Genomic DNA, 111555 nt, shown 5'->3' on the forward strand with positions numbered 1-111555 from the left:
CCTGATAACCTTGCCGCAAACCCAACCCTGCCGAAACCTCTCTGCCACATCGGTTGCGCGTGCCGCCGCACCTATGCCACCCCGTCGCCAAGGAGCCTTCGATGCGCCTAGCCACCTCTGCGCTGATCTGCCTTGCCCTGACCGCGCCCGCCGGGGCCGAAGATTTGGCCGAAGATCTGGCCGACGACCTGTCTGCGCCGGTGCTGAACGTCGTCCCCCGAACTGACGCCGAGGCCGCGCGCATCGCGATCGTCACGGCCCCCGCAACCGACTTCACAGTACCCGAACCCTTCGAAGGCAACCCAGCCGGGGCTGCCACGGTCCGGGCGCGCAGCGATGCGGATGCCTTTTCCCAGCCCTCCGGCAACATCTCGTTCGACCGGGAACTGGACTTCAAACTGGGCAACGGACTTTTCAAGAAACTCTGGGTCTCGTCCCCGTCTTCGACGCTGGCATCCGATGGCTTGGGGCCGCTGTACAACGCGCGGTCCTGCCAGCGGTGCCACCTGAAAGACGGGCGGGGCCACCCGCCGGAAGGCCCTCAGGATGACGCGGTGTCGATGTTCCTGCGCGTCTCGGTCCCCGCCGATGGACAGGTCGAGGTCAGCCGGATCGAAGCCTTCCTGCTGTCGCTGGGGGACGACACGCCCCGCACGCGGCCCGATCCGGTTTATGGCGGTCAGTTGCAGGATTTCGCCGTGGCCGGGCACCCGGCAGAATATCGGCTTGGCGTCACGTGGGAAGAGGTGCCGGTCACATTGAACGGCGAAACCGTCAGCCTGCGAAAACCAACGTGGTCTGCCGAAGATCTGGGCTATGGTCCCTTGGCCGAGGGCGCGATGCTGTCACCGCGTGTCGCGCCGCAGATGATCGGACTAGGGCTGCTTGAGGCGATACCTGCGGCGGATATCCTCGTCAATGCGGACCCCGAGGATGCGGATGGCGATGGAATTTCCGGCCGTGCGCAGATTGTCTGGTCCTTTGAACACGATAGGCCAATGCTGGGACGGTTCGGCCATAAGGCCGGATCGCCAAGCGTGCACGAACAGGTCGCCGCTGCTTTTGCGGGCGACATCGGTATCTCTTCGCCCCTCTTCCCTGCAGGCTGGGGGGATTGCACCGAGGCGCAGGACCGCTGCCGTTCCGCACCACATGGCGATGGGGACGTGCGGGGGACCGAGGTCGATGCCGACGGCCTTGATCTGGTGACCTTCTATTCCCGCAACCTCGGTGTGCCGGCGCGCCGCGATATGGAGGATGCGAATGTGCTGAACGGCAAGCGCGTCTTTCATGAGGCGCGCTGCACCTCGTGCCACGTGCCGAAATACGTCACCGATCGCCTTGATGGTCAGCCGGAACAAAGTTTTCAGCTGATCTGGCCCTTTACCGACCTTCTGCTGCACGACATGGGCGAAGGACTGGCCGACAACCGTCCCGAAGGCCGCGCCTCGGGTCAGGAATGGCGCACCCCGCCCTTGTGGGGCATTGGCTTGACGCAACAGGTCAATGGCCACAGCTATTACCTACACGACGGTCGCGCGCGAAACCTGCTGGAGGCGATCCTCTGGCATGGCGGAGAGGCGCAGACCGCCCGAAACCACGTGGCCGGCCTGACGCCCCAAGTCCGCGCCGATCTGATCCTATATCTGGAAAGCCTATGATCCGTTCCATCCTCCTCGTCGCCTGCCTTGCCTCGCCTGCCGCCGCTGGCGTCAAAGAGGCGGTTAATGACCATGCCTTGCCTGCCGTGCAGACATTCGCGGTACAGGCGCGCGCTTTGGCGACGAACGCGCAGGCCGATTGCACGGCACCCGCGGTGATCCCGTCCTTTCACAACACCTTCGATGCTTGGCTGGGGATGCAGCATCTGGGCTTTGGCCCGCTAGAGGTCGATGGCCGGGCCTTGGCGATCAGTTTCTGGCCCGACAAGCGCGGCATGGTGGGTTCGACGGTGGCGCGCCTTCTAGCTGATGAGGACAGCGCCATATCCGAGCCTGCGCAGTTCGCCGAGGTGTCGGTGGCCGGGCGCGGATTGTTCGCGTTGGAAAGGCTGCTGTTCAGCGACGACAGCTACGGGCGCGATGATTATGCCTGCAAGCTGGTCACGGCCATCGCGGTCGATCTGGATCGCATGGCAAGCGAAATCATGGCAGAGTGGCAGGATCAGGCGCAGGCTCTTCTGACCGCCGGGGATGATGGTAACACCGCTTACCTGTCGCAAAGCGAAGCGGCGCAACGGCTTTATACCGCGCTGCTGACAGGGCTTGAGTTCAACGCGGATCAACGCCTTGGTCGCCCCTTGGGCACCTTCGACCGCCCCCGCCCCGAACGGGCCGAGGCGCGCCGGTCCGAACGGTCCCTGCGCAACGTGATCATTTCTGTGCAGGCCCTGCGCGACTTGGCCGATGCCCTGTCGGACGCGCCCACACCGGTGACCGATGCGGCTTTTGACACGGTTCTGGCCAATGCAGAGGACTTGCAGGATCCCGTCTTTGCAGGGGTCGATGATCCGTCTAGCCGCCTGAGGGTCGAGATCGTGCAGCAGGGCATCAAGGCCGCTGCAACGGCTATTCAGGCAGAACTGGGCGTTCAGCTTGGCGTCGGGTCTGGCTTTAACTCGGCCGACGGGGACTAAGCGATGGCATCGCGGCGACACTTCCTTGCCTCGCTTCTGGCCGCATCGGCCATGCCCCGGCTTAGCTGGGCGGATGCGGGCAACCCGTCCTATCTGGCGGCGGCGCGCGAACCGGATGGTGGATACGCGCTTTTCGGCCTGGACGGGCAGGGGCGTGATCTGTTTCGCATCGCCTTGCCCGGTCGTGGACATGCCGCCGCGGCGCATCCCGATGCGCCCGAAGCGGTGGCCTTTGCCCGCCGTCCCGGGACCTTCGCACTGGTCATCGACTGCACCACGGGGCTGGTCGCCCATCGTCTGGATGCGCCGCAGGGCAGTCATTTCTACGGCCACGGCGCGTTTATCGCGGGGGGCGACATCCTGTGCACCACGGAAAACCACATCGACAGCGGAGAGGGGCGGATCGGCTTCTGGTCCCGCCGCGCCGGGTACAAACGGGTCGGAGAGATCGCGTCCGGCGGCATTGGCCCGCATGAAATCCTAGCCCTGCCCGAAGACGGTCTGGCGGTGGCGAATGGCGGTATCCGGACCCACCCCGATCAGGGACGGGATAAACTGAACCTCGACAAGATGCGGCCCAATCTGGCCTACGCGACGGTCGATGGCGTTGAAGAAGTGGTGGAATTATCCGACGACCTGCACCAAGCGTCGATCCGCCATCTGGCCAGCGATGGAGATTTGGTCGCCTTTGCCATGCAATGGCAGGGCGATCTGTCGGACCCGGTGCCATTGATGGGGCTGCACCGGCGGGGGGACGCCCCGGTGCTCTGTCAGGCCGATCTGGCAGAACAGCTAGCGATGAACGGCTATGCGGGCAGCGTCGCTATGGCGGGGGGACAGGTGGGGATTACGTCGCCGCGTGGCGGGCGCGTCCACCTTTTCAGTCGCGACGGGGCGTTTCAAGGCGCGGTGATGCGCGGCGACGTCTGCGGCCTGGCTCCTCGTGGCGCCGGGCTTCTGGCAACGGATGGGATGGGCGGTGTGCTGGCGTTGGCACAAGATCACATAGAACCCTTGGCGGTGGCTCCCCGCGCCTGGGACAACCACCTGATCCGCATCCGCTGAGGCAACGAGGGGCGCTGCCCCTCGCGCTCCACTGGATATTTATCGCAAGAGGATGACTAGGGCGCGGCGTTCCTGGTTCATCTTTCCAGAAATACTCCCGCCGGAGGCGGCGCTTAGCTGTCCAAAGGGGCCGCGATATGGCTTTGCGCGTCAATGACCAAAGGGTGCAGTCCCGCGCCGCCCTGATCCAAATAGCTCAGCAACTGGCTGCGCATGCGTGGCTCCCAAAAGTCGTTCAGATGCGCGGCGACGCGTTCGGCCTGATCGTCACCGGGCTGGGACGAAAAGAACGTGGCGATCTGGTTCGCCATGGTGATCATTTTCTCAGGCGACATGGGCGGCCCCTTCGATACGGGTGGGATGGGTAAAAACTTCGGCCGTGCCGCCCTTGGCCAAGGCGACAAGCGTGATGCCAGCGTCTTGGGCCAAGCGCAGCGCGTGCGCGGTCGGAGAGGAGACTGCGATCAACATTCCGCAGCCCGCCAGTGCCGTTTTCTGCACCAGTTCGATCGACACGCGAGAGGTCAGGACAAAAGCCCCCGTCGCCGGATCGATCCCTTGCCGGGCCAGCGCGCCAATCACCTTGTCCAGCGCGTTGTGGCGCCCGACGTCTTCGCGGGCGTAGATCAATCCATCGGGGGACACGAACCCGGCAGCATGAACTGCACGCGTTTCATCGTGCAGGGGCTGGGCATCGCGCAGCGCATCGGTGGCGCCGGTAATCTGCGGGATCGTCAATGCGGGCGTCGCGGTGACATGGGGCAGGTCGCGGGTCGCTTCGCGTAGGCTGTCGATGCCGCATAGGCCGCAGCCCACGGGTCCGGTCATGGCGCGGCGGCGGCGGGTCAGGGCGGTGCCGCGCTCTGAGGCGAGCCACATGCGGACTTCGATCCCGGCGTCGTGCTGGGCGATCGACATGTCTTCGATCTGGTCGGCTGCAGTGACGATCCCTTCGGTCAGGGAAAAGCCCACAGCGAAGTCTTCCAAATCCGCAGGGGTCGCCATCATGACCGCTTGGGTCGAGCCATCATAGACCAAGGCGACCGGCACCTCTTCGGGCAGGGCGCGGGTGGAGGGGGCGCTTGCGCCCTCGCCAATCCGCAGCGCCTCTGCGCGGAAAGAGGTGCCCGTGACGATCATTCGGCTGCGGGCAGGATGCGGCGCGATTTTTCGGCCTGATCGTTGTAGTCCCGCTGCCAATTCGACGGCCCGTTCGAGGGCGCGACCTGTACGGCCGTCACCTTGTATTCTGGGCAGTTCGTGGCCCAGTCAGAAAAGTCGGTGGTGACGACGTTGGCCTGCGTGTCCGGGTGGTGGAACGTCGTGTAGACGACGCCGGGGCTGACCCGATCGGTGATCGTGGCGCGCAGGGTCGTTTCGCCAGAGCGGGAGGCGAGGCGGATCCAATCCCCTTCACGCACGCCACGGTTTTCGGCGTCGTGCGGGTGGATTTCCAGCAGGTCTTCGTCATGCCATGCGTTGTTGTCGGTGCGGCGGGTCTGCGCGCCGACGTTGTATTGCGACAGGATACGGCCCGTCGTCAGCAACAGCGGGAACCGGGGGCCGGTGCGTTCGTCCGTCGCCACGTATTCGGTGACGATGAACCGACCTTTGCCGCGGACGAAGCCGTCCACATGCATCAGCGGCGTGCCATCGGGCGCGTCGTCGTTGCAGGGCCATTGGACCGATCCGCGTTCTTCAAGGAAGTCATAGGTCACCTTGGCAAAGCCGGGGGTGGTGGCCGCGATTTCTTCCATGATCTGAGCGGGATGGGTGTAGTGCCAGCCAGCGCCGAGGGAGTTGGCCAGCATCTGCGTCACTTCCCAATCAGCATAGCCTTGTTTGGGCTTCATCACTTCACGCACGCGGTTGATACGGCGTTCTGCGTTGGTAAAGGTGCCGTCTTTTTCCAGGAAGGACGAGCCCGGCAGGAAGACGTGTGCGTAGTTCGCCGTCTCGTTCAGGAACAGGTCGTGGACGATGACGCATTCCATGGCCGCAAGGCCCGCCGCGACGTGTTTGGTGTCGGGGTCGGATTGCAGGATGTCTTCGCCTTGGCAGTAAAGCGCCTTGAACGTGCCTTCGACCGCGGCGTCCAGCATATTGGGGATGCGCAGGCCCGGCTCCGGGTCGATCTGGACGCCCCAGGCCTGTTCAAAGATCGCGCGGGTGGCGGCGTCTTTGACGTGGCGATAGCCGGGAAGCTCGTGCGGGAAGCTGCCCATGTCGCACGATCCCTGCACGTTGTTCTGACCGCGCAGGGGGTTCACGCCCACGCCGCGGCGACCGATGTTGCCGGTCAGCATGGCGAGGTTGGCGATGCCCATGACGGTGGTCGACCCTTGCGAGTGTTCGGTGACGCCGAGGCCGTAATAGATCGCGCCGTTGCCGCCCTTGGCAAAGGCACGGGCGGCCTCGCGGAGGGTGGCGGCGGGGACGCCGGTCAGCAGTTCCGAGGCCTCGGGGGAGTGCCGCTCTTCGCTGATGAAGGCAGCGTAGTGCTGGAATTCGTCCCAATCGCAGCGGGTTTTGATGAAGTCTTCATCCGCCAGCCCTTCGGTCACGATGACATGGGCGAGGGCCGAGACGACCGCGACGTTGGTGCCAGGGCGCAGAGGCAGGTGCCATTTGTCGCCCATGTGCGGCGTTTCCAAAAGGTCGATGCGGCGCGGATCGATGACGATCAGTTTCGCGCCCTGACGCAGGCGTTTGCGCAGACGCGAGGCAAAGACCGGGTGCCCGTCGGTCGGGTTCGCGCCGATGACGATGGCGATGTCGGTGTCTTCGACCGAGTCAAAATCCTGCGTGCCGGCAGAGGTGCCGAAAGTCTGGCCAAGGCCGTACCCGGTGGGGGAGTGGCAGACGCGGGCGCAGGTGTCGGTGTTGTTGTTCTGGAACACCGCGCGGGTGAGTTTCTGGACGAGGTAGGTTTCCTCGTTCGTGCAGCGCGACGAGGTAATGACGCCGAGGGATTTGCGGCCGTATTTTTCATGGATCGCGGTCAGGCGTTGCGCGGTGAAGCTCATGGCCTCGTCCCACGACACCTCGCGCCATGGCTCATCAATGCTGTCGCGGATCATTGGCGACAGGATGCGGTCGGGGTGTTCGGCGTAGCCATAGGCAAAGCGGCCTTTGACGCAGCTATGCCCACGGTTAGCCTTGCCGTGTTTGTAGGGCGTCATGCGGACCAGCTTGTCGCCGTTGAGTTCCGCCTTGAACGAACAGCCGACGCCGCAATAGGCGCAGGTGGTGATGACGGACCGATCGGGCGTGCCCATTTCGGCGACGGATTTTTCCTGAAGCGTCGCAGTGGGGCAGGCCTGAACGCAGGCGCCGCAGGACACGCAGTCAGAATGCATCGCATCGTCGGTTTTCGCGCCAAAGGACACGCGGCTGTCGAAGCCCCGGCCTTCGATCGTCAGTGCGAAGGTGCCCTGAACTTCTTCACAGGCGCGGACGCAACGCGAGCAGACGATGCATTTGGCCGGGTCGTAGGTGAAGTAAGGGTTGCTGTCATCCTTAGGGACGTAGCGGGCGTTCGTTGCACCGTCCGTCGCGCGGGCGCGCAGGTCGCCGGAGGCGAGAGTGCCAGTGACAGGGGCGTAATGGTTCTCGCCCTTTTCGTACCGCATGTCGCGCAGGCCAACCATGCCGGCCATGTCCTGCAATTCGCAGTCGCCGTTGGCGGAACAGGTCAGGCAGTCCAGCGGGTGGTCAGAGATATAAAGCTCCATCACCCCTTTGCGCAGCTTGTGCAGCTTGTCGGACTGGGTGGTCACCTCCATGCCTTCGGTCACGGGCGTGGTGCAGGACGCGGGCGTGCCACGGCGGCCTTCGATTTCCACAAGGCACAGGCGGCAGGAGCCGAAGGCCTCGACCGAGTCGGTGGCGCAAAGCTTGGGGATCTTGATGCCCGCTTCCATCGCCGCGCGCATAACCGAGGTGCCTTCGGGCACGGTGACGTCAAAGCCGTCGATTTTCAGCGTAACGGTTGCGTCGGATTTGGGCAGGGGGGTGCCCATGTCCCAGTCTTTGGGGGGAATGATGAAATCTTTCATGGGGTTATCCTTTGTCGGATTTCAGTGCGGCAAGCTGGTGGGCGACGATGGCATTGGCGTGGCCGTGGCCCAGCCCGTGGTCTGTTTTCAGGAAATTCACGATTTCCATGTGTTTGAGGTCGGCGCGGTCGGTGACCATCGCCAGCCAGTGGTCGATGGGCTGGCCGTACTTCGCCTCGATCGACGGAAAGTAGGAGGCGGGGCCTTTGACTTTGTCGGTCATTGGCGGGCTCCTTGACGGGCGGAACGGGGGGGCTGCCCCCGGCCTGCGGCCTCCCCCGGGATATTTTGGGGACCAAAGAAGGGTTGAGGATGCTTCATTCGGCGGCCTCTTTCGCGGGGGTGAAATCTTCGGGGAAGAGGCGAAGGGCGGACATGACGGGGTAGGGCGTGAAGCCGCCAAGCGCGCAGAGAGAGCCGTCTTTCATCGTGTCGCAAAGGTCGGTCAGCAGCGGGATGGCGCTGGCGTCGCCTGCGGTGATGCGGTCGATGGTTTCCACACCCCGTATCGCACCGATCCGGCAGGGGGTGCATTTGCCACAGGATTCCACCGCGCAGAATTCCATAGCGAAACGCGCCATCTGGCCCATGTCTGCGGTGTCGTCGAAAATGGTAATACCCGCGTGGCCGATCAGGCCGCCTGCCTGGTCGAATTCTTCGTAGCCGAAGGGCGTGTCGAATTGGTCGGGCGCGAAATAGGCGCCCAAGGGGCCACCGACTTGGACCGCCTTCACCGGTCGACCTGAGGCTGTGCCGCCTGCGAAGTCGTTGACCAGTTCGCCCAAGGGCAGGCCAAAGGCGGTTTCGAACAGACCGCCGTGTTTTGCGTTGCCCGCGATCTGGATGGGCATGGTGCCGCGCGACCGGCCAAGGCCGAAGTCGGCGTAATGCTGCGCGCCCTTTTCAAAGATCACTGGGATCGTGGCGAGGCTGAGGACGTTGTTCACGACCGTCGGTTTGCCAAAGGCACCTTCCAGCGCGGGCAGGGGCGGCTTGGCGCGGACGACGCCGCGTTTGCCTTCGAGCGAGTTGAGCAGCGAGGTTTCTTCGCCGCAGACATAAGCGCCCGCGCCGACGCGCACCTCCATATCGAAGGACTTGCCAGACCCCAGCACATCCAGCCCGAGGATGGCGTTTTCGCGGGCGATGCGGATCGCACGGTCCATGATGCGGATGGCGTCGGGGTATTCTGACCGGATGTAGACGAAGCCCTTGGTCGCATGGGTGGCAAGGCCCGCGATGACCATGCCTTCGATCAGAGACAGCGGGTCGCCTTCCATGATCATACGGTCGGCAAAGGTGCCGCTGTCGCCTTCGTCCGCGTTGCAGACGATGTATTTCTGGGACGCTTCGGCCTGACGAACCGTGTCCCATTTGATGCCGGTGGGGAAGCCCGCGCCGCCCCGACCACGCAGGCCGGATTGCTTGGTTTCCTCGACGATTGCCTCGGCGCTCATGTCTAGGGCGCGGCGCAGGCCGGTCAGGCCTCCGTGGGCTTCGTAGTCTGCAACCGACAGCGGATCGATCACGCCGCAGCGGGCGAAGGTCAGGCGGGTCTGGCGCTTGAGATAGTCGATCTCTTCCGTGGGACCTAGCGATGGGGCGCTGCCGTCAAGGATCGCGGGCACGTCTTCGGGCGTGACGGGGCCGTAGGCGATACGACCTTCGCCGCGGTCAACCTCGACCAGCGGTTCCAGCCAGATCATCCCGCGGGTGCCGGTGCGGATCAGTTGGAGGTCCAGTCCCTGCGCCTCGGCCTGATCGCGGATGGCGCGGGCGACGTCTTCGGCGCCAAGGGCTTTGGCGGCGCTGTCGAGAGAGAGGTAGATTTTCATGATGCGGCCTCGATCGCTTGGGTCAGGCGGGGCATGTCGACGCGGCCAATGACCTTGCCGTTCAGCATGGCGGCGGGTCCGCAGGCGCACAGGCCAAGGCAATAGACTGGCTCGATCGTGATGCGGCCGTCGGCGGTGGTGCCGGGGCCAGAGAGGGCGAAGTGTGACAGCACCTCGGCCTCCAACGCCTTGGAGCCCATGGCCTGACAGGCCTCGGCCCGGCAGAGTTTTAGCACATGCCGCCCGGCGGGGTTTTCGCGGAAATCGTGGTAGAAGGTGACGACGCCGTGCACCTCGGCTTTGGTCAGGCCTAGGGTGGCGGCGATCAATGGCAGCGCCTCTTGCGGGATGTGGTCGAACCGGGCCTGCAGGGCGTGCAGAATAGGCAGCATCGGCCCTTCGCGATGGGTTTCGCTGTCGATGATGGCCTGAATTTCGGTGTCGGTCGGTGTCTGGCGCATGGCTGGTCCGATATTGTGTCGGCGGTCGTATCGTGCGTGCGTGGCGGATTGGCGATGGAAAATCAATATCAGCGTTCCGTCAGGTGATAGGGTTTGTCTATCAATCTCGGGCAAAACGACCGGCTGTTTCCATCAAGGCAGAAAGGACCGGCGTGTGCGGTTCCTGATATTCGGTCACTAATCCAACGACATGCGCAGTCTGAGTGTTCTGGATCGGGATGGCTGTCAGGTCGCGCCCCTCGGCCAGAAATGTGGCCATGTCACCTGGCAGGATTGTGACCCAGTCGCCGCTGGATACGGTGGCGGCCAGAACGACGGTCGAGTTTGACTCGATCCGCGCGGCGGGGGCGGCGCCGATGTCGTGGAAGTTGCGGTTGATGATGCGTCTGTTCTGCATGTCGGGCGTCAGCAGGCACAGGTTCTGCGATGGGATATCGGACCATGCGATCTGGTCGCGCGTCGCCAGCGGGTGGGCTGCGTGGCAGACCAGATGATAGGTTTCGCGGAACAATTCGACTGTGCTGACGCGTCCGATGGGTTCGTTGTCGAGGTAAGTGATGCCAGCGTCGATTTCGAGATTGTCCAGCAATGTCTTGATATTCTGCGACGTGGTTGAGGTGACCGACAGGCTGATACCGGGATGCTGGCGCGTCATTTCGGTCGCCAGACGCGCGGCCCATGTCAGGGCCGTGGGGATCACGCCCAGCCGGATTTGCCCGGTCAGACCGTCACGCTTGGCCCGCATTTCATCCCGCAGGCGACGGCTGTCGCCGACGATCTTGCGGGCCATGACCAGCGCGCGCTGCCCTTCGGTCGTCAGCCCGCCAAAGCGCGATCCGCGTTCGACCAGTTTGACGCCCAAGTGATCCTCCAGCTGTTTGATCCCGGCGGATAATGTCGGCTGCGTGATCCCAAGCGACGCGGCCGCGCGGCCAAAGTGTCGTTCCTGCGCAAGGGCGATCAGCATTTCTAGTTTGGCGATCATGGCGGGGGGTATCCGATAGGCAGTTTCTATCACTTTCTGCCATATCTCGCAGGTTTCGCCAATAATGGCTGGTCAGATGCCGTTGGTTTCACCGGACCTCCGGCCAGCGCGCGCGAATCCCGGCGTTCGGGTTGCTGTTGACCCTCTGCCTGCTACGCTTGGGCCAAACAGCAGGAGAGACAGATGCCCCCATTGACCGAAGCCGACGAGATTTCCGCCATTGCATTTGGCTTCATGGGGTCCAAAGCCCTGTTCGTCGCGCTGGATCTGGGGGTGTTTACGGCGTTGGCCGCTGGTCCGCTGGACGCCGAGGCTTTGGCGACGGCCTGCGGCATCCACCGGGACCGGGCCGAGACGCTGGCCACTGCGCTGGCGGGGATGGGCGTGCTGGAGGTCGCGGATGGGCTTTACAAGAACTCTCCGGCGGCAGAGGCGTTTTTGGTGAAAGGCGCCAAGTATGACTTTGGCGACTACCTGCGCCTTCAGGTCGGTCAGCAGATGTATCCCTTGCTGGATCAATTGGGTCCGGCGGTGCGCGGCAATCTGGAAGAGGTGGATACCGCCAGTTATGAAGAGTGGTTTTCCGACCCCGAACAGGCGCGCATCTATTCCACCAGCCAGCACGCGGGATCGATCGGGCCGGCGCGGCAGTTGGCGAAAAAGGTTGATTTGTCGGGCGTCCAGACGCTGCTGGACGTCGGCGGTGGCACTGGGGCCTTTGCGATCACGCTGTGCAAGGCGTTCCCCGCTCTGAACGTCACCATCGTGGATTTTCCGAACGTGGCCGCGCTGGGGCGGGAGTACGTGGCCAAGGCAGGGCTGTCGGACAGGATCGAATATGTCGAAGGCAACGCGCTGAAAACGGATTGGCCCGGCGGGCAGGATGCGGTGCTGATGTCCTACCTGTTCTCGGGCGTGCCGGGGGATGCACACACTGGTTTGATTGACGACGCGATGGCGGCGCTGTCGCCGGATGGGCAGCTGGTGATCCATGACTTCATGGTCGAAGCGGATCGCAGCGGGCCGGAACTGGCCGCACTTTGGCAATTACAGCACACCGCCTTCACGCCCGAGGCGCGGTCGGTCGACACCGCTACACTGACAGAAGAGCTGGAAGCGGGCGGGTTTTCAGATGTCCGCGTGGTCGACATGATCCCGCGCATGACCAAGGTCGCAGTAGGGCGACGCTCGGCGTAAAGTGATTTCCGATTGCGGGGCGGGGCGTGATAGCCTATAGCCCGGCCTGCGGCACCCATAGCTCAGCTGGATAGAGCGCTGCCCTCCGAAGGCAGAGGCCTCAGGTTCGAATCCTGATGGGTGCGCCACATACTTTTCGCGATGCGAAAAGTGAGCCACGTCACCGAAAGTGCAATAGTGAGCGGCAAGTGTTTCGCAGAAACACAGAAAGCCTCCGCGCATCCCCCAAGACGTTCAGAAACCCGCGCAAAGAAAAAGGCGCGACCGAAGCCGCGCCTTTGCATCATCCGTTGCGGTTCCGATCACTCGGAAAAGGTTGCCAGATAGGCGGCGACGTCTTCGGTGTTCTTCTTCAGCTTGAAGGTCATTTTTGACTTGGCCGCGCCGTCGTCCAGCGTTTCCTGCAGGAAGGCCTTCGGGTCTTCGATGTAGGTCGCCAGGTTTTCGACATCCCAGACCAGACCAGCTTCGCCAGCGGCGACCAGATCGTCACCATAGTTGAAGCCTTCGACCGACCCTGCCGTGCGCCCGATCACACCGTAAAGGTTCGGACCCGTCTTGCCGCCTTTGACGATGGCTTCGTCAGCGGATTCGATCATGTGGCAGGATTTGCACTTACGGAATTCTTTTTCACCCGTGGCGACATCACCGTCGGCGAAAGCGGGGGCTGCCAAGGCCGTCAGGGCTGCGGCAATCGTCAGGCTGTATTTCATATCATTTCCTTGGGTTCATGCGCGTCAAAGCCATAGATAGGGCAAATCGGGCATCTTCAACAGGGCGCGCGCGCTGGTGAATTGTCGCATGTCAGGGGGTGTCAAACACCACATCGAAAGACGCCTTCAGCGCGACGTCGAGGTCTTCCATCGACACCGGAAGTCCCAGATCGACAAGGCTGGTGACGCCGTGACCTTGGATCCCGCAGGGGACGATGCCGCCGAAATGCTCAAGCTCGGGATCGACGTTGATCGAGATGCCGTGGAACGACACCCATTTACGCAGGCGAATACCTATCGCGGCGATCTTGTCTTCGCGCGGGGTGCCGTCGGGCAGGGCGGGTTTGTCGGGGCGGGGGACCCAGACGCCGACGCGGCCTTCGCGGATTTCGCCGTGGATGTTGAACTGGTCCAGCGTGGCGATCACCCAAGTTTCCAACTGCTGAACAAAGGCGCGGACGTCCCGGCCACGTTTGTTCAGGTCCAGCATCACGTAAGCCACGCGCTGGCCCGGTCCGTGGTACGTGTACTGCCCACCGCGGCGGGTGTCGTAGACCGGAAAGCGGTCGGGATCGATCAGGTCATCCCGCTTGGCCGAGGTGCCGGCGGTGTATAGCGGAGGATGTTCGACCAGCCAGATCAGTTCGTCCGCGTCACCTGCGGCGATGGCGTTGGCGCGGGCCTCCATCGTGGCGACGGCTTCGTCATAATCGGTCAGGCCTTCGGTGATCTGCCAGTCAGTCATATTCTACCGGGGCAGCAGCCCCGCCTCTTTGATAGCGGGCAGATAGGTGCGGCTGACGGGGATGTCCATGCCGTTCGCCATCGTCAGGATCGCACGCGCACCGTCGCGACGGGCGGATGTGACGGCCTTGGTGGCGATCCAGTGGGATCGGTGGACCTGCAGGCCCGGGGTATCGCCGACCTCGGCCATGGCATCGCCGAGGCGCATCAAGATCAACTCTGTCCCTTTTGCCGTGGCGACCTGAACGTAGTGGTCTTGCACCGACAGGGCGATCAGGGGGCCGCGTTTGTCCAGCGGCAGCCGTTCGAGGATTCGGGGGGATTGCGCCTGTGTCTGATCCTCGGCGGACGTCGCGCGGGTCTGAGAGCCGATGGCCACCGCCGCCAAGGTGATGACCAGAGAGATCACGATGACATTCGGCCCCAGCACAGCCAGATATCCCGGCGCGTCCCATGACAGGCGAAAGACCAGCCAGTTGACGATCACCAGCGCCAGCAGGTTCACACAGCCCGCCATCAGCCCGGCAACCACGGCGGCGGGCCAGCGTGTCAGGCTGCGCGCCTCTAACTGGTCGGCGGTGAAGGTGGCGATGGTGCTGCCCAGCAAAAACCCGATGGCCGAGACGACCAGCCAGTAGGCCAACCGGGGTAGCAGGCTCAGAACGTCGTCGGTGCCAAACGGTCCTGCCAATCCCAGAATCACGCCAGCCGCCACAAGCCCCGTCCACATCGCAGGAGAGGTGAACATGGCGTGCAATTCACGCTTCGTGGTTTGCAGGGGCGTGTCGTTCACGAAGTTGCCGGACCTTTGGATGCACTCACTCTGGAGTGTTTTAGCGCGGGCCGTCAGACAAGGGCCAGACGAAATCCACTCCATGAAAGTTACCGCCATGACCTTTGATCCGCTGATGACCGCCATGCCATCCATCCAAATCCACGTCGCCGCGGCGCTGTTGTCGGTGGTCCTGCTGCCTTTGACCTTGTTCCGTCGTCGCCGGGATCGGGTGCACAAGATCACGGGCTATGTCTGGGTGACAGCCATGCTGGTGACTGCGGTGTCGTCGTTCTGGATCAACGGTATCCGCATGGTCGGGCCGTTTTCACCGATCCACCTGTTGTCGGTTCTGGTGATCTTCAACGTGATCTGGGCGCTGGTCGAGGTACGCCGCAGCAACATCGCCCGGCATGAATTGATCCTTAAAGCCACCGCTTTCTGGTCGCTTGGGGTTGCGGGGCTGTTCACCCTGTTGCCCGGCCGGATGATGGGAGAGATGGTGTTCGGTGATGCGCAGGTCACCGGATTCACCGCAGCCTTTACTTTGGCTGTGCTGCTGGTGGTGCGAAACGGCTTCCCCAAGGGGTTCCGTGCGATCGAGGCGAAGTAGAGCCACCTAATCGCGTGCTTTTGCGGCTTTGATGGGGGGCGGTGCAAATACCCCCTTCACATCGCCGACATCTCGGGCTATTCCCCGCGCCACTAAGCCAAGACAGTGCGGTCGTGGCGGAATTGGTAGACGCGCAGCGTTGAGGTCGCTGTTCCTTAACCGGAGTGGAAGTTCGAGTCTTCTCGACCGCACCAGTCACCAACTTTCGATCCGAAAGTTGGAGCGACGGTCCCCTGAAAAATATTGGCAAAGATTTCGTCGAAGGCGCGACAGCAGCGCTGTGGTCAGCGCCCTATGCCGTTTCGACCGTCAGCCGCAGGTCTCACGCCGCCGCAGGCACCGCATTGACGACCGTATTGTCGACCTCAACTGCGCGTTCGCACGCTATCGGAGAGGGCAGGTACATCCGGATCGTCGTCCCATCGGGCGAGGTGTCGATCATCAGGCCGCCTTTGGACTGACGGGCAAAGCCTTCGACCATCGACAAACCCAAGCCAGACCCTTCGCCGATTTCCTTGGTGGTAAAGAACGGTTCGGTCACTTTGCGCAGGATATGGGCGGGGATGCCGGGGCCGTTGTCGGTGACGGCGATTTCGACATAGCAGCCCGGATCCAGCATAGAGCCGTCCAGCAGGGCAGTCGGTTCTTCGAAGGCGCAGGCGCGGGACCGGATGGCCAGTGTGCCGGACCGGCCCATGGCGTCGCGGGCGTTGACGATCAGGTTGATCAATGCGGTCATCAACTGGTTCTGATCGACACGGATCGGCTGGCTGGCGTCTTCGCTGTCGAACGACAGGTCGATCGAACTGGGCAGAAGCCGCGCGCTGAGCGTGTTGACCTGATCAAAGACGCGGCCCACGGGGAATGTGGATAGCGACAGCGTGGATTTGCGCGAATAGGCCAGCAGGTGCCCGACCAAGGTGGCGGCGCGGTCAGCGGCAAGGCGCGCCTCGGCCACGAACTGATCGCGTTCTTTGGGGTCGTCGATGACCTCGTATAGCTCAAGATTGCCCGTGACGGCCGTCAGGATGTTGTTGAAATCGTGCGCGACACCGCCAGCGAGCTGGCCGACGGCCTCCATCTTTTGCGCCTGAACGGACCTGACAGAGGCCGCCTCGGTCTCCAGCCTCTGTGTCCGCGCGGCCAGCAGCGTCCGAGAGAAATAGGCCACCAGCGCCAAGCCGGAAAAGCCCATGACCCAACGCGCGGCGGCGTTGTCGACGGCCACCATTTCGACGGCAATGATTAATCCGACGGCGGCAAAGATGATGGCGATTTCGCCGTAAACCATCCATTTCAAGGAATCGCTGCGATTGATCAGAAAGACCAGCAGCGTTCCGGTGCCAGCCGTGCCGGATATCCGCAGGGCAATGTCATCTTGGGTAATCAGCGACGCGGGCCACCAGACGAAGGCGGCCAGCATCACAAGGAATACGCTGCCTGCCTTCAGGGTGTCGAATTCGGTGCAGTATTCGGGTCGGGTCCGCAACGTCATGAAATACAGGGCGTGGGACAGGAAGAACCCAAGGCACCAGAACAGGGCCGTCGTCATCCCGGTGTACTGAAAGTGGATAATGGCACCGGTCAGGACCAAGACGCAGCGAAAGGCGAACTCAAGCGGTTCGCCGTATTCCATCTTGTATAGCCTGTCGAGTTCCTTGCGGTGATCCACTGGCCTGTCTCCCGTACCTGTCGAAATCGGGATTCGCAGGGCAAATCCGGTCGATGAGCAGGATTAATCCCGGAATTGGGCCAAAATATGGATGAATTGGGCAGCGTGGCCCGTGGCTTACATCTCGAACGTGGGCAAACTGTGAAGCGCGGATTTCAGCGCATCGCCCCAGCCTTGGGACACGGTTTTGAAGTATTCATCGTCCGTCTCAATCCGGCCAGAGGTGCCGATTTCGAAACTTCCCTCTTCGTAGAGGTGATAATCGAAGGGCAGGCCGACAGTCAGGTTAGCCTTGAGCGTAGAGTCGAAGCTGACAAGCAGCAGGCGCATCGCCTCTTCAAACGACATGTCCGGCTCGTAGGCGCGGACAAGGATCGGGCGGCCGTACTTCATCTCTCCGATCTGGAAAAACGGCGTGTCGTCGCCCGCTTCGATAAAGTTACCTTCGGGATAGATCAGGAACAGCCGGGTGGGGCCGCCTTTGATCTGACCGCCCAGAATGATCGTCGCGTTGAAGGCCGAAGACGCCTGTTGACCGTTCATCGAATGTTTGGCGATGACGTCTTTCAGCGTGTCGGCCACAAGGCTCGCGGCCTGAAACATCGACGGTGCCTTCAGGATCGACGGTTCGCGATCGTCATGTGCCTTGGTGCGTTCGTCCAGAATGCTGACCACGGCCTGCGTGGTGGCAAGGTTGCCAGCAGTCATCAGCGTCAGAACCCGTTCACCGGGAACGGACCACTGGGTCATCTTGGTAAAGGTCGATATATTATCCAAACCCGCGTTGGTGCGGGTGTCGGACATGAATACCAGACCGCGGTCCAGAACCATTCCCACGCAATAGGTCATCTGAGGCCTGCGCCTTTACTGCTGTTGTGCCACTTGTATCTGCACGCTCAGCGATTCTTCGGCCCCGCCGACGCGCGTGCCAATTACAGGCGCAGCCTCGGAATAGTCCAGTCCCGTTGCGACGCGGACATAGCGTTCGTCGGGACATTGTGCGTTCGACACGTCAAAGCCGACCCAGCCCAGACCGTCGATGAAAGCCTCGGCCCAGGCGTGCATCGCCTCTTGGTCGGTGCGGTCGTCCATCATCAGGTAGCCCGACACGTATCGTGCTGGCAGCCCCAGTTCCCGCGCGCAGGAGATGAAGACATGCGCATGGTCCTGACAGACGCCCTGACCCTCGGTCACCGCATCTTCGGCGGTCCAGTCGGACTGGGATGTGCCGGTTTTGTATTCCACCGCTTCGGCCACCTGCGCCATAAGGTCGTGCATCTGCGCCAGTTGCGTGTCGCCTTCGGCCTGACGCGCCAGACGGCGGGTGTTGGGGCCCGGTTTGGTGCGGTCGGTCTGTTTGCGGAACAGCCACAGCGGCACTGGGCCCAGATGCGGGCCCAGAACGCCATTGGTATCGCAGGTCGCGACCTTGCCGTGGCTGGTCAGGATCAGTTCAGTTACGCCGCGGTTCAGGGAAATCAGGTCCACCTGATTGCGGTGATGGTCCAGAAACCCGGTTTCAATCTTGCCACCTTCGATGTCGATGACCCAGTCGCTGACAGCTTGGACATCGTTCGTCAAAGGCGTCATGCGCACCTGCTGAAGCCCGAAGGTCACCGGATCTTCGAACCGATAGGTGGTGGTGTGTTGGATGGTCAGGTTCATTTATTCGTAAAACCGGTAATCAATTTCGATCTGCGCGGCCACGCCGCCAATCAGCGACAGGACCGTCTGGATATAGCTGTGCAGCCCTTCGTCGAAGATCGCCTTGATGTCCTTGGACAGGTAGGTTTCTTCAAGATGCACAGCGCGATTGTAGCATTCCGCCGTCGTGCCGTAAGTCTTGTTCAGATACGCCAAGTTGCCCCGGATCTTGCCGATGCAGTAGGCCAGAGACCGCGGCATCCGTTCGTCCAAGATCAGGAAGTTTGCAATATCCGTCGGATCATAGTCGTTGCCATAGGTCGCGCGGAACCCGCCGCGGGCAGACACGGATCGCAGGATGGTTTCCCACTGGACGTTGTCGATGGACGACCCGACAGACATGACCGTGGGCAGCAGCACGTAGTATTTCACGTCCAGAATACGAGCCGTGTTGTCGGCGCGTTCCAGAAATGTGCCGATGCGGGCGAAATCGTAGATGTCGTTGCGCATCATGGTGCCGTGGGTCGCGCCCCGTACCAAGGCGGTGGCCTGCCGGATTTCCTTTAGCGCTTGGGGCAGATCGCGTTCGTTGACCTTGCGCGCCAGAATATCCTTGGTCTTCATGTAGCAGCGGTTGACCGCTTCCCAGACCTCGTGGGTCAGGGCGGTGCGCACCATGCGGGCGTTCTGACGCGCCCCTTCGATCGAGGTCAGAACCGATGACGGGTTCTGTTTCGACCGCAGAAGCCAGTCAATGGCGGCGTCCTTGGTGATCTCTTCGTTGTTGGCCTCGAACCCCGGCAGGACGCCAGCGGTTTGAAGGATGGATTTCCACTCGGCCTCGGACGATCCCAAACGGGTCAGGCCGATGCGTTGGCCGGTTTCGATCAGGCGTGATGTGTTCTCGGCCCGCTCCAGATAGCGGTACATCCAGTAGAGGCCGTTTGCCGTTTTTCCTAGCATCAGTCCTCCAGCACCCAAGTGTCTTTGGTTCCGCCACCTTGGGACGAATTCACAACCAGCGATCCTTTCTTCAGTGCCACGCGCGTCAGGCCACCGGGCGTGATCTTGACCTTGTCCGGGCTGACCAGAACAAAGGGCCGCAGATCGACGTGGCGCGGCGACAGGCCTTTGTTGGAAAAGACAGGCACCGTGGACAGCGCCAGCGTCGGCTGGGCGATGTAGTTGGACGGCTTGGCCTCCAGCTTGGCGCGGAATTCCTTGATGTCCTTCTTGGTCGCGGTGGGGCCGATCAACATGCCGTAGCCACCAGACCCGTGCACCTCTTTCACGACAAGCTCTTCCAGATTGTCCAAGACATAGGCCAGCGCATTGGGTTCGGAACAGCGCCAAGTTGGCACGTTTTCCAATATCGCCTTTTCGCCGGTGTAGAATTCCACGATCTCAGGCATGTAGCTATAGATCGCCTTGTCGTCCGAAATGCCCGTTCCCGGCGCGTTGGCAATGGTGATCCCACCCGCGCGGTAGACATCCATGATCCCCGGCACGCCCAAAGCGCTGTCGGGGTTGAAGTTCAGCGGGTCAAGGAAATCGTCATCCACACGGCGGTACAGCACGTCGATCGGGCGATAGCCTTCGGTGGTACGCATGGCGACACGGCCATCCACCACCTGCAGATCGTGCCCTTCGACCAGTTCCACGCCCATCTGATCCGCCAGGAAGGCGTGTTCGAAGTAGGCAGAGTTGTAGATGCCCGGTGTCAATACAGCGACCGTCGGGTTCGACCCGGCGACCGACGGTGCGCAGGCCGCCAGCGACGCGCGCAGATCCGTAGGATACGTTTCGACCCGCTGGACGCGGTTGCGTGCGAAAAGCTCTGGGAACATCTGGAGCATAGTTTCGCGGTTTTCCAGCATGTAGCTGACACCAGATGGGGTGCGCGCGTTGTCTTCCAGCACGTAGAACTGATTGTCGTCGGTGCGCACCAGATCGATGCCGACGATATGGGTGTAAACGCCGCCCGGCGGATCGACCCCCATCATCTGCGGCAGGAAGGCGTCGTTGTTTTCGATCATTCGCGCGGGCAGGCGGCCCGATTTGATGATCTCTTGCCCATGATAGATGTCGTACAGGAAGGCGTTGATAGCACGCACCCGTTGTTCAATCCCCTTGGACAGCCGCTGCCATTCTGGGCCGGAAATCACTCGCGGCACGATGTCGAACGGGATCAACCGTTCTTCGGCTTCGGCCCGTCCATAGACGTTGAAGGTAATGCCGGTCAGACGGAACAGCTCTTCGGCTTCGCGCTGCTTGGCGCGCAGGCGTGCGGGCTCTTCTCCGTCGAACCAGTCCTTGAACAGGGTGTAGGGCGTGCGCAATTGCTCGTCGCGGCCCCACATTTCATCGAAGATCGGTTTGTCAGTCATAATCCCCACCTAGTGCCCGGTTTTAGCTTATCAAATTCCGATACGCCCGGTTTCACCATGGGATGATACATGCTTCGGTTGAAAAATCATCGCGGAAACTCGGATTGCTAAATTTTTGGGCAAATCCGCCGGTGCGAGCGGCGGCCCGGGCCTGTTGACTCTGCGGTCAAACAATCTTTCCAATGGTCAAACAGGGACGCCGAATACGGGCAGGGAGGGCAGTCATGGTCAAGCTTTTGATCGCGAACCGGGGAGAGATCGCGGTGCGCATCGCGCGCACGGCGGCAGAGATGGGGATCGAAACGCTCGCCATCGCGCCTCAGGACGATATGGGATCGCTTCATGTCCGGCGTGCAGATGATGTGGCTTTGCTGCCCGGTCGTGGTGCGCGCGCCTATTTGGACCACGATGCCGTGGTGCAGGCGGGCGTGGACGCGGGGTGCGACTTGGTCCATCCGGGCTATGGCTTTTTAAGTGAAAACAGTGAGTTCGCGGCGGCCGTTTCTCAGGCGGGTATGACATTCGTCGGCCCCACGCCAGAAAGCCTTGCGCTGCTGGGGGACAAGCTGCGCGCCCGCGCGTTGGCCGAAGAGTTGGGCGTTCCGGTCATCCGCGGCTCTGCCGCCGTAGGGGCAAAGGAGGCGCGCGAATTCTTCGATAGCCTGCCAAAGGGCGCTGCCATGGTCCTGAAGGCCGTCGCTGGCGGCGGTGGGCGCGGCATGCGCGTTGTGCGCGACGCCAGCGACGTGGCCGAGGCGCACGCCCGCTGCACGTCGGAAGCTGCGGCCGCCTTCGGCAACGGCGCGATCTATGCCGAACGCTTCATCACGCGCGCCCGCCATATCGAGGTGCAGGTGCTGGGTGACGGACAGGGCGGGGTCATCACGCTTGGCGATCGCGACTGCACGCTGCAGCGCCGCCACCAGAAAGTCATCGAAATCGCACCCGCGCCGGGGCTGAGTTCCGATCTGCGCGCGGCTTTGGCTGATCACGCCAGACGGATGGCCGAAACCACGCAATATCGCGGCTTGGGAACCTTCGAATTCCTTCTGGATGTGGATGCAGAAGAGGCGTTCTTTATCGAAGCGAACCCACGGATTCAGGTTGAACATACTGTAACCGAAGAGATCTTCGGCCTTGATCTGGTCGCGGCGCAACTAAGGATCGCAGAGGGGGCCAGACTAACCGATCTGGCATTGAGCCCTGCTGCCCGGGGCGCGGCGGTGCAGGCTCGCGTCTGCTTGGAAACGGTCACGGCAGACGGAACTGTGCAGCCCTCGGGCGGCGTGATCCGCGCCTATGATCCGCCCGCCGGGCCGGGCGTTCGGGTGGATGGCTTCGGCATCGCGGGCTACCGGGCAGGGACGGCCTATGACTCTTTGATCGCCAAGGTCATCGCCTCTGGTCCCGACTTGGGAAGTGCCTTCGCACGCCTTGATCGGGCCTTGGCAGAGTTCCGGATCGACGGCGTCGCCTCGAATATCGGATGGCTGCGCTCACTGTTAGCGCAGGATGCGGTCCGGGCGCTGGAAGTCTCAACCGGATATATTGGAGAGGTCGCGGCGCAACTATCTGAACGTGCGTCGGAATTTATCGCCAAGGACGGCGCCGGTGTCGAGGCAGAGGTAGACGCCCCAACCGCGACTGTCGCGGATGGTGACCACGCGTTGACTGCCCCAATGCAGGCCACGCTGACCGAATGGCGCGTTGCGGTGGGTGACCCGGTGGTGGCAGGGCAGGACGTGGCCATCCTTGAAGCGATGAAAATGGAACATGTGATCACCGCCGATGTGAGCGGTGTGGTCTCTGACCTCTTCGCGGCACCGGGGGATACCATCATGGAGGCCGCGCCTCTGGCCGCGATTACACCGGGCGACGCAACGGGCGCGGCGCAAGTGGACGACGCGCAGATCGATCTGGACCTTATCCGGCCCGACCTGCAGGAAATGCTGGATCGTCAGGCGCTTGGCCGGGATGAGATACGGGCTGAGGCGGTTCAAAAGCGTCACGCGCGCGGGCAGCGCACAGCCCGGGAAAATATCGCCGATCTGGTCGATCCCGGGTCCTTCAATGAATATGGCGAATTCGCCGTGGCCGCCCAGTTGCGCCGCCGAACGCTTGCGGATTTGGAGGCGAATACCTCTGGCGATGGTATCCTGACTGGCACAGCGTCAATTAATGGGGGGCTTTTCGGTCCTGACAAGGCCCGCGCCGCCGTGGCCATCGGGGATTACACCGTGCTGGCAGGCACCCAAGGGCAACGGCACCATCGCAAGCTGGACCGCATCTTCCGGCTGGCTGGCGATCATTCTATCCCCATGATTTTGTACGCAGAAGGCGGCGGGGGACGTCCCGGTGACAGTGATCGCAGCACCGTCTCGGGCCTTGATTCCCCATCGTTCGCGGCCTTTGCCGACCTCTCTGGCAAGGTTCCGGTGGTCGGTGTTGTGGCGGGACGCTGTTTCGCAGGGAATGCCGCGCTGTTGGGCTGTTCTGACGTGATCATCGCCACCGAAGACAGCAACATCGGCATGGCCGGGCCCGCGATGATCGAAGGCGGCGGGCTTGGCGTGTATCGCCCGGAAGAGGTCGGGCCGATTGACGTGCAGTGGGCGAATGGCGTCGTCGATATCCGGGTGAAGGATGAAGCAGAAGCCACTGAGGTTGCGAAAAAATACCTTGGCTACACCCAAGGCGATCTGACCGACTGGAACTCACCCGACCCACGGCGTCTGCGCCACCTGATCCCCGAAAATCGTCTGCGCGTCCACGAGGTGCGTGACGTGATCGATGCCTTGGCGGACGAGGGGACAGTGCTGGAACTGCGGCGCGGTTGGGGGCCGGGCATGGTGACGGCCTTTATCCGGATCGAGGGTCGCGCTTACGGCGTGATTGGCAACAATTCCAAACATCTGGGCGGCGCAATTGACGCTGATGCGGCGGACAAGGCTGCGCGCTTTTTACAGCTTTGCGAAGCCTATGGGTTGCCTGTCGTGTCGCTGGTCGACACGCCGGGTTTCATGGTCGGGCCAGAGGCAGAAAAGACCGCGTTGGTGCGCCATGTCAGCCGGATGTTTGTCGTCGGGGCGTCGCTTAGCGTGCCGATCTTTGGCGTGGCGCTGCGCAAAGCCTATGGCTTGGGCGCGATGGCGATGGTCGGCGGCGGGTTCAAATCCGCGGCAATGATGGTGTCCTGGCCGACTGGAGAGTTCGGGGGCATGGGGCTGGAAGGGGCCGTGAGGCTCGGGTATCGCAAAGAAATCGAGGCGGAACCCACCGAAGAGGCCAAGCAGGCATTGTTCGAGGAAAAGGTGGCAGAGATGTACGCGCAGGGCAAAGCGGTCGCCTATGCCTCGGCCACCGAGATCGACGCCGTTATCGATCCGGCAGAAACGCGGCAATGGATCGTAAACGCGCGCAACGCTTGTCCTGTCGCAGAGAAACGCGAAAGGCCGTTTGTAGATACGTGGTAGATATTTGTGGTTCGAGTCTATTTGGTGGAACTTATCCACAGACACAGGGCTAAAAATTTCACTTATCGAACATCTGTTCGTCTGTGACCTTTGCCGCATGGATCCGCTGAAGAGTTCACGGTAGCAATCCTTAGCCCTTTCCACGCGGTGTCCAAACCATGCAGACCCAAATCCCCCTGACCCGAGATATCGTGCTGATCGGCGGTGGGCACGCCCACGCGCTGGTCTTGCGGATGTGGGGGATGGCGCCCGTCCCGGGCGTGCGCCTTACCGTGATCGATCCGCGACCTGTCGCGCCTTATACGGGGATGCTGCCGGGACATGTGGCTGGGCATTACACGGCGGATGAGATCGGGATCGACCTAGTCCGACTGTGCCGCTTTGCCGGGGCGCGGCTGATCTTGGAGGCTGCGGAAGATATTGATCTGGCGGCCAAGACCGTGATCGCAGGCGGCCGCCGGATCGCTTATGACATCCTGTCGATCGATATCGGCATCACGGGCGACCTGCCCAAAGTGCAGGGATTTTCGGACCACGGAACGCCGGTGAAACCCTTTGTGCGCTTCGCAGAAGGCTGGGATCGCTTTCTGGCGTCGGGTGGTGGGCAGGCCAGCGTTATCGGCAACGGTCTGGGCGGGGTGGAACTGGCGCTGGCCATGGCGCATCAGCTTGGGCCTGACCGGGTTCGCGTGATTGGCGGGAACCGCGTCGCGCATGTTGGCGATGCGCTGAATGACCGGTTGATGCAGGCGATGGATCAGGCGGGGGTGGCCTTGATCGATGGGCGGGTGGCGGCCGTAGGGGCCGGGTCCCTCCGGCTGACCGATGGGACAGAAGTGCCGTCAACGTTCACGGTCGGCGCGGCGGGGGCGACGCCTCAGCCTTGGCTGCGCGACACGGGTCTGCCATTGACGGATGGCTTCATCACCGTGGGCGATACGCTGCAAGTGATTGGTCATGACAGTGTTTTCGCTGCCGGAGATTGCGCACATCTGAGCCATGCGCCGCGGCCCAAGGCTGGGGTCTACGCCGTCCGGGCGGCGCAGGTGCTGTTTCGGAACCTGCGTGCGTCAGCGACGGGCGGGGCGATGCGCAGCTTCAGGCCGCAATCGAAATTCCTGCGCTTGGTGTCGCTGGGCGGCAAAAAGGCTGTGGCCGAACGGTGGCCTGGATTCCCAATCGCCCCGTCCGGGCGGGTGATCTGGCGCTGGAAAGATAATATCGACCGGAAATTCATGCGAAAGCTGACGGATTTACCCGTCATGGCGCAGGACCGACCGGAAAATCCGGCACTGGGTGTTTCCGACGAATTGGGACAGGCACCGCTTTGCGCGGGATGTGGGGCCAAGGTCGGGCCGGGCGTTCTGGGCGCCGTAGTCGAAGGGTTGCAGCAGCCCCCGCGTGATGACGTTCTGACCGGCCCCGGCGATGATGCCGGGGTTCTGCAGATCGGCGGGCAGCGGCAGGTGCTGACGACCGACCACTTGCGCGCATTTACGGATGATCCTGCGGTGATGGCGCGAATCGCGGCGCATCATGCCTTGGGGGACGTGCGGGCCATGGGGGCCAAACCGCAATCGGCCTTGGCGCAGATCATCCTGCCGCGGGCCAGCGCAGCGGTCCAGTCGCGGATGCTGACCGAAGTGATGCAGGCCGCGGGCGAGGTCTTTTCCGCCGACGGTGCCGTGATCTTGGGGGGGCACACGACCATGGGGGCCGAAATGACCATCGGCTTTACGGTGACGGGCCTGTGCGACGCCGATCCGATCACCGTTGGCGGGGCCAAAGCAGGTGACGTCTTGATCCTGACGGGGCAGATCGGCAGCGGCGTGTTGCTGGCAGCCGAGATGCAGGGAAAGGCGCGCGGTGCAGATATCGCGGCGCTATGGGAGGCAATGGCGGCGGGGCCGGGGGATATCGCGCCGTTGAACGTGGCGCATGCGATGACGGATGTGACGGGCTTTGGCTTGGCGGGGCATCTGATGGCGATCTGCCGGGCTTCTGGTGTCGCTGCGGCAGTGGATGTCGGGGTGATCCCGTTTTACGACGGCGCGGTCGAAATGTCGGAAAAGGGTGTGCAGTCAACGCTTTATCCCGCCAATGCGTCAAACGCCCCGCTGTTCGGAGAGCTGGGGGCGACAGAGGCGTTGCTGCATGACCCGCAGACAGCGGGCGGGTTCTTGGCGGCTGTCGATCCGAACAAGGCCGACGCGATCGTCAAAGACCTGCGGGCGCGCGGCGTCACGGCCACTGTGATCGGCAGTCTTAGCGACGGGCCGCCGTCGATTACCCTGCGGTCTTAGCAGCCGTGGTCGGTCAGGATCCGCGCGGCCGTGCTGCGCAAAGACGTGTCGGATAGATCGGACAGGTCGTATTTGCCCACCAAATCCGCCTTGCGTGCGGTGGATCGCGCATAGCGCGGGTCGTAGTGGTCGCGCATCAATCCCTGTGCCAAGTTGTTGAAATCGCCAGAGGAGGCGTCATTTTGCCATGCCTCGATCACCTCTGCCGCGTGGTAGGGGCGCAGTTGGTCGATGATCTGGCGCAGGGCCTCTGGATCGGCGGTCAGTTCTTCGTAGGTGTCGATCAGATGGGTTGCCCGGGCCTGCAATGGCGCGGTGATCTGCACACGCGGCGCGTCCAGCATCGCCTTCCATAGCGATCCGGGGATCAGAACGTCGCCGACCTTGTTGCTTTCAGCTTCCAGATACACGGGCCGCGCGGGTTCACAGGCCATCAGGGCCGAGGCGAGGCGGCTTTCGAACATCTTCTGCGCGGGCTGTGGACCCAACATGCCGCCGAACAACGACCCGCGATGTTCGGCCAGTCCTTCAAGGTCCACGACCTGTGCGCCCTCTGCCTTCAAATGCTCCAACAGGCGGGTCTTGGCGGTGCCAGTGTTGCCGTCGATCAGGATTGGCCGCCATGGCAGAGGCTCATCATGCAGCAGGCGCGCGACCAGCCGACGGTAGGCGCGATAGCCGCCCTCAAGCGTGTCAGCGCGCCAGCCGATCTGTTTCAGGATCACGGCGAAAGATCCCGACCTTTGCCCGCCGCGCCAGCAATAGACCAAGGGCTGCCAGCCGCCGTCCCGATCCGACAGCGGCCCTTCGATATGCGCGGCGGCGTTGCGTGACACCAGCGCGGCGCCGATCTTGCGTGCCTCGAACGGGTCAACCTGCTTGTAGATCGTGCCGACACGGGCGCGTTCTTCGTTCGACAGGACAGGCAGGGAAATCGCGCCGGGCACGTGGTCTTCGGCAAATTCGGCGGGGCTGCGGACGTCGATGATGTCATCGCAGGTCAGGGCGGTCAGGTCCTGCAGGGTGGTCAGCGAAACGGGCATCGGGTCCATCTGGTTAGGGGCGGTGGCCGGGTATGCACATATTCTAGGGCCTAGGCAAGAAAGGTCCCGCCCGATACGGCTGCCTTTTGGCTTGAATTTGGGCAGGTGCTTGGGTGACATGGGCGGCGATGATGACACGGATACTACAGCTTTGTGCGGCCCTGATCCTGCTGGCGATGCCTGCGCGGGCCGAAAGCCTGTTGGTCTTTGCGGCGGCCAGCCTTGCTGGCCCCTTGGACGACGCCGTTGAGCTGTGGGAAGAAGAGACCGGTCAGGTCGTCGTGGTGTCCTACGCCGGAAGCTCTGCGCTTGCGCGGCAGATCGAGGCGGGGGCGCCGGCGGATGTGTTCCTGTCGGCGAACGAAGGGTGGATGGATCATCTGGCGGCGCTTAGCCGGATCGACAATGCCTCGCGGCGCAACCTTTGGGGCAATCGGCTGGTCCTAGTGTCCCATGCCGAAGGTGATGTTTTCGAGATTACGGAAACCACCTTTCTGCCCGCGCTGATCGGCGACGGCCGGCTGGCTGTCGGGATGGTCGAAGCCGTGCCCGCAGGCGTCTACGCCCTAGAGGCGCTGCGCACCTTGGGATCGTGGGATGGGCTGAAGGATCAACTGGCGCAGGCCGACAATGTCCGGGCCGCGCTCTCGCTGGTTGCCACGGGCGCGGCACCTTGGGGCATCGTCTACGCGACCGATGCCATGGCTGAACCGCGCGTCCATCTGCGCAGCTATTTCCCGACATCCAGCCATTCCGCGATCACCTATCCGGCGGCGCATATCCAAGGTGGCGATCCTTCTGGCCTAGACTTCCTTGCGTTCCTGCAGACGCCACCGGTGCGCGAACTGTTCGAAGAGGCCGGATTTCAGACAGTGCCCGCCCCGTGACGGATTGGCTGGGGCCCGAGGAATGGCAGGCCGTGATCCTGTCATTGCGCGTGGCCTTCTGGGCAACCTTGGTGTCATTGCCGCTGGGGATCTGGGTGGCGCATCTGCTGGCCCGCGGGACGTTTCGCGGCCGCGGCGTTCTGAACGTCTTAGTGCACTTGCCGCTGGTCCTGCCGCCCGTTGTGGTCGGCTATCTGCTGCTGATCGTCTTTTCCCCGGTGGCCCCTGTCGGATCGGCGCTGGCGTCGGTCGGGATTGTCTTTGCCTTTCGCTGGACGGGCGCGGCGTTGGCTGCTGCGGTGATGGGGTTTCCCTTGATGGTCCGCGCGATCCGTTTGGCGATCGAAGCGGTCGATCCCAAGCTGGAAGAGGCCGCAGGCACCTTGGGGGCGTCGCGCTGGCGGGTGTTCTTCACCGTGACCTTGCCGCTGTCTTTGCCGGGGGTGCTGGCAGGGGCCGTGCTGGCCTTTGCCAAAGCGATGGGAGAGTTCGGGGCCACCATCACGTTCGTGTCGAACATCCCGGGTGAAACGCGCACGCTGCCCTCGGCCATCTATGCCTTTCTGCAGCAACCGGGCGGGGATGGTGCGGCGTGGCGGCTGGTGATCGTGTCGATCATCGTGGCCACCGTCGCGCTGGTCGCGTCAGAGGCGCTGGCCCGGTCGATGGCGAAAAGGGCGCGGGGATGAGCCTGATCGTCGATATCCGCCATCCCTTGGGCGAAGTGGACCTGTCGGCGCAGTTCGAAGCGCCGGGCGGGGTGACGGCCTTGTTCGGGCGCTCTGGCGCGGGGAAAACCAGCGTGGTCAATGCGGTGGCCGGACTGCTGCGGCCACGGGCCGGGCGCATCGTTTTGGATGGTGAGGTGCTGTTTGACGCAGAACAAGGGATCGACGTGCCGCTGCATCGGCGGCGTATGGGATATGTGTTTCAGGATGCGCGGCTGTTTCCGCATCTGAACGTGCGGCGCAACCTTCTGTACGGTGCGCCGGATGATGCTGGGCTGGACCGCGTCTGCGATCTGCTGGGGATCGGCGCGTTGCTGGATCGTCGCCCTGTGACCCTGTCGGGTGGGGAAAAGGCGCGGGTGGCCATCGGGCGGGCGCTGTTGTCGCGGCCTCGGATGTTGTTGATGGACGAACCCTTCGCCAGTCTGGATCAGGCCCGTAAGGATGAAATCCTGCCTTATCTGGAGCGGTTGCGGGACGAGGGCGGGGTGCCGATCCTTTACGTCTCTCACGCGGTGGAAGAGGTCGCGCGGCTGGCAGCCACCTTGGTCGTCTTGGACCGGGGCCGCGTGGCGCAGGCTGGCCCGGCCGAGGCGTTGTTCGCCGATCCGACCCTCGCGCCTGTCCTTGGCCCCCGGGCCGCTGGCGCGATCCTGTCGGGGCAGGTGGTGGGTCAGCACAGCGACGGGCTGACCGAGGTTGCCGTGTCGGGCGGACGCCTGTTCCTGCCGCAGGTCGCGGGGACGGTGGGCACACCGCTACGCATCCGGATCGAGGCGCAGGATGTCATGCTGTCCATGCAGCGGCCCGAGGGCGTGTCGGCCCTGAACATCCTCAGTGCCGAAGTGGTGCAGGTGCATGACGGGCAGGGGCCGGGGGTCATGGTGCAGTTGCGGACCGGAGAGGATCTGGTTCTGGCACGGATCACCCGCCGCTCGGCCGAGGCGCTGGGGATCGCGGCAGGTGTTCGCTGTCATGCGGTGATCAAAAGCGTCGCGGTGGCGCGGGGTGACGTGGGCGTCGGAGGGTAGTCGATTAGGGACGCGCCCGACCCTGGGTGGGCGTTTTGCGGCTTTTGTGGTCTGCGTTTAATATCATCAGCTTATAGCTAGAGTTGAATCGTCAGTGACATCGCCAATGCGCCCTCCCGGGGGGAGGGTCTGGCGCGACCCGGGGCTGATCGCGCCGGATCAAGACGGGATTTACGACCTCCCAAAGATTGACCGCTCACCGATCTCCGAGCCGATGGTAGATATGGGTGAACGTGGCCGCCCCTAGGATAGGGATAACAAGGTTCACCAGCGGGACCGACAGGGGCATCGCCATCAGGATGCCAGCGGCCCAAATGGTCAGAAAATGCTTTTGACGCAACTGTTTGGCGCGTTCGCGTCCGACGCGGCGCATGGCTGCCAAAGTGTAATATTCCCGCCCCAGCAGGAACCCGTTCAACCCCCAGAAGATGAACAGCGCAAAGGGCGCCAGAAAGGCATAGAGGATCAGCGCCAGAATATTCGCCCCGATCAACACGCCAAGAAAGTTAAGCGTATCGACCAGCGCCTCGGAAAAGGGGACGCGGGGGGCATCGGGCAGGTGCGGGTAATGGCGATCCTCGACCGCTTGGGCGACGTCTTCCAGAAACATCGAGGTGATGGCGCTCGCCACTGGGACCATCAGGAACACCGACAGCACCATCATGACACCCAGAGACGACCACGTCAGCAGGTCGTTCAGCCAGGTGACCTCTCCGATCAGGGGCAGGGTCGCCTCATCGCCAACGGCCCACTGCAGAAAACCAAGAAAGGCCGCCGTAACAGCAACCAGCAGGGCGAAGGTCAGGCCGATGCCGATCAGAAGTACACGGCGAAAGCGGCGGTCGCCCAATTGGCCAAGCGCCGCGAAGAAGGATGACAGGATTACTCCGACAGCCACGTCGTGATTCCTTGGATATCCGGGCGGTTGCGGTCCGGTGGCGTGGTTCCGAAGCTGCCGATATGCACGATGCCGGCGATCTTTTCGTTGGTTGCCAGTCCCAACCCTTGTTCGGCAAAGCCACGGTCAAAGCTGATCCAGCCCGTCACCCAGCCCGCCCCCCAGCCAGAGGCCAGCGCCGCGTTCACAAGGCTAAGGCAGACCGCGCCAGCCGATAGCGTCTGTTCGTAGGTCGGCACCTTGGGGGAATCGATGGGGCTTTCCACCACCGCGACCGCCAGATTGCCACGGTCGAACTGGCCACGGGCCTTGCTGGTGTCTTCTTCGGATCGGCCAAGAGATTTGGCGCGCGCTTCGGCCAGATCGGCCAGACGCGCCATTGCAGGCTTTTCGATCACCACAAAACGCCAAGGCACCAGCATCCCATGGTCAGGGGTCCGGGCAGCAAGCGTCAAAAGCTCTGCCAACTGAGCCTTGTCGGGAACGGGCGTGGTCAGGACTTTGGGCGAATGGGAACGGCGCTTGGCCAGAAAATCCAGCGCGGCTTGGTTTTTATCGGGCATGTAACCTCCGGTTGGTCTGGCGCCTATGTCGGGCCTGCGGCGCGACGGGTCAAGGCCACCGTACGGTGGGTAGGGCGGATCAGGCCCTTAGCAAACCCCGATCAGACTTTGCGCAGATGCCAGACCTGTTCCAGCGGATAGTCCTTGGCCCAGTCGGCAGGAACTGATCCGCGGGTATGGTCGGCCCAGTCGGGTGCGTAGATTTCCTGATAGTTTTCAACGGCAAAGCCAAGGCGGTGGAACAGGGCGAACCAATCGCCGATGGTCAGGTTGAAACAGATTCCGCTGGGTTCAATCTCGACCCGCGTCCAGTCGGCCCCCCACATGCCGCGGTAGGGCCGGTGCAGGCTGCGGTCGGCGGGGGCGCCATTTTCAGGGGCGCAGATCAGCGACAGCGGGTGGTTGCCAAGAAACACCAGTTGACCGCCGGGGCGCAGGATGCGGTGCGCTTCGGTCAGCCAAGCCTCGGGGGGGCACCAGATCGCCGCGCCGTATTCCGAGATTGCGAAATCAAAGGCGGCTTCGGGCAGGCCGGTCGTTTCGGCATTGCCTTCGATAAAGGTGATGTCGGCCCCATGCTGATCGGCCAGTCGCCGCGCGGTGGCCAATTGTTCGGGCGACACGTCGATGGCCGTCACCCGCGCGCCCCGCCGTGCCATCCAGCCCGAGACATAGCCGGTGCCGCAGCCCAGCTCGACCGCCTGCATGCCGGTCATATCGTCGGGTAGCAGGCGTAGGTTGGCCTCTGGCGCGCCCCAGTTGCCCCATTCCGGATCGCCTGCCCAAGCGGTTTCACCCATTTTGACCCAGTTTGGCGCGTCCTCGTCCCAGATCCGGCGATTTATGGCGACGTAATCGTCTGTCATGGGGCCAGCCCGCGCTCTGCCGCCATCTCCGAGATCAGCCCGCTGAGGAATTCATTCACCCGTGCACTGGGCTGACGGGCGGCAACGGTGTCGGCCATTGGGTCCGGCGCGGTGATGATCGATCCTGACAGCACCTCAAGCACCCGATGGGCGCAGAAGGGCACATAGACCTCGGAATAGCCGCCTTCGTGCACCAGAAGCAGGCGTCCGTCACACAGCCTTGCGGCCGCGTCTTTGACCATCCGGGTCATCTGCCCGAAGGTTTCGGCGGTGCACAGCATCTGGGCGATGGGATCATAGATGCCAGCGTCGAACCCACATGCGACGATGATCACGTCCGGCTGAAACCGGTCCAGCGCAGGGATCACGATGCGCGCCATCGCGTCCAGATAGGCGACATGGCCAGTGCCGGGGGGCAGGGGGACGTTGATGTTGAACCCTTCCCCCGCGCCACGGCCCTTGTCGGCTACGTCGCCGGTATCCAGCGGATAATTGTGATCCTGATGAAGGGATATCGTCAGCACGTCGTCACGGTCGTAGTAGATGTGTTCTGTGCCATTGCCGTGGTGCACGTCCCAATCCACGACCGCCACGCGCTGCGCCTTACCGCCAGCTTGGGCAGCGGCGATGGCGATGGGAATGTTGGCCATCAGACAGAACCCGTTGGGCCAGTCGGGAAGGCAGTGGTGGCCGGGGGGGCGCGACAGGGCATAGGCATTCTGCACCTTGCCAGACAGCACGTCGGCCAGCGCCTGTTTGGCCAGTCCAGCCGAGAGGGCGGCGATCTCATACCCGTCCTTGGCAAAGGGGGTACGCAGGCCCAGCTCTCCTCCGCCTGCGTCGGATAGGGCTTTGAAGTCGTTCAGGTATTTCGCAGGGTGGATACGCTCCAAATCCTCGCGAGTGGCGGGCGGGGCGCTGGACATGGCCAGATCGCGGGTGATGCCTGTCACCTCCATCAGGTTGCGCAGGCGCCGCTTAGTTTCGGGGCTTTCCGGCAGCCCCCCGGCGGCCATGGGCTGCACCAATCCGCCCAAGGGCATGGTCAGCGCATAGTTTCCGCCTGCGTGCCAGAAGCAGCGCTCGTCCCAGTAAAATCCCGTTGACACCGCGTCCCCCCTTTTGGTTACGCAGAGTGTGGCCCGGTTTGCGCCGTGCCTGCAAGCGGGGTGTCATATGTCGAAGGATTTGCCAGACCTCAGCGTCTTGGCCGTCGCGGGGGCCGAGGTTGCTGTGCGCGTTACGCCGAAGGCCGCGCGCAACCGTATCGTGGCCGAGGATGGCGCGATCCGGGTTTACACCACGACCGTGCCCGAAGACGGCAAGGCCAACGCATCGGTGACCAAGCTGCTGGCCAAGGCGATGGGCGTGCCTAAATCCCGGCTGGAACTGATCCGGGGCCAGACGTCGCGAGACAAGGTTTTCAGGGTGATCGGCTGATCAGTCGACTTCGGACCGGCGCAGGGTATAGCTGCCTTCGGGCAGGTTCATCGCCGCCGCCAGATCGCGCAGCTGCGCGGTCGATAGGGTGATTTTCTGCACTACGTCGGTGCGCGCGTCGTATTGTTCGACCGTCACGCATTCCTGGAACGCGTTGATGATCACGTCCTCTTGCAGGGGGGCATCCCCATCGTCGACGATGGTGATCAGGGTGCTGTCGAATTCGTGCTCGATGGTGAACATGAGGCCACTGTGCGGCGCATCCCAGATGTATGCAAGTGCGGTTTGCCGCCGATCGCGCTGGCACACGGCAACGTCATGGTTGCAAGGTTGCAAGCCAGCGCGAAAATGCCGATAAATTCTGGCCAAACAAGACGGCCCAAAACGTGGCGGGGCAAAGCGACCAAGATGCAGCTGATCCAATTAAAGAAATTCCTGATCCTTCCTGTGCTGGCGGTTCTGGCGGCCTGTGACGTGCCTGTGGCGACGGCGCCTGCGCCCACCGGGACGCGCCCGCAAACCCAGGCCGAGGCCGCGTCGGTCGCCAATTCCGTGACCTCGTCCACGGCGCGTCAGGCGGCGCGGCGGTTCGTGTCGGTTGTCAGCCGGGTTGAACCTGTTGCGGAACGCACCTGCCGTGCCCGCGCGCCGGGGCTGAACTGCGATTTCAACATCGTCGTGGATGACCGCCCCGATGCGCCGATCAATGCTTTCCAAACCCGCGACGAACAGGGGCGTCCGATCCTTGCCGTGACGGTGCCGATGATCGCCTACGTCCAGAACGACGACGAACTGGCGTTCATTATTAGCCACGAGGCGGCGCATCATATCGCACGGCATCTGGATCGGCGGACCGAATCCACGCGGGCGGCGGCGTTGATCTTTGCCTCGGCCGCGGCGCGGGGCGGGGCCTCGGGTGCGGCTTTGGATACGGCAGCGCGGCTGGGTGCGGCTTTGGGGTCGCGCGTCTATGCCAAGGATTACGAGCTTGAGGCCGACGCTATCGGCGCGCGGATCGCCCGCGATGCTGGCTATGATGCGATCAACGGGGCGCGATATTTCGAACGCTCTCCCGATCCGGGCAACCGGTTCCTCGGCACCCATCCGCCCAACGCCAACCGGGTCGAAGCGGTGCGGCGCGCGTTGCAGTAGCGCGCCGGGGAAAATTCCGCCGATTTTTACACGGATCAAGGTGTCGCCCGATTCTCCGGTCTATGCCCGTGGCATGACAGCCGGGGGATCACGATGGCACCACGAGGCGACATTTACACACATCTTCAGCTTGTCCGGCGCATGGGGCAGGCCACGGGCGTCGATCTGGTGGCCGCGCAACATGATGGCGCGATCACGCAGGGCGACTGGGCCGACATGGTCACCAATTGCCGTGGTTGCGGTGCGGCGCAGGCCTGTGATCGCTGGCTAAGCTATCAGGCGCTGACCGGCGGTGTGGCCCAGCCCCCCGAGTATTGTGAAAACAGCGCAACCTTTCACCGGCTGGCCCGGGTTGCCGCGGAATAGGAGCCGACGCATGGGATTTTTCAGTAGGCTTGCCAAACATGAGGCGCTGTTTCGGGGCATGACCGACCGGCTTGGCGTGAACGTTTCGGACTGGGTCGGGGCCGAGGGCCAGAACGCGGGGGACTACAGGACGTCCGTCCTAAGCTGCACCGCCTGCAAAGAGGCCGGGGCTTGCATGAAATGGCAAGAAGATCACGACGCATCCAAAACCGCGCCTGACTTTTGCCGCAACAAGCGGATGGTGGACGCCTTGTCGACCCGCTAAGGAACAGGAATACCGGCCCCGAGGGCTGCTGGCGAGGTTGGGGAATGTCGCCGCAGCATCATACCTTCGGGGTTGGCCGGACGCCGGCGCAGATGTGGGGACACTGCGTCGGCGTCTTTATATTCAATGGTTCGTGTCCGGATCAGACCAGACGGCCCCAAAGGTCGTATTCGCTGGCCTCGTCCACTTCGACCCGGACGATGTCGCCGGGGCTCAGGGTGTCCGTGCCTTCGTCGATGAACAGGTTACCATCGATTTCCGGCGCGTCGGCCTTGGTGCGGCAGGTGGCGATGCCGTCTTCGTCGATCTCGTCCACGATGACGTCTTGAAGGGTGCCGACCTTGGCTTCCAGCTTCGCCTCGGAAATTGCCTGCGCCTTTTCCATGAAGCGATTCCAGCGGTCCTGTTTGACCTCGTCCGGGACATGGTCGGGCAAGTCGTTGGACCGGGCGCCGGCCACGTTTTCGTACTGGAAGCAGCCGACGCGATCCAATTGCGCCTCGTCCATCCAATCCAGCAGGGTCTGGAATTCTTCCTCCGTCTCTCCGGGGTAGCCGACGATGAAGGTCGACCGCAGGGTGATGTCCGGCGCGATGGCGCGCCATTCGGCGATGCGGTCCAGAGTACGTTCAGCGGCGGCAGGGCGGGCCATGCGGCGCAGCGTGTCGGGGTGGGCGTGTTGGAAGGGAATATCAAGGTAGGGCAATAGGTTGCCACCGGTTTCCGACGTCGCCTCCATCAGCGGGATCAGGTCGCGGACGTGGGGGTAGGGGTAGATATAATGCAGGCGGACCCAAGCGCCGAGCTGGCCCAATTCCCGCGCCAGATCGGTGATATGGGCGCGGACTTCACGATCCTTCCAAGGGCTGACGTCATGCTTCCGGTCCACGCCGTAGGCCGAGGTGTCCTGAGAGATCACCAGCAGTTCTTTCACGCCCGCGTCCACCAGCTTCTCGGCCTCTCGCAGGATGGCGTTGGCGGGGCGCGACACCAGACGGCCACGCATGTCGGGGATGATGCAGAACTTGCACTTGTGGTTACAGCCTTCGGAGATCTTCAGATAGCTGTAGTGGCGGGGCGTCAGGCTGACGCCGCTGGCAGGCAGCAGGTCGATAAACGGATCGGGGTTCGGCGGTACCGCGCCATGCACCGCGTCCAGCACCTGTTCGTATTGATGCGGGCCTGTGACGGCCAGAACCTTGGGGTGCACGCCGGTGATGTATTCGGGTTCGGCGCCCAGACAGCCGGTCACGATCACTTTGCCGTTTTCGGTCAGCGCCTCGCCAATCGCCTCAAGGCTTTCGGCCTTGGCGCTGTCCAGAAACCCGCAGGTGTTCACGATGACCGCGTCCGCGCCGGTGTAGTCCGGGCTGATCGCGTAACCTTCGGCGCGTAGGCGGGTCAGGATGCGTTCGCTATCCACCAGCGCCTTTGGACAGCCAAGGGACACCATGCCGATAGACGGCTGGCCCGGGCGACGGGTGTCGTCCAGCCTGGGGCTAGGGGCAAGGTCGGGGCGGAGGTTGGGCGGGTTCTGGGACATGGCCCGCCTATACGCGCTTGGCGTGGTTTTGCAAGTGGGGTGGGTGTGTGGTCGGGTGCGTGGCCTTCAGGTCTACGTGGTTTGAGATGAGGGCAGCGACCGACCCGAGGGTGGCGCAATAGCGCCGCCCTGGGGGGCGGGTCGGCGCTGCCCGGCGCTATCGCCGGGCGGGACCTTTGATCCGCGTGGCGCATTCATTGTGTATTTCGGTGTGACACCGATGCTTGCCGCCCCCCGATCACATGGTACCATGCCTTTCCCGTTACCCGCAGGAGGCGACATGCGGCTGATACGTTTGCTCATCGGAATGGTGCTGGTTTTCGTGCTGGTCTTCATTGCGGGCCTGTTCCTCGTGCCGGGCGAAAAGATCGCGCAGGTCGCTGCGGATGAGATTGAACGCCGCACGGGCCGAGAGGTCCAGATCGGCGGAGAGGCGCGGTTCACCTTATGGCCGAACCTTGGCGTGACGGTGGACACGCTGCGCATCGCCAATGCTGATTGGTCGGAAAACGGCCCGATGTTTCAGGCGAAATCGGTGACCATCGGCGTTGATGCGGCGGCACTGATCCGCCGCGACATCAAGATCCGTGCGCTGCACGCCGATGCGCCGGAAATCCTGTTGGAACGGAATGACCAAGGCACCGGGAACTGGGAATTATCGCCAGTGACGGCGTCGGCTGCTGGCTCGGCGACCGGGTCAGCCCCTGCAGCGCAGTCCGCGCCTGTGTCTCAGCCTGCATCACGCGGGGTACCTCAGTTCACCTTGGATCGGGCCGAAATCGCCGATGCCTCGGTCTATTTCATCGACCGGCAGGCCGGGACCGAACTCAGCCAGCGCGGTATCGATCTGGTCCTGACCTACCCGGAGGCTGGTGGCGCCGCCGATATCGACCTGACCCTGCGCCCCGCCGGAGAGCCGGTGCGCCTGACCGGCACGCTGGCCGACCCCATGGCGCTGGCGGGCGGAGAGATCACGGGCGTTTCGCTGTCGATTGATCTGCCGGGCGGAGAGGCGAGCTTTGAGGGGCGTGCGTCGATTACGCCGGAGGCGCAGGGTGCGCTAAATCTGATTGTCTCAGACACCGCAGCCTTTGCCGGGGCACTGGGTCAGGTGCCGCCGGCTCTGCCAGAGGGGCTTGGGCGCGACCTTAGCCTGACGTCGCAGATCACGTTGACGCGGGATGGCCGGCTGTCGTTGCGCGATGGTTCGGTCCGCTCGGGCTCTAACAGTGCGACGCTGGCGGCGGATGTGACCACGGGCGGCGACAGGCCACGCCTGAACGCGCAGGTCAACGCCGGGCCCTTGGACCTCAGCGCGATTGCCAGCGGTACGCAGGCCAGCGGGGGATCAAGCGCAGGTGCGGCACAAGCGGGCTGGTCGACGGCGCCCATCGATGCCTCGGCCCTAGGGCTGATCGACGGAGAGATCGCCCTGACCGCGCCGTCCATTGATCTGGGTACGACCCAACTGGGCACAACCCGCGTTCTGATCACCATCGACCGGTCACGCGCGGTCGCGTCACTGCGCGAGGTGCAGGTTTTCGGCGGCAAGGTGGTCGGAGAATTCGTGGCCAACAATCGCAATGGCCTGTCGGTCGGGGGTGACATGCGCGCCGAAGGCATTGCGCTGAACCAGGCGCTGACTGAACTGGCGGGCGTGTCGCGGTTCACCGGCGACGCTTCGGCCCGGGTCAAATTCTTGGCGACCGGGCAATCGGTGGCGGCGCTGATGAATTCGCTATCGGGCGACGGGGGCGTGCAGACCGGCAAGGGCACTATCGACGGCATCGATCTGGACCGCCTGTTCCGGGGCGGTGATCCCACGGGCGGCACGACGATTTTTGATGCGACCAATGCGACCTTCACCCTGACCGATGGCAATCTGCGCAACGACGATCTGCTGATGAAGCTCGGCGGGATCGAAGCGCGGGGCACGGGCCGTATCGGATTGGGGCCGCAGGATATCGATTACCTGTTTACGCCGATCAGCCTGACCGCCCGCGACGGCCGCGGGCTGGCGCTGCCGGTGCTGATCCGCGGGCCTTGGGCGGGGCCCAAGATCAGCGTTGATCTGGAAAAAGCGATCGAACTGAACGCAGCAGAAGAACGTAAGGCACTGGAAACTCAGGTCCGCGAAAAGGTGAAAGCCAAGGTCGAACAGGAACTTGGCATCACGCAGCAAGAAGGCGAAAGCGCCGAAGATGCCGTGCGCCGAACCATTGAGGAAGAGGCCAAGAAAGGCCTTCTGAAGCTGCTGAACCGATAGGTCCTAGACTAACCGCCCGGCCAGTTGGGCGCGTGTCGCGGCGTCGATCCCGATGGTGTCGAGATAGCCCACCGGCCCGCCGTAGGTGTCGTCCAGATGGTCCAGCACGCGGTGCATCGTCGATGGCTCTGACGCAAGGATTTGGGCGGTCCGCTCCGGCGTCTGGCCGCGCTCGATGATGATCTCTCGCAACTGTTCCATCAGCGATGCGCCAAGCCGGGCGGTCAGGCCGTATTCTTCAGCGATGATATCGCGCGGGACCCCTGCGTTGGCCAGCAGCAGCATGGCAATCATCCCGGTGCGATCCTTGCCTGCCGTGCAGTGGAAATAGACGCCGCCGGGTGCGGCCCCGGCGATTGTGCGCAGAACGGCGGCCATATTGTCCTGACATTCATCCAGCGCCCGGATGTAACGGACGCCGAAATCAAAGCTGCCCGCGGATTCTTCGGCCATCTGATCGATCGGGGCCAGCCCGTCAAAAAGCGGGATGTTGACGTAAACCACCCGCGGATCATCGGCCAGAGGGTTGGGCGCGTGGGCGATTTCGTCGTCACGGCGCAGATCGATGATGGTCGCCAACCCGCGCGCCACAAGGTCTTCGCGATGCGGCGCCTCGATCCCGTTCAGCGAACAGCCGCGCCAGATTGCATCGCGTTTGGTGACACTGCCGTCCTGCGTTTCGTAACCGCCAAGGCAACGGATGTTGTGAATGCCGGGATAGGGCAGGGCTTGGGTGGTCAGGGTGACGGCCATGGGGGCTCCTTTTGCTTGGGACGCAAGCTAAGGAATTGAGGGCCGGGGGCAAGGGCAAGGATGGGTTTGCCCTCTGCGAGATACGAAAAGGGCAGCGCCGAATATGCAGGCGCTGCCCTTTGACTTGCGACTTGGGTGGTGGTGGGCCCGGCTATGCGCCGACGTCGCACCCGATCAATTGTCCGGATAAGGCGTGTCCATGCGGCCGAACCAATCCATATCCTCGACCGTAATCCAGCCAGACAGGATGATCCCGGCGATGATGATGAACAGCACGACAGAGATGCCCGTCGTGATCCACAGCTTGATCTTCAGGTGATGTTCTTCGGGCGCGCCGGATTGCGTGCCGGGGGTCACTTTGCCCACGTCCTGCTGCGTCTTCAGCTTGATCGGCACCACGCACAACAGGGTCATGAACCAGATGACGGCAAAAAGAACGAGGGCAGAGGTCGGTCCCATCAGACCTGCTCCAGTTCCACGAGGCAGCCGTTGAAATCCTTGGGATGCAGGAAGATCACGGGCTTGCCATGGGCGCCGATCTTGGGTTCGCCGTCGCCCAGTACGCGGGCACCGGTGGATTTCAGGTGGTCGCGCGCTTGGATGATGTCGTCGACCTCATAGCAGACGTGGTGGATACCGCCGTTCGGGTTCTTGTCGAGGAACCCTTGGATCGGGGAGCCTTCGCCAAGCGGATACAGCAGTTCGATCTTGGTGTTGGGCAGTTCGATAAAGATCACCGTGACGCCGTGATCGGGTTCGTCCTGCGGCTCACCAACTTTGGCGCCCAAGGCGTTGCGGTATTGGTCCGCGGCGGCGGTCAGGTCAGGTACGGCAATGGCGACGTGGTTCAGGCGGCCGATCATGGTGGGGTCTCCCTTTTAGCTTTGGGTCTATATGCGTGCGGTTGCGCGTGGTGACAAGCGGACAGGGTGCCACGGGGCCGCACGACGCAGCGGCGGGTTTATTTGGATCTGCGCCCTTAACGTTAACGACCTTTTCAGATTCGGAACGGTAGCTTGGGGGCAGAGGCGCAGAATGTACCGGAAAGGACCCGCAATGGATGATACCAACTATCTGCCGCGCGACCACGTGCCGACGTCGTCGCGACCCCTGTTGGGGATGACGATTCTGGTTGTCGAAGACAGCCGCTACGCAAGCGAGGCGATGCGCCTGATGTGCGTCAGGTCCGGTGCGCGGATCAGGCGCGCGGATTGCCTTGCCTCGGCCCGACGACACCTTCAGGTGTACCGCCCGACGGCTATGATCGTCGATCTGGGTTTGCCTGACGGATCGGGGCTGGAGCTGATCCGCGATATGTCCAATGCGACGCCGCGTGTCGATGTGCTGCTGGCGACCTCTGGCGATCTGGGGTTGGAACAGGCGGCGCTAGAGGTTGGGGCCGACGGCTTCCTGCCCAAACCGGTGACCAAACTGGCGGCGTTTCAGAATCTGGTGCTGTCTTTCGTCGATCCGGAGCGGCGGCCCATGGGCCCGCGCCTCGTGGACCCGACCGATATTCAACCCGACTCACTGGCCTATCGCGATGACATGGTCGCAATGGCAGAGGTGCTGCAGAAATCCAAGGACGTGGGCACCGTCGCTTACGTCACGCAATTCCTGCATGGCGTGGCACTGTCGGCCAACGACGATGTGCTGCTGAACGCGGTCGACGAATTGCGCGCGGGGACAGAAGCTGGGCAGATGCTGCCGGGAAGTATTTCTCGCGTCTCCGACCTGCTTCGCGACCGCGTGGTGCAACGCGCCAGCCTGTGACGCTTTAAAATGCGCCCATGGCCAGACCCGCGGCCATGGCAGCGCCAAGGTCGCGGCATTTACTCAGGTCGTCTTCGGCGATGGTCTTGGGGGCAAGGATCGCCTCGGGTGTTTGGGCATCGACCATCACGATTTTCGCCTCTTGCACCTGTTTCAGCCGCCATCCCTTGGCGATGCGGGCGGTCTGGCGGGCCGCGTTCTCTCCGTCCGACCCGGCGCAGACCATCTGCGCATAGGGGCGTCCTTCGATTTTGCCGAGCACGGGATAGTAGCTACGGTCGTAGAAGTCTTTCATCAACCCAGAGATCGCGGCGAGGTTTTCTGGCGCGCAGAAGATGTACCCGTCGTGACGCAGCAGATCATCGGGGCCTGCGTCATCGGCGGCTAAAAGGGTCGTGTCGCATTCATCCTGCGCGGCCTCGAACGCCGCTTGGGCCATCTGCTTCGATCCGCCGGTGCGGGAATGGTAGACGATCAGCAGCCGGGCCATGGATCAGCCCGGATCGCGCCAGCGGTTGGCGATGGGATAGCGGCGGTCCAGCCAGAAGGCGCGTTTGGTCAGGCGCGTGCCCGGCGCGGATTGGAAGCGTTTGTATTCGCTGATGTACAGCAGATGTTCGACCCGTTTGGCATCTTCGCGGGAATAACCCGCCGCGACGCAATCCGCGACCGAACCATCGAGATCGACCAAGATATTCAGGATCGCATCCAGCACCGGATAATCGGGCAGGGAATCACTGTCCTTCTGATCCTCGCGCAGCTCGGCCGAGGGCGGTTTGGTGATGATGCGGTCTGGGATGACCTCTCCGGCTGGGGCCATCATCCAGTCGCGGTGGTTCTGGTTGCGCCAGCGGCATTGTTCAAAGACACGCGTTTTATACAGATCTTTGATGGGGTTATAGCCCCCCGCCATGTCGCCATAAATCGTGGCATATCCCACCGCGACTTCGGATTTGTTGCCGGTGGTCAGCAGCATTTCCCCAAACTTGTTCGACAGGGCCATCAACAGCAGCCCGCGCAGGCGGGACTGGATGTTTTCCTCGGTCGTGTCGGGGGTCGTGCCTTCGAACAAAGGCGCCAGCGTTTCGGTGATCGCCTGCCGCCCTTGGGCAATCGGGACAAAGTCATAGCGGCAGCCCAGACGTTCGGCGACGGCCTTGGCGTCCTCTAGCGAATGATCTGACGTGTATTCGGAGGGCAGCATCACGCAGCGCACGTTGTCGGGCCCAAGCGCATCCGCCGCGATCGTCGCCACGATGGCAGAATCGATCCCGCCCGAGAGGCCCAGCAAAACTTTGCCGAAGCCCGTTTTGCGGCAATAGTCGCGCAAGGACAGGACCATGCACCGGTAATCCTGTTCCCATTCGTCGGGCTGGTCGGCCATCTCTCCGCCCTTGATCCGCCAGCCGTCGTCCGTGCGTTTCAGGTCGATATGGGACAGCACCTCGTCAAAGACGGGCATGTGGAAGGCCATTGATCCGCCGGGGTTGAGGCCAAAGGACCCGCCGTCGAACACCTGATCGTCCTGACCGCCGACCATGTTCAGATAGATCAGCGGCAGGCCGGTTTCGACGACACGGGCGACCATCTGGTTGAACCGCGTGTCCATCTTGTTCCGGTAGTAGGGCGAGCCATTGGGAACCAGCAGGAAATCCGCGCCGGTTTCGGCCAAGGTCTCTGGAACCTCGGGGTGCCACGCGTCTTCGCATATGGGGCTGCCAATGCGGATATCGTCAATGGAGTAAGGGCCGGTGATGTCGCCGCTGCCGTATAGGCGCACTTCGTCAAAGACCGTTTCATTGGGCAGGTTGTGTTTCAGGACGGTGCTTTGAACCTTGCCCTTCGACAGGATGTAATAGGCGTTGTACAGCTGCGCGCCTTCCAGTGCCGGGCCACCAATGGCCAGCGCAGGCCCGTCGGCGCAATCTGCAGCCAGCGCATGAATCGCGGCGATGGCCGTCTGGTGAAAGATCGGCTTTTCGATCAAATCCTGCGTCTGGTAGCCGGTGATGAACATCTCGGGCAGGGCGACGATTTGCGCGCCCGCGGCCTTCCCGCTGGTCCAAGCCTCGCGCGCCTTTTTGGCGTTGCCTTCGATGTCGCCCACGGTGGGGTTCAACTGACAAAGCGTGATCCTGAAGGTATCGCTCATAAGGGCCTCATTCCGTCCACTGGTTGCTTGCTTAACGGCACGAGTTCGTGAGGAAAAGGTGATTTGGCCAAAAGGCATTGCGGGTCGTAAGTCCCGGCTTTAGGTTTTAGGCCGTTCCGGTGCGCAACCACGCCGGAGACCGGGAGAGCAGACGTGACGCAACGCAAGACGCTTAACACCAAGATCGTAACCCTTCTGGGCAGCGCGGCAATGGCCGTGGCCCTGTCTGTGCCCGCCAGCGCACAGGATGTGCAGGTCAAGCAATATGACGATGGTGGCGTTTACGAAGGCACGTTCAAGGACGGGCTGCAACATGGCACCGGGACCTACACGCTGCCCAACGGCTATGAATACACTGGCGACTGGGTCGAGGGTGAAATCCTTGGCCGCGGGATCGCCAAGTTTCCCAACGGGTCTGTCTATGAAGGTGAGTTCGCCAAGGGCAAACCCCATGGCGTCGGCAAGATCGTGTTTTCCGACGGCGGCACCTATGAGGGCGACTGGGAAGAAGGCAAGATCAACGGGCGCGGCGTGGCAAGCTATGCCAATGGCACCGCCTATGAAGGCGAGTTCCTGAACGCCATGCACCACGGGCGCGGGGTGATGACCGCGCCAGGCGGCTATGTCTATGACGGCGACTGGGTGAACGGCGTGAAAGAGGGCGAAGGCTCCATCACCTATCCCGATGGGGCGACCTATGTCGGCCAGATCGTGCGCGGCAATCGCGAAGGGCAGGGCAAGCTGACCATGCCCGATGGTCTGATCTATGAAGGCGCGTGGCGCAACGGTCAGATCGACGGGGTCGGCACGCTGACCCAGCCGAACGGTGACGTCTATGAAGGCGCGCTGGTCGAAGGCAAACGCGAAGGCCGGGGCAAGGTCACCTATGCCAACGGCGACGTTTATGAAGGCGAGTTTCAGAACGACCTGCGCCACGGCGACGGGCGGTTCACCGGCGCAGACGGCTACGTCTATGCCGGGCAATGGGCCAACGGTCAGATCGACGGTCTGGGCCGGGTGACCTATCCCGACGGGTCGACCTACGAGGGCGCGTTTCAGGCCGATCTGGCCAATGGCATGGGCAAGATTACCTATGCCGACGGCGCGACCTATGACGGCGAATGGCAGGACGGCGTGATCCACGGCACAGGCGTGGCAACTTATCCCTCGGGTCTGGTCTATGAGGGCGAATTCCAGAACGCGCAGAACCACGGTCAGGGCAAGATGACCTATCCCGATGGCTATGTTTACGAAGGCCAGTGGGTGGACGGCGAACGCGAAGGCGAAGGTGTGGCCACCTATGCCGACGGCGCGGTCTATGAAGGAACCTTCAAGGCCGGTCAGCGTCACGGTCAGGGCAAGATCACCATGGCCGATGGTTTCGTCTATGAAGGCGGCTGGGAGAATGGCGAGATCACCGGCCAAGGCGTGGCGACCTACGCCAACGGCGATGTCTACGAAGGCTATTTCGAAGACGGCCGCCGTCAGGGGCAGGGCACGATGAAATACGCCTCGGGCGAAGAGGAAACGGGCGAATGGGTCAACGGGGCCCTGCGTGCGGATGCCTCGGCCGAAGATGGCGCGGCTGATCAGACGGCGACGGAATAGGCGTTACGCGCCTTCGACGGGGGTGCCGAAAATCGCCATGGCGGTCGCCATCAGGGCCAACAGGGTGAACCAGATCGCGTGGCCGCGTCCTTCAGCTCGTGCGCCAAGCGCGGCGATGGCGGCCTGAATCGCGTAATAGGCCGCGAAAGCGCGCGAGGCATAGGCGATGATCGCGTAGATATCGACCGCCCACGTCAGCCCTACGCCCACGACTGTCAGGATCGCATAGCCCATCCGGGGGGACGTCCGCGCCCCTGTCATGTCCGAAAACAATCCGCCCGCACCGCCCGTGTCGGCCACCGCCGCACTGAACTGCGCGGTCAGGGCAGCCGCCACCAGAAGCGCGGGCAGGATCGGCGCGACCTGCCGCATCATCGTGATGATGCCCGTTTCGCTTAAAGGGATCGCGTCGGCAGGAAAAACATAGGACAAAAGCGCGATGTAGGTCAGATAAATCGCCGTTGCGATGGTTTGGGCCAGCCGCATCGATCGGATGCGCAGGGCCGGGTCGTATTCGTCACCCAAGTAGCGCGAGGTCTCGAACCCCTGCACGGTGACGATCAGGCCAAAGGCCAGTGTCAACGCGGCCCAGCCGGTTTGCGTCGGGGCCGAGGCCTGCAATGCGCCTGCACCCGCCACATCGGCAAAATGCACGGCCATGCCCGCCAGCAGCCCACCGATCACCGCCAGTTTGACGGTGACGGCGATCTGCTCCATCCGTTCCAACGCGCCAAAGCCGCGCAGCCAGCCGGTGGCAAGGATCACGATGAAGACGACAGTGGTCAGCAGGTGTTCGTTCAGGTCGCTGGCAAAGGGCGTCATGTCCAGCGCGAAGGCTCCGAAGAGGTTCAGATAGTAAGCGACCGAAATGACATAGGCGAAAGACAGCGCCCAGTCCGACAGCAGGTCCAGCCGATCCTCTGTGCGGGTGCGGGGCGCATCCTTGGCCGCCGCCAGACGCCGGATATTGAACCGCACCGCGCCGCCCAGCCAATAGGCCGCAGCGCACAGCGCTAGCATCACCGCCGGGGCCCAGATGCCATAGGACACGGTCAGGATCGGCCCCAGTACCAGAAACCCGCTGCCGATGATCGACGCCAGTGGCGTCACCGCCGCCCGCCACATCGGGGCCCGCGACAGACGCGGCCAAAACAGCACAAGGGCGGTCAACGCCAAAGCGCCCAGTACAATCGTATCGGTCAATGTCATGGAAGAAATCGCTTCCCTTTTAACAGGCCGGGGTCTATGTCCGCGCCCATGACAACGCAAGCCACACCTCTGACCATCCGACGCCGACGCACCTGCGCCTGACGTCCCGCTTGCCCGTCTGTCATCTAGACCCGCGCCCAAAGTGGCGCAATCCATCCCTATAATGTTGACTTTGCCCTTGGGGTTATGCTTCCTCGGGGCTCTTTTTCCAGCAAAGGAAAACGCGATGATCCCGTCCGTTCTGCCGACCTATTCCCGTGCGCCTCTTCACTTCGTGAAGGGCGAAGGCTCTTGGCTGATCGAGGAGGACGGCCGCCGATTTCTGGACCTCGGCTCTGGCATCGCGGTGGCAGCCCTTGGCCATGCGCATCCGATCATCGTCGAGGCGCTGACCTCTCAGGCGCAGAAGCTGTGGCACGTGTCGAACCTTTACGAGATCCCGCAGCAGCAGGCTCTGGCGGACAAGCTGGTCGATGCGACCTTTGCCGATACGGTCTTCTTCACCAACTCCGGCACGGAAAGCATGGAACTGGGCGTCAAAATGGCGCGCAAATACTGGTACGAAAAAGGCCAGCCAGGGCGGGTCGAGATCATCAGCTTTACCGGGGCCTTCCATGGCCGGTCGTCCGCCGCCATCGCCGCTGCCCCGACCGAAAAGATGGTCAAAGGCTTTGGCCCGCTGTTGCCGGGCTTTGTCCAACTGCCGTTCGGTGACATGGACGCGCTCAAGGCCGCGGTCACCGACAAGACCGCAGCGATCATCATCGAACCCATTCAGGGCGAAGGCGGGATCAACGTGGTGCCCGACGCGATGCTGCAAGAGATCCGCAAGCTTTGCGACGACACCGGAACGCTGTTCATTGCCGATGAAATCCAATGCGGCATGGGCCGGACCGGACGTCTGTTCGCGCATGAATGGGCGGGCGTGACCCCCGACATCATGCTGGTCGCCAAGGGCATCGGCGGCGGCTTCCCCTTGGGCGCGGTGCTGGCCACCGAAGACGCGGCGTCGGGCATGGTCGCGGGCACGCATGGGTCGACCTATGGCGGCAACCCCTTGGGCTGCGCTGTGGGTCTGGCGGTCGTCAACGCGATTACCGAGCCGGGTTTTCTGGACGAGGTGAACCGCAAAGGCGCGCTGCTGCGTCAAAAGCTCGAAGGGCTGATCGCCGAAAATCCCGATGTTTTCACCGAGGTGCGCGGACAGGGCTACATGCTGGGGCTCAAGTGCAAACAGCCCCCCGTGGACGTGGTCAAAGCGGCCTATGAAGAAGAGCTGATTGTGGTTCCCGCGGCGGACAATGTCATCCGCCTGCTGCCCGCGCTGACGTTGAACGAAGAAGAGATCGCCGAGGCGATCGAGCGTCTCGACCGCACCGCCAAAGCGGTCGCGGCGCAGGGATAGGGCGCGACCGTCCATCTTCATCTTTCTGAAAATACTCAAAAAAGGCCGCGGCGCCACAACAGGTGCCCGGCCCGGGGAACCGCCCCGGAGGACAAGCCATGAACCATTTCCTTGATATCCATACGACCGATAAATCGGCCTTGCGCGCCATGATCGACGAAGGCCGCGCCATGAAAGACGCGCGTCAGGGCCGCCCCAAGGGCGCCCCTGATGACGACCAGCCGCTGGCGGGTCATATGGTTGCGCTGATCTTTGAAAAACCATCGACCCGGACCCGCGTGTCTTTTGACGTGGGCGTGCGTCAGATGGGCGGGCAGACCATGGTGTTGTCCGGTCAGGACATGCAGCTGGGCCACGGCGAAACGATTGCCGACACGGCCCGCGTGCTGTCGCGCTACGTTGATCTGATCATGATCCGGACGTTCGATGAAGCGGTGCTGCAGGAAATGGCGGAATACGCCTCTGTGCCGGTCATCAACGGGCTTACCGACCGCACGCACCCTTGCCAGATCATGGCGGATGTCATGACCTACGAGGAACATCGCGGGTCCATCGCGGGCAAGAACGTGGTCTGGATGGGCGATGGGAACAACGTCTTTGCGTCGTTCCTGCATGCCGCGCAGCAGTTCGATTTCAACCTGACATTCTGCGGCCCGCAACAGTTGGACCCGGATCGGGAGTTCGTCGATATGGCGCGCGAGGCCGGGGTGAATTTCACCATCCAGCGCGACCCTTGGAAGGGCGTGGATCAGGCGGACCTCATCGTGGCGGACACTTGGGTGTCGATGCACGACGCACAATCGTCGCGCGAACGGCGGCACAATCTGCTGCGGGCCTATCAGGTCAACGATCGCCTGATGGAAGCGGCCAAGCCCGACGCCTTGTTCATGCATTGCCTGCCCGCCCATCGGGAAGAAGAGGTGACGTCCTCGGTGATGGACGGGCCTCAGTCGGTGATCTTTGACGAGGCCGAGAACCGGTTGCACGCGCAGAAGGCCGTGATGCGCTGGTGTCTGGGCGTTTGATCTTGTGGTTGGGTTAGGGAGGGCGCTGCCCTCCCTAAGACCCTCCCGGGATATTTCCTGACCAAAGAAGAAGATGGGCAGGCGCTTGGGCGTCTAGTGTCGTGCGTGGTGGGATAAAAACCCACCCCACGAACGGTTGTAGGGTGGGTTTTTAACCCACCGTTCCGCGATCACGTCCCGCGCGGTTTTGCCCGCAGGGTCGGATCGGCCTGCGTCGGGTCTTCGGGCCATGGGTGTTTGGGATACCGGGCGCGCATGTCTTTGCGGACGTCGGCGTAAGAGCCCGTCCAGAAGCCGGGCAAATCGGATGTGGTTTGGATCGGCCGTCCGGCAGGGGACAGCATGGTGACCTTGAGGGGTGTTTTGCCGACTGTCGGATGGGTTGTCTGGCCGAAAAGCTCTTGGATCCGCAGGGATATCTCTGGCGGATCGGAGGCGTAATCGATGGGGATCTGACGGCCAAGCGGTGTGGTGAACTTGGGCGGCGCAAGGCGGTCGAGGGTTTGGGCTTGATCCCAATCCAGCCGCGCTTGCAGGGCTGGCAGGATGTTGGCCTTGCGCCATGTGGCCGCGTCACGGATGCCGGTAAGGTACGGCAGAAGCCAGTCTTCAAGGCTCTCCATCAGCGCATCATCGCTGAAGTCTGGCAGTCCTGCGTCGGGTCCGATCAGACGGGCGCGGGCAAGGAACAAGCGCGCGGCGTCGTTTATCGTCAGGCCAAGGTCGCGCACGCCGTCCAGCATGGCCCGGGCGATGGCGTCTTCGGGTGCGTCTTTCCAGATGCGGTCGTCCAGCACCATCGCACCCAGCTGTTCCTGTTGGCGCGCCACGACCCGCCGGTCGCGTTTGGACCAGTGGCAGGTGTCGATCCATTTGATCTGATCCGCGAAGGCGTCGCGGATTTCACTGGCGGTGATCTGGATGGCCTGCCTGATGCGCGCCTCTCTCGGGTCGCCGTCGGTGTCGGTGACAACGATGAAGGGCGCGGTGGTCAGCGTGTCGCCGTTGGGTAGGATCGCGCCTTTGCCACCAGAGAGGACGTAGCGCGGCTGGTCACCTTTGCGGCGTTGGCCCACGCGGTCGGGATAGGCGAGGGCGGCCATTTCCGCCAGACCCATGGGGGCCGCATCGGGGGCGAGGCGGGACAGGCGCTTGGCCTCTTCCCTTATGCGGGCGATGGTACCTCGATCCGGCTGCCAGGTGCGGCGGGCGGCGAAGGCTTTCGTGTCGCTGATCGCCTCGATCCGCAGGGACAGATCGGTGGGGGCATTACGCGGCAGGGGATCGCGTTCGGCCAGCAGCGCAGCAAGTGTGGCGGCGGACTTGCCGGCGCGGATCAGCATATTGGCAAGGCGCGGATGCGTGGGCAGGCGGGCCAACGCGCGGCCATGGTCGGTAATACCGCCGCCTTGGTCCAGCGCGCCGAGGTCGGTCAGCAGCGCCACGCCTTCGGCATAGGTGCCTGCGTTTGGTGGAGTCAGCAAAGGCACGGCGTCGGGTGTCGCGCCCCATTGTGCGAGGTCGAGGGCGAGCGGGGCGAGATCCGCCGTTTCGATTTCCGGTGGGGCGAAGGGCGACAGCGCCCCGTCTTCGCCCTTGGTCCAGAGGCGATAGCAGATACCCTCGGCTACCCGGCCCGCACGACCTGCGCGTTGGATGGCCTCGGCGCGGCTGACGCGTTCGGTGACCAGCCGCGACATGCCTGCGCCGGGGTCGAACCGGGCTCGACGGGCGCGGCCTGCGTCGATGACCACGCGGACGTCTTCGATGGTCAGAGAGGTTTCGGCGATAGAGGTGGCAAGGACGATCTTGCGCCCTCGTTCAGCGGGGCGGATCGCGGCACGTTGGGCAGGCAGGGGCATCGCACCAAAGAGCGTGTGTAGCGCAACGTCGGCGGGCAGGTGGGGTTTCAGCAGGGCCTCGGTCCGGCGGATTTCGCCTTTGCCGGGAAGAAAGGTAAGGATGCCGCCTGTCGTTTCTGGCAGGGCGCGCAGGATGGCGTCGGCGGTGGCTTGTTCGATGCGGGTGGTTCGCGGCAGCGGCTGGTCGAGGTGGCGGATGTCGACCGGATATGCGCGGCCTTCGGAGGTAAGGATCGGGGCCTGCATCAGGTCTGCCACGGGCGCGGCGTCGAGCGTGGCGGACATGGCCAGAAGGATCAGATCGTCGCGCAGCGCGCCCGCCACTTCGAGGCAGAGGGCAAGGCCGAGGTCGGCGTTCAGGCTGCGTTCGTGGAATTCGTCGAAGATGACCGCGCCGATGCCCGTGAGTTCCGGATCGGATTGGATCATGCGGGTCAGGATGCCTTCGGTTACGACTTCGACGCGGGTTTTGGCGCTGGTGGAATTGTCACCCCGGACGCGGTAGCCGATTGTCTCGCCTGTCTTTTCGCCAAGCGTAGAGGCCATCCGGTCGGCGGCGGCGCGGGCGGCAAGGCGGCGGGGTTCCAGCACGATGATCTTTTGATCGGTGAGGGCCGCGTCAAGCATGGCGAGGGGCACGCGGGTGGTTTTGCCCGCGCCTGGGGGGGCCTGCAGCACGGCACGGCCATGATCACGCAGGGCGGCGATCAGGTCGGGCAGGATCGTGTCGATGGGCAGGGCGTCGCGGGTCATGGGCGGTGTTATCGGGGATCGCTGCGGGGTTGGAAAGCGTTGGAGTTGTAGGAACTTTGCAAGAGGGCAACACTGAGGGCAGCGCCCGGCACGGGGTGGGCGCAATAGCGCCTGCCGATGGGGCGGGTCGGGCGCTGCCCGGCGTGACCGCCACGCGGGAGCCATGATCGTTGTCGGCTCTGCCTTGTTCGTCGCGGATACGGAGGGCATAACGCCATCCGAACAACCGCAAGGAGCCGCCATGGATATCGCAGCGATGGCCGAGAAGATCGCCGCCGGGGACCGCCGCAGCCTAAGCCGCGCGATCACGCTGGTGGAATCGGGCCGTGCCGATCACCGGGCGGATGCGGTGGCACTGTTGGAGACGCTTGCGCAGCGCGAGGGGCCAGAGGCTTTGCGGATCGGCCTGTCGGGCACGCCCGGCGTCGGCAAATCCACCTTCATCGAATCCTTCGGCATGATGCTGACGGGCATGGGGCTGCGGGTGGCGGTCTTGGCGGTCGATCCATCGTCGGCCCGGTCGGGGGGATCGATTCTGGGGGACAAGACCCGGATGGAGCGGCTGAGCCGTGATCCCAATGCGTTTATCCGGCCATCGCCGTCTCAGTCCCAGTTGGGCGGCGTGGCGCGTCGGTCGCGCGAAGCGGTGGCGCTGTGCGAAGCGGCTGGGTTCGATGTCGTGCTGGTGGAAACCGTGGGCGTCGGCCAGTCGGAAACCATGGTGGCCGAGATGACGGATTTGTTCCTGTTGCTCTTGGCACCGGCTGGCGGGGACGAGTTGCAGGGGGTCAAGCGCGGCATCATGGAAATGGCCGATATGATTCTGATCAACAAGGCGGACGGAGAGTTGAAGTCCACCGCCACGCGCACCTGCGCGGATTACGCGGGGGCGTTGCGATTGTTGCGCAAGCGGCCGCAGGACCCCGAAGGGTTCCCCAAGGCGATGACGGTTTCGGCGGTCGAGGAGACGGGGTTGCAGGCCGCGTGGGACGAAATGCAGGCGCTGGCTGAATGGCGGCGCGAGACGGGGCATTTCGCCGGGCGGCGGGCAGATCAGGCGCGCTATTGGTTCGGAGAGGACGTTCGTAACGGGTTGCTGGCGCAATTGGCGACCGGAGAGGCCAAGGCGCGTATGGCACAGTTGGCCGATGCCGTCGCGGCCGGAGACATGACGGCCACCGCCGCAGCCGAGGACATGCTGGCGGCGCTGCGCGACTGATCTGGCCCTGTGCAGGTGGCTGGGGCGGATGCCTCCGGCGGGGATATTTCCGGCAAGTGGATGGGGCGGAGCGTCAGCGCGATTTTCGTGGCGAAAGCTGGAAAATGCGGTGGGTGAGGGTCTTGACGAGGGGCGGGAAGGCGCGTATCAGGCGCGGACTGAATTTGGGGCACGGCCGTTCGGCGGTGCCCGTTTGTTTTACCGGAAATGGGCGCGACCTTATCGCCCCGACAGATAAGACGAGGAGTGACCCATGTCGCGCCGCTGTGAACTGACTGGCAAAGGCCCCATGACTGGCAACAACGTCAGCCATGCTAACAACAAGACCCGCCGCCGGTTTCTGCCGAACCTGAACGACGTGTCTCTGCGTTCGGAAACTTTGGGCCGCAATATCAAGCTGCGGATTTCCGCTGCTGCCCTGCGGACCGTGGACCACCGTGGTGGTCTGGACAAGTTTCTGGCCAAAGCCAAAGACGCTGAGCTTTCCGCTACTGCGCTGAAAGTTAAGAAAGAAATCGAAAAGGCGCAGGCGTAAGCCTCAGCTTTTCGAACGAGTTATCGGATCACAACCCTGCGTCAGAGATGACGCGGGGTTGTTTCGTTTTGTCGCCTTTTCACCGCTGGTGTCTGCGCTTAGGTAGGATGCGATGACGATGATGCGCCGCCATATCCTGCCGCTGATGCTGTCCCTGCTGGTTGCGCTGACCGGGCAGGCGGCGGCTGTGGCGCATGCCGCCCCGGCGCCTTCGGGCCAGATGGAGATCTGTGCGGGCAGCGGCCCGGTCATGGTCTATCTGGACGCTGACGGAGAGCCTGTGGGCGATCCGGTCTATTGCCCCGATTTCGCGCTGTCGCTGATTCTGGGTCTAGATGTCGCCCCGGTTGTGCCCGTCGCGATTCGTGCCGGTGTGATCGAGAAGGTTTTGCCCGCCTCGACCGGGCAGATCCTGTCCCGTGGTGACGTGGTTTATGCGGCAAGGGGGCCGCCGGTTCTGATCTGAAATCCAATCCCAGACTTTCAGATTAAAGGAACCAACAGATGTTCATTCGTACCCTTGCCCTTTCGGGCCTTACCACCCTTGCCCTGACCCTGCCGGCCCTTGCCGAGATCGAGGTGAAAGACGCCTATGCGCGGTCCTCTGGTCCGATGGCCATGGCGGGCGCCGCCTTTATGGAGATCGTCAATACCGGCGAAGAGGATGATCAATTGATCGGCGCCAAGGCGGGTGTTGCCAAGCGGGTTGAACTGCACACCCATATCGCTGGTGATGATGGCGTCATGAAAATGCGCGAAGTCGAAGACGGCTTCACGATCCCTGCAGGCGGGTCACATATGCTGCAACGTGGCGGGGACCATGTGATGTTCATGGGCCTGACCGAGACGTTCGAGCAGGGCAAGATGATTCCCGTGACATTGGTGTTTGAGAAAGCCGGTGAAATCGTTGTCGAGGTGCCTGTCGATCTGGAGCGTCAGGACGCGATGGGCCACGGTAAAATGGGTCACGGTACGATGGGAGATGGTAACATGGGTAACGGGGCGATGAAGCAATCGAACTAAAGCGGATCGTGTGACGCTTATCGGGCCTCGGCTGACGCCGGGGCCTTTTTCATTGGTCGTAGGCGGCGCTATCCGCCCAGCACATCGTCCACCCATGCGGGGACGGTCTGCGTGGCGGGTCCGAAACGGGTTTCGGCAAAATCGGAAACCACCGCCGATGGCTCCAGATTGATCTCGACCGTATGGGCGCCGGCGCGGAAGGCTTCCTGAACGAATCCTGCCGCGGGGTAGACGTTCCCCGAGGTGCCGATCGCAGCGAACAGGGTGCAGGTGGTCAGCGCATCCAAGATACGCTCCATATGATAGGGCATTTCGCCAAACCAGACGACGTCGGGCCGGGCGGCGGGGGCGCCGCAGTCAGGGCAGGGGTGGCCAACGGGCATCTCTGCCGGGGCGGTCCAGCGGTGATCGCAGGCGGCACACAAGGCCCCCGCCAATTCGCCGTGCATATGAATAACCTCGGGAGAGCCGCCCTTTTCGTGCAGCGCGTCGACGTTCTGGGTGATCAGGGTGACAGTGCCGGGATAGTCGCGTTGCAGCCGGGCGATGGCTTCATGCGCGGCGTTGGGGGCGACGGTCGCGGCTTTCTGGCGGCGGCCGTTGTAGAAGGCCTGCACCATCTCTGGGTTACGGGCGAAGGCTTCGGGCGTGGCGACGTCTTCGACACGCTGGTTTTCCCACAGCCCGCCTGCACCGCGAAACGTCCCCATGCCGCTTTCGGCCGAAATTCCTGCGCCGGTCAGGATGACGATATTTTCCATCTTACGCTCCCTCTCTCGCCTCATTGTTTGACCCATAGGATCGGGGTAAGCCTAAAGCATGGACACATCACCCCGCATCCTCTTTGTCTGTTTGGGAAATATCTGCCGATCCCCCGCCGCCGAAGGCGTTGTCAGGGCCATGGACCCGACACTGACGCTAGACAGTTGCGGCACCGGCGGCTGGCATGTTGGAGAGGCGCCCTATGGCCCGATGCAGCAGGCCGCCATGGCGCGCGGATATGACCTGTCGGACCTGCGGGCGCGTCAATTCACGCCCAAGGATTTCGCGCGCTTTGACCTGATCCTATGCATGGATGGTCAGAACCTTGAGGATGTCGAGGCGCAGCGACCAAATGGCGCGAAAACCCCGGTGCGTCTGTTCACCGATTACGCGCCGCAGCTAGGAGCGGACAAGGTGCCCGACCCCTATTACACGCGCGATTTTGACGGGGCTCTCGACCTGATCGAAAGCTGCGCCAAAGGTCTGCTTAAGTCACTGAATTAAGAGCAGGTCGCCGAGGCGGTCGCGCCGAACTGCTTGTATTTCTGCCAGAAAACCTCGTGCTGACGGTTGTCGGACATGCGGATGTCCTGCGCCATCTGGGGTTTCTTGAAAATCTTCGCCGCCAGCCGCTGATCAGACCGGTCAAGCGTGCGGTTCGCGACCTGCTGAATGCAGCCGCAAACCTGTGCGCTGCGGGCTTTGCTGTCGGATTTCATGCAGGCGCGGCTGATTGGGCCTGCTTCGACCATCATGGGGGTCAGAATCAATGCGGCCGTCGCCGCCAAAGTGGTAATGCGCATTCTACTGCCTTTTGTCCCGGTGCCGGGGTTTTCCCCGTGCTATTGGTTTTCGGTTCGACTGATTTGCCGCTTTTACGGCTTAGGCGAATTATGCCAAAGCCCCTGCGAATTTTCAACTTATCCACAGAGGCCCGGTTGGCGTTACGTCAGATCGGCGGACCTTTGCCGATCTGACGTTGTGTGGGGTCAGGTCGTCTGACCGTACCACGGGCCCATCTTGACCTCGGGGTCGCTGTTTTCGTCTGCCAGAAGGCTGGCGAAGAGTTCGGGATCGCTGTCCCGGTAGTGGTAGGGATAGACCACTTTGGGCGCGAATTCCGCGACGGCGCTGGCGGCCTGCTGTTCCGTCATCGTGTAGGGCAGGTTGAAGGGCACGAAGGCGATGTCGATGTCGGACAGGGCACGCATTTCGGGCGTATCTTCGGTGTCACCGGCGATGTAGACGCGCAGACCGTCGATCGAAAGGATATAGCCGTTGTCGCGGCCTTCGGGGTGATACTGCAGGCGATCTTCGGTGGTGTTATAGGCGGGGATCGCCTCGATCGGGAGGCCGCGACCTTCGCCGCTGTCGCCGTTCGACATGGACACGGTCTTGGCCTTCATTTCTTCCGACAGGTCGTCGAAGACGGTGGGGTTGGTGATCATCTCGATCTCGTCATGCCAGAGGGCGGAGAGGGTGTCGGGATCGAAGTGGTCGCCATGGTGATGGGTGATCAGGATCATATCGGGCGCGGGATAGTCGCTATAGGCATCAGCGCCGCCGACCGGGTCGACGTAGATCACGCCAGCGGGTGTTTCCATCACCAGCGAGGCATGGGACACGGGGTGAATGGTGATCTCACCGCTGTCGGTTTTGTATGTGTCGCCGCCCATCGCGCCGTGGCTTTCGGCCATGGCAGCATAAGGACGGATAAGTGCCGCGCCCGAAGCGGCAACGGCGGACAGCAGGATAGTGCGTCTGGATAGCATTTTGGAACTCCCTCAAGGTGACTGGGTCTGGTCGGTGGCACAATGCCCTTGGGGGAGGCAGGTAGAGCGGGCCGGACGCGCGGCTGATCACGAATGTGTCATCGCTGGATCCGCAGACGGGCGGGCCTGAGGCGCGGGCGCGGTATCAAGCCATCTTCCAGTGCCCTCAAACCTCTGCTATCTGGCGCGAATGACCGATCTTGCTCATATCCGCAACTTCTCCATCGTTGCCCACATCGACCACGGGAAATCCACCCTGGCCGACCGTTTGATTCAATCGACGAACACCGTCTCGGCCCGCGAGATGAAGGAACAATTGCTGGACGCGATGGATATCGAACGCGAACGCGGGATCACCATCAAGGCCAACACGGTCCGGATCGAATATATCGCCAAGGACGGCATCAAATACGTGCTGAACCTGATCGACACCCCCGGACACGTCGACTTTGCCTACGAGGTGTCGCGGTCCATGCGTGCGGTCGAAGGTTCGCTGCTGGTCGTGGACAGCACTCAGGGGGTCGAGGCGCAGACGCTGGCCAACGTTTATCAGGCCATCGATGCAGACCACGAGATCGTGCCCGTGCTGAACAAGATCGACCTGCCCGCGTCGGAACCCGAGCGGGTCAAGGAACAGATCGAAGACGTGATCGGCATCGACGCGTCCGAGGCGATGCTGGTGTCGGCCAAGTCCGGCATCGGGATCGAAGAAACGCTGGAAGCCATCGTGGCGCGTCTGCCCGCGCCCAAGGGCGACCGCGACGCGCCGCTGAAGGCGATGTTGGTGGACAGCTGGTACGACCCCTATCTGGGCGTCGTGGTTCTGGTGCGGATCATGGACGGCATCCTGAAAAAGGGTGACCAGATCAAGATGATGCAGACCGGCGCCAAGTATCAGGTGGATCGCATCGGCGTCTTCCGCCCCGCGATGCAGACTGTGGACGCGCTTGAACCCGGTGAAATCGGGTTCCTGACCGCGCAGATCAAGCAGGTCCGTGACACGAAGGTCGGTGATACGATCACGACGGAAAAGAAGGGCTGCGAGACCCCTCTGCCGGGCTTTAAGCCGTCTGTGCCCGTGGTGTTCTGTGGTCTGTTCCCGGTGGATAGTGCCGAGTTCGAAGACCTGCGGGACGCGATTGAAAAGCTGGCCCTGAATGACGCGTCGTTCAGCTATGAGATGGAGACCTCGGCCGCGCTTGGCTTTGGCTTCCGCTGTGGCTTCCTTGGCCTGTTGCATCTGGAAGTGATCCGCGACCGGATTGAGCGCGAGTATGACATCGAGCTGATCACGACGGCCCCTTCGGTGATCTACCACGTCTACATGCGCGACGGGTCCAAGATCGACCTGCACAACCCGGCGGACATGCCCGACATGACCCATGTCGACCACGTTGAGGAGCCGCGGATCAAAGCAACCATCATGGTGCCTGACGAATACCTCGGCGACGTGCTGAAGCTGTGTCAGGACCGTCGCGGGATCCAGCTGGACCTGACGTATGTGGGTGGTCGGGCGATGGCGGTCTATGACCTGCCGTTGAACGAAGTGGTCTTTGATTTCTACGACCGCCTGAAATCGGTGACCAAGGGCTATGCATCCTTTGATTACCAGCTTGAGGGCTATCGTCAGGACAATCTGGTCAAGATGCAGATTCTTGTGAATGACGAACCCGTCGACGCGCTGTCGATGATGGTTCACCGCGACCGGGCTGAAATGCGGGGCCGGGCGATGTGCGAAAAGCTCAAGGACCTGATCCCGCGCCACATGTTCAAGATCCCGATCCAGGCGGCCATCGGCGGCAAGGTGATCGCCCGTGAAACGCTGGCCGCGTTGCGCAAGGACGTGACGGCCAAGTGTTACGGCGGGGACGCGACGCGGAAGCGCAAGCTGCTGGACAAGCAGAAGGCGGGTAAGAAGAAGATGCGTCAGTTCGGCAAGGTCGATATTCCGCAAGAAGCATTCATTTCCGCGCTGAAAATGGACAACTAAGTCCATTTTCAGCGCGAGTGCGCGGCAGCGAATTCCTGCGGCCAAACCGCTTAGGGAACTTGCTTGAAGTCGGTGCTATTCCAGCTTTTTGTTTGCATCGGATTCCAGCATTCGAATTAACGAGGTAAAGAACACTAAGGCTCTAACGGCACTTTGTTTTTGAACTTCAAGTTCTTCGTGAGCATGAGTGTTTCTATAGAATGCAAGTTGGCCTTGGAGGAGTAGCATTGCGCCTCTCTGGAAGTTTCTCTGCGTTGTACCGGAAGTGTCTGAACGAACTTTTAGCTTTGGTGCGTCGGGTTTAAAAATCTTTCCGATTTCGGAGTCGCTATGCTCACTCGCTCCAGTGGTCGACTTAAACAAGTCGCCCAAAATCACAGAGCTTTTCATCAATAGTCCATGGTAGTCCGGCGCCTCACTAGCTAACTCACGAATTAGTTTTGGCCGCAGTCGCTGATCAATGAGTTGGACAGCATCTAAACCAATCTGATCGTGGCCTGTAGTGGTCTCCAAACCGCTAGATACAAAAGCTTCGACCTTTTCCAGAATATCTGGAACATCGGCGACCAGAATGTCTTCGCAATCGCCATAGTGGAGGAAGTGGATGTGCCGGGAGAGGTCTCCAATGCGTGTATCTTTAAGCTCGCGCGGTAAGTTGGATTTAAGCTCGGAAATAAGCTCTTTTAGGATCGGTCTAGTATTGTCAGCCTGTTCGGTGAATTCCTCTTTATCTGCCGCCTCCGTCATCACCAGGTCGGTGACTTGACTGGTTATTTGTCGGCATATTCTTGAAACGTTCAGGAGCAGTTCTAGCCGTTCGCTTGTATTCAAAACAATTTCCCTTATTTTGCTTGTCCGGTAGATTTTACCACTAAAGATAGAATTTTGTATTGCGCTAGAGAGCTTCGGTTTGAGATTCCTTTAACAGGCATCCGACTGTTTCTAGTACAGCAAGATAAATTCCCCTATTCACATCTGTCTATCTGTGCAACGCTTCCTCCATCTCAGGGAGGAGAGGACAAATGAAACTACTCGCAACTGCCGTTCTGGCGATTGGACTTGCGACCTCGGCCATGGCCGAAGGGATGGTCCATAAGGTCGCCGTGCATGTGGATCAGAATGACCCGCAGGTGCTGAACATGGCGCTGAACAACGTGGCGAACCTGAAGGCGTATTATGAAGGCATCGGTGACAGCGTCGAGGTCGAGGTCGTCGCTTATGGCCCCGGCCTGCATATGTTCATCGAAGGCAAAAGCCCTGTCGCCGACCGGATCGTCGATATGGCCATGGCGTCGGATGACGTGAAATTCTCGGCCTGTGGGAACACGATCGCGGGCATGACCAAGAAGACGGGTCAAGCGCCTGTGCTGCTGGAAGAGGCGTCGGTCGTCCCCTCGGGCGTCGCGCGTCTGGTTGAGCTGCAGGAGCAGGGCTACAGCTACGTACGACCCTGATCCGGGTGAAGAAACACCGGGCGGCCCGACCGCCCGGCTGATCCACATCAAGGCAAACATATTCTGGATTTGAGATACTTTGGCGACTCACATCCTGAAGGAGGCTTTGATGTTACGCCTTGCATCCATGTTGTATTCGCTGATCGGAACGACGCTGGCCGGGTCTTTGGTCGTGGTCGCGCTGGTCATGGGGCAGGACACGCTGCGCCCGATCCTGATCGCGGCGGCCATAGGGTTTGTCGCTGCGATCCCGGTGGCCTACGCAGTGGCGAAGAAGCTGACGTCGTGACGTGGGCGGTGGGTTAGAAACCCACCCTACGATGCCCATATTACGAGGCGTCTAGAAAACTGGCGACTGCGGCTTCGAATTCGCGGGGCTTTTCGGCGTGCAGCCAATGGCCCGCGTCGGGGATCTTGGCGAAATAAGACTTGGGAAACAGCGCCTTGATCCGGTCGCGGTCTTCGCGGCGGACATAATCGCTTTCTGCGCCCGATAGGAAAAAGGCGGGGCCGGGGAATTGACCGCTAAGTTCGGGAAAGCCGGTGATCTTGTCCATGTCGCGCCGCAGGACGGGCAGGTTGAACCGCCACGTCTTGGTGCTGAGGTCCAGCGATTGGGTGAAAAACGCCTGTAGCGACGGGCCGATGCCCTGTTGGCCCAACATCTCTTGCGCGTCGGATCGGCGCGTGACGGCGTTCAGGTCGACCGCTTCCATAGCATCGATTTTGTCCATTTGGCTGTGTTCGTAGGCCACGGGCGCGATGTCCGCCACGACCAACCGGCGCAGCGCATCCGGGTGCAGAACCGCCATCACCATCGCTGCTTTGCCGCCCATCGAATGGCCCAGCAAATCCGGCGTGCCGTATTGGGCGCAGACCTCGGCCAGATCCTCGGCCATATCGGGATAGCTTTGGCTGTCGAAATGCGGGCTTTCGCCGTGGTTGCGCATGTCGACGGCAATGACCTTGCGCGTCTTGGACAGACGTTTGGCGATAACGCCCCAGTTTCGGGCAGAGCCGAAAAGCCCATGCGCGATGATCAACGGGGTCAGCGTGTCGGGGCCGTCGTGGATGACTTGGTTCAACATGAGGCGACATTAGCCCGGCCCCTTGCGGGGGACCAGAGGAGACGTATGGTGGGGGCGTTGATTTCAGGGACGATTTTCAGTGACCGAAGAGGTAAGCCAAGAGGAATTCGAGCGACGGATCGCGAAGGCCGAAAAAGCGCTGAGAGAGGCGTTTGGCGGTAAGCCTAATACGTTCGAGGCCACGCTGCGCCGCGCCGGTCGCCGTCTGCCGCGCAAGGCGCGCCGGGCAGGCGAAGAGGTCGTGGCGGCGCAGGCGCTGGCTGGGCATCCTCAGCTACGGTTGCAGATCGACTGGGATCGGGTGACCAAGAACCTTGATCGGGTGATTGAGGCCGCGCGGAGGATCGACCGCAAGGATGATCGCAAGGGGCGGATTTTGGGGGCGCTGGCGTCGCTGGCGTTCAACCTGCTGCTGCTTTTCACGCTGATCATAGTGTTCGCGGTTTGGCAGGGGTGGCTATAGCGATCGGCAGGCCACGCAACGTCCGGCATCGTGTTCGAACATGTCTGGCAGGATGATACCTGAATAACAAAAGGGCCCCGGCGGATGCGGGGCCCTTCGTCGTTTGGTGCCGGATCGGATTACTGATCGGCGTAGATCGGGAACTTGGCGCAGAGGGCTGCGACCTCGGCCTTCACCTTTTCTTCGACCTCGGAATTGCCATCGGGGCCGTTGGCGGCAAGGCCATCAACCACTTCGACGATCCAGTCGGCGATCTGGCGGAATTCGTCTTCGCCAAAGCCACGGGTCGTGCCTGCGGGCGAACCAAGACGGATGCCCGACGTGATGGTCGGCTTTTCCGGGTCAAACGGCACGCCGTTCTTGTTGCAGGTGATGTGGGCGCGGCCGAGGGCTTTTTCGGTGTCGTTGCCCTTCACGCCTTTGGGGCGCAGGTCGACCAGCACGACGTGGGTGTCGGTGCCGTGGGTGACCGTGTCCAGACCGCCTTTGATCAGCTGATCGCTGAGCGCTTGGGCGTTCTTGATCACCTGCTGCTGGTAGGTCTTGAACTCGGGCCGCAGCGCTTCGCCGAAGGCCACGGCTTTGGCCGCGATCACGTGCATCAGGGGGCCGCCCTGAATGCCGGGGAAGATTGCAGAGTTGATCTTTTTCGCCAGCGCTTCGTCGTTGGTCAGGATCATGCCGCCGCGCGGACCGCGCAGGGTTTTGTGCGTGGTAGTGGTGGCCACATGCGCATGCGGGAAGGGCGAGGGGTGTTCGCCAGCCGCAACCAGACCGGCAAAGTGCGCCATGTCCACGTGCAGGTAGGCGCCGACGCTGTCCGCGATTTCGCGCATCTTGGCAAAGTCGATCTGACGCGGGATGGCGGAACCACCGGCGATGATCAGTTTGGGCTTATGCTCGTTGGCCAGTTCCTGAACCTGATCATAGTCCAGCTGGTTGTCCTGCTTGCGCACGCCGTACTGGATCGCGTTGAACCATTTGCCCGACTGGTTCGGCTTGGCGCCGTGGGTCAGGTGACCGCCTGCATCGAGGCTCATCCCAAGGATTGTGTCGCCGGGCTGCAGCAGGGCGGTAAAGACGCCTTGGTTCGCCTGAGACCCGGAGTTCGGCTGCACGTTGGCAAATTCGCAGTTGAACAGCTGGCAGGCGCGTTCGATGGCGAGGTTTTCGGCGATGTCGACGAACTGGCAGCCGCCGTAGTAGCGCTTGCCCGGGTAGCCTTCGGCATATTTGTTCGTCATGACCGAGCCCTGAGCCTCCATCACGGCGGCGGACACGATATTTTCCGAGGCGATCAGCTCGATCTCGTCGCGCTGGCGACCCAGCTCTTTGCGGATCGCGCCGAAAATCTCGGGGTCACGGGTTTCCAGGGCTTCGTTGAAAAAGCCTGCATCCTTGATGTCTTTCATGGCAGCGTCTCCGTTAGAGGTCCAATGGGAGTTGTGCGCTGATTACAGCAAAAGACCCCGGGGCTGAAAGGGGCGAAAATGACGCTTTTTCGTCCCTTTGCGGCAGGGGTGGCCCCGGGTGGCGAATTATGCTTGTTTTGGAACGGGATGGAACAATTCTCGACGGCTGAAGGAAGCGGCAGAATGGTGAAAAAACTGGCCTTTGTCGCATCACGCGGGCCAAAAGCGCGGTCTGCCCGCGAGGCACTGATCGAACGCTATGGCAATGTGCCCGAGGCAGAGGCGGACGTGATCGTGGCTCTTGGCGGCGACGGCTTCATGCTGGCGACGCTGCATCGCACCCAAGCCCTGCGTGCCCCGGTCTATGGAATGAATCGCGGCACGGTCGGGTTTTTGATGAACGAATACCACGACGACGACCTGATTTCGCGGCTGGAGACGGCAGAGACCGCATTGATCAATCCGCTATCGATGAAGGCGACGCGGGTAGATGGCAAGGTGACCGAGGCGCTGGCGATCAACGAGGTGTCGTTGCTGCGTGCGGGCCCTCAGGCTGCCAAGCTGCGGATATCGGTCGATGGCAAGGTGCGGATGGAGGAGCTGGTCTGCGACGGCGCGCTGGTGGCGACGCCAGCCGGATCGACCGCCTATAATTATTCCGCGCACGGGCCGGTCCTGCCGATCGATTCTGACGTACTGGCGCTGACGGCCATCGCGCCCTTCCGTCCGCGGCGTTGGCGCGGGGCGTTGGTGCCTGTGGCGTCTCATGTCCGGTTCGATGTGCTAGAGCCGGAGAAGCGGCCAGTAATGGCAGATGCGGACAGCCGGTCGGTGCCCAATGTCATCGCGGTGGAAATCGTGTCCGAACCCAAGGTCGTGCATCGATTGCTGTTCGATCCGGGCCATGGACTGGAAGAACGTCTGATCCAAGAGCAATTCGTATAGTATATCCGATCTGCGGTTTCGTAGGATAAGCGGGAACCCCCATGCGGGCCTGTCCGTTTCCCCATCAAGCGCAACCCAGGAGGACACGCTATGAATTGGGATCAAGTTCAAGGTAACTGGAAACAAGTCAAAGGCGAGATGCAGGCCCAGTGGGGCAAGCTGACCGACGATGATCTGGATGTGGCCGAGGGCAACCGCGAAAAGCTGGTTGGCAAGCTGCAGGAACGCTACGGCTATGCCAAGGAAGAAGCTGAACGCGAAGTCGACAGCTTTATGGAAAAGCACTGAAAACGCTTAAAGCGACGCAACATTCGGGCGGGGGAGACCCCGCCCGTAGTTTTTGAAACGGTTGGTTTAGGTTGTTGGGCGTGATGCAGCACGGTATTTCCGAAGGCAGCATTTGCAATCTGATCACTGGGGCGGAAGCTGGAGCGGATCGTTCAAATCAAGGGGCCGATTGGGCCCTTAGAAGGGTGTCTGACGATGCCCGAAGGAGCCGTGGATATTGTGGTTCTGGTCCCCGGTTCGGGCCCGACGGATCGCGACGGCAATTCAGCGCAGACCAAGCTTTCTTCCGATAGTTACCGTCTTTTGGCACAGGGCCTTGTCGATCAGGGCATCGCCTGTCTGCGGGTCGACAAACGCGGCATGTTCGGCAGCGCCGATGCCGTTGAGGATGCGAATGCTGTCACGTTATCGGACTATGCCGATGATCTGACAAGATGGGCGGATTTCGCGTCCACCTTGGCCCCCAATGTCTGGTTGGCCGGTCATTCAGAAGGTGGATTGGTCGCCATGTTGGCGGCCCCGGCGGTGAAGCTTGCTGGGCTTGTCTTGTTGGCTGTCCCCGGGCGGCCCGCGGCAGAGATTGTTCAAGAGCAGCTGGCGACTAATCCTGCGAACGCGCCTTATTTGCAAGAAGTCTCTGATATCATGGAGGATTTGGCCGCAGGTCGGCGACGCGATATGTCCGCGATGTCAGAGTCGCTGTGTCCCCTGTTTCGCGACGAGGTTCAGGGATATTGGTGCGATCTGTTGTCCGCGAACCCGACGTCCTTGGCGGGCGCTTGGCAGGGGCCGGCGCTGATCGTTCAGGGGGATGCGGATCGGCAGGTGTCGACGGTTGACGCTGATGCCTTAGCAGCAGCTTTAATCGGGGGCGTCAGGCTGGATTTGCCGGGTGCGGGGCACATGCTCAAGGCCGAAGTGGATGGCGATCCTCTGGCAAGTTACCGCGATCCAACGTTGCCGATACATCCAGATTTGGTGCCCGGTATTGCGCGGTTCATTAGGTCAGCCTGACACAGGGCACAAAAAAAGGGGCGCGCCGCGCACGCCCCTTTCCGCTTTTGCATCTGTGCGAATTACTTTGCCAGACCAATGCTTTGCAGCGCGACCTTGATCTCGTCCAGAATGGCGGGATCGTCGATGGTCGCAGGCAGTTTGAATTCTTGGCTGTCCGCGATCTTGACCATCGTGGCCCGCAGGATTTTGCCCGACCGAGTCTTGGGCAGGCGATCCACAACGACCGCCAGTTTAAACGCAGCGACCGGGCCGATCTGGTCGCGGACCATTTTGACCACTTCCTTGATGATCTCATCATGGGGACGGTTAACGCCGGTGGTCAGGCAAAGGAAGCCAACGGGCATCTGGCCTTTCAGCTCATCACTCACCCCGATCACGGCGCATTCGGCGACGTCGGGGTGGGCGGCCAGAACCTCTTCCATGCCGCCGGTCGACAGGCGGTGGCCCGCGACGTTGATGACGTCATCGGTGCGCGCCATGATATAAAGGTACCCGTCCTCATCGATCATGCCTGCGTCGCCGGTTTCATAATAGCCGGGGAAGGTGTTCAGGTAGGATTTCTTGAACCGCTCTTCCGCGTTCCACAGTCCGGGCAGGGTACCGGGGGGCAGGGGCAGTTTGATCGCGATGGCCCCCAGTTCGCCGGGTTTCATCTGATGCCCAGCCTCGTCAAGGATCTGCACGTCGTAGCCGGGCATCGCCACGGACGGAGAGCCCACCTTGATCGGCAGCGGTTCGATCCCCATCGGGTTGGCCGCGATGGCAAAGCCGGTTTCGGTCTGCCACCAATGGTCGATGATCGGCAGGCCCGTCATATCATGCGCCCAGTTGATCGTATCCGGATCGGCGCGTTCACCGGCCAGATAGATCGTTTTCAGGCAGGAAATATCGTATTTCTTCAGGTATTCGCCCTTGGGGTCATCGCGTTTCACGGCGCGGAATGCGGTGGGGGCGGTGAAGAAGGATTTGACGTTGTGTTCGCTGATCACGCGCCAGAAGGTGCCGGGATCGGGGGTGCCGACGGGCTTGCCTTCGAAGACGATGGTGGTGTTGCCGTGGATCAGCGGGCCGTAGCAGATATAGCTGTGGCCGACGACCCAGCCCACATCGGACGCGGCCCAGAACACATCGCCCGGATCGACGTTATAGACGTTCTTCATCGTCCAATTCAGCGCAACAAGGTGGCCGCCGGTGGCGCGGATCACGCCCTTGGGCTGGCCGGTCGTGCCAGAGGTATAAAGAATATAGGCCGGGTGGCTGCCTTCGACGGGGACGCATTCCGCAGGCTCGACCCCATATTGGAAGCCGTGCCAATTGTAGTCGCGTCCCTCGATCAGCTGGGCCACTTCCTGTTCGCGCTGGTAGATCACGCAGAAATCGGGCTTGTGCGTGGCCATGTCGATGGCGCCGTCCAGCAGCGGCTTGTAATGCACCACGCGGCCAGGTTCGATCCCGCAGGACGCGGCGATGATCGCCTTGGGTTTCGCGTCGTCGATGCGCACGGCCAGTTCGTTGCTGGCAAAGCCACCGAAGACCACCGAATGCACCGCACCGATGCGGGCACAGGCCAGCATCGCTTCGAGCGTTTCGGGGATCATCGGCATGTAGATGATGACCCGGTCGCCTTTTTCGATCCCTTTGGCCCGCAGCGCGCCCGCCAGCGTGGCGACGCGGTTGCGCAGTTCCAGATAGGAAATCTCTCGCTTCGTGTGGGTGACGGGGCTGTCGTAGATGATGGCCGTCTGTTCGCCGCGGCCTGCTTCGACGTGGCGGTCCACGGCGTTGTAGCAGGTGTTGACCATGCCGTCTGTGAACCATTCGTACAGGGGCGCGTTGCTGTCATCCAGCGCTTTGGTCGGCTTGCGATCCCAGTCGATGGCCTCTGCGGCCTCCATCCAGAAGCTTTCCGGATCCTTCTGCCAGGCAGCGTAGACGTCTTTGTAACCCATGGGTCCCTCCTCCGACATGTTGCCCCGTGGTAAGACAGCCGCATTCCTTGGCGCAAGTTTTTCGAAGTCAAGCGCGGCGCTTTGGCGCGGAAAATTTGCAGTTTAGCGCGAACAGGGCTTGCAAAGTTTTGCAAACCCCTGCGAATGCGCCGCATGGTCAGGAAAATCCGGGCAACTTTGCAAAGTTTGCGACTGTCGCCTGCTAACCGAATCCTTCAGCCGTAATGCGCCACGGGGGTGCCCGCGACGGCGGCCATGTTCAGCAATCCGCGCGAGGTGATCGACGGCGTCACGATATGTGCGCGGTTGCCCATGCCCATCAGGATCGGCCCGACCTCAAGCCCGCCCCCCTTCATCTTAAGGATGTTCCGCACGCCCGAGGCCGCATCCGCATGGGCAAAGATCAGCACGTTCGCTGCGCCCTGCATCCGGTTGCCGGGGAAGACACGTTCGCGCAGGTCGGGGTCGAGCGCGCTGTCGACGTTCATTTCGCCCTCATAGCAGAAATCGCGCGGCTCCTGATCAAGGATACGGATCGCATCGCGTAGACGACGGGCGGTTTCTGTGTCCTGGTTCCCGAACTGAGAGCGACCGCACAGCGCCACGTTCGGTGTCAGGCCAAAGCGTTTCACATGCCGGGCTGCGCCGATCGCGGCTTCGGCCAGTTGCTCGGCGGTGGGGTCGGAATGCACATGGGTGTCGGCCAGAAACAGGGGTCCGTCTTCGAGGATCATCAGCGACAGCGCACCATGCGGGCGCAGGGTGTCATTGCCCAGCACCTGCGTGATGTAGTTCAGATGCCAGCGGTATTCACCGAAGGTGCCGCAGATCATGCTGTCGGCTTCGTCCCGGTGGACCATGATGGCACCGATGGCGGTCGTGTTGGTGCGCATGATCGCCTTGGCCAGATCAGGCGTCACGCCGCGCCGGGCCATGATGTCGTGATAGGTGCCCCAGTAATCGCGATAACGGGGATCGTTTTCCGGGTTCACGATGGTGAAATCGGTGCCGGGGCGGATTTTCAGACCGGCGCGTTCGCAGCGCGCTTCGATCACCTCGGGGCGGCCGATCAGGATGGGCTGTTCGGTGGTTTCTTCCAACACGGCCTGCGCCGCCCGCAGCACGCGTTCATCTTCGCCCTCAGTAAACACCAATCGGCGGGACGCCGTACGCGCGGCCTCGAACACAGGGCGCATCAGCAGCGCGGATTTGAAAACGGACGACCGCAGCTTTTCGCGGTAGGCGTCCAGATCGGGCAGGGGGCGCGCGGCCACACCCGACTCCATCGCGGCTTTGGCCACGGCGGTCGACACCGTCGCAGACAGACGCGGGTCGAAAGGCTTGGGGATCAGGTAGTCGGCGCCAAAGGTCAGCTGTTCACCTTGATAGGCGGCGGCAGCTTCGGCGCTGGTGGTGGCGCGGGCCAATGCGGCGATGCCTTCGATACAGGCGATCTGCATTTCATCATTGATCGTCGTGGCGCCTACGTCCAACGCGCCGCGGAAGATAAAAGGGAAACACAATACGTTATTGACCTGATTGGGGAAATCCGACCGGCCTGTGGCAATGATGGCGTCGGGAACGGCTGCGCGCGCGTCGTCCGGCATGATCTCGGGCGTGGGGTTTGCCAGCGCAAAGATGATCGGGCGCGTGGCCATCCGTTTGACTTGTTCGGCGCTCAACACGCCGGGACCGGACAGGCCAAGGAACAGGTCCGCCCCGTCGATCACCTGATCCAACGTGCGCAGATCGGATGGCTGCGCATAGGCAGCCTTTTGCGGGTTCATATCCTCGGTCCGGCCTTCGTAGACCAGCCCATGGATGTCGCACAGCCAGACGTTTTCGCGTTTGACGCCCAGTTTCAGCAGCATGTTCAGACAGGCGATGCCCGCCGCGCCGCCGCCGGTGGACACGACCTTGATGTCCTCAAACGACTTGCCCGCAACGTGCAGCGCATTGGTCGCCGCCGCGCCAACGACGATCGCGGTGCCATGCTGGTCGTCGTGAAAGACGGGGATGTTCATCCGTTCGCGGCAAATCTTTTCGACCACGAAACAATCGGGGGCCTTGATGTCCTCAAGGTTGATCGCACCAAATGTCGGCTCTAGCGCGCAAACGATGTCGGCCAGCTTCTCGGGGTTGCTTTCGTTGACTTCGATATCAAAGCAATCGATCCCGGCGAATTTCTTGAACAGAACCGCCTTGCCTTCCATCACCGGCTTGGACGCTAGGGCGCCAATGTTGCCCAGCCCCAGAACCGCCGTCCCGTTGGACACCACCGCCACCAGATTGCCCCGGGCCGTATACCGCGAGGCGTTTGTCTCATCTTCTTTGATTTCCAAGCAAGCCTCGGCCACGCCGGGGGAATAGGCAAGGCTTAGATCGCGCCCGTTGGCCAAGGGTTTGGTGGCCCGGATCTCCAATTTTCCGGGGCGCGGCATCTCGTGATAGACCAATGCGGATTGGCGCAGGATATCGCGGGCGGTTTTGGGCAGATCATCGGGCATTATTGGCCTCCTTGGAGAGATAGTTCAGCGTTAAACTAGTTTCAGGCGCGGTGAAAGGGCCTTTGCCAGTCAAACCGGTCACGGCGACAGTATCATGAAACTTCGCCTCATCCTCTTGCCGAAAATATCCCCGCCGGATGCATCCCGGCCCCGCCGCCAAGACGACGTCGCGGGAATGCCCCTTGCAATGCCGTTCGCGGGGACCAAAACTGCGACTCCGATCAAAAGACCCGGTAGGAAGATTATGGACCTGATGCAAGCGGCGCGCGAGGTGCGGGAAAACGCCTATGCGCCTTATTCGAATTTCAAGGTAGGGGCGGCAATCCGTGCGGCCTCGGGCCGGGTCTATACGGGCGTGAACGTGGAAAACGTGGCCTATCCCGAAGGCACCTGTGCCGAGGCGGGGGCCATCGCCGCGATGATCGCCGCCGGGGACACGGTGATAGAAGAGGTCGCCGTCATCGCCGACAGCCCCAGCCCCGTGCCCTGCTGCGGCGGATGCCGTCAAAAGCTGAACGAGTTCGGTGCGCCCGAGGTCAAGGTGACCATGGGCACCCTGTCGGGTGAGACGATGACCCTGACGCTGGCCGAGATTCTGCCGGGCCGGTTCGATGCCGGACATATGGAAAACAGCTGATATGGACGCCCGCAGGATCATCGCCCGTCTGCGCGACGGGGAAACGCCGGATCACGACCAATTGCAGTGGTTCGCCAAGGGGTTGGCTGATGGCGGCGTCACGGACGCGCAGGCCGGGGCCTTTGCCATGGCGGCACTGCTGAACGGGCTGACGGACGAAGGCCGGGTCGGCCTGACGCTGGCGATGCGCGACAGCGGTAAGGTGTTGAAATGGGACCTCGACGGTCCCGTCTTGGACAAGCATTCCACCGGTGGCGTCGGCGATTGCGTCAGCCTTGTGCTGGCCCCGGCGCTGGCGGCTTGCGGAGCCTATGTGCCCATGATCTCGGGGCGGGGGCTGGGCCATACCGGCGGTACGCTGGACAAGATGGAGGCGATCCCCGGTCTGCACACCGATCTGGAGGAAGCGCAGTTCCGCGATGTGGTGGCACGCGCGGGCTGTGCGATCGTATCGGCGACCAAGGATATCGCCCCTGCGGATCGGCGTTTGTACGCGGTGCGCGACGTAACCTCGACCGTGGAAAGCCTTGACCTGATCACGGCGTCGATCCTGTCCAAAAAACTGGCCGCCGGGCTGGATGGATTGGTGCTGGACGTCAAGATCGGCTCTGGCGCGTTCATGAAGAACATGGACGAGGCAAAGTCGCTGGCCGAGGCGCTGGTGACCACCGCGAACGAGGCCGGTTGCAAGACCGCTGCCGTGATTTCCGATATGAACCAACCGCTTGCCCCGTCTTTGGGCAATGCGTTGGAGGTCGCGGCCTCTTGCGCTGTGCTGACGGGGCGCAAGCAGGGCGCACTGTTGGATCTGTCGGCAACTCTGGGCGGCGTGGTTCTGGCGAACGCAGGGCTGGCAGGGGATGTGGCGACCGGGCACGCGATGATCCTGTCGGCGATTTCCAGCGGAACGGCGGCCGAGTATTTCGGACGCATGATCGCGGCCATGGGCGGGCCGATCAAGTTCATGGACGACCCAAAGCGGTTCCTGCCCGAGTCCACCGTGATCCGCGAAGTCGCCGCCGCGTCTGACGGTTATGTCAGCGCCATGGACGGTCAGGCGCTTGGCATGGTGGTCGTGGACCTTGGCGGCGGGCGCAAGGTCGAAACGGACAAGATCGACTATGCCGTGGGCCTTTCCGATATGACGACATTGGGGGCCAAGGTCCGCAAGGGTCAGCCTTTGGCGCGGGTTCACGCATCCCGCATGGACCATGCCGAGGCCGCGGTGCGCGCGGTGCAAAAGGCGATCACCATCGCCCCCGATGCGCCGGTTGTGCCTGACCTGATCCGCGAAGGGATCGGCTGATGGCGCGCGTGTTTCTGGCCGTGATGGACAGCGTTGGCATTGGTGGTGCACCGGATGCGGATCGGTTCTTCAACGGCGATATTCCCGACACCGGGGCCAATACGCTGGCGCATATTGCGCAGGCCTGTGCAGATGGCCGGGCCGAGGAGGGGCGGTCAGGCCCCCTGCGCCTGCCGCATCTAGATGCAATGGGGTTGGGGGCTGCGGTCCGGCTGGCCTCGGGCGATGAGGTGCCGGGGTTGGATGCGGTGCCCACGGGCACATGGGGTGCTGCGACCGAGGTGTCGCCGGGCAAGGATACGCCCTCGGGCCACTGGGAATTGGCGGGCGTGCCGGTGCCTTGGGATTGGCACTACTTCCCCGACACCAAGCCGGCTTTTCCGCCGGACGTAACAGCCAAAGTCTGCGAACTTGCGGGCGTCGATGATATCTTGGGCAATTGTCACGCGTCTGGCACGGCCATCATCGCCGAACACGGGGCAGAGCATCTGAGGACAGGTAAGCCCATCTGCTATACTTCGGCGGACAGCGTGTTCCAGATTGCTGCGCATGAAGAAACCTTTGGTCCGCAAAGGCTTATGGACCTGTGCAAGGGGCTGGCCCCGATGCTGCACCAGATGAAGGTCGGGCGCGTGATCGCGCGGCCCTTTCTTGGGGACAGCCCCGAGACGTTCGCCCGCACAACCAACCGCAAAGATTTCGCCATCGCGCCGCCTGCGCCCACCCTGTGCGACCGGGTCCAAGCCAGCGGGCGGCGGGTACACGCGATCGGCAAGATCGGCGATATCTTTTCGATGTCCGGCATCGATGACGTGGTGAAGGGCGCAGACGAAGAGCTGATGCGCCACCTGTCGGATGCTGTGGATCAGGCTGAAGACAACAGCCTGACATTTGCGAATTTTGTCGAATTTGACAGCCTCTATGGGCACCGTCGCGATATCTCGGGCTATGCGCGCGCGCTGGAATGGTTTGATGCGGAACTGGGGATGATCCTGCCAAAGCTCCGAGACGGTGATATGCTGATCCTGACGGCGGATCACGGCAATGACCCATCATGGATTGGTACCGACCACACGCGCGAACGGGTGCCGGTGCTGATTGCGGGGCAAAGCGCGAAAGAATTGGGGCTGATCCCTTTTACCGGCGTCGCGCATCTGGCCGCCGCGCATCTGGGTGTGGATTGGGACTGACGCCAACTGCCGGTGCATGAGAGGATGGGATTGGGGGCGCTGCCCCCGTCGCTTCGCGACTCCCCCGGAGGTATTTGGGGAAAGATGAAGGGATGCCGGCCCGTGCGCGGGGCCGCATCAAGAAGTAGGAGAGGCGCGGATGAGCCTGAAAGAGCTGCCAAAACTGGAGTTGCACCTGCATTTGGAAGGCGCGGCCCCGCCGTCGTTTATCCGGGGGCTGGCACAGGAAAAATCGGTCGACCTGTCGGGGATCTTTCGGGAAGACGGCAGCTATGCCTTTCGGGATTTCGTCCATTTTCTAAGCGTCTACGAGGCCGCGACATCCGTGCTGAAGACGCCTGATGATTACGCGCGGCTGACGCGCGCGGTGTTGGAAGAAAGCGCGGCGCATGGCGTGGTTTATTGCGAAACCTTCGTGTCCCCGGATTTCTGTGGTGGTGGCGACGTCGGTGCCTGGCGCGAATATCTGCATGCGATGCAAGAAGCGGCGGCAGAGGCCGAAGCCCGCGATGGCATCACCCTGCGCGGCATCGTCACCTGTATCCGGCATTTCGGCCCCGACAAGGCCAAGGACGCGGCGCGCTGTGCGGCAGAGACTGCGGGCGATTGGATCGTCGGTTTCGGCATGGGCGGAGATGAGAGCAAGGGCCGTCAGGGCGATTTCTCCTACAGCTTTGACATGGCGCGCGAGGCCGGTCTGCATCTGACGACACACGCGGGTGAATGGGGCGGCGCAAAATCCGTCCGCGAGGCGCTGGATGATCTGAAGGTGGAACGCATCGGCCATGGTGTGCAGGCCATCAACGACCATGCCCTGTGTGATCGTCTGGCCGAAGACGGCATCGTGCTGGAGGTCTGCCCGGGATCGAACGTCGTGCTGGGTGTTTACCCGAAGTGGGACAAGCACCCCATTCAGGCCCTTCGCGAACGCGGTGTGAAGGTCACCGTGTCGACCGACGATCCGCCGTTTTTTCACACCACGATGACACGCGAATACGAACAATTGGCGCGCACATTCGGTTGGGGCCCGTCGGATTTCCACGAAATTTCACAGGTGGCTCTGGACGCGGCCTTCTGTGACGCCGATACACGCGCCAAGATCGCCGAAAAGCTGAAGGACCATCCGCAATGACTGATCACCTGACTGTCGTCGACCACCCCTTGGTGCAACACAAGCTGACGTTGATGCGGGATCAGTCGACCTCGACCGCCGTGTTCCGCCAGCTTTTGCGCGAGATCTCTCAGCTTCTGGCGTATGAGATCACGCGCAACCTGCCGATGACCACGCAGCGCATCGACACCCCGCTGGAGCCGATGGATGCCCCGGTGCTTGAAGGTAAGAAACTGGCGCTGATTTCCATTCTGCGCGCGGGCAATGGGTTGCTGGACGGGGTGCTGGAATTGATCCCATCGGCCCGTGTGGGGTTCGTTGGCCTTTATCGGGACGAGGTCACGCTGCAGCCGGTGCAATATTACTTCAAGGTGCCGGAAGCGCTTGATAATCGTCTGGTCATCGCCGTCGATCCGATGCTGGCGACGGGCAATTCCTCGGCCGCGGCGATCGATCTGTTGAAGAACGCAGGCGCCACCAACATCCGTTTCCTGTGCCTGTTGGCCGCGCCCGAGGGTGTGGCGCGCATGAAAGAGGCACATCCCGACGTGCCGATCGTGACCGCCGCGCTAGATAGTCATTTGAATGACAAGGGTTATATCGTGCCGGGACTAGGGGATGCGGGTGATCGGATGTTCGGCACAAAATAGGCCGAATCCCTTTACTCACCCCTTGGATTGGTTCAGTGTAATACGCAAAGCCGGGGGGCCATTATGAACGCTATTACTCGTATACTTTCCGTTGTGTTGCTGGGACTTGCCGGGCCGGGTGCGGCTTTGGCGCAGGCAGGACCGGCAGAGTATCCGCCAGCGACGTTCAAAGGCTCTCAGTACGTGGACAGCAAGGGCTGCGTTTTCGTCCGGGCTGGCGTGGATGGCGCAACCCAGTGGGTGCCGCGTATGGCGCGCAACCGGACCGCCGTTTGCGGGTTCAAGCCGACGCAGGTCGCGGGCGCCACCTCCGGACCCGCACCGGTTGATCGGTCGGGCGTGACGGTGATCACCGCAGCCGTGCCCGAGGCTGGTGGATCAACCGCCGCGACAGTTCGGACACCCACCGTGCGCACGGCCACCACGACCCGCGTTGCGCCGCGCCCCACGCCGAGTGTTCGTGCCGCAGCCCCCACAGCCGCGCCGGTGGTGATCCGCCCGGCACAGCCCGTGGTTACCGGACCGTCCGTCCGCACCGTTCGCGCCGCGCCGCCCGTTTATTCCGCGCCCGCCGCCCCGGTGGTTGAGGCGCGTCCCCGGATCGTCGCCCCCTCGGTCGCGCCGCAGGTAGCCGCCCCGACGGCGCGTGCCTGTGGCAACCTGTCGGCGACGGGTCAGCAGTACATGGGCTTTGGCGGTGCCGCTGGCGTACGCTGCGGGCCACAGGCCGATTATGCACCCTATGCCCCCGGGGCGGCCCAGCCTGCGCCGCGTTTTGCCGGTGCGCCGGGCTATGCGACGCCCGATTATCGTGGCACAACAGCCGTGCCGAATTACGACGCCCGTGTGCCGCAGGCCCCGGTGGCCGCTGGTCCGCGTGTCTTCGAAGTGCCGCGCACGAATGTGCAGCGCGTGGTTCGCGCCCGCACCACCACTCAGGCCCAGATCGCGCCAACCGCGCGTGTCTTGCCGCGCCCAGCCTACGAAGAACGCGTTCTCAGCCAAGGTGTTCAGGTGCCCCAGGGCTATCGTCCGATCTGGGAAGACGACCGTCTGAACCCGCGTCGTGGCGAACAGACGCTGCAAGGTATGGCCCAGTCGAACCAAGTCTGGACACAAACGACGCCGCGTCGGCTGGTTCCGGTGCAGATTGCGCCTCAGGCCGCTGCACCGCAGGGCTACCGCGTGCCGAACTACGATACGCCCCGGACCACTGTGTCGTCGCGCAATGTCGCGCCGCAGCGGGTGGCCAGCGCCGGGTCCTATATTCAGGTCGGGTCGTACCGGACGCCTGCGAATGCACAGTCCGTGGCGCAGCGCCTTTCGGCCAATGGCTTGCCGGTTCGCATGCGCAACTCTGGCACGGCGCAGATGGTGATGATCGGGCCCTTCGGCAATGATCGCGATCTGGGCAATGCGTTGAACATCGCGCGCCGCGCGGGCTTCCACGACGCGTTCCCGCGCCGCTAAAGCGCCCTAAGGCTTCTTTGGTCCTATAAATATTCCCGGGGGAGTCCGCAGGACGGGGGCAGCGCCCCCGCCTTACCCGGCCGCTCGCGACGGGACGCTTGCCTGACGCTCTAACGCGATCAGCCGTTCCTTGCGCCACAGCCCGCCGCCATAACCCGTTAGCGATCCATCGGCGCCGATGACCCTGTGGCAGGGGATCATTATCGCGATCTGGTTGGCACCATTGGCGCGTGCCACGGCGCGGGTTGCACTGGGGCGGCCGATCTGGCGGGCGATGTCGGAATAGCTGCGGGTTTCGCCCGACGGTATCCGGCGCAAAGCGTCCCAGACGGATTTCGTGAACTCGGTCCCATGCAGGGCCAGCGGTGTTTCAAAGCGGGTCAGTTGCCCCGACAGATACTGGGCCATCTCTTCTGCCGCCTGATCGATGGGTGCAGGACGGCCCAGCCCGATGCGACCTTTGGAGAACTGGCGCAGACGGGCCAGTTCGCGCGGCAGGGCGGGGCGGTCAGCGAATTCCAATAGATGCAGGCTGCGATCGTCTGCAACGGCGATCATCGGGCCTAGATCGGTGGCGATCCAGTCGATCTTCAGCAGCGCGTCGCAGGCCTTGGCCATCGCCTCGGGCGGCATGCCCAAAAGGCGTGACATGGCCTGACGGAAGCCTGATCCGCTGTCGAAACCCGCCTCCAGTTGCGCGTCGATGACGCGTGATCCGTTGGCCAGTTCTCCCATCCCGGCTTGCATGCGGCGCAGGCGGGCGAGGTCCAGAAAGGTCATGCCAAGTGCACGGCGAAAGGCGCGGCGGACGGTCGAGGGATCTAGGCCCATCGCGATCACGTCGCCTTCGGTCCAGCGTCGGGCGGGGTTCTCCTCTAGCGCGCGGGTCAGGCGGGTGACCAGCGGATCGGCGCCCTCAGGCTCTAGCGGGCGGCAGCGTTTGCAGGGGCGAAAGCCTGCGTCGACGCAATCGTGGACCGATCCGAACCAGCGGCAATTTTCGGGTTTCGGCTGGCGGGCTGGGCACCCCGGGCGGCAGAAGATACCGGTCGAGGTGACACCCACCCAGATGCGCCCCCGCGCGCCGGGGGATTGCGCGAAAAAGCTGGTATAGCAGGTGTCGGGGTCAGGCAGGTCAAACATCATGCGACCAGACTAGCCGATTCCACCGGGCGCATGCGCCGGAAATCGGGCGGCAATGTCCGGGGATCACGCGCCGCAGATGTTTTGCAGCCGGATCCAATCGGCATCTCGCAGCAGGGGCGGCGGTGCATTTGCGGCGAAGGGATCGGCCTCGATCAGGTCCAGAACCGTTTCGCCTGTCAAATCAATGGCATAGGCGTAGGGGGTTGATCTGACTTGGGCCGCTTCGAACCGTGGGATCAGCTGTTCGCTCGGGGGGCGGGGCTGATCGCCGGTCAGCAGGTGTTCGGCATATTTGCGGATCGTCCCCTGCGGAAGGTCACCCGTCGTCAACAGCCGGAAGGACGAGGCAAGGCCCGCCCGGTTCAACAGCGCCGCCAGCGGATCGCCCGAGGCCGCACGGTAGAGTTCCGCCACGATATAGCCTGCAGCCACATCGGGTTCTTCGAAATCCTCGACCACCGCACGGTTCAGTAGCATCGTCCGGCCCGGCAGCAGCAGCGCGCCGGTGACGCCTTGGCGGACGACCTCGACCTTCAGGCTGGGTTCATCCGGGGCGACGCGCGCGGCCAGCTTGTTCAGCGCAGCCTGACCTTCGGGCTGGTCGCAGGCGGGGCCAGAGACGCGGGCGATCTCGGCTTGTAACGCCTCTCCGATCTCGACCCGTTTGGCTTTGGGTACGACCGAAATCGCGTGACGGCGCATGGCATCGGGCAGCCAGAAGACACCGCCCGCAATTACGGCGCCCAGTACGGCAATCAGGATGACCAGACGCAGCCGTCCGGGGTGGGGGCGACGACGGGCGATATGGGTGCGCATCCGGTCCAGCGCGGTGGCCATTTCGGATTGCGAAATCGTCAGTTCCAGCGTCTCACCCGGGTCACCGTCCGGGTGGAAGATGGCGGGGAATTCGCCGGGGTTGGCCCGGGCCAGCGCGGCAATCGACCAATGCGCAACCGTCTGGCCACGTTTGTCGGTCAGGATCAGCGTCGCCTCTCCGATCGTGGCGACCACGTCCTGACGCTGGTCTTCTGGGGTCGGGCGCCATAGGCCCGTCGCGGTAAGTTTCTGATATTGTGAAAAAACCACGGTTTACCCTGCTGCCCTGCCTGTGGCGCAAAAACTATCACGGCCCAAGGCCCGGGGCAATTGTCGCAAAAGGCGAAAAGGACGCGCGCCGGGGTGGGCGCGCGTGCGGGTCACAGGGTTTTTGCCGCTTTTCGCAGTTCGAACTTCTGGATTTTCCCGGTCGAGGTCTTGGGCAGTTCCTGAAACACGACCTTCTTGGGTGTCTTGAAGCCCGCCAGCCGTTCGCGGGCATAGGCGATCAGCGCAGCCTCGTCCCCCTGACGGCCGTCTTTCAATTCCACAAAGGCGCAGGGGACCTCTCCCCATTTCTCGTCCGGTTTGGCAACCACGGCACATAGCATGACGTCTTCGTGGCCCATCAGCACACCTTCGACTTCGACCGAGGAGATGTTTTCCCCGCCCGAAATGATGATGTCCTTGGCCCGGTCCGCGATCTGCATGTAGTTGTCGGGATGCTGCAGGGCGATGTCGCCGGTGTGGAAATAGCCGCCCGCGAAGGCCTCTTTCGTGGCTTCGGGGTTCTTGTAATAGCCTTTCATCACGCCGTTGCCGCGCATCATGATCTCTCCGGTCGCTTGCGCGTCGCGGGGGATCATCTCCATGTCGGATGTCATGACGGTGATGTGGTCGTAGGCGGGCATGGCCACACCCTGACGTGCCTTGATCGCGGCGCGGTCGTCGCCTTTCAGGTCACCCCAGAGGTCGTCATCCCAAGTGCACTCCGTGGCGGGCCCGTAGGTTTCCGTCAGGCCATAGACCTGCGTGACGTTGAAGCCCATCGGTTCGATCTTGGCTAATGTCGCGGGGGCGGGCGGGGCGCCTGCGGTGAAGACCTCGACCGTCTGGGGGAAGTCGCGTTTTTGACTGTCGGGCGCGTTGACCAGCATGTTCAGTACGATCGGGGCGCCGCCGAAATGGGTGACGCCTTCATCGGCAAAAGCGTTGAACAGGGCAGGCGCGGTGATGTCGCGGCAGCAGACCACGGTGCCGCCCAGCAGCGGGATCATCCATGTGTGGCACCAGCCGTTGCAGTGGAATAGCGGCACGATGGTCAGGTAGCGCGGATAAAGCTGCATCCGCCACGACAGAATTTGCCCCATGGCATTCTGATGCGCGCCGCGGTGGTGATAGACGACGCCCTTAGGCCGACCCGTGGTGCCAGAGGTGTAGTTGAGCGCGATCGACTCCCACTCATCCTCGGGCATGATCCAGTCGAAAGAGGGATCGCCCTTGGTCAGCAGTTCTTCGTAGGTGACGTGATCGGATTGTGCGTGCACGCCTGCCTGATCGTCGGGGCATTCGATGATGATCGGGGCGGGGCCTTCCATCTGGTCGATCGCCTCGGCCAGCACAGGGATGAACTGGCTGTCGCACAGGACGACCTTGGCCTCTCCGTGGTCGAGGATATAGGCGATGGTCCCGGCCTCGACCCGCGTGTTGATCGCGTTCAAAATCGCGCCGCAGGCGGGGACGCCAAAGTGCGCCTCGGCATGGGGGGGCAGGTTCGGCAGGATCGTCGCGACGACGTCGCCGGGTTTCACGCCCATGCCGTGCAGGGCCGAGGCAAGGCGCGTCACCCGCTCGTAATATTCGGCATAGGTTTTGCGGAACTGGCCATAGACCAAGGCTTCGCGGTTCGGCCAGATCTCAACCGCGCGGCGCAGGTTGGTCAGCGGCGTCAGCGGCACGTAGTTCGCGGCGCATTTTTCCAAACCCGTTTCATCTGCCATCCAGCCCATGTCCATCCTCCCCATGGCTAATTCCGCCTGTTGGAATAGCGCAGAAATCGGGGTGATGGAACTGGCGAAGCGTCGCGGTTACGCCAGCAGTTGGGCGGTGCCTTTGACAAGCAGGATGATCGACAGCGCAAAGAGCAGGATTTCGATAACGCGGACGTAGGCGGATTGCGGCAGCCATTGGGTCAGGCGGCGACCGATGATGGTGCCCAGGATGCCGGTGGCGATCAGCCATGGGGTGAGGCTCCAGTCAATGTCATCGAATTGTCCGGCCAAGGCGTAGCCGGGCAGTTTGGACAGGTTGATGATGGCGAAACAGATCGCGATGGTGCCCGCGAATTGCAGTTTGGGCAGCTGTTGCGGCAGCAGGTAGGCCTGCGTCGGCGGTCCGGCGGAATGGGTGATGTAGGTGGCGATCCCCGCCAGAACGCCCCATCCTGCGCCGGGCCAGACGGCGGCGTCGGTTTTGACCGCAGGGGTGCGCCGCAGCCACGCGCGCAGGCAATACCACAGGCCGATTGCGCCGGTGATCAGCAGCAAGATCGCTTCGGGCGCGAACTGGACCATCGCGGTGGCGATCGCGACACCCGCCAGCATTGACGGGATCAGGATGACAAGGTTCGGTTTTGAGTAGGTCTTGCGATACAGCCCCACGGCGACCCAGTCGGTCGTGATATAGACGGGCAGCAGGATCGCGGCCGCAGTGACCGGGTTCATCACCAGCGCGACGAATGGGACGGCCAGTGACCCCACGGTCGCCAGCCCGCCTTTAGCCGTGCCGACCATCAGGGCAGCGAAGAAAAGAAGGTAGATGGGGTCCATGGTTGTCCTGCGTGGGGCTGTGGGAGTGGTAGGGCAGGATGAGGGGTCACGGCAAGGTATACCGCGGAGGTCTAGGCCTGCCCGCTGGGCGTTTGTACCACCGGAGGTCTTCGGTTCATGGCGAAATTGTTGTGCTGAATGGACCGCAGGATCAGTGTACCCAGCCCGGAATCAAGGCTCGAAGAGCCGCCGGGCCGCGCCCGACCGCCCCCAGGGGCGGGCGCGATGTTGACGTTCACGCGATGATTGAGCTGGAAGCTATCGCGGATAGATAAAGTGGCGACCACGTAAGGTCGTGCGCCCACCCCGCGGTCGGACGCGGTCCTCTGTTGAGTGGGCTTTCAAGTTTGGCACTGAAAAGGTGCGATCAATTCTGGAAGCATATCGCCACCCTTGCCCTTTGCCGCCGCATCGCCCTAACTCCCCCCATGATCCTGTCGCGCGGCCGTAATTACCTGTTCATCCACATTCCCAAGACGGGGGGCACATCGCTTGCCCTCGCCCTCGAAGACAGGGCGATGAAGGATGACATTATGCTGGGCGATACGCCCAAGGCGCGGAACCGGCGCGGTAAGGTAAAGGGGATCGAAACGCGCGGGCGGTTGTGGAAGCATTCGACCGTGGCCGATCTGGACGGATTGGTGACGCCGGACGACCTTGATCAGCTTTTCATTTTTGCGCTGGTCCGTAACCCTTGGGCGCGGACGGTCAGTTATTACCACTGGCTGCAGCGACAGACCTTCGACCACCCGGCTGTGAAGGTCGCCAAGGCGCATGACTTCAGCACTTTTCTGAACCAGCCGTTTATTCAGAAAAGCTTTCGCGCCAGCCCCGCGCGCCATTACGTGACAGACGCAGCAGGCCGCGAACGTCAGGCGCTGTTCATCCGGTTGGAGCATTTCGTAGAAGACGCCCAGCCGCTGTTTGACCACCTTGGGTTCACGCTGAGCCTGCCACAGGAAAATGTGACAGGCATGGGCGCAGAGTACCGTCGCCACTACAGCGAATTCGATTCGAATCTGATCGCTGAAAGCTGTGCAGAAGACATCGAACGCTTCGGATATAGCTTCTGAACCTGTGTACTGTGGTGCCAGTGTGAACAATCCCGCGCGTCCTGCCGGATCTGTCGCCTCCCGCTGATCAAAGTCCGAAACTTGCCCCATTTCGCCCGTGTTTCAGCCCTCAACCAAGCGCCTACTGAGGATGTCACGAAAAACGGCAAAACGCCGACGGACGGGAGATTGGAAAATGATCAAGGCCAAGAACATCAGCGTCACCGCAGAGCAGCGCAAAAGCGACCTCGGCTCCGCAAACGTTTCCGGCCTGATCGAAGGTACCAAGATTTGCACCGCCCGCGGTTTTGAGCGCATCGAAGACATCGAAGTCGGTGCTCGCGTCGTCACCTACAACAGTGGGCTGCAAACCGTGCGCGCCGTGCGCCGCACCCGCGTCTGGGCCAAGGGCGCCGGTCCCCGCTCCGAACAGCCGCTGTTCGTGCCCGCAGGCGCCATCGGCAACACGCAGGACATGGTGCTGCTGCCGCACCAGACCGTGCTGGTCGAAAGCAACGCGGCCCAAGCTGCCTTGGGCGACGCCTTCGTTCTGATGATGGCTAAAGACCTGGTCGGTGTCGGCGGCATTTCCCGCATAACCCCTGACATGCCCGCCACGGTCGTCACGCTGGAGTTTGACAACGAAGAAGTCATCTTTGCCGCCTCTGGCGCGATGTGCATCTGCCCCGCGCAGGGAGATGCCGATGCCCGTGAAGGCGGCCGCGAATATCGCACCCTGAAATCCCTGTCCGATGCCGGTCTTGTTGCCGCCGTTCGGACCGAACTGAACGGCACGCTGGCCCAGGCCGCGTGATCCGCCACTGACCAAAATCCCTTCGCGCTGATCATACGCGATCCCCTTCTGCTCTGTGAAGGTACTTGGACCACGGCCGTTGCCGTGGTCTTTTTTTGTGGTGCGGCAAGGCTTTGACCTGCATTGTGTCGTCGGGGTGGCGAGGTCTGATTTGAATGAAGCGACGATGGGTCATTGCGGGTCTTGGTATCGCGGCCATTGCCATCATCGGTAGTTGGCAGGTCCGCCAGCACAGGGCGGCGAGCCTCTATTCCGTTGATCGGGCCGTGTTGGATGTGACGTCCTTTACTTACGAGGCCCTGTCCATGGCCGTGCGGGATGGGCTTTGGGATTTGATGCGGTTTTCCGACCAATCTTTGTACGATCAGGTTCTGGCGGTTTGCCTGTCGGTCGGCGGAACGGATTACAAAGGGGATCGATATTGCCCTAGTATCACCCTGTTGAAGGGTGGTGATGTCGGGGTGTTCATCTTGTCGGATGCGGCGGGCAATCTGTACCTGACGGAAGAACTGGTACAGGCCACCGGCGGGGACCGTGCCATGCTGGCCGCAATTCTGGCGCATGAGTTGGGGCACGAGGCGCGGCTGCGCGAGGTGCCAGAGTACCAATATTATTCCCATGCGCAGCGGCGTGTGGTGGCGCAGGTGTCAGGCCCTGCGCGTCGCAGGCTGTTGTGGGAAGACGCCGACGCCGGGGCAGATCAAATCCGGGCGGCCCCGATGGGATTGGTGGATTATGCGTTTTCCGCGGAAGAAGAAGGCGAGGCGAGAGCTTTCGCGCAGTCACGGCTTGATGCCGCGGGATTGTCGCCGGATGGGTTCGCGCGGTTTCTAGCGGTGTTGCGGGCGCAACCTGATCTGCCCGGGGCACAGCGGTTTTTGCGCGTACATGGGGGGTCAGAGTGACCTCTATCGCCCCGCAACCTATGGCGTATGCGGGGCACTGAAAGGCTGGGTTATTTCAGCTTGAACCCTTGGGCCTCGTATTTCGAGACCAGTTTCAAGTAATTGTCGCGGCCGCCTTTGCCTTTTTCGACAAGGCCCCATTTGCCGCCCGGTTTCTTGCCCTGAACTTTGCAACCCGAGCCTTTGCAATCGATTTTCAATTCGAATCCATCAGACCGCGAAAGCTTGCCGTTGCCCGCATGGGCGGGGGCGACGGCCAAGGTCAGCGCAGCGCAAGCTGCAGCAATATATACTTTTTTCATTAAATATCTCCCGAACTCAACACTTCACAGTGACCCGGGGATAACGGCATAGACAGGTCGTTGTGGGCCACAATGGCCTAGCGTATCTAACTGTCCTGAGATTTCCGAAGAAAACTGGATGGCTTTTATTAATGACAACGGCCCCGCAGGGGGGCCGTTGAACGTGCGTGTATCTCTAGACCTTAGGCGGCCTTGGCGTCCTGACCAAAGCGGCCATAGAAGCTCTGACCCTTAGCCGCCATGTCGCGCAGCAGGTCGGGGCAGTTGAACCGCGGGCCGAACTTCTGGGCCAGCTGATCGCAACGCTCGGCCGCGTATTCCGACCCGAGGATGTCCAGCCAGCTGAACGGACCACCGGACCAAGGCGCAAAGCCCCAGCCAAGGATCGCACCGACGTCGCCTTCGCGGATGTCTTCCAGCACGCCTTCTTCCAGCGCGCGGACGGCCTCCAGCACCTGTGCGAACATCAGGCGATGCTGCACCTCGGTCACATCGGGCTGGTCTTCCAGCGTTGGGGTCAGGTCGTCCAGACCGTCCCAGTAGCCCTGACGCTTGCCCTTTTCGTCGTAGTCGAAGAAGCCCGCGTTGGCCTTGCGACCCAGACGGCCTGCGTCATACAGACCAAAGATCAGGTCATCGACGGGCTTGTTTTCCGCCGGGTACTTTTCGCCCAAGGCTTCTTTGGTCGCCTTGGCGATCTTCACACCCAGATCGATAGAGGTTTCGTCCATCAGCTGCAGCGGCCCCACGGGCATGCCCAGCAGACGGGCTGCGTTGTCGACCAGCGCGGGTTCGACCCCTTCGGCCACCATGCGCGCCCCTTCGTTCAGGTAGGGGATGATGCAGCGGTTGGCGTAGAAGAAGCGCGCATCGTTCACCACGATCGGCGTCTTGCGGATCTGGCGGACGTAATCCAGCGACTTGGCCACCGCGCGGTCGCCGGTTTCGGCGCCCTTGATGATCTCGACCAGCATCATGCGTTCTACAGGGCTGAAGAAGTGGATGCCGATGAACTGCTCGGGCCGCTTCGACGCTTTGGCCAGATCGGTGATCGGCAGGGTCGAGGTGTTGGTGGCGAAGATGCAATCTTCGGGCACCACGGCTTCGACGTTCTTCGTGACTTCGGCTTTGACACCGACGTCTTCGAACACGGCCTCAATGATCAGGTCCGCGTCAGACAGCGCATTGTAGTCGGTCGTGGCGTTGATCCGGTCCAGAACGGCCTTGGCCTTCTCGGGCGTGGATTTGCCGCGCTTGATGCCCTTTTCGAAATAGGATTCGACGTAAGCCTTACCCTTGTCCGCAGCTTCCTGCTTCTGGTCGATCAGCACAACGTCGATGCCTGCCTGCGCCGACACCAGCGCGATGCCCGCGCCCATCATGCCTGCGCCCATGACGCCGACCTTTTTCACGGTCTGGTCCGGCACGTCGGGACGGTTCGCGCCTTTTTCCAGTGCTTCCTTGTTCAGGAACAGCGACCGGATCATCGCGCCCGAGGACGGGTTCATGATGACCGAGGTGAACCAGCGCGCTTCGATCTTCAGCGCGGTGTCGAAGGGGACCATTGCGCCCTCATACACAGCGGATAGCAGCGCCTTGGCCGCCGGGAAGGCGCCCCAGGTCTGGCTGTTGACCATGGCGTTTGCGCCGACGAAAGTCTGGAACCCTGCGGGGTGGTACGGTGCACCACCGGGCATCTTGTAGCCCTTTTCGTCCCACGGTTTGACGATCTTCGGCTCGGACAGCACCCATTCTTTCGCGGCGGCTACCGGATCCTCGACGACCTCATCCACGATGCCCGCGGATTTGGCTTTTTTCGGATCAACCGATTTGCCCTGCAATAGGTATTGGGACGCGCCCATGACACCCAGCTTGCGGACCAGACGGGTGGTGCCGCCAGAACCGGGGAAGATGCCGACCATGATCTCGGGCAGGCCGATCTTGGCCTTGGGATTGTCCGCGACAAAGATGCGATGCGTGGCCAGCGGCAGTTCCAGACCGATGCCCATGGCGGTGCCGGGCAGGGCGGCGGCGATCGGTTTGCCGCCCTTGTTGGTCTTAGGCTCCATCCCGGCGCGTTCGATTTTGCGCAGCATGTGGTGCAACTGCATGACGCCATCGAACACGCCTTGCGCGCCGTTGTCCTTCATGCCGGCCAGAACGTTCAGGTCCATGCCGCCCGCAAAAGCGTCCTTGCCAGAGGTGATGACGATCCCTTTGACCGCATCATCGGCCAGCGCGTCGTCAATCGCCGCGTCCAGCTGCGATGCGCCTTCCAGCGTCAGCACGTTCATGGATTTACCCGGCAGGTCCCAGGTGATGACTGCGACGCCATCGGCGCCTTTTTCCATCGTGAATTCAGACATATCTTTCGTCTCCCTTACACGCGTTCAATGATCGTGGCGGCACCCATACCGGAGGCCACACACAGCGTCGCAAGACCGGTGCCTTTGCCGGTGCGCTCCAACTCATCCAGCAAGGTGCCGATGATGATCGCGCCGGACGCGCCAAGCGGGTGGCCCATGGCAATCGCGCCGCCGTTGACGTTGACCTTGGAATGGTCGACGTCGAAGGCCTGCATGAAGCGCAGGACAACGGCGGAAAATGCTTCGTTCACCTCAAACAGGTCGATGTCGTTGATGGACATGCCGGACTGCTGAAGGATGCGTTCCGTCGCGGGGACGGGGCCCGTCAGCATGATGGTTGGGTCGGTGCCGATCTTGGCGGTAGCACGGATCACGGCGCGGGGTTTCAGCCCGTATTTCTCACCGAATTCCTTGTTGCCCACCAGCACAGCGGCAGAGCCGTCGACGATCCCGGAAGAGTTGCCTGCATGGTGCACGTGGTTGATACGCTCCAGATGCGGGTACTTCAGCTTGGCGACATTGTCGAAGCCGGGCATGACTTCGCCCATGTCCTTGAAGGACGCCTTCAAAGACCCGAGCGATTGCATGTCGGTGCCGGGGCGCATGTATTCGTCGCGGTCCAGAATGGTCAGGCCGTTCACGTCCTTGATCGTCACGATGGACTTATCGAAACGGTTGTCTTCCCAAGCGGCGGCAGCGCGTTTCTGCGACTCGACCGCCAGTGCATCCACGTCATCACGGGAAAACCCGTATTCGGTTGCGATGATGTCGGCGCTGATGCCCTGCGGCACGAAGTATTCGTCCATCGCGACAGTCGGGTCCACAGCCACAGCCGCCCCGTCGCTGCCCATGGGCACGCGGGACATCATCTCGACACCGCCAGCGATATAGGCTTGGCCGGCGCCGCCTTTGACCTGGTTCGCTGCCAAGTTCACGGCTTCCATGCCAGAGGCGCAGAAGCGGTTGATCGACAGGCCGGGGATGCGTTCGTCGAGGTCAGAGGCCAGCACAGTGGTCCGCGCCAGACAGCCGCCCTGTTCCATGGCCTGGGTCGCATTGCCCCAGATCACGTCCTCGACCGCGTGACCGTCCAGATCGGACCGCTCCTTGATCGCGTTCAGCATCTGCTTGCCCAATGCGACCGATGTCACCTCGTGCAGAGATCCGTCAGCGCGGCCTTTCCCGCGCGGCGACCGCACGGCGTCATAAATATAGGCTTCAGTCATGTCTGCCTCCTTCTTACTGGCCCCGGTCGGACGGCCGACCAGGCATGAGATCATAAGGGTGTTTCCAACCGTCCAGACCTTCGATGTTCGAAAGCCAGCGGTCGATATTGGCCCAGTCCTTGCGGTCGAAACCGAAGGGCTCGGGATAGAACAGGTAGCCGCAGCAGGAAAAATCAGCGTGGGTGACGCTGTCGCCAACCAGCCAGTCGCGGCCCTCAAGCGCGGTGTTCAGCGTCTTGAACGCGGCCTTCAGGCGACCGGCGTTAAAGGCGATGACTTCCTGAGGTCGTTTATCTTCGGGCAGGAAGTTCATCAGGAACCGCTGCGTGCCGCATTGCGAGGACATCTTGTGATTGTCCCAGAACATCCAGCGCGTCACTTCGCGCGCCTCTTCCCGAGTGGAGCCGCCGAATTTTCCGGTCTTTTCCGAAATATACATCTGCATCACGCCGGACTGGCTGATCGTCACATCGCCGTCGACCAGCACGGGCGCTTCGGCCATGACGTTCATCTGGGCGTATTCCGGGCTGCGGGCCTCGCCACCAAAGAAATCGACCTTCACCGGTTCCCAGTCGAGGCCCGATAGTTCCAGCGGCAGCGCCGCCTTATAGGAATTTCCGCTTTCGCCAAAGCAATAGAGTTTGATCATGTCCGTCCTCCCTTGGACCGTTTGCGCCGCGGGGGTTTCACACCCCCGCACCCCCGTGGAGGTATTTATTGAAAGATGAAGCCACGAGGTAACGCGTTATTAACTATGCCGTCTGAATATTTATCCTGCGCCACAGGCTGGAGAGCCGATGGGCGTGAAAGGTGAAGCCCTGCCGCGCGCTGGATGATCGCGTCTCCGTGCGGCGGGGTGGATCGGACTTCATCTTTCCGGAAATACTCCCGCCGGAGGCTTTGATCGTTTAAAGGGTTCGGAAAATCCGAGGTCTGCGACGTCATCATCGCTTGCGCGCCTCCAGCTCGGAATTGAACAGGCGCAGGCGGTGGGTCAGGTTGTCCTCGTCCGTTACGCTGTCAAAGTTTTCGAACAGGAACGACAGCGCCTCGCCTTCATCCAGCCCGGCCTCTTGCGCAAAGCGTTTCAGGCGGCGGTAGCCGTCTTCGGTCATCGCGATCGGCAGGCGGCGGGTCAGGCGGAAGCGTTTGGGCATGTCTCCTCCGGGTTGCCCCCAAGGTGGGGGATTTGGCGGGCGGCGCAACCCCTGTCGCGTCGCCCGGCCTGTGTCTGTCGCAGCGTCAGATCAGAACGCGGCGTCTTCCAGTGCCATCACCGTCTCTGCTCCGGACGTGATCCGGGCGACGTGCATCGCGCAGGCGGGCAGGCGCCGGGCCATGTAGTAGCGGCCCGTGGTCAGCTTGGCCTTGTAGAAGTCCGGATCATCGGTCCCTGCGTCCAGTGCCGCCTTGGCCGTGACAGCCATACGCGCCCACATGTAGCCAAGGCAGACGTGACCAAAGAGGTGCATGAAGTCATAGGACCCGGCCAGCGCCTCGTTCGGGTTTTTCATGCCGTTCTGCATGAAGAACATCGCGGCCTCTTGCAGCTGCTTGGAGGCGGTCTTCAGCGGCTCCATGAACTGGGCCTTCAGATCATCATCGTCGGAGTTCTCCTTGATGAAGGTCTTGATCTCTTCGAAGAAGGCCATCGCGGGTTTGCCACCCTGGGCCGCCAGCTTCCGGCCAACGAGGTCCAGCGCCTGAACGCCGTTCGCACCTTCGTAGATCATGGCGATCCGGGCGTCGCGGGCATATTGGGACATGCCCCATTCTTCGATGTAGCCGTGGCCACCATAGACCTGCTGGGCGAGGATTGTCATGTCGAAGCCTTCGTCCGTCAGGAAGCCCTTGAGGACGGGGGTCATCAGGGACACGAGACCTTCGGCGGCATCGTCACCAGCCCGGTGCGAGCGGTCGATCAGCGACGCGGACCACAGACCGAATGCGCGGGCGCCTTCGACGAAAGACTTCTGATCCATCAGAGAGCGACGGATATCCGGATGTACGATCAGCGGATCGGCCGGGCCATCGGGGTTTTCCGCACCAGTGACGGCACGGCCCTGCAGGCGGTCCTTGGCGTAGGCGAGGGCGTTTTCATAGGCGACGGTGGCCTGGGACAAGCCCTGCATGGCCACGCCCAGACGCGCTTCGTTCATCATGGTGAACATGGCGCGCATGCCTTTGTGTTCTTCGCCCAGCAGGTAGCCCGTTGCGCCGTCATAGTTCATGACGCAGGTGGCGTTGCCGTGGATGCCCATCTTTTCTTCGATCTTGCCGACGGATACGGCGTTGCGTTCGCCGGGGGTGTTGTCGTCCTTGACCATGAATTTCGGCACGATGAAGAGCGATACGCCCTTGATGCCTTCGGGCCCGCCGGGGATCTTCGCCAGCACAAGGTGGATCACGTTGTCGGACATGTCGTGGTCACCGGCCGAGATAAAGATCTTCTGGCCCGTGATCTTGTAGCTGCCGTCGTCCTGCGGTTCGGCCTTGGTACGCATCAGGCCCAGATCGGTGCCGCAATGCGGCTCGGTCAGGTTCATGGTGCCGGTCCATTCGCAGGTCACCATCTTGGGCAGATAGGTCTGCTTCTGTTCGTCCGAGCCATGGGCGTGGATCGCGGAATAAGCACCGTGGGTCAGGCCCGGGTACATCATGAAGGCCATGTTCGCGGCCGAGAAGATCTCTCCGGTAGCGGTGGAGAGCAGATAGGGCAGGCCCTGACCGCCGTATTCGGGGTCACAGTCCAGACCGGTCCAGCCGCCTTCGCGGAACTGGTCAAAGGCTTCCTTGAAGCCCTTGGGCGTGCGGACGACACCGTTTTCCAGCGTCACGCCTTCTTTGTCGCCCACCACGTTGAGGGGCGCAAAGACGTCGGTGGACAATTTGCCGGCTTCTTCGAGGATGGCTGCGGTAAAGTCGCGGTCCATCTCGTCATAGCCCGGCACATCCTGTTCGGACGTCTTCAATACGTCGTGCAGGATGAACTGCATGTCTTTGACGGGGGCGGTAAAAGTCGGCATTTTGTCTCTCCCTTTGTGCGGCGATTACTCGGCCGCGTCTTTCTCGGTCACGAGCGAGGCGATCATCTGTTCGCCCCAGCTCATCTGTTCTTTCAGCTCGGCGATGGCTTCGTTCAGCTCATCGCGCTGGCTTTCCATGGCGCTAAGGCGCTGCTGTGCGATCTCGTAGGTCTTGACCAGCTGTGTGTGTTGCTGATCGCCCATGGAGTAGAGGTCCAGAAGCTGCCGAATTTCTTCCAGGCTGAACCCAAAGCGCTTGCCGCGCAGGATCAGTTTCAGCCGTGCCCGGTCACGCCGGGTGAACAGTCGTTTCTGGCCGATACGGATCGGTGACAACAACTCCTTCGCTTCGTAGAACCGCAGTGTACGGGCCGTCACATCGAAGGCGTCGCACATCTGACGGATCGTCATCTGTTCGTCGGTTTCCATCATTTTTTTCATCCATACATCGTCTGGCGTATTTGATCGGATGGTCAAAAAACAGAACCTGTCTCTCTTTACAACGGCGCTTGACGTTGACGTAACCGATACGTCGCGTCACTTTCTAGGTGACGTAAGATCAGCCAAGATCAAGGCGCGGTTTGCGAAATTTTTGTAAATGTGTACGGCAGTCGCGAAAGTCCGCGACATGGCGCAAGCAGCTGGAAAATCTACCTAAAACTCAACGATTCGTGAGGACGGTGTGAGTTTGTCAGGCTTTGCCGGCGGCCAATGCCTTGGCAGATTGGTCCCGAAGCGACTGCAATTCCTGAATGGTCTCATCGATCTGATCGCGTTGGGATTTCAGCTCTTTCAACTGCGCATCCGCGTTCTCGATCCAGACTTCCATTTGCGCGGCAGAGCCTTCCTGATCGTAAAGCTCCAGCCATTGGCGAATGGACTCGAGCGAAAAGCCATATTTGCGGCCACGCAGGATCAGCGTCATGCGGGCGCAGTCGCGCGAATTGTAAAATCGCGACCGGCCTTCGCGTTCCGGGTTCAGCAGTTCGATGTATTCGTAGTAGCGCAGGGTCCGCGGCGTCACGTCAAAGCGTTCGCACATCTCCTTAAAGCTGATCCGGGTATCGTCCATCAGGTGCCTGCCTCTTCCCTTGGCCCATCCGCCACGCCGACCGTAGGGTCGGGCGCGCGTCACGCAGGGGCATCTTGGCGGGAAACCCGAAGCTCTTCAAGATGCAGGAGAGGGCAGGGCTTGCCCCTGTCGCCGATTATCGGTCTAGTCAGACGCGAAGGACCAAAGACGCCATGACCGAAGACATTCCCCGGACCGATCCGAACAAACCACCCGCCACCGACAAAGCGGCAAAAATCGCCCGCCAGTTCATGGAGGCGCTGCCTTACGCCAAGGCCATCGGGATGCAGGTGATCCATGTCGGCGCGGGCACATCAGAGTTCGCGTTGCCCTATCGCGACGATTTGGTCGGCGATCCGGATACCGGGGTTCTGCACGGTGGCGCGGTGTCTGCGCTGCTTGATTCTGCCTGCGGGGCGGCGGTGATTTCGCATCCTGACAGCGCGGGTGGCACGGCGACGCTTGATTTGCGGATCGACTATATGCGGGCCGCGACGCCGGGGCAGACGCTGGTGGGGCAGGCCGAATGTTATCACGTCACGCGATCGGTTGCCTTCGTGCGCGCGGTGGCGCTGGATGACGATACCGACCGTCCGGTGGCCGCGGCCACGGGCGCATTCACCTTCAAGATGACATCATGAGTGGCGGCCCAAAAGGCGCACGGCCCGACCCCGTGCAGGTGATCAAACAAAGACGCGATGCGGCGCTTGAGGCGCTGGTAGGGCGTGTTCCTTACATCCGGTTCCTTGGCGTGCGGTTCGACCGCCGCGGGGATGAACTGACGGCCGTGCTTCCGTTCCGCGATGACCTGATCGGCAACCCGATGCTGCCCGCCATTCACGGCGGGGTGACGGCCGGATTTCTGGAAACGGCGGCGATCATCGAACTGGGCTGGTCGCAGCTTTGGGCGGATATCGAAAGCGGAGCGGTCGATGCTGACGCCCTGAAAGACGGACCCGCGCTGCGTCTGCCAAAGGTCATTGATATGACCGTGGATTACCTGCGTTCCGGTTTGCCGCGCGACGCCTATGCACGGGCGCGGATCACGCGGGCCGGGCGGCGTTATGCCAGTGTTCAGGTCGAAGCTTGGCAGGACAACCGCGACCGCCCATTTGCCGAGGCGATGGGCCATTTCCTGATGCCACCACGCGCCGATGGCTGATCCGATCACCCACGCGCGGGTGCTTCGTATCGCCCTGCCGATTGTGCTGTCGAACGCCACGATACCGTTGCTGGCCGCGGTCGACACCGGCGTCGTCGGGCAATTGGGCGAAGCCGCTCCCATCGGGGCGGTGGCTTTGGGCGGGATCACCCTGACGGCCATCTACTGGATGTTCGGGTTCCTGCGCATGGGCACGACCGGTCTGACCGCGAATGCCATCGGCGCCGGGCAGGTGGGCGAGGTCGCGGCCCTGCTGACGCGGGCCCTGATCATCGCAGCCGTCGCCGGAGTGGCCCTCATCGCCCTGCAAATTCCGATTTTCTGGGCGGGGTTCGAACTATCGCCCGCCTCGGACGAGGTCGAATCCTTGGCCCGCCAGTACATGGGTATCCGCATCTGGTCCGCCCCGGCGGCGATTGGCGTCTTTGGGCTGACCGGCTGGCTGATCGCGCAGGAACGCACGGGGGCCGTGCTGGTGGTGCAGCTGGTGATGAACGGGATGAACATGGCTTTGGACGTGCTGTTCGTACTGGGCTTTGACTGGGGCGTGCCGGGGGTCGGGCTGGCCACCTTCCTGTCGGAATGGTCTGGTTTCCTTGTGGGGCTTTGGCTGTGCCGCGCGGCTTTCAACGTGCCAGCCTGGCGCGACTGGCCGCGGGTCTTTGACCGGGTGCGGCTGATGCGGATGGCTGTGGTGAACCGGGACATCCTGCTGCGGTCTCTGATGCTAGAGATCATTCTGGTGTCCTTCGTCTATTTCGGCGCGGATTTCGGCGATGTGCAGCTGGCGGCAAACCAGGTTCTGACGCAGTTCATGTTCATCACTGCCTATGCCATGGACGGGTTCGCCTTTGCGGCAGAGGCCTTCGTGGGTCAGGCGCTTGGGCGGCGTGATCGGGCTGCGCTGCGACGGGGGGCTGTGATGACCTCCGTCTGGGGCGCAGCGATCTGCGTGGCGCTGGCGCTGGTTTTCTGGATCGCGGGGGGCTGGATCGTCGATCTGATGGCCAAGGACGAAGGCGTGCAGGCGGCGGCGCGCGTCTACCTGCCGTGGATGGTTCTGGCGCCGATCGTAGGCTGCGCCAGCTGGATGTTCGACGGTATCTTTATCGGCGCGGCCCGGTCCAAGGACATGCGCAACATGATGGCCGTCAGCTTTGTCATCTACTGCATCGCAGTGTGGGCGTTGATCCCTATCTACGGCAATCACGGGCTATGGATGGCGCTGCTGATTTCATTCCTCGCCCGTGGGGTTACACTGGGCCTGCGCTATCCTGCGCTAGAGGCCGAGGCGGACGCGCCGCCGGACGCCGCGTAGGGGGCGCTGCCCCCGTCCTGCGGACTCCCCCGAGGTATTTGCGAACCAGAAGAAGAGGGGCGCAGGGTCTGCACATCCTCTTGCTGTAAATATCCAGAGTGTCGTGACTGGCATCGCGTTTGCGACGCCGGAGGTCAGCCTGTGATCAGCGGCAGCAGGTTTTCGGTCGGGCGTCCGATGGCGGCGCGTGACCCGTTGATCAGGATCGGGCGTTCGATCAGTTCAGGATGTTTGGACATCGCCTTGATCAGCGTATCGGGGTCGCTGTCGTGACGCAGGCCCAGTTCCTTAAAGACCTTTTCCTTGGGCCGCATCATGTCGATGGGCGCCACGCGCAGGGCGGCAAGCACACCTCGGATTTCATCTTCGCCGGGGGCGTCATGCAGGTAGGCGCGGATTTTCGGCCGGATGCCGTGATCTTCGAGCAGGTCCAGAGCCTGTCGGGATTTCGTGCAGCGTTGGTTATGCCAAAGGATCAAAGCCAGTCCATCCGTCCTGTGCCGACGGCATCCGCCACATTGGCAAACCCGTCGCGTTGAAGAATCGTGTCGAGTCCTTGCACGATCTCGGCGGCGAGCGACAGCCCTTTGTAGCTGAGCGCTGTATATAGCTGTACCGCAGAGGCGCCTGCGCGGATTTTGGCGTATGCGTCTTCAGCCGAGGCGACGCCGCCGACGCCAATCAATGGCACGCGCCCGTCGGTCAGGTCATAAAGCTGAGCGAGGATCCGGGTAGAGCGGCTGAACAGCGGCGCGCCCGACAGGCCGCCCTTTTCCGATTGCTTGGCACTTTTCAGCCCGCGCCGTGACAGGGTGGTGTTCGTGGCGACGATCCCGTCGATCCCGCGCGCCAGCGTGATACGGGCGACGTCGGCCAATTCCGGATCGGTCAGATCGGGGGCGATTTTCAAAAACAGGGGGATGCGGCGGGGCAGCCAGTCGCGCGCCTCGGTCACCTTGAGCAACAGAGCCTCTAGCGCGGCGGCGCCCTGCAGATCGCGCAGGTTTTCTGTGTTGGGAGAGCTGACGTTGATCGTTGCGAAATCGACGAAGGGGCCGCAGCGTGACAGCACGCGGGCGTAGTCTTCGGACCGGTCATCGCTGTCCTTGTTGGCGCCAAGGTTCAACCCAATGATGGCACCCTCGGGTCGGCGTTCCAGACGGTCGGCGATGACCTCCATCCCGTCGTTGTTAAAGCCAAAGCGGTTGATGACGGCATCGTCTTCGGGCAGGCGGAACAGGCGTGGGCGCTGATTGCCGGGCTGGGGTTTCGGCGTGGCGGCCCCCACTTCGACAAAGCCGAAACCAGCACGCGACAGTTGCGCCAGCGCCTCGGCGTTTTTGTCAAAGCCCGCGGCAAGGCCCAAGGGGTTCGGCAGCGCCAGACCTGCCAGTTCGGTTTCCAGCCGAGACGAGGTGATCTGCCCCGGCAGGCGCAACACGCCGGTGTTCAGTGCCTTCAATGCGATGCGATGGGCCATCTCGGGGTCGATCTGGCGCAGGGCGGTCAGGCCGATCTGCTCAATCGCCTTCATTCCATCCGCTCCGGGAATTGGTGCACGCCGTCGACTAGTGGCAGGTCTTCGTGCCAGACGACTTCCGACCGGTTCAGGCGACGGTAAAGGTGGGGAAAATCTTCGTCGTTGCGCGATTCTTCCCATTTAAGGTCATCGCCCAGAAGATCCGTATCGACCGCGGCCAGCACAAGATCACCGACATCGGCAAAATGTTTCGCGGCCGTTTCGGCGGCCTGCGAGGCGGTCGAGAAATGGATGTACCCATCGCTCAGATCAATGGGGGCACCGGCGGTATCGCCCAGTTCACACAACTCTGCCCATTCGGGCGCACGGAAGATTTTGTAGATCAGCATGGGGACGGGCATGCAACGCGGCCCCGCAATCGTCAAGCCCAACTGCGGCTTGAACACTCCTGTCCGGCGACTGCCCGCGCTTTCACCCCTGCCGCAAAGGAAACCGCCGTTATGCATTTTTCGCGCTCAATGTGTTTTGACAGTTCAGGCGGCGCGGTGCAGCATCAGGCGCATAACAACACAACCAACAGGGGACTTACCATGTCTGTCCGTTTTCTGACCTCCGTTGCTGCGCTGGCGCTGTCTGCCGGTACCGCGATGGCTGATTATTCACTGACCATCCTTCACACCAATGATTTCCACGCCCGGTTTGAGCCGATCTCGAAATACGACTCGGGCTGTTCCGCCGAGGACAACACCGAAGGCAAATGCTTTGGCGGCTCCGCTCGTCTGATCACGGCCATCGAGGAGGCGCGGGCGCGCTCCAACAACTCGATCCTCGTGGATGGGGGCGACCAGTTCCAGGGCACGCTGTTCTACACCTATTACAAGGGTAAGCTTGCGGCCGAGATGATGAACAAGATGGGTTACACCGCGATGACCGTGGGGAACCACGAGTTTGACGATGGCCCCGAAGTTCTGCGCGGATTTATGGACGCCGTGAACTTCCCGGTGCTGATGTCGAACGCCGATGTCTCGGGCGAACCGCTGCTGGCGGACGTTCTGATGAAATCCACGGTGATCGAACAAGGTGGCGAAAAGATCGGCCTGATCGGCCTGACGCCGCAGGACACGGATGAGCTGGCCTCTCCGGGCGACAACATCATCTTTACCGATCCGTCTGATGCCGTTCAGGGCGAGGTCGACAAGCTGACCGAAGAGGGTGTGAACAAGATCATCGTTCTGTCGCACTCTGGCTATGGCGTGGATCAAATGGTGGCTGAAAACACCACCGGCGTGGACGTGATCGTCGGTGGCCACACTAACACTCTGCTGGGCGACATGGACGGGGCCGAAGGCGCCTATCCCACGATGGTCGGCAACACCGCCATCGTGTCGGCCTATGCCTACGGTAAGTTCCTGGGTGAGCTGAACGTGACCTTCGACGACGAAGGCAACATCACCGAAGCCTCTGGCGCGCCGATCATCATGGACGCTGCCGTGACCGAAGATGAGGCCACCAAGGCCCGCATCGCCGAAGCCGCAGCACCGCTGGACGAAATCCGCAACAAGGTCGTGGCCGAGGCCGCAGATGCGATCGAAGGCAGCCGCGACGTCTGCCGTGCGATGGAATGTTCGATGGGTAACCTTGTCGCCGACGCGATGCTGGACCGCGTTGCCGATCAGGGCGTGCAGATCGCCATCGCGAACTCTGGTGGTCTGCGTGCGTCCATCGACGCGGGCGAAGTGACCATGGGCGAAGTGCTAACGGTGCTGCCGTTCCAGAACACGCTGTCGACCTTCGAGGCCACCGGCGAAACCATCGTCGAGGCGCTGGAAAACGGTGTCAGCCAGATCGAAGAGGGCGCAGGCCGCTTCCCGCAGGTCGCTGGTCTGACCTTCACCTTCGATCCGGCGGCAGAGCCGGGCAGCCGCGTGTCTGATGTCATGGTCAAAGAAGGCGACGAATTCGTCGCCATCGATCCGGCCAAGACCTACCTTGCCGTGACCAACAACTACGTCCGTAACGGCGGCGACGGTTACAAGATGTTCTCGGACGCCGAGAATGCGTATGACTTTGGTCCCGACCTTGCAGATGTGACGGCAGAGTATCTGGCAGCGAATGCGCCTTACACGCCTTACACCGATGGTCGTATCACCTCGAAGTAATTCGACCTGATCGCGAATACCAAAGGGCGCGTCCAACCGGGCGCGCCCTTTTTTTTGTCGTCGGGCCTTACGGGCGGTTCTTGATCTTCATCCGGTCCATGTCGTCGGTGATCGGGATGAACTCTGACGTATCGCCTGCGGGCAGCTTGAACGGTCCGTTGTCCCAATCTGCCGCCTTCCAATCGGCCTTGGCCTGATCGATCCGTTCGGGCGACGACGACACGAAGTTCCACCACATGTATCGCGGCCCGTTCAGCGTCGCCCCGCCAAGCGCCATCAGACGCGCACCCTGCGGCCCGGCCTTGACGGACATGCGGTCGCCGGGGCGGAACACCATCATGCGGCCGGCCTCGTACCGGTCGCCGGCAACCTCGATCTCTCCGTCGATGACATAGATGCCGCGGTCTTCGTGTTCGTCGGGCAGGGGCAGGTGACCGCCGGGGGCCAGCGTCACGTCGGCGTAGAAGATTTCCGATTGCATGGTCACCGGGGCCTTTTCACCCCATGCGGTGCCAAGGATCAGACGGGCGGTCGATCCGCCCTCTTCCAGAAAGGGCAGCGCTTCGGCGCTGTGGTGTTCGAAGTCGGGCTCCATATTTTCGCGGTCTTCGGGCAGGGCGACCCATGTCTGCACGCCGAACAGCTTGTGCCGGGTGGCGCGGGTTTCCTGGGACGTGCGTTCGGAATGGGTCACGCCACGGCCTGCCAGCATCCAGTTGACCTCTCCGGGGTAAATCATCTGGTGGGTGCCAAGGCTGTCGCGATGTTCGAATTCGCCCTGATACAGGTAGGTCACCGTGCCCAGCCCGATGTGAGGGTGCGGACGCACGTCGATGCCGCTTTCCGTGATGAACTCTGCCGGGCCCATCTGGTCGAAAAAGATAAACGGCCCGACCATCTGCCGCTTGGGCGAGGGCAGGGCACGGCGTACCTCGAACCCGCCAAGGTCGCGGGCGCGGGGGACGATGACCGTTTCCAACGCGTCGATGCTGTCGTCGGTTTCACAATCGGGGGCGTGGGTGGGGTTCCAGCTCATGATCAGCTCTCCTATGCCGTTGGGACGTGGGGGATCAGACGAAAACGTCCGACCATTCGGGGTGGCGCGCCAGCTGCGCCTTCACGAAAGGGCACAGTGGCACGATCTTGATGTCGTTGGCGCGGGCGTCGTCGATCAGCGCTTTGACAAGCTGCAAACCGAGGCCCTGACCTTTCAGCGCGTCCGGCACGCCGGTGTGGTCTGCGATGATACGGCCGGGGCTCATCTTGGAATAGGTCAGCTCGGCCTCGTGGCCGTCGATGGTGGTGACAAAGCGGCCTTTGGTGTCGTGGTCTTCCTTGTGAATCGTGGCGGTGGTCATCCCGTCCTCCTGTGCGGCGATAGGGAAAATGTGGGGCAGGGGGCGCGAAAAGCATCTCGTTAAATCTGCACATCCGCTGCGCGCGGTAGGTTCAGCGACCGCCGTTTTTGGTCATCGCAGGTCTTTCCCAGCCGTCCGACAGCCCCTACATTCCCCGCATGGACCATCCCCTGATCGACCTCATCTCGGCGAAGATCGCCGAGGCGGAAAAGAACGGTGAATTTGACAACCTGCCGGGCGCGGGCAAACCTTTGCCGCGCCTGAAAGACCCTGAAAACGCGCTGTTGCGCCGGGTGATGGAAGAAAACGGGGCCGAGCCGGAGTTTATCACCCTATCGCGCGAACTGACCCGCCTGCGGGAAGAACTGCGCGAGACGGGCGACCGCACCCGTCGGACCGAAATCATGAAGGAAATGTCCATGATGGACGCGCGCATTGCGCTGGCCCGGCAGGGCTGGAAGGGCTGATGTGCGGGCGCTTTGCCGTGACGCTGCCGCCAGATGCGATGGCGCAGTTGTTCGGCGCGACACCTGCGAATGATCTGGCGGATGTACCCAATTTCAACGTCTGCCCGACGGTGCCGGTGAATGTCTGTTCATTGGTTGGTTCGGGGGATGACACTGGCCGGCGGCTGTCGGCGATGCGCTGGGGTTTTATCCCGCATTGGTACAAGAAACCGAACGACGGGCCGCTGCTGATCAACGCGCGGGGCGAAACGGTGGCGGAAAAGCCTGCGTTTCGGGCGGCGGCGCGGGAACGGCGGTGCCTGATCGCGATGGACGGATTTTACGAATGGGATCGGCAGGGTGACGAAAAGCTACCGTGGTTCATTCATCGCCGCGACGGCGCGCCAATGGTCGTCGGTGGTGTCTGGCAGACGTGGGACTGTGGGGACGAGGCGCTGACCACCTGCGCCATCGTCACGATTGAGGCGTCAGGCCAGATGGCCGAGATTCACAACCGTATCCCGGTGATATTGGAACCTGACGACTGGGCCCTGTGGCTAGGCGAGAAAGGCAAAGGCGCGGCCGCTTTGATGCAGGCCGCGCCGGATGATGTGTATCGGATGTACCGCGTCGGGCAGGAGGTCAATTCGAACCGTGCCAGCGGGGCTGGGCTGATCGAACCGCTGAATGCCTAGGGGCCTTAGCCGCCAGAGTTGACGCCCAGCAGACCGCCGACGGTATCGCCAAGGGCGCCGGTCGTATCCTGCACCACGCCACCGACGCCTGCCAAGGTGCGTCCCAGGCCCTGTGCCGCACGAGCGACCGTACCGCCTTTGCCTACGACGTTGCCATTGGCGTCAACCAGATCGCCGTAATCGACGGAAGCAGGCAGCGGGTCTAAAGAAATCGCCCCATAGAAGCGTCCAAAACCGGTTTTATGGAATTCAAGCTCGGTATTACCGGTCACCAGTATTTCCCAGCTTTCATCCCGCGAAAGGAAGTCGCTGGTCCATGAATAGTCGTTGGCGCGCACACGTTGAGAGGTGTTGGCAAGGTTATAGAACTTTACGATATCGCCCGGTTTCGCGTGAACGACATCAGGGAAGAACGAACCGCCGACCATGTAGACGGGGTGGATGCGGCCCGTCGGATCGACAGGCGGGGTGGGCGCTGATCCGCCACCGCTACCGCCGCCGGAACAGCCTATGATACAGATGATATCGCCGATACCGTCCAGCAGACCAGCTTTGGCGGGGGCAGCAGGAAACGCCCCCAACATCGCGGCGATGGTCAGGGCCGGCAAAATGTGCCGTTTGGTCGTTTTCGTCATGGCAAATGCCTTTCGGATTCGAATGTCTTAAATGTCTGTTTACCTCGTGATTGGGGCGGTAATTGGCCAAAATGAGGAAACTTTGCGGCGGATTTGATTGGACTTGGAACAATCCAGGGGTGGTGGCGTTGTTCAATCAAAGGACACGAAACAATTAGGAGTTTCCAATGGCTACCGCCGCAAAAGCACAGTCCACCGCAAATGGCATCGAGAAGTCTGTCAAGAACGCCAAAGCCGAGGGCGATTCCGACGACATCAAGCTGCAGCTGTCTATCCTGCAAGAAGACGTCGCCGAGCTGACGAAGGCCATGCAGTCCTACGGCAAGGCCCGCGGTTCTCAGGCGCGACTGGCCGCTGAACAGACCGCCAACGACATCAAGGACCGGGCCAACCAACTGGGCAAAGACGCCGAAGCGCAACTGCGTTCGGGCTATGCCTCGGCCGAAACCGCGGTGAAGGACAACCCCGCCGCTGCTGTCGGCATCGCTGCCGGTGTTGGCTTTCTTCTGGGTCTGCTGACGGTCCGTCGCTAAGATGTTGGCGGCGCTCAAACTGTCTCTGCGCCGCGCGGGCTTCGGTCTGGGCGGCGCCGTGCTTATGCTGATCGGCCTTGGGTTTCTGACCGTTGCCGCCTGGATCGCGCTTGAAGAAGCGCGCGACACGCAGTTCGCCGCACTGGTGATCGGGCTGGGATACTTTGGGCTGGGTGCTGTCGTCATGGCCTTGGGCACGCGACGCCCCCGCTACGTGGCCCCGCCCGTTGCCGCCGCAACGATGAGCCTTGGTGGCCTTAGCGCCGCTTTTGCCCAAGGGTTTGGCGCAGGCGCTGCCACCCGGACGGCTATGCGCAGCAAGGGCTGATCCTGAACACTCCGATTGAAACGCCGGTCCGTGATGCGGGCCGGCGTTTTTCTTTGGGCTGCCGAATTTGGTGTAGTGCGCCGGGCGACCTTGACCTCCATATCCCTATATGGAATATCCGCCGTCAGCGCGGGTATGGTGTAATGGTAGCGCCCTAGCCTTCCAAGCTAGTCGTGCGGGTTCGATTCCCGCTACCCGCTCCACTTTCACTTCACATGTTGATCTGACGAAGCGCCCGCTGCGCTTTCGGGCGTTTGTTGTTTCTTCTTGGATTCTACCGATCGGTCAGTAAGCTTTCCCCCGTGGTCATCATCGCAACCGGGGAGGGGGAGTCATGCAATCAGCCACGAACGGGGTCGTGCCGTCGGCCTTTGCCGTGCCGGGCAAGGTAGCGGTGGTCACGGGGGCGGGGTCCCGTGCGGAAGGGATCGGAAACGGACGCGCGGCGGCGATCCTCTTGGCGCGGCACGGGGCGTCGGTGGCGCTGATCGACCAGAACGCAGACTGGGTCGAGGCGACCCGGAAGATGATCGAAGACGAAGGTGGCACCGCCGGCCGCTACTTGTGCGATGTGTCGAGCGAGGCAGACTGCACCCAGACAATCGAACAGATCACCGCAGACCTCGGGGCGCCGGATATCCTTGTGAACAACGTCGGCATCGGCGGGCCAGAAGGGACGGCGCTGGACGTGGACATGGCGGAATGGGACGCGGCGATGGCGGTCAACGTGTCGTCCATGGTGCTGATGGCGCGGGCCTGCCTGCCGGGAATGATCGACAAGGGCGCGGGCTCCATCATCAATATTGCCAGTGTCGCCGGGCTAATCGGTGGCCATCCCAAGCTGCTGTATCCCACGTCCAAGGGCGCGGTGGTCCAGATGACCCGCGCGATGGCGACGCACCATGGGCGCGACGGCGTCCGAGTGAACGCGATCTGTCCCGGTATGGTCTATACGCCGATGGTCTATGCACGCGGCATGGGCGACGATCTGCGGGAATCGCGCAAGAACCGGTCTTTGTTGCAGGTCGAAGGATCGGGCTGGGACGTGGGCCATGCGGTGGCTTTTCTGGCATCGGGCGCCGCGCGCTGGATTACCGGGGCGGTCCTGCCAGTGGATGCGGGCGCGACGGCGGGGCGGCATAGGGAATAGGGTTGCCCCCCGCGACGCCAAGTCCCGCCCGGATGGGTTGACCCCGGCCATTGCCCCGGCCATGTAGCCAAGGCCAATTCCCGTGGTGATTAACCGTGAAGGAGCCGCCATGGCCCGCCAGCCCACCAGCCCTGCCAATATCGACGACCGGGAAAAAAGCCGCCGTGTCGGTGCCCTGGCCGAGCTTTGGCCCTTTCTGCGCCCCTACCGCGCGCTAATGGCCGCCGCGCTGGCGGCCTTGGTGCTGACGGCATCGGTGTCGCTGATGCTGCCCTTGGCCGTGCGGCGTGTAGTGGACAATTTCGGCGGCGATGCCTCTGGCCTGCTGGATCAGTATTTTGGGGCGGCGATCATCTTTGCCGGGCTTTTGGCGCTGGGCACGGGGCTGCGCTATGCGCTGGTGACACGGTTGGGCGAACGGGTGGTGGCCGATATCCGCAAGGCGGTCTTTGGTCGGGTCATCCATATGTCGCCCGCGTTTTACGAAACCACGATGACCGGTGAGGTTCTAAGCCGGATCACCACCGACACCACGTTGATCCAGTCGGTGATCGGCTCGTCGATCTCGGTCGCGCTGCGGAACGTGCTGATCTTTCTGGGTGGGTTGGTTCTGATGCTTTTCACCTCGGCCAAGCTGACCGGGTTGGTTCTGCTAATCGTGCCAGTGGTGATCGTGCCCATCCTGACGCTGGGCCGTAAGCTGCGTGTGCTGAGCCGTGAAAATCAGGACTGGATCGCGCAATCCTCGGGCAATGCGTCCGAGGCGCTGTTGTCCGTCCAGACCGTGCAGGCCTTCACGCATGAGGCGCGGTCGCGCGCGGCCTTTGACACGGTGACCGAGGCCAGCTTTGACGCGGCCAAGCGGCGGATCACCGCGCGGGCCATCATGACGATCATCGTCATCTTTCTGATTTTTTCGGGCATTGTCGGCGTGCTGTGGATCGGCGCGCATGACGTGCGGCGCGGGGATATGTCGACAGGCGCCTTGGTGCAGTTCGTGATCTATTCGGTCATGGTGGCGGGCGCCGTGGCGGCGCTGTCGGAAATCTGGGGCGAATTGCAGCGCGCCGCCGGGGCCACGGAACGGCTGGTCGAACTGTTGCAGGTGACCGACAGCGTGAACGATCCGGCGCAGGCCAAAGCCTTGCCAGCGCCGGTGCGCGGGCAAATCGCCTTTGACGGCGTGACCTTCCATTACCCGTCGCGCCCGTCGGCGCCTGCGCTGGATCAGGTCAACCTGACGGTCGAGCCGGGGGAAACCGTGGCGCTGGTCGGGCCCTCGGGCGCGGGCAAAACCACGATCATCCAGATGATCCTGCGGTTCTACGACCCGGAAACGGGCAGCGTGCGTCTGGATGGCACGGACTTGCGCGATCTGGCACGGGAAGAATTCCGTCGTTCCGTCGCACTGGTGCCTCAGGATCCGGTGATCTTTGCCGCGTCGGCACGTGACAACATCCGGTTCGGTTGGCCCGAAGCCAGCGACGAGGCGGTCGAGGCCGCCGCCCGCGCAGCCGCAGCGCACGACTTTATCACCGCGCTGCCCGATGGCTATGACAGCCCGCTGGGGGAACGCGGGGTGATGCTGTCTGGCGGTCAGAAACAGCGCATCGCCATTGCACGCGCCATCCTGCGGGACGCGCCCGTATTGCTGCTGGACGAAGCCACCAGCGCGCTGGATGCCGAAAGCGAACGCTTGGTGCAGACGGCCGTTGATCGCGTCGCAGAAGGGCGCACGACGATCGTCATCGCGCACCGTTTGTCCACCGTCAAAAAAGCCGACCGGATTGTCGTCATGGATCAGGGCCGCATCGTCGCACAGGGCAAACACGATGAGCTGGTGGCGCAAGAAGGGCTTTACGCGCGGCTGGCAAGGTTGCAATTTACCGATGGTGGCTTGGGGGGTGATGGGGCCTGAACGGTTCCGCCAGTCTTTGCGCCGTCATGTAATATCCCATGATGGAGAGAGATATGGGTCTGTTTAGTTTTTTGAAAAGCGCCGGGAAAAAGCTGAAGGGTGGCGGGGACGAGCCGCCTTCGGCTGAAGAATTGCAAAAAGAAGTTGAGGATCTGGGTCTGGATACCTCGGGTCTTGAGATCAAGATCGAAGGCGACACGGTGAAGGTCGAAGGATCTGCCGCCAGTGACGAGATCAAGGAAAAGGTCATTCTGGCGGTTGGCAACGTCGATGGCGTCGCCGCGGTCGAGGCCGAAGCCGACACTGCCGTCTTTCACACGGTCGAAAAGGGCGACACGCTTTGGGCGATTTCCGAGAAAACCCTTGGTAATGGCAGCCGCTACAATGAAATCTTTGAAGCCAACAAGCCAATGCTGACCCATCCCGACAAGATCTATCCGGGTCAGGTCCTGCGCATTCCGCAGTGATCCGACAGGGTCTGGAAATTGGGGGCGGTCCGAAAGGGCCGCCCTTTTTCGTCGATGCGCTGAACAGCCTCCGCGTCTGCAAAGCGACTTTTCGAAATACCGCATTGCGGGTGTACGCACCGTCATTCTTGTATTTGCGGCGGTTTACTTACATTTTCAATGCAACAGCGGGGCCTTAGAAGCCCTTGAACCAGGCAACGGGAGGAAACGCCTATGGTCATGACATCGCTCGCCGATAATCTCGCTATCCAGAATGCCATGCCGTGGGAGGATCGGGACCTGCCAAAAACGGTCTACCAGATGCTTAAGGGCACGGTGGACAAGTTCCCGACGCACAACGCCATTTCGTTCCAGTTGCTGTCGGGGCCGACGGACAAGGCCGAAACGCTGACATGGTCTGAAGTGCATGCACGGACCTGTCAGGCCGCAAACCTGTTCCGGTCGCTTGGCGTGGGCGAAGACGACGTCGTCGCTTTGGTTCTGCCGAACTGTAATGAAACGGCAATCGCGACGCTGGCTGGTATGGTCGCGGGTATCGTGAACCCGATCAATCCGCTGCTGGACGCGGAACAGATCTCGGCGATTTTGCGCGAAACCAAGGCTAAAGTCGTGGTGACGCTGAAGGCCTTTCCGCAGTCCGATGTGGCCCAGAAAACCGCCGAAGCGGTGAAATTTGCGCCTAGTGTCAAAGAGGTTCTGGAAATTGACCTGAACCGCTATCTGACTCCGCCGAAAAGCTGGATCGTGCCTTTGGTGCGCCCCAAGAACCCGGTGACCCACAAGGCGGACGTGAAGGATTTCAACGCGGCCTGTGACAAGCAGCCCAAGACGCTTCAGTTTGAAGACCGTCCCGTGGACCGTGTGGCCGCCTATTTCCACACGGGCGGGACGACCGGCATGCCCAAGGTGGCGCAGCACAAGAACTCTGGCATCGTCTACAACGGCTGGATCGGTCACGAGCTGCTTTATACCGAAGAAGACAACGTCATCTGCCCGCTGCCGTTGTTCCACGTCTTTGCCTGCCACGTAATTTTCATGTCGATGGTCAAATCCGGCGCGCATGTCGTCTTCCCGACGCCGTCCGGCTATCGCGGGGACGGCGTTTTCGACAACTTCTGGAAGCTATGTGAGCGTTGGAAGATCACTTTCATCATCACCGTGCCCACGGCTATTTCCGCCATGATGCAGCGTCCGGTGGATGCGGATATCTCGACGGTGAAGACATCCTTCTCGGGTTCGGCCCCGCTGCCGCTGGAACTGTTCAATCGCTTCGAAAAGGCCACGGGCGTCACCATCGTCGAAGGCTATGGCCTGACCGAGGCGACCTGCCTTGTGTCATGTAACCCCGTCGAGGGCGAAAAGAAGATCGGATCCGTGGGTATTCCGTTCCCCTATACGGACGTGAAAATCCTTGTCGAAGACAACGGTACCCTGCGCGAATGCGGCGTGGACGAAGTGGGAGAGATCTGCATCTACAACCCCGGCGTCTATGAGGGGAACACCTATACCGAAGCCGCGAAGAACGAGAACCTGTATCACCAGCCCGGCGACTCGAACCGTCAGTATCTGCGGACGGGCGATCTGGGCCGGAAGGATGCGGATGGCTATCTGTTCATCACTGGCCGCGCCAAGGATCTGATCATTCGCGGCGGTCACAATATCGACCCGGCCGAGATCGAAGAGGCGCTGCTGGGCCACGATGCCGTGGCCTTTGCGGGCGCGATCGGTCAGCCCGATGCGCACTCTGGCGAGGTGCCCTGCGCCTATGTCGAACTGGTCGGCGGCGCGAACGTGTCCGAAGCCGAGCTGATGGAATACGCCAAGACGCATGTGCACGAACGCGCCGCGCATCCCAAGCATCTGGAAATCGTGGACGAGCTGCCCAAGACCGCCGTCGGCAAGATCTTCAAGCCGGACCTGCGCAAAATGGCCATCACCCGCGTCTATAACGAGGCGCTGTCGGACGCCGGTGTCGCGGCCGAGGTGGTCGAGGTCGTGGACGACAAGAAAACCGGCCTAACCGCCAAGGTGCGCAAGACCGGTGACGTCGATGACGCAGCCATCACCGCGCTGCTGGGCAAGTTCACCCGGCCTTGGGTCTGGGCGGACTGATCCGTTTCGAATGACAATGAAGGGCCGCGCCACCAGCGCGGCCTTTTTTCTTTGCGCCTCTGATCCGGCGGCAATCGGCAAAGTGACGCCACGCCATTCCGGCCTTCGCTTGCATGGGAACGGCAACGGGTGTCCAATGGTTCCGATACCGTCAATTGGAATGGAAGGGAGGCCGGACCATGGACGACGCACTCCGCGGATTTACGACCGAAGGTTTGACCGAGGATCAGGCGCGCGCACTGGAGGCGCCACTGGATCAGTTTACCGCAGCCCGCGCATCGCTGTTTGCCACCAATACGGAACTGCCGTTCTTTGAACGCCTGCGCCAAGAGGCGCCGGTCCATTGGTGCGACACGGGCAATTATGAACCGCATTGGTCGATCACTCGCTACAAGGACGTGGCGGCGGTGGATCTGGATCACAAGCGGTTCTCTTCGGCCGAGGCGATCACCTTGCGCACGGCCGAGACGATCGAATTCAACCGCTTCCAGTCGAACGACGGGGTGGGGTTCATAACGATGGACCAGCCGGATCACGGCCCACAGCGCAAGGCAGTGGGCCCGGTGGTGCAACCGCCGAACCTTGCCAAGCTGTCGGTCCTGCTGCGTGAACGGGCAGAGACGTTGCTGGACAGCCTGCCGATTGGGGAAGAATTCGACTGGGTCGATCTGGTGTCTAAGGAATTCACCGCGATGACGCTGGCGACGCTGTTCGATTTTCCCTTCGAAGATCGGCGCAAGCTGACGCATTGGTCGGACATGATCACCAACTCTCCGGGGCACGGACCCGTGGAAAGCTGGGAACACAAGAAACAGGAAATGGACGCCTGTTTCGGGGCCTTCGATGCCATGTGGCGGGAACGGGCTCAGAAATCCGGCGGGTTCGATCTGGTGTCGATGCTGGCACAGGGCGAAGGCACGGCGGACATGCCGCGGCATGTGTTCTATGGCAACGTCATTCTGCTGATCGTCGGCGGGAACGACACGACGCGGAACACTTTGTCGGGGTCGGTCTATGCTCTGAACAAGTTCGCCGAACAATACGACATTCTGCGCGCCAACCCTGCGCTGGTGCCGGGCATGGTGTCCGAGACCATCCGCTGGCAGACCCCGCTGGCGCATATGGCCCGCACCGCCAAGGAAGACGTGGAGATGCATGGACAAACGATCCGCAAGGGCGACCGCGTTGCCATGTGGTATCTGTCGGCCAACCGGGATGAGGAGCATTTCGAGAACGCCAATGCCTATGACATCCAGCGGCAGAACGTTCGGTCTCATTTAAGTTTTGGGTTCGGGATTCATCGGTGTTTCGGCAATCGCGTAGCGGAAATGCAGTTGCAGATTCTGTGGGAGGAAATCCTGAAACGCTTCCCGCGGATCGAAGTTCTGGAAGAGCCGAAACGAACATTCTCGGTTTTTGTGCGAGGGTATGAGGACCTGAAGGTCCGGATCCCTGAGCGGTACTGACAGGGCGCGCCCTGACGGGCGCGTGCCTTCGGCGAGAGTATTTCGGGAAAGATGAACCAAGCGGCGCGGCCAGTTGGGCGTGCCGTTTTAAATTGCGGTTCGGGTATCTGCGGCGGTGTGAGGATTGGGCGGAGGAGGATGGTGCTGTGAGAGAGGATTGAACTCTCGACCTCACCCTTACCAAGGGTGTGCTCTACCACTGAGCTACCACAGCATCCTGTCATCCGCGGCGTCCCGCTTGGGGGCGCTTGGGGTGGCCTTTTGGGCCGTGGCGGGTGATTAGACGGTTCCGCCGATCCATGCAAGCGCAATCTGGACGGTTTTTCCCGAACGATTTACACAAAGCCTATGCGTGATAGAGAGACCCCTAAATCGAAACAGCCCAAAGCGGCGAATGCCCGCGAAGATCGGCTGAAAGCGGCATTGAAAGCGAACCTTGCCCGGCGTAAAGCCCAAGCCAAGGCGCGCAAGGCTGGATCCGACACGGATCAAGGAAGCTAGGCGGGCGCGAGACCCAGCAGAAAGGCGAGCGGAATGGATCAGATCATTGTCACGGGCAACGGCCCGCTGAAGGGAAGCATTCCGATCGCGGGGGCCAAGAACGCCTGTCTGACGCTGATGCCTGCGACGCTGTTGTCGGACGAACCGCTGACGCTGACCAATGCGCCGCGCCTGTCGGATATCCGGACCATGACCGCATTGTTGCAATCGCTTGGGGCCGAGGTGACGGCGCTGAACGATGGTAAGGTGCTGGCGATGTCGTCGCATGGGTTGAATAACCACACGGCGGATTATGACATCGTCCGCAAGATGCGGGCATCGATTCTGGTGCTGGGGCCGATGCTGGCGCGGGATGGTCATGCGGTTGTGTCGTTGCCCGGCGGCTGTGCGATCGGGGCGCGGCCTGTCGATCTGCACCTTAAGGCGCTGGAGGCGATGGGGGCAGAGCTGGACCTGCGCGAAGGCTATGTGCATGCCAAAGCCCCCGGTGGGTTGAAGGGTGGCGTGTTCGAGTTTCCCTTCGTCTCAGTCGGCGCAACCGAAAACGCCTTGATGGCCGCGACTCTGGCCAAGGGTACGACCGTGCTGAAAAACGCTGCGCGCGAACCCGAAATCGTCGATCTGGCGCAATGTCTGCGCAAAATGGGCGCCCAAATCGAAGGTGAGGGGACATCGACCATCACCATTCAGGGTGTCGACCGTCTGGGCGGCGCGACTCATCCTGTGGTCACCGATCGGATCGAATTGGGCACCTATATGCTGGCGCCTGCGATCTGCGGTGGTGAAGTGACCTGCCTTGGGGGCCGGATGGAGCTTGTGAAGGCCTTTGTCGAGAAGCTGGATGAGGCGGGTGTCGACGTGACCGAGACGCCCGAGGGTCTGACCGTCAAGCGCCGTGGTGATCGAGTTAAGGCCGTCAATGTGACGACCGAGCCGTTCCCGGGCTTCCCGACCGATCTGCAGGCGCAGATGATGGCGTTGCTGTGTACGGCGGATGGCACGTCGGTGTTGGAAGAGAAGATCTTTGAAAACCGTTTCATGCATGCGCCTGAATTGCTGCGCATGGGGGCCAAGATCGACGTACACGGCGGGACCGCCACCGTGACCGGTGTTGAGCGTCTGAAGGGCGCGCCGGTGATGGCCACCGACCTGCGCGCGTCGGTGTCGCTGATCCTTGCGGGTCTGGCGGCCGAAGGGGAAACTGTGGTCAGCCGCGTATATCATCTGGATCGTGGCTACGAGCGGGTCGAAGAAAAGCTGATTGCCTGCGGGGCCAAGATCGAACGGGTGAAAGAATCATGAGCGACGCACGCTTTGAAGACGGGCGCGAGGCGCCGCTGA

General features: G+C 62.2%; 110 protein-coding genes and 4 tRNA genes (1 of these 114 only partly in view). 58 read left to right on the forward strand and 56 right to left on the reverse strand.

What is annotated here, in order from left to right:
* Positions 1-101: 101 nt before the first annotated feature.
* Genes ACI3GR_RS14045 through ACI3GR_RS14055 form a run of 3 tightly spaced genes read left to right on the forward strand, consistent with a single transcriptional unit; the run spans position 102 to position 3700 of the window.
* Positions 102-1661 (forward strand): di-heme oxidoreductase family protein, encoded by a 1560-nt coding sequence (locus ACI3GR_RS14045; RefSeq protein WP_407495335.1) that lies wholly within the window; start codon positions 102-104, stop codon positions 1659-1661.
* The gene (locus ACI3GR_RS14050; RefSeq protein ID WP_407495336.1) at positions 1658-2635 is read left to right on the forward strand and encodes an imelysin family protein; all 978 of its coding nucleotides are present in this window, start codon (positions 1658-1660) and stop codon (positions 2633-2635) included. Before ACI3GR_RS14045 ends, ACI3GR_RS14050 begins: the two co-directional genes overlap by 4 nt.
* 3 nt (positions 2636-2638) lie before the next feature.
* Entirely contained in the window at positions 2639-3700 is a 1062-nt protein-coding gene (locus ACI3GR_RS14055) for a DUF1513 domain-containing protein (RefSeq protein ID WP_407495338.1), read from the forward strand.
* Positions 3701-3813: 113 nt separating this feature from the next.
* Here ACI3GR_RS14055 and ACI3GR_RS14060 read toward each other — a convergent pair whose 3' ends face one another.
* From ACI3GR_RS14060 to ACI3GR_RS14090, 7 genes are all read right to left on the reverse strand, one after another.
* Positions 3814-4035 (reverse strand): formate dehydrogenase subunit delta, encoded by a 222-nt coding sequence (locus tag ACI3GR_RS14060; protein ID WP_407495340.1) that lies wholly within the window; start codon positions 4033-4035, stop codon positions 3814-3816.
* Positions 4025-4840 carry a formate dehydrogenase accessory sulfurtransferase FdhD gene (gene fdhD / locus ACI3GR_RS14065; protein WP_407495341.1) on the reverse strand — a complete coding sequence of 272 codons (816 nt, stop codon included), beginning with the start codon at positions 4838-4840 and terminating at the stop codon, positions 4025-4027. Before fdhD ends, ACI3GR_RS14060 begins: the two co-directional genes overlap by 11 nt.
* On the reverse strand, positions 4837-7758 hold the full coding sequence (fdhF, locus tag ACI3GR_RS14070; protein WP_407495342.1) for a formate dehydrogenase subunit alpha: 2922 nt from the start codon (positions 7756-7758) through the stop codon (positions 4837-4839). The genes fdhD and fdhF overlap by 4 nt, the downstream gene beginning before the upstream one ends.
* 4 nt (positions 7759-7762) lie before the next feature.
* On the reverse strand, positions 7763-7981 hold the full coding sequence (locus ACI3GR_RS14075; protein WP_407495343.1) for a DUF4287 domain-containing protein: 219 nt from the start codon (positions 7979-7981) through the stop codon (positions 7763-7765).
* Positions 7982-8075: 94 nt separating this feature from the next.
* On the reverse strand, positions 8076-9593 hold the full coding sequence (locus ACI3GR_RS14080; RefSeq protein WP_407495345.1) for a formate dehydrogenase beta subunit: 1518 nt from the start codon (positions 9591-9593) through the stop codon (positions 8076-8078).
* On the reverse strand, positions 9590-10054 hold the full coding sequence (locus tag ACI3GR_RS14085) for a formate dehydrogenase subunit gamma (protein WP_407495346.1): 465 nt from the start codon (positions 10052-10054) through the stop codon (positions 9590-9592). The genes ACI3GR_RS14080 and ACI3GR_RS14085 overlap by 4 nt, the downstream gene beginning before the upstream one ends.
* 100 nt (positions 10055-10154) lie before the next feature.
* Positions 10155-11039, reverse strand: a complete 885-nt coding sequence (locus ACI3GR_RS14090; protein WP_407495347.1) for a LysR family transcriptional regulator — start codon at positions 11037-11039, stop codon at positions 10155-10157.
* Positions 11040-11222: 183 nt separating this feature from the next.
* Here ACI3GR_RS14090 and ACI3GR_RS14095 point away from each other — a divergent pair, with 183 nt between their 5' ends.
* Positions 11223-12236 carry a methyltransferase gene (locus ACI3GR_RS14095; protein WP_407495349.1) on the forward strand — a complete coding sequence of 338 codons (1014 nt, stop codon included), beginning with the start codon at positions 11223-11225 and terminating at the stop codon, positions 12234-12236.
* Between the two features lie 51 nt (positions 12237-12287).
* Positions 12288-12364: transfer RNA gene (locus tag ACI3GR_RS14100), tRNA-Arg, on the forward strand.
* 174 nt (positions 12365-12538) lie between these two features.
* Here ACI3GR_RS14100 and ACI3GR_RS14105 read toward each other — a convergent pair.
* The 3 genes from ACI3GR_RS14105 to ACI3GR_RS14115 form a co-directional block, all read right to left on the reverse strand.
* On the reverse strand, positions 12539-12949 hold the full coding sequence (locus ACI3GR_RS14105) for a c-type cytochrome (protein ID WP_407495350.1): 411 nt from the start codon (positions 12947-12949) through the stop codon (positions 12539-12541).
* 91 nt (positions 12950-13040) lie between these two features.
* A complete protein-coding gene (gene lipB, locus ACI3GR_RS14110) occupies positions 13041-13694 on the reverse strand; it encodes a lipoyl(octanoyl) transferase LipB (RefSeq protein WP_407495351.1) in 654 nt (217 codons plus the stop codon).
* A gap of 3 nt (positions 13695-13697) precedes the next feature.
* Entirely contained in the window at positions 13698-14486 is a 789-nt protein-coding gene (locus ACI3GR_RS14115; RefSeq protein WP_407495353.1) for a LytTR family DNA-binding domain-containing protein, read from the reverse strand.
* An 82-nt stretch (positions 14487-14568) separates the two neighbouring features.
* On the opposite strand from ACI3GR_RS14115, the gene ACI3GR_RS14120 reads away from it, so the two are divergent.
* Both ACI3GR_RS14120 and ACI3GR_RS14125 read left to right on the forward strand, forming a co-directional pair.
* Complete coding sequence (locus ACI3GR_RS14120) at positions 14569-15078, forward strand: DUF2306 domain-containing protein (RefSeq protein ID WP_407495354.1); 510 nt, start codon at positions 14569-14571, stop codon at positions 15076-15078.
* Between the two features lie 107 nt (positions 15079-15185).
* A tRNA-Leu gene (locus tag ACI3GR_RS14125) sits at positions 15186-15272 on the forward strand.
* Between the two features lie 128 nt (positions 15273-15400).
* On the opposite strand, the gene ACI3GR_RS14130 is transcribed toward ACI3GR_RS14125, so the two are convergent.
* From ACI3GR_RS14130 to ACI3GR_RS14150, 5 genes are all read right to left on the reverse strand, one after another.
* Entirely contained in the window at positions 15401-16750 is a 1350-nt protein-coding gene (locus ACI3GR_RS14130; protein ID WP_407495355.1) for an ATP-binding protein, read from the reverse strand.
* A 117-nt stretch (positions 16751-16867) separates the two neighbouring features.
* On the reverse strand, positions 16868-17599 hold the full coding sequence (locus ACI3GR_RS14135; RefSeq protein ID WP_407495356.1) for a proteasome-type protease: 732 nt from the start codon (positions 17597-17599) through the stop codon (positions 16868-16870).
* Between the two features lie 15 nt (positions 17600-17614).
* Positions 17615-18415: a transglutaminase family protein gene (locus ACI3GR_RS14140; protein WP_407495357.1), complete on the reverse strand. Its 801-nt coding sequence runs from the start codon at positions 18413-18415 to the stop codon at positions 17615-17617.
* On the reverse strand, positions 18416-19357 hold the full coding sequence (locus ACI3GR_RS14145) for an alpha-E domain-containing protein (RefSeq protein WP_407495359.1): 942 nt from the start codon (positions 19355-19357) through the stop codon (positions 18416-18418).
* On the reverse strand, positions 19357-20781 hold the full coding sequence (locus tag ACI3GR_RS14150) for a circularly permuted type 2 ATP-grasp protein (RefSeq protein ID WP_407495361.1): 1425 nt from the start codon (positions 20779-20781) through the stop codon (positions 19357-19359). The genes ACI3GR_RS14145 and ACI3GR_RS14150 overlap by 1 nt, the downstream gene beginning before the upstream one ends.
* Before the next feature lie 224 nt (positions 20782-21005).
* Between ACI3GR_RS14150 and ACI3GR_RS14155 the strand changes: the two genes are divergently transcribed.
* A complete protein-coding gene (locus ACI3GR_RS14155) occupies positions 21006-24254 on the forward strand; it encodes an acetyl-CoA carboxylase family protein (RefSeq protein ID WP_407495363.1) in 3249 nt (1082 codons plus the stop codon).
* 158 nt (positions 24255-24412) lie between these two features.
* A complete protein-coding gene (selD, locus tag ACI3GR_RS14160; protein ID WP_407495364.1) occupies positions 24413-26557 on the forward strand; it encodes a selenide, water dikinase SelD in 2145 nt (714 codons plus the stop codon).
* Here selD and mnmH read toward each other — a convergent pair.
* The gene (gene mnmH, locus ACI3GR_RS14165) at positions 26554-27600 is read right to left on the reverse strand and encodes a tRNA 2-selenouridine(34) synthase MnmH (RefSeq protein WP_407495365.1); all 1047 of its coding nucleotides are present in this window, start codon (positions 27598-27600) and stop codon (positions 26554-26556) included. The genes selD and mnmH overlap by 4 nt on opposite strands.
* A 131-nt stretch (positions 27601-27731) precedes the next feature.
* Between mnmH and modA the strand changes: the two genes are divergently transcribed.
* The 3 genes from modA to modC are packed head-to-tail and all read left to right on the forward strand — an operon-like array spanning position 27732 to position 30246.
* On the forward strand, positions 27732-28487 hold the full coding sequence (gene modA / locus ACI3GR_RS14170) for a molybdate ABC transporter substrate-binding protein (protein WP_407495367.1): 756 nt from the start codon (positions 27732-27734) through the stop codon (positions 28485-28487).
* A complete protein-coding gene (modB, locus tag ACI3GR_RS14175) occupies positions 28484-29176 on the forward strand; it encodes a molybdate ABC transporter permease subunit (protein WP_407495368.1) in 693 nt (230 codons plus the stop codon). Before modA ends, modB begins: the two co-directional genes overlap by 4 nt.
* Entirely contained in the window at positions 29173-30246 is a 1074-nt protein-coding gene (modC, locus tag ACI3GR_RS14180; RefSeq protein ID WP_407495369.1) for a molybdenum ABC transporter ATP-binding protein, read from the forward strand. The genes modB and modC overlap by 4 nt, the downstream gene beginning before the upstream one ends.
* A gap of 196 nt (positions 30247-30442) precedes the next feature.
* Here the strand turns inward: modC and ACI3GR_RS14185 are convergent, their stop codons facing one another.
* The 4 genes from ACI3GR_RS14185 to ACI3GR_RS14200 all read right to left on the reverse strand — a co-directional run bounded on the left by ACI3GR_RS14185 (position 30443) and on the right by ACI3GR_RS14200 (position 33682).
* A complete protein-coding gene (locus ACI3GR_RS14185) occupies positions 30443-31144 on the reverse strand; it encodes an EI24 domain-containing protein (protein ID WP_407495370.1) in 702 nt (233 codons plus the stop codon).
* Positions 31129-31707 carry a nitroreductase family protein gene (locus tag ACI3GR_RS14190; protein WP_407495371.1) on the reverse strand — a complete coding sequence of 193 codons (579 nt, stop codon included), beginning with the start codon at positions 31705-31707 and terminating at the stop codon, positions 31129-31131. Before ACI3GR_RS14190 ends, ACI3GR_RS14185 begins: the two co-directional genes overlap by 16 nt.
* A 101-nt stretch (positions 31708-31808) precedes the next feature.
* Positions 31809-32573: a class I SAM-dependent methyltransferase gene (locus tag ACI3GR_RS14195; RefSeq protein ID WP_407495372.1), complete on the reverse strand. Its 765-nt coding sequence runs from the start codon at positions 32571-32573 to the stop codon at positions 31809-31811.
* Positions 32570-33682 (reverse strand): class II histone deacetylase, encoded by a 1113-nt coding sequence (locus ACI3GR_RS14200; protein WP_407495373.1) that lies wholly within the window; start codon positions 33680-33682, stop codon positions 32570-32572. The genes ACI3GR_RS14195 and ACI3GR_RS14200 overlap by 4 nt, the downstream gene beginning before the upstream one ends.
* A gap of 67 nt (positions 33683-33749) precedes the next feature.
* Between ACI3GR_RS14200 and ACI3GR_RS14205 the strand changes: the two genes are divergently transcribed.
* Positions 33750-34013, forward strand: a complete 264-nt coding sequence (locus tag ACI3GR_RS14205; RefSeq protein ID WP_407495374.1) for a DUF167 domain-containing protein — start codon at positions 33750-33752, stop codon at positions 34011-34013.
* Here the strand turns inward: ACI3GR_RS14205 and ACI3GR_RS14210 are convergent, their stop codons facing one another.
* The gene (locus tag ACI3GR_RS14210) at positions 34014-34256 is read right to left on the reverse strand and encodes a DUF8831 family protein (protein ID WP_407495375.1); all 243 of its coding nucleotides are present in this window, start codon (positions 34254-34256) and stop codon (positions 34014-34016) included.
* 165 nt (positions 34257-34421) lie between these two features.
* Here ACI3GR_RS14210 and ACI3GR_RS14215 point away from each other — a divergent pair, with 165 nt between their 5' ends.
* The 3 genes from ACI3GR_RS14215 to ACI3GR_RS14225 all read left to right on the forward strand — a co-directional run bounded on the left by ACI3GR_RS14215 (position 34422) and on the right by ACI3GR_RS14225 (position 35796).
* The gene (locus tag ACI3GR_RS14215) at positions 34422-35165 is read left to right on the forward strand and encodes a M48 family metallopeptidase (RefSeq protein ID WP_407495376.1); all 744 of its coding nucleotides are present in this window, start codon (positions 34422-34424) and stop codon (positions 35163-35165) included.
* A gap of 93 nt (positions 35166-35258) precedes the next feature.
* Entirely contained in the window at positions 35259-35531 is a 273-nt protein-coding gene (locus tag ACI3GR_RS14220) for a DUF6455 family protein (protein WP_407495377.1), read from the forward strand.
* 10 nt (positions 35532-35541) lie between these two features.
* The gene (locus tag ACI3GR_RS14225; RefSeq protein WP_407495378.1) at positions 35542-35796 is read left to right on the forward strand and encodes a DUF6455 family protein; all 255 of its coding nucleotides are present in this window, start codon (positions 35542-35544) and stop codon (positions 35794-35796) included.
* Between the two features lie 142 nt (positions 35797-35938).
* Here the strand turns inward: ACI3GR_RS14225 and rimO are convergent, their stop codons facing one another.
* Positions 35939-37339: a 30S ribosomal protein S12 methylthiotransferase RimO gene (rimO, locus tag ACI3GR_RS14230; RefSeq protein ID WP_407495379.1), complete on the reverse strand. Its 1401-nt coding sequence runs from the start codon at positions 37337-37339 to the stop codon at positions 35939-35941.
* A gap of 280 nt (positions 37340-37619) precedes the next feature.
* Here rimO and ACI3GR_RS14235 point away from each other — a divergent pair, with 280 nt between their 5' ends.
* Positions 37620-39605, forward strand: a complete 1986-nt coding sequence (locus ACI3GR_RS14235; RefSeq protein WP_407495380.1) for an AsmA family protein — start codon at positions 37620-37622, stop codon at positions 39603-39605.
* A 3-nt stretch (positions 39606-39608) separates the two neighbouring features.
* Here ACI3GR_RS14235 and ACI3GR_RS14240 read toward each other — a convergent pair whose 3' ends face one another.
* The 3 genes from ACI3GR_RS14240 to mce all read right to left on the reverse strand — a co-directional run bounded on the left by ACI3GR_RS14240 (position 39609) and on the right by mce (position 41221).
* The gene (locus tag ACI3GR_RS14240; protein ID WP_407495381.1) at positions 39609-40358 is read right to left on the reverse strand and encodes a tyrosine-protein phosphatase; all 750 of its coding nucleotides are present in this window, start codon (positions 40356-40358) and stop codon (positions 39609-39611) included.
* A 174-nt stretch (positions 40359-40532) separates the two neighbouring features.
* Positions 40533-40817 carry a DUF1467 family protein gene (locus ACI3GR_RS14245; protein WP_407495382.1) on the reverse strand — a complete coding sequence of 95 codons (285 nt, stop codon included), beginning with the start codon at positions 40815-40817 and terminating at the stop codon, positions 40533-40535.
* Positions 40817-41221 (reverse strand): methylmalonyl-CoA epimerase, encoded by a 405-nt coding sequence (mce, locus tag ACI3GR_RS14250; RefSeq protein WP_407495384.1) that lies wholly within the window; start codon positions 41219-41221, stop codon positions 40817-40819. Before mce ends, ACI3GR_RS14245 begins: the two co-directional genes overlap by 1 nt.
* A gap of 193 nt (positions 41222-41414) precedes the next feature.
* Here mce and ACI3GR_RS14255 point away from each other — a divergent pair, with 193 nt between their 5' ends.
* Positions 41415-42131, forward strand: a complete 717-nt coding sequence (locus ACI3GR_RS14255) for a response regulator (protein ID WP_407495385.1) — start codon at positions 41415-41417, stop codon at positions 42129-42131.
* 4 nt (positions 42132-42135) lie between these two features.
* Here ACI3GR_RS14255 and ACI3GR_RS14260 read toward each other — a convergent pair whose 3' ends face one another.
* Both ACI3GR_RS14260 and ACI3GR_RS14265 read right to left on the reverse strand, forming a co-directional pair.
* On the reverse strand, positions 42136-42621 hold the full coding sequence (locus ACI3GR_RS14260) for a flavodoxin family protein (protein ID WP_407495387.1): 486 nt from the start codon (positions 42619-42621) through the stop codon (positions 42136-42138).
* Between the two features lie 3 nt (positions 42622-42624).
* Entirely contained in the window at positions 42625-44283 is a 1659-nt protein-coding gene (locus ACI3GR_RS14265; protein WP_407495388.1) for an NAD+ synthase, read from the reverse strand.
* Positions 44284-44493: 210 nt separating this feature from the next.
* Here ACI3GR_RS14265 and ACI3GR_RS14270 point away from each other — a divergent pair, with 210 nt between their 5' ends.
* Positions 44494-45891: an MORN repeat-containing protein gene (locus tag ACI3GR_RS14270; RefSeq protein WP_407495586.1), complete on the forward strand. Its 1398-nt coding sequence runs from the start codon at positions 44494-44496 to the stop codon at positions 45889-45891.
* Between the two features lie 3 nt (positions 45892-45894).
* Here ACI3GR_RS14270 and ACI3GR_RS14275 read toward each other — a convergent pair whose 3' ends face one another.
* Positions 45895-47100: an Aq_097 family APC-type transporter gene (locus tag ACI3GR_RS14275; RefSeq protein WP_407495389.1), complete on the reverse strand. Its 1206-nt coding sequence runs from the start codon at positions 47098-47100 to the stop codon at positions 45895-45897.
* Between the two features lie 226 nt (positions 47101-47326).
* Here ACI3GR_RS14275 and ACI3GR_RS14280 point away from each other — a divergent pair, with 226 nt between their 5' ends.
* Positions 47327-48505, forward strand: coding sequence for an aspartate aminotransferase family protein (locus ACI3GR_RS14280; RefSeq protein ID WP_407495390.1), 1179 nt, complete (start codon positions 47327-47329; stop codon positions 48503-48505).
* Between the two features lie 98 nt (positions 48506-48603).
* Complete coding sequence (gene argF / locus ACI3GR_RS14285; RefSeq protein WP_407495391.1) at positions 48604-49530, forward strand: ornithine carbamoyltransferase; 927 nt, start codon at positions 48604-48606, stop codon at positions 49528-49530.
* Between the two features lie 170 nt (positions 49531-49700).
* Here the strand turns inward: argF and hrpB are convergent, their stop codons facing one another.
* Entirely contained in the window at positions 49701-52145 is a 2445-nt protein-coding gene (hrpB, locus tag ACI3GR_RS14290) for an ATP-dependent helicase HrpB (protein WP_407495392.1), read from the reverse strand.
* 241 nt (positions 52146-52386) lie between these two features.
* On the opposite strand from hrpB, the gene meaB reads away from it, so the two are divergent.
* The 4 genes from meaB to ACI3GR_RS14310 all read left to right on the forward strand — a co-directional run bounded on the left by meaB (position 52387) and on the right by ACI3GR_RS14310 (position 54922).
* A complete protein-coding gene (gene meaB, locus ACI3GR_RS14295; protein WP_407495393.1) occupies positions 52387-53364 on the forward strand; it encodes a methylmalonyl Co-A mutase-associated GTPase MeaB in 978 nt (325 codons plus the stop codon).
* Positions 53365-53617: 253 nt separating this feature from the next.
* Entirely contained in the window at positions 53618-53899 is a 282-nt protein-coding gene (gene rpmB / locus ACI3GR_RS14300) for a 50S ribosomal protein L28 (RefSeq protein WP_407495394.1), read from the forward strand.
* Positions 53900-54011: 112 nt separating this feature from the next.
* Complete coding sequence (locus ACI3GR_RS14305; protein WP_407495395.1) at positions 54012-54365, forward strand: hypothetical protein; 354 nt, start codon at positions 54012-54014, stop codon at positions 54363-54365.
* A gap of 38 nt (positions 54366-54403) precedes the next feature.
* A complete protein-coding gene (locus tag ACI3GR_RS14310) occupies positions 54404-54922 on the forward strand; it encodes a copper chaperone PCu(A)C (RefSeq protein ID WP_407495396.1) in 519 nt (172 codons plus the stop codon).
* Positions 54923-54990: 68 nt separating this feature from the next.
* Here ACI3GR_RS14310 and ACI3GR_RS14315 read toward each other — a convergent pair whose 3' ends face one another.
* Complete coding sequence (locus ACI3GR_RS14315) at positions 54991-55683, reverse strand: NAD-dependent deacylase (protein WP_407495397.1); 693 nt, start codon at positions 55681-55683, stop codon at positions 54991-54993.
* Between the two features lie 58 nt (positions 55684-55741).
* Here ACI3GR_RS14315 and ACI3GR_RS14320 point away from each other — a divergent pair, with 58 nt between their 5' ends.
* Positions 55742-56188 carry a low molecular weight protein-tyrosine-phosphatase gene (locus tag ACI3GR_RS14320; protein ID WP_407495398.1) on the forward strand — a complete coding sequence of 149 codons (447 nt, stop codon included), beginning with the start codon at positions 55742-55744 and terminating at the stop codon, positions 56186-56188.
* Here the strand turns inward: ACI3GR_RS14320 and ACI3GR_RS14325 are convergent.
* A complete protein-coding gene (locus ACI3GR_RS14325; protein WP_407495399.1) occupies positions 56185-56487 on the reverse strand; it encodes a hypothetical protein in 303 nt (100 codons plus the stop codon). The two genes, ACI3GR_RS14320 and ACI3GR_RS14325, sit on opposite strands and share 4 nt — an antisense overlap.
* 186 nt (positions 56488-56673) lie before the next feature.
* Complete coding sequence (locus tag ACI3GR_RS14330; protein WP_407495400.1) at positions 56674-57456, reverse strand: MBL fold metallo-hydrolase; 783 nt, start codon at positions 57454-57456, stop codon at positions 56674-56676.
* A gap of 190 nt (positions 57457-57646) precedes the next feature.
* Between ACI3GR_RS14330 and lepA the strand changes: the two genes are divergently transcribed.
* Positions 57647-59446, forward strand: a complete 1800-nt coding sequence (gene lepA, locus ACI3GR_RS14335) for a translation elongation factor 4 (protein ID WP_407495401.1) — start codon at positions 57647-57649, stop codon at positions 59444-59446.
* A gap of 75 nt (positions 59447-59521) precedes the next feature.
* Here lepA and ACI3GR_RS14340 read toward each other — a convergent pair whose 3' ends face one another.
* On the reverse strand, positions 59522-60277 hold the full coding sequence (locus ACI3GR_RS14340) for a TIGR02391 family protein (protein WP_407495402.1): 756 nt from the start codon (positions 60275-60277) through the stop codon (positions 59522-59524).
* Between the two features lie 191 nt (positions 60278-60468).
* Here ACI3GR_RS14340 and ACI3GR_RS14345 point away from each other — a divergent pair, with 191 nt between their 5' ends.
* Both ACI3GR_RS14345 and ACI3GR_RS14350 read left to right on the forward strand, forming a co-directional pair.
* A complete protein-coding gene (locus ACI3GR_RS14345; RefSeq protein WP_407495404.1) occupies positions 60469-60900 on the forward strand; it encodes a DsrE family protein in 432 nt (143 codons plus the stop codon).
* Positions 60901-61009: 109 nt separating this feature from the next.
* The gene (locus ACI3GR_RS14350) at positions 61010-61189 is read left to right on the forward strand and encodes a CTP synthetase (RefSeq protein WP_407495406.1); all 180 of its coding nucleotides are present in this window, start codon (positions 61010-61012) and stop codon (positions 61187-61189) included.
* A 40-nt stretch (positions 61190-61229) separates the two neighbouring features.
* Here ACI3GR_RS14350 and ACI3GR_RS14355 read toward each other — a convergent pair whose 3' ends face one another.
* On the reverse strand, positions 61230-61988 hold the full coding sequence (locus ACI3GR_RS14355; protein ID WP_407495407.1) for an alpha/beta fold hydrolase: 759 nt from the start codon (positions 61986-61988) through the stop codon (positions 61230-61232).
* A gap of 79 nt (positions 61989-62067) precedes the next feature.
* On the opposite strand from ACI3GR_RS14355, the gene ACI3GR_RS14360 reads away from it, so the two are divergent.
* Positions 62068-62451, forward strand: a complete 384-nt coding sequence (locus ACI3GR_RS14360) for a hypothetical protein (protein WP_407495408.1) — start codon at positions 62068-62070, stop codon at positions 62449-62451.
* Positions 62452-62570: 119 nt separating this feature from the next.
* Here the strand turns inward: ACI3GR_RS14360 and glyA are convergent, their stop codons facing one another.
* The gene (glyA, locus tag ACI3GR_RS14365; RefSeq protein ID WP_407495409.1) at positions 62571-63863 is read right to left on the reverse strand and encodes a serine hydroxymethyltransferase; all 1293 of its coding nucleotides are present in this window, start codon (positions 63861-63863) and stop codon (positions 62571-62573) included.
* A 183-nt stretch (positions 63864-64046) separates the two neighbouring features.
* Here glyA and ACI3GR_RS14370 point away from each other — a divergent pair, with 183 nt between their 5' ends.
* From ACI3GR_RS14370 to ACI3GR_RS14380, 3 genes are all read left to right on the forward strand, one after another.
* Complete coding sequence (locus ACI3GR_RS14370) at positions 64047-64808, forward strand: NAD kinase (protein WP_407495410.1); 762 nt, start codon at positions 64047-64049, stop codon at positions 64806-64808.
* A 90-nt stretch (positions 64809-64898) separates the two neighbouring features.
* Complete coding sequence (locus ACI3GR_RS14375; protein ID WP_407495411.1) at positions 64899-65096, forward strand: CsbD family protein; 198 nt, start codon at positions 64899-64901, stop codon at positions 65094-65096.
* Positions 65097-65291: 195 nt separating this feature from the next.
* Positions 65292-66110 carry an alpha/beta hydrolase gene (locus tag ACI3GR_RS14380; protein WP_407495412.1) on the forward strand — a complete coding sequence of 273 codons (819 nt, stop codon included), beginning with the start codon at positions 65292-65294 and terminating at the stop codon, positions 66108-66110.
* A 62-nt stretch (positions 66111-66172) separates the two neighbouring features.
* Here ACI3GR_RS14380 and prpE read toward each other — a convergent pair whose 3' ends face one another.
* The gene (prpE, locus tag ACI3GR_RS14385) at positions 66173-68062 is read right to left on the reverse strand and encodes a propionate-CoA ligase PrpE (RefSeq protein WP_407495413.1); all 1890 of its coding nucleotides are present in this window, start codon (positions 68060-68062) and stop codon (positions 66173-66175) included.
* Positions 68063-68277: 215 nt separating this feature from the next.
* On the reverse strand, positions 68278-70569 hold the full coding sequence (locus ACI3GR_RS14390) for an NADP-dependent malic enzyme (RefSeq protein ID WP_407495414.1): 2292 nt from the start codon (positions 70567-70569) through the stop codon (positions 68278-68280).
* Positions 70570-70813: 244 nt separating this feature from the next.
* On the opposite strand from ACI3GR_RS14390, the gene ACI3GR_RS14395 reads away from it, so the two are divergent.
* The 6 genes from ACI3GR_RS14395 to ACI3GR_RS14420 all read left to right on the forward strand — a co-directional run bounded on the left by ACI3GR_RS14395 (position 70814) and on the right by ACI3GR_RS14420 (position 76933).
* Positions 70814-71206, forward strand: coding sequence for a cytidine deaminase (locus tag ACI3GR_RS14395; protein ID WP_407495415.1), 393 nt, complete (start codon positions 70814-70816; stop codon positions 71204-71206).
* Position 71207: 1 nt separating this feature from the next.
* Positions 71208-72512 (forward strand): thymidine phosphorylase, encoded by a 1305-nt coding sequence (locus tag ACI3GR_RS14400; protein WP_407495416.1) that lies wholly within the window; start codon positions 71208-71210, stop codon positions 72510-72512.
* Positions 72512-73702 carry a phosphopentomutase gene (locus tag ACI3GR_RS14405; protein ID WP_407495417.1) on the forward strand — a complete coding sequence of 397 codons (1191 nt, stop codon included), beginning with the start codon at positions 72512-72514 and terminating at the stop codon, positions 73700-73702. Before ACI3GR_RS14400 ends, ACI3GR_RS14405 begins: the two co-directional genes overlap by 1 nt.
* Before the next feature lie 139 nt (positions 73703-73841).
* Positions 73842-74834 (forward strand): adenosine deaminase, encoded by a 993-nt coding sequence (locus ACI3GR_RS14410; protein WP_407495418.1) that lies wholly within the window; start codon positions 73842-73844, stop codon positions 74832-74834.
* Positions 74831-75463 carry a uracil phosphoribosyltransferase gene (gene upp, locus ACI3GR_RS14415; RefSeq protein ID WP_407495419.1) on the forward strand — a complete coding sequence of 211 codons (633 nt, stop codon included), beginning with the start codon at positions 74831-74833 and terminating at the stop codon, positions 75461-75463. Before ACI3GR_RS14410 ends, upp begins: the two co-directional genes overlap by 4 nt.
* Before the next feature lie 63 nt (positions 75464-75526).
* Positions 75527-76933: an SPOR domain-containing protein gene (locus tag ACI3GR_RS14420; RefSeq protein ID WP_407495420.1), complete on the forward strand. Its 1407-nt coding sequence runs from the start codon at positions 75527-75529 to the stop codon at positions 76931-76933.
* A gap of 72 nt (positions 76934-77005) precedes the next feature.
* Here ACI3GR_RS14420 and ACI3GR_RS14425 read toward each other — a convergent pair whose 3' ends face one another.
* The 4 genes from ACI3GR_RS14425 to ACI3GR_RS14440 all read right to left on the reverse strand — a co-directional run bounded on the left by ACI3GR_RS14425 (position 77006) and on the right by ACI3GR_RS14440 (position 81723).
* Positions 77006-78079, reverse strand: coding sequence for a bifunctional transcriptional activator/DNA repair enzyme AdaA (locus tag ACI3GR_RS14425; RefSeq protein ID WP_407495421.1), 1074 nt, complete (start codon positions 78077-78079; stop codon positions 77006-77008).
* Between the two features lie 63 nt (positions 78080-78142).
* Entirely contained in the window at positions 78143-79165 is a 1023-nt protein-coding gene (locus tag ACI3GR_RS14430; RefSeq protein ID WP_407495422.1) for a hypothetical protein, read from the reverse strand.
* A gap of 110 nt (positions 79166-79275) precedes the next feature.
* On the reverse strand, positions 79276-80904 hold the full coding sequence (locus ACI3GR_RS14435) for an AMP-binding protein (RefSeq protein ID WP_407495423.1): 1629 nt from the start codon (positions 80902-80904) through the stop codon (positions 79276-79278).
* Between the two features lie 78 nt (positions 80905-80982).
* Positions 80983-81723 carry a sulfite exporter TauE/SafE family protein gene (locus ACI3GR_RS14440; RefSeq protein WP_407495424.1) on the reverse strand — a complete coding sequence of 247 codons (741 nt, stop codon included), beginning with the start codon at positions 81721-81723 and terminating at the stop codon, positions 80983-80985.
* Positions 81724-82151: 428 nt separating this feature from the next.
* Here ACI3GR_RS14440 and ACI3GR_RS14445 point away from each other — a divergent pair, with 428 nt between their 5' ends.
* The 3 genes from ACI3GR_RS14445 (at position 82152) to ACI3GR_RS14455 (ending at position 84494) form a co-directional block, all read left to right on the forward strand.
* Positions 82152-82796, forward strand: coding sequence for a sulfotransferase family protein (locus tag ACI3GR_RS14445; RefSeq protein ID WP_407495425.1), 645 nt, complete (start codon positions 82152-82154; stop codon positions 82794-82796).
* 175 nt (positions 82797-82971) lie between these two features.
* Positions 82972-83589, forward strand: a complete 618-nt coding sequence (locus ACI3GR_RS14450; RefSeq protein WP_407495426.1) for a Hint domain-containing protein — start codon at positions 82972-82974, stop codon at positions 83587-83589.
* Positions 83590-83744: 155 nt separating this feature from the next.
* Positions 83745-84494, forward strand: coding sequence for a M48 family metalloprotease (locus ACI3GR_RS14455; RefSeq protein ID WP_407495427.1), 750 nt, complete (start codon positions 83745-83747; stop codon positions 84492-84494).
* A 50-nt stretch (positions 84495-84544) separates the two neighbouring features.
* Here the strand turns inward: ACI3GR_RS14455 and ACI3GR_RS14460 are convergent, their stop codons facing one another.
* The 8 genes from ACI3GR_RS14460 to ACI3GR_RS14495 form a co-directional block, all read right to left on the reverse strand.
* Positions 84545-84796, reverse strand: a complete 252-nt coding sequence (locus ACI3GR_RS14460; protein WP_407495428.1) for a hypothetical protein — start codon at positions 84794-84796, stop codon at positions 84545-84547.
* Positions 84797-84978: 182 nt separating this feature from the next.
* The gene (locus ACI3GR_RS14465) at positions 84979-87162 is read right to left on the reverse strand and encodes a 3-hydroxyacyl-CoA dehydrogenase NAD-binding domain-containing protein (protein WP_407495429.1); all 2184 of its coding nucleotides are present in this window, start codon (positions 87160-87162) and stop codon (positions 84979-84981) included.
* A 14-nt stretch (positions 87163-87176) separates the two neighbouring features.
* Positions 87177-88388 carry an acetyl-CoA C-acetyltransferase gene (locus ACI3GR_RS14470; protein WP_407495431.1) on the reverse strand — a complete coding sequence of 404 codons (1212 nt, stop codon included), beginning with the start codon at positions 88386-88388 and terminating at the stop codon, positions 87177-87179.
* A 13-nt stretch (positions 88389-88401) separates the two neighbouring features.
* Positions 88402-89037 (reverse strand): glutathione S-transferase family protein, encoded by a 636-nt coding sequence (locus ACI3GR_RS14475; protein ID WP_407495432.1) that lies wholly within the window; start codon positions 89035-89037, stop codon positions 88402-88404.
* A gap of 295 nt (positions 89038-89332) precedes the next feature.
* Positions 89333-89545 carry a hypothetical protein gene (locus ACI3GR_RS14480; RefSeq protein ID WP_407495433.1) on the reverse strand — a complete coding sequence of 71 codons (213 nt, stop codon included), beginning with the start codon at positions 89543-89545 and terminating at the stop codon, positions 89333-89335.
* A gap of 90 nt (positions 89546-89635) precedes the next feature.
* Complete coding sequence (locus ACI3GR_RS14485; RefSeq protein WP_407495434.1) at positions 89636-91414, reverse strand: acyl-CoA dehydrogenase C-terminal domain-containing protein; 1779 nt, start codon at positions 91412-91414, stop codon at positions 89636-89638.
* 24 nt (positions 91415-91438) lie between these two features.
* On the reverse strand, positions 91439-91843 hold the full coding sequence (locus ACI3GR_RS14490; protein ID WP_407495588.1) for a MerR family transcriptional regulator: 405 nt from the start codon (positions 91841-91843) through the stop codon (positions 91439-91441).
* Positions 91844-92105: 262 nt separating this feature from the next.
* The gene (locus ACI3GR_RS14495; RefSeq protein ID WP_407495435.1) at positions 92106-92486 is read right to left on the reverse strand and encodes a MerR family transcriptional regulator; all 381 of its coding nucleotides are present in this window, start codon (positions 92484-92486) and stop codon (positions 92106-92108) included.
* A 173-nt stretch (positions 92487-92659) separates the two neighbouring features.
* On the opposite strand from ACI3GR_RS14495, the gene ACI3GR_RS14500 reads away from it, so the two are divergent.
* From ACI3GR_RS14500 to ACI3GR_RS14510, 3 genes are read left to right on the forward strand one after another with little or no spacing between them, the layout of a single operon-like run.
* Positions 92660-93127 carry a PaaI family thioesterase gene (locus tag ACI3GR_RS14500; RefSeq protein WP_407495436.1) on the forward strand — a complete coding sequence of 156 codons (468 nt, stop codon included), beginning with the start codon at positions 92660-92662 and terminating at the stop codon, positions 93125-93127.
* Positions 93124-93648, forward strand: a complete 525-nt coding sequence (locus ACI3GR_RS14505; RefSeq protein ID WP_407495437.1) for a PaaI family thioesterase — start codon at positions 93124-93126, stop codon at positions 93646-93648. The genes ACI3GR_RS14500 and ACI3GR_RS14505 overlap by 4 nt, the downstream gene beginning before the upstream one ends.
* The gene (locus tag ACI3GR_RS14510; protein WP_407495438.1) at positions 93641-94966 is read left to right on the forward strand and encodes an MATE family efflux transporter; all 1326 of its coding nucleotides are present in this window, start codon (positions 93641-93643) and stop codon (positions 94964-94966) included. Before ACI3GR_RS14505 ends, ACI3GR_RS14510 begins: the two co-directional genes overlap by 8 nt.
* A gap of 134 nt (positions 94967-95100) precedes the next feature.
* Here the strand turns inward: ACI3GR_RS14510 and arsC are convergent, their stop codons facing one another.
* From arsC to ACI3GR_RS14525, 3 genes are read right to left on the reverse strand one after another with little or no spacing between them, the layout of a single operon-like run.
* Entirely contained in the window at positions 95101-95445 is a 345-nt protein-coding gene (gene arsC / locus ACI3GR_RS14515) for an arsenate reductase (glutaredoxin) (RefSeq protein WP_407495439.1), read from the reverse strand.
* On the reverse strand, positions 95442-96500 hold the full coding sequence (locus ACI3GR_RS14520; RefSeq protein ID WP_407495440.1) for a quinone-dependent dihydroorotate dehydrogenase: 1059 nt from the start codon (positions 96498-96500) through the stop codon (positions 95442-95444). The genes arsC and ACI3GR_RS14520 overlap by 4 nt, the downstream gene beginning before the upstream one ends.
* Entirely contained in the window at positions 96497-96835 is a 339-nt protein-coding gene (locus ACI3GR_RS14525) for a DUF952 domain-containing protein (RefSeq protein WP_407495590.1), read from the reverse strand. The genes ACI3GR_RS14520 and ACI3GR_RS14525 overlap by 4 nt, the downstream gene beginning before the upstream one ends.
* A 201-nt stretch (positions 96836-97036) precedes the next feature.
* Between ACI3GR_RS14525 and ACI3GR_RS14530 the strand changes: the two genes are divergently transcribed.
* Complete coding sequence (locus tag ACI3GR_RS14530; protein ID WP_407495443.1) at positions 97037-98605, forward strand: bifunctional metallophosphatase/5'-nucleotidase; 1569 nt, start codon at positions 97037-97039, stop codon at positions 98603-98605.
* 67 nt (positions 98606-98672) lie between these two features.
* Here the strand turns inward: ACI3GR_RS14530 and ACI3GR_RS14535 are convergent, their stop codons facing one another.
* Entirely contained in the window at positions 98673-99641 is a 969-nt protein-coding gene (locus tag ACI3GR_RS14535) for a pirin family protein (protein ID WP_407495445.1), read from the reverse strand.
* 34 nt (positions 99642-99675) lie between these two features.
* Positions 99676-99963, reverse strand: coding sequence for a GNAT family N-acetyltransferase (locus tag ACI3GR_RS14540; RefSeq protein WP_407495447.1), 288 nt, complete (start codon positions 99961-99963; stop codon positions 99676-99678).
* Between the two features lie 158 nt (positions 99964-100121).
* Here ACI3GR_RS14540 and ACI3GR_RS14545 point away from each other — a divergent pair, with 158 nt between their 5' ends.
* Positions 100122-100430, forward strand: a complete 309-nt coding sequence (locus ACI3GR_RS14545; protein ID WP_407495449.1) for a DnaJ family domain-containing protein — start codon at positions 100122-100124, stop codon at positions 100428-100430.
* Positions 100430-101104: an SOS response-associated peptidase gene (locus ACI3GR_RS14550; RefSeq protein WP_407495451.1), complete on the forward strand. Its 675-nt coding sequence runs from the start codon at positions 100430-100432 to the stop codon at positions 101102-101104. The genes ACI3GR_RS14545 and ACI3GR_RS14550 overlap by 1 nt, the downstream gene beginning before the upstream one ends.
* A gap of 5 nt (positions 101105-101109) precedes the next feature.
* On the opposite strand, the gene ACI3GR_RS14555 is transcribed toward ACI3GR_RS14550, so the two are convergent.
* Positions 101110-101739, reverse strand: a complete 630-nt coding sequence (locus tag ACI3GR_RS14555) for a hypothetical protein (RefSeq protein ID WP_407495452.1) — start codon at positions 101737-101739, stop codon at positions 101110-101112.
* A gap of 167 nt (positions 101740-101906) precedes the next feature.
* Between ACI3GR_RS14555 and ACI3GR_RS14560 the strand changes: the two genes are divergently transcribed.
* The 8 genes from ACI3GR_RS14560 (at position 101907) to ACI3GR_RS14595 (ending at position 109713) form a co-directional block, all read left to right on the forward strand.
* On the forward strand, positions 101907-102272 hold the full coding sequence (locus ACI3GR_RS14560) for a glycine zipper domain-containing protein (protein WP_407495453.1): 366 nt from the start codon (positions 101907-101909) through the stop codon (positions 102270-102272).
* A gap of 1 nt (position 102273) precedes the next feature.
* The gene (locus ACI3GR_RS14565) at positions 102274-102600 is read left to right on the forward strand and encodes a phage holin family protein (protein WP_407495456.1); all 327 of its coding nucleotides are present in this window, start codon (positions 102274-102276) and stop codon (positions 102598-102600) included.
* Between the two features lie 129 nt (positions 102601-102729).
* Positions 102730-102803 (forward strand) — tRNA-Gly (locus ACI3GR_RS14570).
* A 131-nt stretch (positions 102804-102934) separates the two neighbouring features.
* Positions 102935-103750 carry an SDR family NAD(P)-dependent oxidoreductase gene (locus ACI3GR_RS14575; protein ID WP_407495457.1) on the forward strand — a complete coding sequence of 272 codons (816 nt, stop codon included), beginning with the start codon at positions 102935-102937 and terminating at the stop codon, positions 103748-103750.
* A 109-nt stretch (positions 103751-103859) separates the two neighbouring features.
* On the forward strand, positions 103860-105668 hold the full coding sequence (locus ACI3GR_RS14580; protein WP_407495458.1) for an ABC transporter transmembrane domain-containing protein: 1809 nt from the start codon (positions 103860-103862) through the stop codon (positions 105666-105668).
* 53 nt (positions 105669-105721) lie between these two features.
* On the forward strand, positions 105722-106135 hold the full coding sequence (lysM, locus tag ACI3GR_RS14585) for a peptidoglycan-binding protein LysM (protein ID WP_407495461.1): 414 nt from the start codon (positions 105722-105724) through the stop codon (positions 106133-106135).
* Between the two features lie 213 nt (positions 106136-106348).
* Entirely contained in the window at positions 106349-108247 is a 1899-nt protein-coding gene (locus ACI3GR_RS14590) for an acyl-CoA synthetase (protein WP_407495463.1), read from the forward strand.
* Between the two features lie 179 nt (positions 108248-108426).
* Positions 108427-109713 carry a cytochrome P450 gene (locus ACI3GR_RS14595; RefSeq protein WP_407495464.1) on the forward strand — a complete coding sequence of 429 codons (1287 nt, stop codon included), beginning with the start codon at positions 108427-108429 and terminating at the stop codon, positions 109711-109713.
* A 139-nt stretch (positions 109714-109852) separates the two neighbouring features.
* Here ACI3GR_RS14595 and ACI3GR_RS14600 read toward each other — a convergent pair.
* Positions 109853-109927, reverse strand: a tRNA-Thr gene (locus ACI3GR_RS14600).
* A 320-nt stretch (positions 109928-110247) separates the two neighbouring features.
* Between ACI3GR_RS14600 and murA the strand changes: the two genes are divergently transcribed.
* Both murA and ACI3GR_RS14610 read left to right on the forward strand, forming a co-directional pair.
* On the forward strand, positions 110248-111516 hold the full coding sequence (gene murA, locus ACI3GR_RS14605; RefSeq protein WP_407495466.1) for a UDP-N-acetylglucosamine 1-carboxyvinyltransferase: 1269 nt from the start codon (positions 110248-110250) through the stop codon (positions 111514-111516).
* On the forward strand, positions 111513-111555 hold the 5' portion of the coding sequence (locus tag ACI3GR_RS14610; RefSeq protein ID WP_407495468.1) for a DUF2948 family protein. Its footprint extends 425 nt past the window's final position; only the first 43 of its 468 coding nucleotides appear in the window; it begins with the start codon at positions 111513-111515; its stop codon lies beyond the right edge, outside the window. The genes murA and ACI3GR_RS14610 overlap by 4 nt, the downstream gene beginning before the upstream one ends.

This window comes from Pseudooceanicola aestuariicola (assembly GCF_045763785.1).
Taxonomy (GTDB): domain Bacteria; phylum Pseudomonadota; class Alphaproteobacteria; order Rhodobacterales; family Rhodobacteraceae; genus Pseudooceanicola.

Excerpts from the sequence above, each read along its gene's own strand:
- ACI3GR_RS14310 (WP_407495396.1), top strand. The coding sequence starts at position 54,404 with ATGTTCATTCGTACCCTTGCCCTTTCGGGCCTTACCACCCTTGCCCTG.
- ACI3GR_RS14580 (WP_407495458.1), top strand. The coding sequence starts at position 103,860 with ATGGCCCGCCAGCCCACCAGCCCTGCCAATATCGACGACCGGGAAAAA.
- ACI3GR_RS14425 (WP_407495421.1), bottom strand. The coding sequence starts at position 78,079 with ATGATGTTTGACCTGCCTGACCCCGACACCTGCTATACCAGCTTTTTC.
- argF (WP_407495391.1), top strand. The coding sequence starts at position 48,604 with ATGAACCATTTCCTTGATATCCATACGACCGATAAATCGGCCTTGCGC.
- ACI3GR_RS14145 (WP_407495359.1), bottom strand. The coding sequence starts at position 19,357 with ATGCTAGGAAAAACGGCAAACGGCCTCTACTGGATGTACCGCTATCTG.
- ACI3GR_RS14530 (WP_407495443.1), top strand. The coding sequence starts at position 97,037 with ATGTCTGTCCGTTTTCTGACCTCCGTTGCTGCGCTGGCGCTGTCTGCC.
- ACI3GR_RS14405 (WP_407495417.1), top strand. The coding sequence starts at position 72,512 with ATGGCGCGCGTGTTTCTGGCCGTGATGGACAGCGTTGGCATTGGTGGT.
- ACI3GR_RS14345 (WP_407495404.1), top strand. The coding sequence starts at position 60,469 with ATGAAACTACTCGCAACTGCCGTTCTGGCGATTGGACTTGCGACCTCG.
- ACI3GR_RS14595 (WP_407495464.1), top strand. The coding sequence starts at position 108,427 with ATGGACGACGCACTCCGCGGATTTACGACCGAAGGTTTGACCGAGGAT.
- ACI3GR_RS14045 (WP_407495335.1), top strand. The coding sequence starts at position 102 with ATGCGCCTAGCCACCTCTGCGCTGATCTGCCTTGCCCTGACCGCGCCC.
- ACI3GR_RS14510 (WP_407495438.1), top strand. The coding sequence starts at position 93,641 with ATGGCTGATCCGATCACCCACGCGCGGGTGCTTCGTATCGCCCTGCCG.
- ACI3GR_RS14500 (WP_407495436.1), top strand. The coding sequence starts at position 92,660 with ATGACCGAAGACATTCCCCGGACCGATCCGAACAAACCACCCGCCACC.
- upp (WP_407495419.1), top strand. The coding sequence starts at position 74,831 with ATGACTGATCACCTGACTGTCGTCGACCACCCCTTGGTGCAACACAAG.
- ACI3GR_RS14050 (WP_407495336.1), top strand. The coding sequence starts at position 1,658 with ATGATCCGTTCCATCCTCCTCGTCGCCTGCCTTGCCTCGCCTGCCGCC.
- ACI3GR_RS14380 (WP_407495412.1), top strand. The coding sequence starts at position 65,292 with ATGCCCGAAGGAGCCGTGGATATTGTGGTTCTGGTCCCCGGTTCGGGC.
- ACI3GR_RS14505 (WP_407495437.1), top strand. The coding sequence starts at position 93,124 with ATGAGTGGCGGCCCAAAAGGCGCACGGCCCGACCCCGTGCAGGTGATC.
- ACI3GR_RS14215 (WP_407495376.1), top strand. The coding sequence starts at position 34,422 with ATGCAGCTGATCCAATTAAAGAAATTCCTGATCCTTCCTGTGCTGGCG.
- ACI3GR_RS14255 (WP_407495385.1), top strand. The coding sequence starts at position 41,415 with ATGGATGATACCAACTATCTGCCGCGCGACCACGTGCCGACGTCGTCG.
- ACI3GR_RS14155 (WP_407495363.1), top strand. The coding sequence starts at position 21,006 with ATGGTCAAGCTTTTGATCGCGAACCGGGGAGAGATCGCGGTGCGCATC.
- murA (WP_407495466.1), top strand. The coding sequence starts at position 110,248 with ATGGATCAGATCATTGTCACGGGCAACGGCCCGCTGAAGGGAAGCATT.
- mnmH (WP_407495365.1), bottom strand. The coding sequence starts at position 27,600 with ATGCCCGTTTCGCTGACCACCCTGCAGGACCTGACCGCCCTGACCTGC.
- ACI3GR_RS14225 (WP_407495378.1), top strand. The coding sequence starts at position 35,542 with ATGGGATTTTTCAGTAGGCTTGCCAAACATGAGGCGCTGTTTCGGGGC.
- lysM (WP_407495461.1), top strand. The coding sequence starts at position 105,722 with ATGGGTCTGTTTAGTTTTTTGAAAAGCGCCGGGAAAAAGCTGAAGGGT.
- ACI3GR_RS14305 (WP_407495395.1), top strand. The coding sequence starts at position 54,012 with ATGACGATGATGCGCCGCCATATCCTGCCGCTGATGCTGTCCCTGCTG.
- ACI3GR_RS14280 (WP_407495390.1), top strand. The coding sequence starts at position 47,327 with ATGATCCCGTCCGTTCTGCCGACCTATTCCCGTGCGCCTCTTCACTTC.
- ACI3GR_RS14150 (WP_407495361.1), bottom strand. The coding sequence starts at position 20,781 with ATGACTGACAAACCGATCTTCGATGAAATGTGGGGCCGCGACGAGCAA.
- ACI3GR_RS14540 (WP_407495447.1), bottom strand. The coding sequence starts at position 99,963 with ATGACCACCGCCACGATTCACAAGGAAGACCACGACACCAAAGGCCGC.
- ACI3GR_RS14135 (WP_407495356.1), bottom strand. The coding sequence starts at position 17,599 with ATGACCTATTGCGTGGGAATGGTTCTGGACCGCGGTCTGGTATTCATG.
- ACI3GR_RS14480 (WP_407495433.1), bottom strand. The coding sequence starts at position 89,545 with ATGCCCAAACGCTTCCGCCTGACCCGCCGCCTGCCGATCGCGATGACC.
- ACI3GR_RS14105 (WP_407495350.1), bottom strand. The coding sequence starts at position 12,949 with ATGAAATACAGCCTGACGATTGCCGCAGCCCTGACGGCCTTGGCAGCC.
- ACI3GR_RS14535 (WP_407495445.1), bottom strand. The coding sequence starts at position 99,641 with ATGAGCTGGAACCCCACCCACGCCCCCGATTGTGAAACCGACGACAGC.
- prpE (WP_407495413.1), bottom strand. The coding sequence starts at position 68,062 with ATGGGTTACAAAGACGTCTACGCTGCCTGGCAGAAGGATCCGGAAAGC.
- ACI3GR_RS14235 (WP_407495380.1), top strand. The coding sequence starts at position 37,620 with ATGCGGCTGATACGTTTGCTCATCGGAATGGTGCTGGTTTTCGTGCTG.
- ACI3GR_RS14395 (WP_407495415.1), top strand. The coding sequence starts at position 70,814 with ATGGACCTGATGCAAGCGGCGCGCGAGGTGCGGGAAAACGCCTATGCG.
- ACI3GR_RS14090 (WP_407495347.1), bottom strand. The coding sequence starts at position 11,039 with ATGATCGCCAAACTAGAAATGCTGATCGCCCTTGCGCAGGAACGACAC.
- modC (WP_407495369.1), top strand. The coding sequence starts at position 29,173 with ATGAGCCTGATCGTCGATATCCGCCATCCCTTGGGCGAAGTGGACCTG.
- fdhD (WP_407495341.1), bottom strand. The coding sequence starts at position 4,840 with ATGATCGTCACGGGCACCTCTTTCCGCGCAGAGGCGCTGCGGATTGGC.
- ACI3GR_RS14375 (WP_407495411.1), top strand. The coding sequence starts at position 64,899 with ATGAATTGGGATCAAGTTCAAGGTAACTGGAAACAAGTCAAAGGCGAG.
- ACI3GR_RS14320 (WP_407495398.1), top strand. The coding sequence starts at position 55,742 with ATGGACACATCACCCCGCATCCTCTTTGTCTGTTTGGGAAATATCTGC.
- ACI3GR_RS14195 (WP_407495372.1), bottom strand. The coding sequence starts at position 32,573 with ATGACAGACGATTACGTCGCCATAAATCGCCGGATCTGGGACGAGGAC.
- ACI3GR_RS14545 (WP_407495449.1), top strand. The coding sequence starts at position 100,122 with ATGGACCATCCCCTGATCGACCTCATCTCGGCGAAGATCGCCGAGGCG.
- ACI3GR_RS14120 (WP_407495354.1), top strand. The coding sequence starts at position 14,569 with ATGAAAGTTACCGCCATGACCTTTGATCCGCTGATGACCGCCATGCCA.
- ACI3GR_RS14355 (WP_407495407.1), bottom strand. The coding sequence starts at position 61,988 with ATGTTGAACCAAGTCATCCACGACGGCCCCGACACGCTGACCCCGTTG.
- ACI3GR_RS14435 (WP_407495423.1), bottom strand. The coding sequence starts at position 80,904 with ATGGGCTGGATGGCAGATGAAACGGGTTTGGAAAAATGCGCCGCGAAC.
- ACI3GR_RS14470 (WP_407495431.1), bottom strand. The coding sequence starts at position 88,388 with ATGACTGAAGCCTATATTTATGACGCCGTGCGGTCGCCGCGCGGGAAA.
- ACI3GR_RS14390 (WP_407495414.1), bottom strand. The coding sequence starts at position 70,569 with ATGCCCGATGATCTGCCCAAAACCGCCCGCGATATCCTGCGCCAATCC.
- ACI3GR_RS14410 (WP_407495418.1), top strand. The coding sequence starts at position 73,842 with ATGAGCCTGAAAGAGCTGCCAAAACTGGAGTTGCACCTGCATTTGGAA.
- ACI3GR_RS14325 (WP_407495399.1), bottom strand. The coding sequence starts at position 56,487 with ATGCGCATTACCACTTTGGCGGCGACGGCCGCATTGATTCTGACCCCC.
- ACI3GR_RS14140 (WP_407495357.1), bottom strand. The coding sequence starts at position 18,415 with ATGAACCTGACCATCCAACACACCACCACCTATCGGTTCGAAGATCCG.
- ACI3GR_RS14245 (WP_407495382.1), bottom strand. The coding sequence starts at position 40,817 with ATGGGACCGACCTCTGCCCTCGTTCTTTTTGCCGTCATCTGGTTCATG.
- ACI3GR_RS14460 (WP_407495428.1), bottom strand. The coding sequence starts at position 84,796 with ATGAAAAAAGTATATATTGCTGCAGCTTGCGCTGCGCTGACCTTGGCC.
- ACI3GR_RS14495 (WP_407495435.1), bottom strand. The coding sequence starts at position 92,486 with ATGGACGATACCCGGATCAGCTTTAAGGAGATGTGCGAACGCTTTGAC.
- hrpB (WP_407495392.1), bottom strand. The coding sequence starts at position 52,145 with ATGACCCGCGACGCCCTGCCCATCGACACGATCCTGCCCGACCTGATC.
- ACI3GR_RS14475 (WP_407495432.1), bottom strand. The coding sequence starts at position 89,037 with ATGATCAAACTCTATTGCTTTGGCGAAAGCGGAAATTCCTATAAGGCG.
- modA (WP_407495367.1), top strand. The coding sequence starts at position 27,732 with ATGACACGGATACTACAGCTTTGTGCGGCCCTGATCCTGCTGGCGATG.
- ACI3GR_RS14205 (WP_407495374.1), top strand. The coding sequence starts at position 33,750 with ATGTCGAAGGATTTGCCAGACCTCAGCGTCTTGGCCGTCGCGGGGGCC.
- ACI3GR_RS14275 (WP_407495389.1), bottom strand. The coding sequence starts at position 47,100 with ATGACATTGACCGATACGATTGTACTGGGCGCTTTGGCGTTGACCGCC.
- ACI3GR_RS14075 (WP_407495343.1), bottom strand. The coding sequence starts at position 7,981 with ATGACCGACAAAGTCAAAGGCCCCGCCTCCTACTTTCCGTCGATCGAG.
- ACI3GR_RS14080 (WP_407495345.1), bottom strand. The coding sequence starts at position 9,593 with ATGAAAATCTACCTCTCTCTCGACAGCGCCGCCAAAGCCCTTGGCGCC.
- ACI3GR_RS14420 (WP_407495420.1), top strand. The coding sequence starts at position 75,527 with ATGAACGCTATTACTCGTATACTTTCCGTTGTGTTGCTGGGACTTGCC.
- fdhF (WP_407495342.1), bottom strand. The coding sequence starts at position 7,758 with ATGAAAGATTTCATCATTCCCCCCAAAGACTGGGACATGGGCACCCCC.
- ACI3GR_RS14440 (WP_407495424.1), bottom strand. The coding sequence starts at position 81,723 with ATGGACCCCATCTACCTTCTTTTCTTCGCTGCCCTGATGGTCGGCACG.
- ACI3GR_RS14330 (WP_407495400.1), bottom strand. The coding sequence starts at position 57,456 with ATGCTATCCAGACGCACTATCCTGCTGTCCGCCGTTGCCGCTTCGGGC.
- selD (WP_407495364.1), top strand. The coding sequence starts at position 24,413 with ATGCAGACCCAAATCCCCCTGACCCGAGATATCGTGCTGATCGGCGGT.
- ACI3GR_RS14525 (WP_407495590.1), bottom strand. The coding sequence starts at position 96,835 with ATGCTGATCTACAAAATCTTCCGTGCGCCCGAATGGGCAGAGTTGTGT.
- ACI3GR_RS14220 (WP_407495377.1), top strand. The coding sequence starts at position 35,259 with ATGGCACCACGAGGCGACATTTACACACATCTTCAGCTTGTCCGGCGC.
- ACI3GR_RS14315 (WP_407495397.1), bottom strand. The coding sequence starts at position 55,683 with ATGGAAAATATCGTCATCCTGACCGGCGCAGGAATTTCGGCCGAAAGC.
- ACI3GR_RS14085 (WP_407495346.1), bottom strand. The coding sequence starts at position 10,054 with ATGCGCCAGACACCGACCGACACCGAAATTCAGGCCATCATCGACAGC.
- ACI3GR_RS14520 (WP_407495440.1), bottom strand. The coding sequence starts at position 96,500 with ATGAAGGCGATTGAGCAGATCGGCCTGACCGCCCTGCGCCAGATCGAC.
- ACI3GR_RS14550 (WP_407495451.1), top strand. The coding sequence starts at position 100,430 with ATGTGCGGGCGCTTTGCCGTGACGCTGCCGCCAGATGCGATGGCGCAG.
- ACI3GR_RS14455 (WP_407495427.1), top strand. The coding sequence starts at position 83,745 with ATGAAGCGACGATGGGTCATTGCGGGTCTTGGTATCGCGGCCATTGCC.
- ACI3GR_RS14555 (WP_407495452.1), bottom strand. The coding sequence starts at position 101,739 with ATGACGAAAACGACCAAACGGCACATTTTGCCGGCCCTGACCATCGCC.
- meaB (WP_407495393.1), top strand. The coding sequence starts at position 52,387 with ATGGATATCGCAGCGATGGCCGAGAAGATCGCCGCCGGGGACCGCCGC.
- rimO (WP_407495379.1), bottom strand. The coding sequence starts at position 37,339 with ATGTCCCAGAACCCGCCCAACCTCCGCCCCGACCTTGCCCCTAGCCCC.
- ACI3GR_RS14240 (WP_407495381.1), bottom strand. The coding sequence starts at position 40,358 with ATGGCCGTCACCCTGACCACCCAAGCCCTGCCCTATCCCGGCATTCAC.
- ACI3GR_RS14400 (WP_407495416.1), top strand. The coding sequence starts at position 71,208 with ATGGACGCCCGCAGGATCATCGCCCGTCTGCGCGACGGGGAAACGCCG.
- ACI3GR_RS14270 (WP_407495586.1), top strand. The coding sequence starts at position 44,494 with ATGGCCGTGGCCCTGTCTGTGCCCGCCAGCGCACAGGATGTGCAGGTC.
- rpmB (WP_407495394.1), top strand. The coding sequence starts at position 53,618 with ATGTCGCGCCGCTGTGAACTGACTGGCAAAGGCCCCATGACTGGCAAC.
- lepA (WP_407495401.1), top strand. The coding sequence starts at position 57,647 with ATGACCGATCTTGCTCATATCCGCAACTTCTCCATCGTTGCCCACATC.
- ACI3GR_RS14560 (WP_407495453.1), top strand. The coding sequence starts at position 101,907 with ATGGCTACCGCCGCAAAAGCACAGTCCACCGCAAATGGCATCGAGAAG.
- ACI3GR_RS14490 (WP_407495588.1), bottom strand. The coding sequence starts at position 91,843 with ATGGAAACCGACGAACAGATGACGATCCGTCAGATGTGCGACGCCTTC.
- ACI3GR_RS14575 (WP_407495457.1), top strand. The coding sequence starts at position 102,935 with ATGCAATCAGCCACGAACGGGGTCGTGCCGTCGGCCTTTGCCGTGCCG.
- ACI3GR_RS14210 (WP_407495375.1), bottom strand. The coding sequence starts at position 34,256 with ATGTTCACCATCGAGCACGAATTCGACAGCACCCTGATCACCATCGTC.
- ACI3GR_RS14485 (WP_407495434.1), bottom strand. The coding sequence starts at position 91,414 with ATGCCGACTTTTACCGCCCCCGTCAAAGACATGCAGTTCATCCTGCAC.
- ACI3GR_RS14450 (WP_407495426.1), top strand. The coding sequence starts at position 82,972 with ATGATCAAGGCCAAGAACATCAGCGTCACCGCAGAGCAGCGCAAAAGC.
- ACI3GR_RS14055 (WP_407495338.1), top strand. The coding sequence starts at position 2,639 with ATGGCATCGCGGCGACACTTCCTTGCCTCGCTTCTGGCCGCATCGGCC.
- ACI3GR_RS14265 (WP_407495388.1), bottom strand. The coding sequence starts at position 44,283 with ATGAGCGATACCTTCAGGATCACGCTTTGTCAGTTGAACCCCACCGTG.
- ACI3GR_RS14260 (WP_407495387.1), bottom strand. The coding sequence starts at position 42,621 with ATGGCCCGGCTGCTGATCGTCTACCATTCCCGCACCGGCGGATCGAAG.
- ACI3GR_RS14590 (WP_407495463.1), top strand. The coding sequence starts at position 106,349 with ATGGTCATGACATCGCTCGCCGATAATCTCGCTATCCAGAATGCCATG.
- ACI3GR_RS14190 (WP_407495371.1), bottom strand. The coding sequence starts at position 31,707 with ATGCCCGATAAAAACCAAGCCGCGCTGGATTTTCTGGCCAAGCGCCGT.
- lipB (WP_407495351.1), bottom strand. The coding sequence starts at position 13,694 with ATGACTGACTGGCAGATCACCGAAGGCCTGACCGATTATGACGAAGCC.
- ACI3GR_RS14445 (WP_407495425.1), top strand. The coding sequence starts at position 82,152 with ATGATCCTGTCGCGCGGCCGTAATTACCTGTTCATCCACATTCCCAAG.
- ACI3GR_RS14565 (WP_407495456.1), top strand. The coding sequence starts at position 102,274 with ATGTTGGCGGCGCTCAAACTGTCTCTGCGCCGCGCGGGCTTCGGTCTG.
- ACI3GR_RS14465 (WP_407495429.1), bottom strand. The coding sequence starts at position 87,162 with ATGTCTGAATTCACGATGGAAAAAGGCGCCGATGGCGTCGCAGTCATC.
- mce (WP_407495384.1), bottom strand. The coding sequence starts at position 41,221 with ATGATCGGCCGCCTGAACCACGTCGCCATTGCCGTACCTGACCTGACC.
- glyA (WP_407495409.1), bottom strand. The coding sequence starts at position 63,863 with ATGAAAGACATCAAGGATGCAGGCTTTTTCAACGAAGCCCTGGAAACC.
- ACI3GR_RS14060 (WP_407495340.1), bottom strand. The coding sequence starts at position 4,035 with ATGTCGCCTGAGAAAATGATCACCATGGCGAACCAGATCGCCACGTTC.
- ACI3GR_RS14370 (WP_407495410.1), top strand. The coding sequence starts at position 64,047 with ATGGTGAAAAAACTGGCCTTTGTCGCATCACGCGGGCCAAAAGCGCGG.
- ACI3GR_RS14350 (WP_407495406.1), top strand. The coding sequence starts at position 61,010 with ATGTTACGCCTTGCATCCATGTTGTATTCGCTGATCGGAACGACGCTG.
- ACI3GR_RS14095 (WP_407495349.1), top strand. The coding sequence starts at position 11,223 with ATGCCCCCATTGACCGAAGCCGACGAGATTTCCGCCATTGCATTTGGC.